Here is a 112610-nt window from a genome sequence, read left to right as displayed (position 1 = left end):
ACGAGCGACCTCGACGAGGGCCCGATCATCGAGCAGGACACCGTGCGCGTCACGCACGCCGACTCGGCGGCCGAGCTCGCCCGTCGCGGCGCCGACGTCGAACGCCAGGTGCTCTCGCGCGCGGTCCTGTGGCACGCCGAAGACCGCGTGCTGCGCGACGGCAACCACACGATCGTCTTCTGACGCGGTCGCGAGGCGGCGTCGCTACCGCCACGCCCGACCGAGGACGCATTCGTTCGTCGAGACCGCATCCGATCGAGCGCACTCACGTGCGACCTCGACGAACGGATGCGTCCTCGACGAACGGATGCCGCTTCGACGGCGCCCAGCCCGTCCACCGTCTCAGTCGGGATCGCTCGCGCGGCTGAGCGGGCCGCTCCCACCCCGCGGCGGCTGCTTGCGCTGACGCGCCAGCTCGCCGCCGACGCGCCCGCCGTACGGTCGGCCGTGGTCGGCGAACTCAGCGCGGAAGTAGGCGAGCCGCCAGTCGCCCAGCTCGATACGCGCACCGGTGCGCAGGATGCGCCCGCCGCGGTCACGACCCGGGCCCTGCTCCCGCGCCCCGCCGCCCCCGACCTCGTCGAAGCCGTACAGCACGTACTCGTCGTCGCCCTCGTGGCGGATCTCGGCGTGCACCGGCGCCAGGCCGGGCAGGCGCAGGTCGACCTCTTCGCCCGAACCGATCACGGTCTTCTCGGGCAGCAGGTCGAACTCGCGCGGCCGCGAGCCGTCCCACGTCGCGTCGCCGACCGCGAAGATCAGGCGCGGCCGCCCCGAGCCGGGCGTGTAGTGCGTCGTGGTGATGCGGCGGCGCACGGTGCGGTTGACGGTGGGAACCAGCGGCATCGGGGTGCCCGGCGGGATCGGGAAGACCGACCCCCGACCGTTCCGTTTCATCAGCAGCGGTGCCACCGCCGCGACAGAACCCAGTCGGATGTGCGCCGACCCCGTGACCGCCCGCTGCAGGACGCTGCGCTTGACGTCGCCGAGGTGCAGGATCGGACCGTCCGGCCCCTCCACGCGCACCGAGATGCCCCGGGATGCCAGGGCATCGGCCAGGGTCGACAACTCGCCCAGGGTGCGCCGACCGCGGCCCGGCAGGCGCGAGGGGTCGCTCACGAAGACGCGCACCTCGGAGCCCGCGGCGGTCACCGTGCCCTCGAACGGAGGCGACCCGGCATCCTCCGTCTCGTCGCGCTCCGAGAAGGCGAGGTCGATGTCGAGACGCACCATGACGGCGCCGCCCCTCAGCTGCCGCGGTGCGGGTCGGACCCGGCCGCGGTGTCGTCGCTCGTCGTGACGCGCAGGGTGCCGTTGAGCTTCCAGGTCGCGCGCGGGGCGTCGGGGCCGATGTCGCGGGGAACCTCGACGGTCATGTCGACGAACGAGTAGTTGACGGCCGCTCCGCGACCGGTCAGGTACGACCACATCTCGCGACCGAGGTCGGTCCAGTCGGTGATGGAGTGGCCCTCGGGGCCGGCGTTGTCGGCGAACGGGTCGGTGGTGGAGGAGTCGGACATGGCCCCGGTCCCTTCTTTCGTGTGGAGGCCAATAGCGTCCCAGCGACCCTCCGCACCGGGGAAGGGATTGCGTTCGCGCCCCCGGTGGGGGAGCATTCTTCGCCGCCCGTCAGTACACGTACTCCATCAGCTCGACACCCAGCACGCGGAAGGCGTCGTGCGCCCGCAGACGGTGGGCGATCGAGAGGTCGTCGAAGTTGACGATCAGCGCGAACGCGACGCCCGCGCGCGGTCCGCCCAAGACGCCGGCCTCGGCGCGCACGCCCGCCGCGCGACCCGTCTTGTTGACGAACAGCAGACCGTGCTGATCGTTCTCGTGGGCGAAGGGATCGAGGCCGGTGGCGGATGCCACGAGCGACAGGTCGTGGTTCAGGCTCAGCCACTCCGCGACCTGCGCGCTGACCCCCGGCGACACGATGGTCGAGTTCACCAGACCGGCGAACACGTGCGCCATCTCGCGCGCCGTGGACAGGGCCAGATGGGGGGCGTCATCGGGTCCGCGGGCGTCGCGAAAACGGTCGAGCAGCGCCGTGCGCCGCAGGCCCAGCTGTTCGACCCGCGCCCGCACCGATTGCAGCCCCACCCGGTGCACGAGGGCGTTGACCGCCAGAGCGTCGCCCGACGACGCAGCCAATGCCGCGAGATCGGCCACGGGCAGCGCCGGGGCCTTGAGGTGCTGCCAGACCCCGCCCTGGGCGGCGTCGTGCACCGACGCGCGGTCGACGATCTCGAGCGGGTCGAGGCGCCCCGCCTCGATCGCGGCGGCGACCTCGATCAGCAGCGGCACCACGCCGAGACCGCCGACGGGCAGCGTCACGAAGTCGTCGCCCGACAGCACCTCCGCCCCACCGTCGAGATCGTCGATGCGTACCGAGACCTTGGCCCCCGACGCCGCCAGCTCGTCGAGCGAGCGCAGCGTCGCCGTGAACGACCGACGACCGGCCGCGGCGCGACGCGGGAGGCGCTTGGGCCCCTTGCGTCCCGCTCCGCGGAGGGCGGGGGCGTCGCGACGAGACGACGACTCCACCGGCCCGCCGACGGGGTCGGGCACGGCGGGCTCGGGAACCGGGGGCATGCCCACGAGCGTGGCTCCTTCCGGGTCAGGAGGGCAACAAACGCGACCTCACCAAATGGTGACGCGCTGGTCGGCGTCGAGCCAGAGGGCGTCGCCCTCGGTGACTCCGAACGCCTCGTAGAATGCGTCGATGTTACGCACGATCTGATTGCAGCGGAACTCGTTCGGCGAGTGCGGGTCGATGGTGAGCAGCCGGATCGTCTCGGCGTCGCGCCCCTTCTGCTGCCAGATCTGAGCCCAGCTCAGCAGCAGACGCTGGATGCCGGTGAACCCGTCGACGTCGGGGCCCTCACCCGCCGTCTCGCCCTGTCCCTCGAGGAAGAGGCGGTATGCCGCGATCGCGATGCCGAGGCCGCCCAGGTCGCCGATGTTCTCGCCGATGGTGAGGGCGCCGTTGACGTGGTGCTCGTGGGCGAGGCCCTGCGGCACGAGCGCGTCGTACTGGGCGATGAGGGCCTTGGTGCGCTCCTCGAAGGCCGCGCGGTCGGCATCCGTCCACCAGTCGCGCAGCGACCCGTCACCGTCGAAACGGCTGCCCTGGTCGTCGAAGCCGTGTCCGATCTCGTGACCGATCACCGCACCGATGCCGCCGTAGTTGGCCGCGGCGTCACGGTCGGCGTCGAAGAACGGGTACTGCAGGATCGCGGCGGGGAACACGATCTCGTTCATGAGCGGGTTGTAGTACGCGTTCACGGTCTGCGGGGTCATGTACCACTCGTCGCGGTCGATCGGCTGGCCGACCTTCGCGAGCTGGCGGTCGTGCTCCCACAGGTGAGCGCGGCGCACGTTGCCGATCAGGTCGTCGGCGACGACCTCGAGCTCGCCGTAGTCCTTCCAGCGCACGGGGTAGCCGATCTTCGGCGTGAACGCGTCGAGCTTCGCGAGGGCGCGCTCGCGCGTCTCTTCGGTCATCCACTCGAGGCCGCGGATCGACCGACGGTACGCCTCGATGAGGTTGGCGACCAGGCCGTCCATGGCGTCCTTCGCCGCCGGCGGGAAGTGCCGCTCGACGTAGACCTTGCCGATCGCCTCGCCCAGGGCGGCCTCGACGAGACCCACCCCGCGCTTCCAGCGCTCGCGGTTGACCGGCACGCCCGTCAGCTGCGTGCCGTAGAAGGAGAAGTTCTCGGCGACGAAGTCGTCGGAGAGGAACGACGCCGCGGAGTGCACGATCTTGAACCGCACCCACGCCTTCCAGTCGTCCAGGCGCTCCTCGACCAGCAGCCCCCCGAGCGACTCGATGAAGCTCGGCTGGTAGACGACGACCTCGGCGAGCGCGTTCTCGTGCCCCGGCGCGACGGCGGAACGCCACGGCTCGAGGTCGAGCCCGGCCAGGGCGACGGTGTCGTCCCACGACTTCAGGTTGTACGTCTTGACCGCGTCGCGGTTGTCTTCGCGCGACCAGTGGTGCGTGGCGATCTCGGTCTCGAGGGCGAAGACACGGTCCGCGGATGCCGCGGCCTCGGCGACGCCGGCCAGGTCGAGCAGGCGCTCGATGTGGCCGCGGTACGCCGTGCGGGTCTCGTCGAAGTTCTCGAGGCGGTAGTAGCTCTCGTCGGGCAGCGAGATGCCGCTCTGGTACAGCACCGGGACGTAGCGGGTGGGCGCGCCGGGGTCGGGCTCGACGAACAGCGCCAGCAGACCGCTGACGCCGTCGCGTTCGAGGTCGCCGATGAGCTGCAGCAACGAGGCGATGTCGGTCACGGCGTCGACGCGCTCCAGGCGGGCCTCGATGGGCGCGCGGCCGAGCTGCTCGATGCGCTCGGTGTCCATGAAGCTCGCGAAGAGATCGCCGATCTTGCGGGCCTCGGTGCCGGGCTCGGCATCCTGCGACTCCTGCACGATGGTGCGCACGTTCGCCTCGGCCTGCTCGGCGATGAGGTGGAACGAGCCCCAGCGGGCCTTGTCGTCGGGGATCTCGGTGCGCTCCAGCCAGCGGCCGTTCACGTGGCGGAACAGGTCGTCCTGCGGGCGGATCTCGTCGCTGAGCTCTTCGAGCGCGAGACCGGAACGGAGGTTGTCGGTCATGCAGTCAGGATAAGTGCCCCACATCGGTGCGGGCTCGGAACGGCGGTCGATGACCGCACGCTCCCGGGCGGTGTCGCACCCCCGCCCTAGGCTCGGAGCGTGACCACCCGCCCACCCGAGACGCTGAACCGCGCGATCCTCAGGCTCGCCGTTCCGGCGCTGGGCGCGCTCATCGCCGAGCCGCTGTTCCTCATCGTCGACGCGGCGATGGTCGGGCACCTGGGCGTGGCGCCCCTGGCCGGTCTCGGTATCGCGGGAGCGGTGCTGCACACCGTCGTCGGACTCATGGTGTTCCTCGCGTACTCGACAACCCCCGCCGTGGCACGCCGCTTCGGCGCGGGCGAGTTCGGTCGCGCGGTCTCGGTGGGCATCGACGGCATGTGGCTCGCCGTGGGTCTCGGCGCGCTGCTCGCGGCGGTCGGCGTGCTGGCGACGCCCGCGATCGTCGACGTGTTCGGCGCCGCCCCCGACGTCGCCGAGAACGCGCGCACGTACCTGTCGATCTCGATGTGGGGCCTGCCCGCCATGCTGGTCGTGTTCGCGGCGACCGGGTTGCTCCGCGGGATGCAGAACACCGTGACGCCGCTGTGGATCGCCGGTCTCGGCTTCGGCGCCAACGCGCTGCTCAACGCCGTCTTCATCTACGGCTTCGGCTGGGGGATCGCCGGATCCGCCGCCGGAACGGTCGTGGCGCAATGGGGAATGGTCGGCGCGTACGTGCTGGTCGTGCGGCGATTGGCCCGTCGGCATTCGGCGTCCATCCGCCCCGAGCGCGCGGGGCTGAGCGGCACGGCCCGTTCGGGCGGCTGGCTGTTCCTGCGCACGGTGAGCCTGCGCGTGGCGTTCCTCGCCACCGTGGCCGTCGCGACCGGTCTCGGCTCGGCGGAGCTGGCGGGGTGGCAGATCGCGTTCACCATCTTCTCGACCGCGGCGTTCGCCCTCGACGCGCTCGCGATCGCCGCGCAGGCGCTGATCGGCAGCGCCCTGGGCGCCGGTGACTCCCCGACCGTCGGCCGGGTGCTGCGGCGCACGAGCGCCTGGGGTGTGTGGTTCGGCCTCGCCGTGGGGGCGATCGTGGCCGCCGCGTCGGGCGTGGTGGGGCTCGTGTTCACCGGCGATCCCGCGATCGCCGCCCTCATCCAGCCGGCGCTGCTCGTGCTCGCCCTGGCGCAGCCGCTCGCCGCTTTCGTGTTCGTGCTCGACGGGGTGCTGATCGGCGCGGGCGACGCGCGCTACCTCGCCCTCGCGGGCGTGCTCAACCTGGTGCCGTACGTGCCCGCGCTGGTGCTCGTGGCGCTCTTCGCCGGCGGCGGCGCCACGGGGCTCGCCTGGCTGGCCGCGTCGTTCTTCGGCGTCTACATGCTCGCGCGCGCGCTCACCCTGGGGCTCCGCGTGCGCGGGCAGAGGTGGATGACGGCGGGCGGGTGACGCCCGCCCCTCGATCCCACGGGCCGACCTCGCCGCGGAGCCGGTGAGGGCAGCCACCCGACCCGCGTCGGGGCTCAGCCGCGGGCGTCGACGCCCTCGGCCGCGACCTCGTCGAGCACCGCGGCGACGGCTTCGATCTCGACCAGTTGGCTGTCGTAGCCCAGCACCGTGACCCCCATCAACGTGCTCGGCACGTCGTGGTCGCCGAACGCGGCGCGCACGACGTCCCACGCCGCGACCAGGTCGGCTTGACGCGTGGATGCCACGAGCACCCGTGTCGAGATGACGTCGGTGAGCTGCGCCCCGGCGTCGGCGAGCGCGGTGACGAGGTTCTCGACGCACCTCCGGGCCTGTGCCGCGACGTCACCCACCCCGACGGTCGTGCCGTCGGCGTCCAGGGGGCAGGAGCCCGCGAGGAAGATCAATCGGGCCTCGGCGGGGGCTGTCGCGGCGTAGGCGTACTCGGCGACGCTCGACAGCGAGGCCGAACGGATGAGGGTGACGGCTTGCGGCATCCCTCCACCCTCGCACGGGCTCACGCCCAGCGACGGCACCATTCGTACATGATCACGGCGGCCGCCGACGCGGCGTTGATCGACCGCGTCGAGCCGTACTGCGTGATCTCGACCACGCCGGTCGCGGCCTCGATCGCCTCGGGCGACAGACCCGGGCCCTCCTGGCCGAACAGCAGCACGCAGCGCTCGGGCAGGTCGGCCCGGTCGACCGGCACCGATCCCTCGACGTTGTCGACGGCGATCACGGGCAGACCCGCCTCGCGCGCCCAGGCGGTGAACGCCGCGACGTCCTCGTGGTGACGCACGTGCTGATAGCGGTCGGTCACCATCGCGCCGCGGCGGTTCCACCGGCGCTTGCCGACGATGTGCACCTCGGCGGCCAGGAAGGCGTTGGCGCTGCGGACGATCGATCCGATGTTGAGGTCGTGCTGCCAGTTCTCGATCGCGACGTGGAAGGGATGCCGCTGCGCGTCGAGGTCGACGACGATGGCCTCCATCGACCAGTAGCGGTATCCGTCGACGACGTTGCGCGTGTCGCCGTGGGCGAGGAGATCGGGGTCGTACCGCGGGTCGTCGGGCCATTCCCCGGGCCAGGGTCCGACGCCGTGGGTCGGGGCGGCGGCGCCCCCGTCGGGTTCTGGCGCGACCCGGGGCTCGGGCGCGGGGTCAGCGGCATCCGTCACCGGTTCAGGCTACCCGGGCCGCATCCGCGGCCACTCCCCCGCTTTTCGGGCGCCCGAAATATCGATAGGGTTTCGGCATGCCGAAAAATGACCTGGTCGCCGACCGACGCCACACCCCCGGGCGTGGGCTGTGGCTGCTCGGACCGGCGATGGTCGCGGGGGTCGCCTACCTTGACCCCGGCAACGTCGCCAGCAACATGACCGCCGGCGCGACCTTCGGCTACCTGCTGGTGTGGGTGGTCGTGCTGGGCAACGTCATGGCGTGGCTCATCCAGTACCTCTCGGCCAAGCTCGGCATCGTCACCGGCGAGAGCCTGCCCCAGGTGCTCGGACGCCGCATCCAGCGGCCCTGGGCCCGACGCCTCTACTGGGTACAGGCCGAGCTCGTCGCCATGGCCACCGACATCGCCGAGGTCATCGGCGGCGCCGTGGCCCTGAACCTGCTGTTCGGCATCCCGCTCGTGTGGGGCGGCGCGATCACCGGCGTCGTGTCGATGCTGTTGCTCGTCGTGCAGTCCCGGCGGGGTGCGCGGGCGTTCGAGACCGTGCTGATCGGGCTCCTGCTCATCATCGCGGCGGGATTCACCTTCGGCCTGTTCTTCGCGCCGCCCGACCCCGCCGGCGTGGTCGAGGGGCTCGTGCCGCGTTTCGAGGGGACGAACTCGGTGCTGCTGGCCGCGTCGATCCTCGGTGCGACGATCATGCCGCACGCCATCTACGCGCACTCGGCGCTCAGCCGCGACCGCTTCGCCCCCGGGTCGCCGACGGCGGCAGCCGACCTCGAGCAGGCCCGCGGCATCTCGACGCTCCGACTGCTGCGCGCCACCCGCTGGGACGTCACCATCGCCCTCGTGGTCGCCGGAACCGTCAACCTCGCGATCCTGCTGCTGGCCGCGGCGAACCTCGCCGGCGTCGACGGCACGGACAGCCTCGAGGGCGCCTACGCGGCTCTCCGCGACGGACTCGGCCCGGTCGTGGCGACCATGTTCGCCGTCGGGCTGCTCGCGAGCGGGCTCGCCTCGACCTCGGTCGGTGCGTACGCCGGCGCCGAGATCATGCACGGCCTGCTGCGCGTGCGCGTCCCCCTGCTGGTGCGGCGGCTCGTCACCCTCATCCCCGCACTGGTCATCCTGGCCCTCGGCGTCGACCCCACGCTCGCGCTCGTGCTCAGCCAGGTCGTGCTGTCGTTCGGCATCCCGTTCGCGCTCATCCCCCTCGTCGCCCTCACCGCGCGGCGCGATCTGCTCGGCGCGCACCGCAACCGGCCACTCACCACCGCCGCCGGGGTGCTGGCATCGGTGTTCCTGGTCACTTTGAACGCCGTGCTCCTGTGGCTGGTCTTCGCCGGCGGATAGGCTGACGACGTGGAATCGCCCGTGTCCGACGACTATCTCAAGGCGATCTACCACCACACCGAGTGGCAGGACTCCCCGATCACGCCCTCGCAGCTCGCCGCCGTGCTGGGCCTGGCCCCATCGAGCGTGACCGAGATGGTGAAGAAGCTCGCCGCGCAGGGCCTGGTGACGCACCGGCCGTACGGTCCCGTCTCGCTCACCGCGGCGGGCGGCCGCCGCGCCGCCGGGGTGATCCGGCGCCACCGCCTGATCGAGACCTGGCTCGTGCGCGAGTTCGACTACGCCTGGGACGAAGTGCACGACGAGGCCGAGGTGCTCGAGCACGCGCTCAGCGACCGACTGCTGGAGGGCATCGACGCCCGGCTCGGGCGACCGCGCTTCGACCCGCACGGCGATGCGATCCCGGATGCCGACGGCACGGTGCACCGCGAAGCCTTCGTGCTGCTCGCCCAGGCGCCGACGGGCCACACCGGGCGCGTGCTGCGGGTGAGCGACCGTGACCCCGAGCTGCTGCGGGCGCTGGTGGAGCGCGGCATCGACGTGGGGCACGAGATCGAGGTCGTCTCCGACGCCGTGGTGCGCGTGGACGGCGTCGACGTGACGCTTCCCGACGACGCGGGCACCTCGGTCTGGCTGACGCGCTGAGGATCGCCCCCGCTGTCGCTACGCTGACCCCACCGGCACCCTGCCCCGCCGTCGATCGTGAGGCCCCCATGACCACTCCCGCCACGGTGCGTCGCCCCGTCGCCGTCACGGTCGCGATCGTGCTGGTCTACCTGGGCGGGCTGCTCAACACGGCGCTGGGCATCTTCGTGCTGCTCACCCGCTACGACGTGACCGACGACCTCGTGCTCCCCGTCTCGCTCGTGGGTGCCGCGACCATCCTGCTGGGCCTGCTCACCGTCGCCGGCGGCTCGGCGCTCGCGCGCGGCAGTCGCCTCGCCCGCACCCTGCTCACCACCTACCTGACGGTCCTGGTCGTCCTGCAGGCCGCGGCGCTGGCGTTGACCGAGCTCGACCCGACGATCATCGTGGCGCTGATCGCGGCGCTCACGGTCATCGCGGCGATGTGGATCCCCCCGCACGCCCGACGCTACTTCGCGCGCACGGGCGCCGAGTCTGCTGCCTCGACGCCGATGATCTGACCCGTCGCGTCAGCGCCGAGGTCCCTCGACATCGGCCCGCAGCAGACGCCGCACGAACCGGCGATGGGCGAAGCGCACCGCCTCGATCGCGGCGATCGCGACCACGACGATCATCGTGATCAGTACCGCTCCGTCTTCGCCCGGGTCGCGCAGCTGGAAGAAGTCGCCCAGCGCCGGCACCGTGAAGATGGCCGTGAGGGCGATGAACATGGCCCCGATGACGAGCACCTTCACCCGCGTGACGGGGCGCGAGAGCACCGTCAGCACCCAGATCGCGACGATGGCGAGGATGATCGTCGCCCCGGTGCGCAGCTGCTCGACGCTCAGCCCCATGCCCAGCGCGAACCGCGTGTACACGGTGAGCGCGATGGCGATCACGATCCCGGCCGGGATCGCGAAGCTCAGCGACCTCTTCAGGAAGCCCGGCACGTAGCGCTGCGTGTTCGGGAGCAGGGCGAGGAAGAACGCCGGGATGCCGATCGTGAGGCCATCGGTGATCGACAACTGCCGCGGGAGGAAGGGGAACTCCATCACCAGCGCCCCGAACAGCACGGCGAGACCCGTCGCGTAGACGGTCTTGGTGAGGAAGAGCATCGACACGCGCTCGATGTTGGCGATCACCTGACGACCCTCGGCGACCACCGACGGCAGGTGCGAGAACCGACCGTCGAGCAGCACGAGACGCGCCACCGCCTTGGTGGCCGCCGCGCCCGAGTTCATCGCGATGCCGATGTCGGCCGTCTTGATCGCGAGTGCGTCGTTGACCCCGTCGCCCGTCATGGCCACGACGTGCCCGCGCGCCTGGAGGGCGGTGACCATGCGCCTCTTCTGATCGGGGGTGACCCGGCCGAACACCGTGTGCTGCTCGAGGATCTCGCCGAGCTCGACGTCGTCATCGGGGAGGCGCCGGGCGTCGTAGCCCTCGTCGACCTCGAGCCCCACCTCGCGCGCGATCGCGGCCACGGTGCGGGGATTGTCGCCCGAGATCACGCGCACGCCCACGCCCTGGTCGCGGAAGTAGGCCAGCGCCTCGGCGGCGTCGGGGCGCACCGCCTCGACGAACGTGAGTACGGCGACGGCCACGGGCGCGGCGGGAAAACGTTCGGCTTCGACATCGGCGTCGTCGAGCGGTGCGTCGGTATGGGCGAGCACGAGCGTGCGGCGCCCCGACGACGCCAAGCGGGTCACCGCCGCACCCAGCTCGGTGCCGGCGTCGCCCGCGACGTCGCCGAAGACCATCTCGGGCGCACCGAGCACCCAGGTGCCGGACGGGCCCGCGGCGAACGACACCGCGCTCCATTTGCGTGCCGACGAGAACGGGATGCGCCGGGAGGCGTCGAGCGGGGCCTCGGCGGGGAACGGCTCGCGCAGGCACTGCGCCGTGGCGTTGGCGTCGGGCGCCGCCCCGTACCACCCCAGGGTCTGCTGCCACCCCGCCCGTTCGGCCAGCGGCAGCGCGGCGTCGAACCGGATCTCGCCCGCGGTGAGCGTGCCCGTCTTGTCGAGGCAGATGACGTCGACGCGCGCGAGACCCTCGACCGCCGGCAGCTCGTTGACGAGCACCTTCTGCCCCGCCAACCGGGCCGCCCCGACGGCGAACGCGATCGAGGTCATCAGCACGAGCCCCAGCGGGATCATCGCGGTGAGCGAGGCGATCGTGTTCACGACGGCCTGCGACCAGGTGCCCTGCTGCCACGCCTGCACCCACCCGCCGGCGACCATCATCTGGGCGTTCAGCACGAGCAGTCCGATGGGACCGACGCCCCAGCCGACCCACCGCAGCACGCGGTCGATCGAGGTGCGCAATTCGCTCGAGACGAGCTGGAAGCGTTTCGCCTCGGTGGCGAAGGCGTTCGCGTACGACTCGGCGCCCACGCGCACGACGCGGGCCGTGCCCTCGCCCGCCACGACGATCGATCCCGACAGCGACTCGTCGCCGGGCCTCTTGTCGACGGCATCCGACTCGCCGGTCAGCATCGACTCGTCGATCTGCAGCGCCCCCGAGTCGACGACGACGGCGTCGGCCGACACCTGGTCGCCGGCGCGCAGCACGAGCAGATCATCGCGCACGACCTCGGACGGGGCGATCTCGACGTCGACCCCGTCGCGGCGCACCCGGGCGCGCGGTGCGTTGAGCAGCGCGAGCCGGTCGAGCGCCGCCTTCGCGCGGAACTCCTGCACGCATCCGATCACGGCGTTCGACAACGCGGCCACGCCGAACAGGGCGTCCTGCCACCGGCCGAGCAGCAGCAGAACGAGGAAGCACGCGCCGACGATCCCGTTGAAGAGCGTGAAGACGTTCGACCGCACGATGTTCCACGCGCTGCGGCTGCTGTCGGCGGTGAACGCGTTGGTCTGCCCCGAGGCGACCCGTTCGCCCACCTCGGCCGCGCTCAAGCCACGGGCGTCGTCGAACTCGATGCTGTCGGCGATCGCCTGGTCCATGCGATCACTGTAGGGCCCGCCGGCGACATCGACGGGGGCGGATCACGACGCCGCGCGCCGCGCGCGGTCGAACGGCCAGCGCACGTGCGTCGCCGTCTCGCACGCGCGCCACAGCTCGGCGCCGAGTTCGCTCCCGCGGATGCGTCGCGCGGGCGTGGCCGGGCGCGGGGCACCCCGCGCGACGAGTGCCGGCCCGTACATGGCCCCGCCCTCGGCGTGCGGGTCGACGAGCGCCCGCACCAGCGCCCAGGCGCCGTGCTCCTTGGACTGGGTGATGGGCGCCTGCAGGTTGTCGAGGAAGCGCTCGAGCCGCGTCGGCTCGTTCACGCCCCGGATGCCGCGGGTGCGCCCGCTCGTGGAGTAACCGGGGTGCGCGACGAGGCTCTCGACGGGCACGTCGTGGGCCCGCAGCCGCCGGTCGGCCTCGAGCGCCAGGGCGGTCGTCGCCGCCTTCGACTGCACGTACGCGCGCCACGGGGTGTAGCCCTCGGTGAGCTCGGGGTCGGTGGGAACGTGCCTCCACAGCGAGGTCGACATGCTCCCCACCCAGACCATGCGGCCCCGCGCCGTGGCGAGGGGCTTGAGCAACTCGCCCGCCAGGGCGAAGTGCCCCAGAACGTTGGTGGCGAACACGAGCTCGTGCCCGCCGGCCATCTCTCGGGTCTTGGGCGGGTGCACGACGCCGGCGTTCAGCAGCAGACCGTCGAGCCGGCCGCGTGCGCGGGCGGTGGCGGCCGCCGCCCGCACCGACCCCATGTTGCTGGTGTCGAGCAGCAGCGTCTCGATGTCGGCATCCGGATCACCGCGCGTGACGGCGGCCTTCGCCGCGGCCAAGGCGTTGGGGTTGCGTCCGGTCAGCACCACGTGGGCTCCGGCGGCGGCGAGCTGCACACACGAGAAGAAGCCGAGGCCGCGCGTGGCTCCCGTGACCAGGTAGGAGCGCCCCGTGAGGTCGGGGAGGTTCTCGGGGTCCCATTCGGTGCGCGCCACCCTTCGACCCTAACCAGATCGCGCGCCGCCGTCACGGGCGCATTCCGTGCGAGGAATATCGGCACGCGGGAAAATTTTCCGAACATCGCGTGACGAATCGTCCCGTCGTCCCGTCTCATCCCCGAGCGCACCCGCTCCGTCGCGACGAACACCCGCCGCCGACGCCGTCACGACAGGTAAAGGAGTCAGGCCATGGGTCTCGACGACAAGATCAAGAACGCCGCTCAGGACATCGTGGGCAAGGCGAAGGAAGCCATCGGCAACGCGACCGACAACGACAAGCTGGCCGCCGAGGGCAAGGCCGACCAGGTGAAGGCGGATGCCAAGAAGGCCGGCGAGAACGTCAAGGACACCTTCAAGTAATCCGCCACCGCGGACGGGCGGGCATCGGCTTCGGCCGTGCCCGCCCGCGCTCGTTCCGGCGGCGTGTCGGAGGCCGGGGCTAGGCTGGCCGCATGCGGACCCGAGGCGACATCGAGTGCTGGCTCACCGACATGGACGGCGTTCTCGTCCACGAGAACACCCCGATCGCGGGAGCGTCCGAGTTGCTCGCGCAGTGGCGCTCCGAGGGCACCCCGTTCCTCGTGCTGACCAACAACTCGATCTTCACCCCGCGCGACCTCAGCGCGCGGCTGCGGGCCTCCGGCCTGGTCGTGCCCGAGGCGTCGATCTGGACGTCGGCGCTCGCGACGGCCGACTTCCTCAAGTCGCAGATGCCCGGTGGATCCGCCTTCGTCATCGGCGAAGCGGGTCTGACGACGGCCCTGCACGAAGCCGGGTTCATCATGACCGAGACCGCTCCCGACTACGTCGTGGTCGGTGAGACGCGCAACTACTCGTTCGAGGCCATCACCAAGGCCATCCGTTTCATCCGCGGCGGAGCCCGCTTCATCGCGACGAACCCCGACGCCACGGGCCCGTCGACCGAGGGCGTCCTGCCCGCCACGGGGGCCATCGCCGCCCTCATCACCAAGGCGACCGGCAAAGAGCCCTACATCGTGGGCAAGCCGAACCCGATGATGTTCCGCTCGGCGCTCAACCGCATCGGCGCGCACAGCGAGAACACCGGCATGATCGGCGACCGCATGGACACCGACATCGTCGCCGGCATCGAGGCGGGCCTGCACACCGTGCTCGTGCTCACCGGCATCAGCGACCAGCGCGAGATCGAGCGCTACCCCTTCCGCCCCGACGAGATCCTCGGCTCCGTCGCCGAACTCGTGCGCCAGGAGCCCCTCGAGACCGACCTCGCCGACGGCGAAGAGGGCCTCGAAGCGGGTCTCTGAGCCGCCCCACCGAGAGGACGACCGCATGGACGACCGCACGCTCTGGCTGATCGTCGCCTTCTTCATCACGCTGGGAACGCTCGTCGCGTTCGTGGTGCAGTGGAGACGGTCGCGCCGCGGCGGCGGGGGCCGCGATCCGTTCGATGGGCCGGGGCCGGGAGACGACTCGCCCTGAGGGCGGGATCGAGGCGGCGCGCCGGGTGCCCGGCATCCGTGGGTCGGACCGCGTCAGGAGACAGGCGGCGCCACCGACTCACGCCTCGGCGGCGTGTTCGCGTCGTGGGCCCCGTTCTCGTGACGGGCGCGGACGGGCGGCGCGGCGATCCGACTACTGCGGCGCGAGCCCCAGGTCGTCGAGGTCGACCGAGGCGAGCCACTGCAGGCCCTCGGCCTCGATCGCGGCCTGTGCGCCGGTCTTGCGATCGACGATCACGGCGACGGCCACGACCTCCGCACCCTCGCGGCGCAGCGCCTCGACGGCCTTGAGCGCCGACTGACCGGTGGTGGAGGTGTCTTCGACGACGACGACGCGCTTGCCGACGATGTCGGCCCCCTCGATCTGACGACCGCGGCCGTGGTCCTTCGCCTCTTTGCGCACGACGAACGCGTCGAGCGGACGGCCGGCGTGCACCGACTCGTGCATGACGGCGTTGGCGATGGGGTCGGCGCCGAGCGTGAGCCCGCCGACGGCGACGACGCCGTCGAGGTCTTTGACGAGGTCGAGCACGAGACGCCCGATCGCGGGGGCGGCACGGTGGTCGAGGGTGAGCTTTCGCATGTCGACGTAGTACGTCGCCTTCTTGCCGCTCGAGAGGGTGAAGTCGCCGTGGAACACCGCCTCGTCGGAGATGAGGCGGATGAGCGCCTGACGGTCGGCTTCGAGCTCGGGAGTGGAGGCGGTGGTCACGGCGTCGAGTCTAGAGGGGCGGGCACACGGCGGGCGGGCACGGGGGCGTCGCGGGGTGACCGTGTGGCACCTGTCGCACGCTCATCGATGTCGGTGCACGAAAGTAGGCTGGATGCCATGCGCCTGGCCACCTGGAACGTCAACTCCATCCGCGCCCGCGTCACCCGCACCGTCGAGTTCTGCGTGCGCGAGCACATCGACGTGCTGGCGATGCAGGAGATCAAGTGCAAGACCGAGCAGTTCCCCTACGCCGCGTTCGAAGAGGCGGGGTATCACGTCGCCGCGCACGGCCTGAATCAGTGGAACGGCGTCGCGATCGCCAGCCGCGAGCCCCTCGAGGACGTCGAGATCGGATTCCCCGGCATGCCCGGTTTCGAGAAGGGCAAAGAGGGCCCCGATCTTCCCCAGGAAGCCCGGGCCATCGGTGCGACCGTGGGCGGCGTGCGCGTCTGGAGCCTGTACGTGCCCAACGGGCGCGGGCTCGACGACCCGCACTTCACGTACAAGCTCGACTGGCTCGACAAGCTCCGTCAGTACACCGCCGACACCCTCGCGGGCGACCCCGACCTGCCCCTCGCGCTGACGGGCGACTTCAACATCGCGCCCACCGATGCCGACAACGGCGACCCGACGATCGTGCAGGGCGCGAGCACGCACGTCTCTCCCGCGGAGCGGGCGGCGTTCTCCGCCTTCGAGACGGCCGGACTCACCGACGTCGTGCGGCCCCTCCTCCCCACCGGTTACACGTATTGGGACTACAAGCAGCTGCGCTTCCCCCGCAACGAGGGGCTCCGCATCGACTTCATCCTCGGCTCGCGGGCCTTCGCCGACGCCGTGCAGGGCGCCGAGATCCACCGCAACGAACGCAAGGGCGAGGTTCCGAGCGATCATGTTCCCGTGGTGGCCGATCTCGACCTCTCGGGCGCCGACGATGACGACGACCTGCCGATGATCTTCGGCTGAGCGCCGGCTCAGCGGGCACCCGACCGCTCGGGCGGCGGCGCGGCATCGAACGCGCGCACCGGAATCTTCTCCGTGCCGCCGCGGGCTCTGATTCCGGGGCACTCCCGCGATTCCGCGCCGCACCACGTCCGCGGCATCCGGAAATTCTCTCGGCCCCTGACGATTCCGCCCGGCGCCGTTCGACGCGATAGTAGGGGAAGGCATTCGCTCCCCCTCAGATCGCTCGCGAGAGCACCCACGAGAAGAGTCCACGATGAAGTTCATGCTGATCATGCGCGGCACCGACGAGGCGTACGCGGCGTACAAAGAGATCCCCTTCGAGCAGGTCATCAACGAGATGGGCGCGTACAACGAGTCCATGATCACCGCGGGCGTGCTCGTCGCCGGCGACGGTCTGGCCGAGGACATGAGCGCCAACTTCGTCGTCGAGTTCGGCGGCGAGGAGCCGGTCGTCACCGACGGCCCGTACGGCGAGACGCACGAGCTGTTCAACGGCTTCTGGATCATCGAGGTGTCGACGCGCGACGAGGCCGTCGAGTGGGCCCGGCGCGCACCGCTCATCGCCGGCAACAAGCTCGAGGTGCGTCGCGTGACCGACGAGACCGACTTCGCGGCGTTCGCCGACAACGAGTACATCCAGAAAGAGGAGGGCTGGCGCGAAGACCAGTCCTCGCGCTGACCACCGCGGTGAACACCGACGTCTCGCGTCGCGTCGTTCGGGGCGCCTTCTGTGCATCGGGGCGTGCATCGTCCGCCCCAGTGCACAGAACGCGCCCCACACCCCTGACCGCCCCGCGCCGGAACGACGGCGGGGCCGGAGCGAACCCCGACCCCGCCGTGATGCCCGATCGTCAGGCCGCGGGGACCTCGGCGGGCGCGGTGCGCTCGATGAGCGTCACGAGCGCCTCGATGATCGATCGGAGGAACGCGGCCGTGCCCTCGTCGGTCACCGTACCGTCGTCCTCGAAGAGGCCGGGGGTCGACTGGATGTAGCCCTCGGGCTGCCCCAGGACGAGGGCGTTGTAGTGCAGGAGCACGGAGCGCAGGTGCTGCTGGCCCGCGGCGGTTGCGACGCCGCCCTGCGAGGTGCCGATGACGGCGGTCGGCTTGTCGTTGAACGACGCCTCGCCGTAGGGGCGGGCCGACCAGTCGAGGGCGTTCTTGAGCACGCCGGGGATGGAGCGGCTGTACTCGGGGGTGACGATGAACATGCCGTCTGCGTCTTCGATGGACTTCTTGAACTCCGTCGCCACCTCGGGGAAGTTGCCGTCGTAGTCGGGCGAGTAGAAGGGGAGGTCCTTGATCGGGATCTCCTTCAGGGTCACGCCCGCGGGGGCGACCTTCTCGAGCGCCTTCGCGAGACGGCGGTTGATCGAGGTGCTGGAGATGCTTCCGACGATGTAGCCGATCGTGTACTCGGTCACGGTGATCCTCTCTGGGATGACGGGGGCGCCGAACGCCCAGGTTCATTCACGTGCAAGGATCGTAAACGCCCCGGTATTCCCCGGGTCGCGTGCTCCGTCGCGCGGGGGATGCGTGTGCCGCGGCTCACCCCTACCGTGGAGGGATGCCCCGGCTCACCCGCACCCAGCAGCGCAACGACATCGTGCTCGCGGTCGTGCTGCTGCTCGGCGGGCTGCTCAGCGCGGTGCTGTCGTCGGTCTCGGGCATCTACGGCGACCAGCAGGGCTCGCTCGCGATCGCCCTCGGGTACGTCGCCGTGCTCGCGATCCCGCTGGCGTTCCGCCGACGCTGGCCGTCGGTGGCGGCGGTCGTCGTCTCGGTCGCGTACTTCTTCGCCGTGACGTTCCGCATTCCCGAGCTGTACGCCGGCAACATCGCGATGTTCATCGCGCTGTACACCGTGGGCGCCTGGGAGCCCCACCGTCGCCGCGCCACGATCGTGCGGGTCGCGATCATCGTCGGCATGTTCGCGTGGCTGTTCGTGGTCATGTTCCAAGACGCCACGCAGCCCGTCGATCCGGCCGTCGAGGGCGCGTTCTCGCGCGCCGGAGCCTTCTCGCCCTTCGTGGCCTACCAGCTGCTGATGATCGGCGTGAACGCCCTCTACTTCGGCGGCGCCTACTACTTCGGCAACCGCACGTTCCAGCAGATGCGTCAGCGCGCCGCGCTCGAGGAGCGTACGGCCGAACTCGAGGCCGAGCGCGAGGTCACGGCGGCGCAGGCCGTCGCCCTCGACCGCGTGCGCATCGCGCGCGAACTGCACGACGTCGTCGCGCACCACGTGTCGCTCATGGGGGTGCAGGCGGGCGTCGCCCGGTCACTGCTCGCCCGAGACCCCGACAAGACGCGCGAGGTGCTGGCGGGCATCGAGGTGTCGGCGCGCACGTCGCTGCACGAGCTGCGTCAGCTGCTCGAGACCCTCCGCACCCCCGGCAGCGAGGCGGCCCCCGACACCGCGCCGACCACGCACGGATTGACGTCGATCTCGGCGCTGGTCGACGAGGCCTCCGCCGCCGGACTGCCCACCACCCTCACGATCATCGGGAAGCCCACGCGCGATCCGGCGCCTCTGGTGCAGGTCAACCTGTACCGCATCGCCCAGGAGGCCCTCACGAACGCACGTCGGCACGCCGGCCCCCGTGCCACCGCCGACGTGCGCCTGCGATTCGATCCGGATGCCATCGAGCTCGAGGTCGCGAACACGGGGCGCGCCGGGTCGGCGGCGTCGGGGCTCGGCCAGCTCGGCATGCGCGAGCGCGCGGCCGTCTCGGGCGGAACGATCGACATCGGCCCGCGCTCGCGCGGCGGGTACCTCGTGCGCGTGCGCGTCCCGGTCGTGGACGCCGAGGTGGCGCATGTCTGAGCTGAGGGTGCTGCTGGTCGACGACCACGCGATGATGCGCGCGGGCTTCCGCACCATCCTGTCGCTCGAAGACGACATCACCGTCGTCGGCGAGGCGGCGTCGGGGGTCGAGGCCCTCGCCGCGGCGCGCGCGCTGCGTCCCGACGTGATCTGCATGGACGTGCAGATGCCCGACATGGACGGCCTCGACGCCACACGCCGACTCACCGCCGACCCCGGCTCCGACGCCGCGATCCTCATCGTGACGACCTTCGACCGCGACGACTACCTCTTCGCCGCCCTCGCCGCCGGCGCCAGCGGGTTCCTGCTGAAGAACGCCGGTCCCGAGGAGCTCGTCGCGGCCGTGCGGATCGTGGGTGCCGGCGACGCCCTGCTCGCCCCCGAAGTCACCCGTCGGGTCATCGAACGCTTCGCCACCGGTGCGCCCGAGCCGGCGGCATCCCCTCTTCCGGTCCCCCCGCCCGCTCTCGCCGAGTCCCTCACGGAGCGGGAGTCGGAGGTGCTGCGGCTGGTCGCCGAGGCCCTGAGCAACGCCGAGATCGCCGCCCGCCTGTTCATCGGCGAAGCGACGGTGAAGACGCACGTGTCGAACGTGCTGCAGAAGCTCGGCGCGCGCGACCGCGTGCAGGCCGTGGTGCTGGCGCATCGGCACGGCCTGGCCTGAGCTGCCCCCACCGGTCCCCCGCGAGGGGGAGCCGCCCGACCCTCCCCAGGGCGGAGGCGCCGGACACCCGCCCTCCGTAGCGTGGGACGCACCGAGAAGAAGGGACGCACCGTGCTCGAGCTGGACGGCATCACCAAGAGGTACGGCGACCGCCGTGTGCTCGACGACGTGAGCTTCGGGGTATCCCCCGGGCGACTCACGGGATTCGTCGGCGGCAACGGCGCCGGCAAGACGACCACCATGCGCATCGCCCTGGGTGTGCTGGCGAAGGACGGCGGCACGGTGGCGCTGAACGGCGCGCCCCTGACCACCGCCGACCGGCGCGGCTTCGGGTACATGCCCGAGGAGCGCGGGCTCTACCCGAAGATGAAGGTCGCCGAGCACATCGCGTACCTCGCTCGCCTACACGGCTTCGGCAAGGCCGAGGCGAACGAGAAGGCCACCGCCCTGCTCGAGCGGCTCGGACTCGGCGAGCGCCTCGGCGATCTCGTCGAGACCCTGTCGCTCGGCAACCAGCAGCGCGCGCAGATCGCCGCCTCGCTCGTGCACGAGCCCGACGTGCTCATCCTCGACGAGCCGTTCTCGGGCCTCGACCCGCTGGCTGTCGACGTGGTCGCCGGCGTGCTGCAGGAGAAGGCGGCGGCGGGCGCCGCGGTGCTCTTCTCGTCGCACCAGCTCGATGTCGTCGAGCGCCTCTGCGACGACCTCGTCATCATCGCCGGCGGCACGATCCGCGCGGCGGGCACGCGCGACGAACTGCGCGCCCAGCACGCCACCCACCGGTACGAGCTGGTGTCGCGCGGCGACGCCGGCTGGCTGCGCGACGAGCCCGGCATCACGGTGCTCGATTTCGACGGCGGCTACGCCCTGTTCGACGCCGACGACGACAGCGCCGCTCAACGCGTGCTGCGGGGCGCGGTGTCGCGGGGCGACGTCGTCAGCTTCGCGCCCCAGCGTCCCACCCTCGCCGAGATCTTCAAGGAGGTCATCCAGTGAGCACCTCGTCGCCCACTCCCCGTCACGCTCCCAGCGAGCTGCAGAGCGTCTGGCTCGTCGCCGAGCGCGAGATCGGGTCGAAGCTGCGCAGCAAGTCCTTCGTCATCTCGACCGCCATCCTCGTCGTCGCGGCCCTCGCCTCGGTGATCTGGGGCGGGTTCGCCGCCAGCAACGCCAGCGGCAGCGGCATCCCCGTCGCCGTCACCGCCCAGACGCAGAGCGCCGTGTCGAGCCTCGACGGGCTCGAGGTCACCGTCGCCGCCGACGACGGTGCCGCGACCGCCCTCGTCGAGGACGGGACGGTGGATGCCGCCCTGGTCTCGGGCTCGTCGGATGCCGCGTTCGACTACACCGTCGTGGTGAAGGACAGCGTGCCCTCGACCTTGCTGCAGATGCTGAGCGAGACCCCGCCCGTGCAGGAGCTCGAACCGGGTGCGGGAGCGGCGAGCGCGCTGCGCTACCTCATCGCCCTCGGCTTCGGCCTGGTGTTCCTCATCGCCGCCTCGACCTTCGGCGGCACGATCGCGCAGAGCGTGGTGGAAGAGAAGCAGACGCGCGTGGTCGAGATCCTCATCTCGGCGATCCCCGTGCGCACCCTGCTCGCCGGCAAGGTGCTGGGCAACACGGTGCTCGCGATGGCGCAGATCGTGCTGCTGGCGGCCGTGGCCGTCATCGGTCTCGCCGTCACGGATCAGGCCGGGGTGCTGAGCGCCCTCGGGGCACCGATCGCCTGGTTCGCGATCTTCTTCCTCTTCGGGTTCGTGCTGCTGGCGGCGCTGTTCGCCGCGGCGGCCGCGATGGTCTCGCGCCAGGAGGACATCGGCGCCACGACCACCCCCATCACCATGCTGATCATGGCGCCGTACTTCCTGGTGATCTTCTTCAACGACAACCCGGTCGTGCTGACGGTCATGTCGTACGTGCCGTTCTCAGCACCGGTGGGGATGCCGCTGCGCATGTACCTCGGCGACGCACAGTGGTGGGAGCCCGTGCTCTCGCTGCTCATCCTGCTCGTCTCGTGCATCGCGGCCATCGGCGTCGGCTCGCGCATCTACCGCAACTCGCTGCTGCGCATGGGCGCACGCGTCAAGCTGGCGGAGGCGCTGAAGGGCTGATCGAGCGGCTCACGTCGGAGGGGGATGGATGCCAGGGGTTCGGCATCCATCCCCCTCTTCGCGCCGCACCACCCGGTCTCGGCGCCGTCACTCCTCGAGCACGGCGAGCACGTTGCCCGCCGGGTCGCGGAACCAGGCGATGAGCGGACCGCCCGCGCGCATGATGCCGCGCTCATCGGTGGGGATATCGGCGTCGGGGTAGATCTTGGTGTCGACGCCGCGGGAACGCAGGTCGTCGACGGCGGCCTCGACGTCGGCGACGGGGAAGTTCAGCACCGTGAACGTGGCGGGCTCGTGATGGGGTTTGCCGTAGACGAGCACGCTCCCGCCCGATCCGAGCTGGAGCGAGAGGAAGCCCGTGTCCTCGAACACCTCCACCGTCAGGCCGAGGGTGTCGGCGTAGAACCGGCGGGCCGCGTCGAGGTCGTCGACGGCGAAACCCGAGAAGGCACCGGCGGGATCGAACATGATCGTGCTCCTTCGTTCAGCGCGCCACGAAGGCCGTGACGCTGTCGGACAGGCGGATCGGGATGCCGTCGATCACCGACCGCACCGGCTCCCCGATCGCGACGGTGAGTTTCTCGTCGACGCCGAAGACCGCGGCCCCCGTCTGCGCGCCGCTCGCGCACCCCGCCGACCACGGACTGTTGTCCGTCGAGGTGAAGGTCGCGATGCAGCGCCCGTCGCCGTCGTCGGGTTGCGCGAGGTAGATGCGGAAGTCGCTCACCGTCGCGATGTAGCGCGTGCTGGCGGGGTCGATGCCGCTGTCGCGCAGGATGTCGGCCGAGATCACGTCTTCGACCGTCTGCGGGAACGTCAGCTCGGGCAGGCTCGCCGCCGCGGGGTCCGGGGTCGCGGCGGTCGAGGGCACGGCCGACAGCCCCGCGCCGATCGCGGCGCCGACGCCGAGCAGGGCGAGGGCGCCGACCGCGGCGAGCGCCCACCGCAGGGCGGGGCGCGGTAAGCGGGCATCGGCGTCCGCGGGCTCGGCGCCCTCGGGCGCGGCATCCGGGGTCGGGTCGTCCGACGCGTCGGGGTCGCGCCGGGGCGCACGCTCGGGCTCGCCGCTCCCGGTGCGGCGTACCCGCTCTTCGAGCTCGCCGAGGCGCTCGATCATCGCCGGCGTCGCGGCGGCGCCGTCGGCACCGTAGACCCGCTCGCGCAGGTGCCGCAGCTCGACGTCGTCGTCCATGCGTTGACTCTAGAGCCGCGCCGGGGCGGCGGGGGCGGGAAGCCGGGTCGAGACCATCGGGGCCTCCGCGACGTCAGGCGCGCGCCGTGCAGGTCGAGCGACCCGACGCCGCGACAAGATCAGGCGCCGGGGCGCGGCGCCGTCGCATCCAGCGCGTCGGCCGCCCCCACCAGCGCGAGGTGCGACAGCGCCTGCGGGGTGTTGCCGACCTGGTGACCGGTGGTGGGGTCGTACTCCTCCGACAGCAGGCCGAGGTCGTTCGCGACGGCGGTGAGCCGGTGCATCAGCGTCACGGCCTCGTCGCGGCGACCGCTGTGCGCGTACTGCCCGACCAGCCAGAAGGAACAGGCGAGGAACGGATGCTCGTCCCCGGTGAGGCCGTCGACACCCGTCGTGCGGTAGCGCAGCAGCCACCCATCGGGCATGAGCGTCTCTTCCATGCGGGCGACGGTGGCGAGCATGCGGGGGTCGTCGTACGCGCAGAACCCCACCTGGGGCAGCACCAGCAGCGAGGCGTCGACCTCGTCGGTGCCGAAGTGCTGCGTGAACCATCCGCCCTGGTGCACCCCGTGCGCGTCGATGTCGGCGCGGACCCGATCGCGCAGGGTGCGCCAGGTGTCGACGTCGCCGTCGCGCCCGCCCTCTTCGACGGCGCGGATGCCGCGATCGAACGCCGCCCACACCATCGCCCGCGAGTGGGTGAAGAAGTGCGGCTCGCCGCGCATCTCCCAGATGCCCAGGTCGGGCCGGTCGACCTCGCTCGCGAGCTGGTCGAGCAACGCCCGCTGCAGAGACCACGAGAACGTCGTCTCTTCGACGCCGGCGTTCCGCGCCGCCTCGAGCGCCACCATCACCTCACCGATCACGTCGGCCTGGTACTGGTCGACGGCGCCGTTGCCGATGCGCACGGGGGCTGCTCCCCCGTAGCCGGGGAGGCTGGTGATCTCGCGCTCCGGCAGATCGCGCTCGCCCGCGATGCCGTACATGATCTGCACGTCGGCGGGGTCCCCGGCGATCGCCCTCAGCAACCAGGTGCGCCAGCGCTGCGCGGCGTCGAGGTAGCCGTGGTCGATGTACGCGCTCAGGGTGAGGGCCGCGTCGCGCAGCCAGACGTAGCGGTAGTCCCAGTTGCGCGAGCCTCCGAACGCCTCGGGCAGCGAGGTCGTGGCCGCGGCGACGATGCCGCCCGTCTCGGAGTGCGTGAGCGCGCGCAGCACCATGAGGGAACGGGTGACGAGGGCGGCGTGGGTGCCGGCGGACTGCACGCGGTCGGCCCACGACGACCACCACTCACGCGTGCGCTCCAGCGCCGCCGACACGTCGAACGATGCGGGCGGGTCCTGCCACGACGGCCCCCACGACAGGACCGAGTCGACGCGGTGGCCGGGGCTCGTCGTCCACCGGCCGCGGTGGACGGTGCCGACGGCGATGAGGCGGGGACCCCGCAGGGTCACGGCGTCGGGACCGGCGACGGCGAGGATCGCGTGCTCGTCGGCGTGGCCGATCTGCCGCACCCAGGGCACGGCGCGGGCGTAGTCGAAGCGCAGACGCACCTCGCTGACGAAGTCGACCTGGCCCGAGACCCCGACCACGCGGCGGATGACCGCCTCGACCCCCTCGTCGACGGGCATGGCGTCGTACACTTCGGCGACGCCGGTCTCGGTCTCCCAGCGGGTGACGAGCACGAACGTGTCGCCGTCGTACCGACGCGTCGCACGCGCCTCGGGGTCGGCCGGGCGCAACGACCACGCGCCGTGCGACTCGTCGCCGAGCAGCGCGTTGAACATCGAGCCGCTGTCGTACCGCGGCAGGCAGAGCCAGTCGATGCTCCCTCGCGAGGAGACGAGGGCGGCAGACCGGCAGTTGCTGAGGACGGCGTAGTCCTCGATCGGAGTCGTCACCCTCGGATCATGGCAGCAAACACCCGCATCGCACCTATGGGCTCCATGAGTGGCATCCCTCGGTCATCCGCAAGGGCGGGGCGAGGTCGGAAGGTGTCGCTACGCTGAGCGGCATGGCGGCGGACACCACCCTGATCATCCTGGGCGCTTCAGGCGACCTCACTTCTCGACTGCTCCTCCCGGCCCTGGGCCAACTGCTCGTGCGCGAGCCCGGGCGGTCGGTGCGCCTGCACGGCGCGGGAATGGACGACTGGACCGACGAGCACTGGCGCGAGGTGGTGCACCGGGCGTTCCAGACGATGGACGCCGAGGCTGCTTTCGACTCGGTCTCGGCCACGACCTACTCCCGAGCCGACATCACGAAGGCCGCCGACCTGCAGCAGCTGCTCGACGACGCCGAGGGGCGTCCGGCGCTGTACTTCGCCGTCCCGCCGGCCGTGGCCGAGAAGTCGTGCCTCGCGCTGAGCGACGTGACCATTCCCGAGGGAACGATCCTCGCGCTCGAGAAGCCGTTCGGCACCGACGAGGCCAGCGCGCACAAGCTCAACCAGCAGCTGGCGACGCTCGTTCCCGAGGACCAGGTCTTCCGCATCGACCACTTCCTCGGGCGTTCCACGGTGCTCAACCTGCTCGGCGCGCGCTTCGCCAACCGCATCATCGAGAGCGTGTGGTCGGCCGACGACATCGCGTCGATCACCGTCGACTTCCCCGAGAAGCTCGGCCTCGAGGGCCGCGCGGGGTATTACGACTCCGCCGGCGCGCTCGTCGACATGATCCAGAGCCACCTGCTGCAGGTCATGGCCTTCGTCACGATGGAGCCGCCCTCCACCCTCGACCAGCTCGACCTGCGCGATGCCACCTCGGCGGTGCTGCGGGCGACCCACGTGCTCGACGACGACCCGGTGAAGAACTCCCGGCGCGCGCGGTACACGGCGGGCGACGTCGGCGACCGCCACTTCCCCTCGTACGTCGACGAGCCGGGCGTCGATGCGTCGCGCGGCACCGAGACACTGGCCGAGATGACCGTCGAGGTGCGCACCGCCCGCTGGCAGGGGGTGCCGATCACACTGCGGTCGGGCAAGGCGCTGGATGCCGGAGACCCGGCCGCGACCGTCACCTTCAAGCCCGTGCGGCACCTTCCCGGCGGCTTCGTCGGCGAGAGCGACCCGTCGGTGCTCGTCTTCTCACTCGGCCCCGACACGATGAGCCTGGGGCTCAACGTCAACGGCGCCGACGACCCCCTCGAACTCGAGCGGGTGACGCTGGCCGCCGACCTCGGCGTCGGCGGACTGAAGGCGTACGGCGAAGTGCTCTCGGGCATCCTCGACGGCGACGCCATGCTCGCGGTGCGCGCCGACGCGGCCGAGCAGTGCTGGCGCATCGTGCAGCCCGTCATCGACGCGTGGCGCCAGAACCGGGTGCCGCTCGATGAGTATCCGGCGGGTTCCACGGGCCCCGAGTCCTGGAAGCTGTGACGCCGAGGGGCTGAGGTCCCGTCGGGGCACCTCGCCGCGGCGCCGCCGCGTGCACGACGGCGGGGCCGGGGCAGACACGCCGGGGTACCGGCATCCCGAACCGGCGTGTTGCGGCCTGGCCCCGCCGTTGTGCACGGCTACCGGGACCGAGGCTGGACGACCCATACCGTCACGAGGGAACACGAAAGAGGCCGGGTGTGTTCAATGGTGGAGGTCAATGGCGACCGGATCTGTCCCCGTTCTCAGGAGTAGCCATGTCCCTCACCCTCGACCGCACCGCGCCCACCGACGCTCCGATCCTCGGCGTGCTCGCCGAGCGTTGGAGCACCCGCGTCTTCGACCCCGAGACGCCGATCGACGAGACCGCGCTGCGCTCCGCCCTCGAGGCCGCCCGCTGGGCACCCTCGGGCATGAACCACCAGCCCTGGCGCCTGATCCTCGCCCGTCGCGGTTCGGCGGCGCACGAGAAGATCGTGTCGGCCCTCATGGGCTTCAACCAGGCCTGGGCCCCCGCCGCCGGCGCCCTGCTCGTCGTGCTCGCCGAGCACGAGACCGCCGAGGGCGACGCGCGCCCGTGGGCGCTCTACGACGCCGGCCAGGCCGCCGCGCACTTCACCGTGCAGGCACACGCCGAGGGTCTCGCGACGCACCAGATGGGCGGCTTCGTGGCCGACGACCTGCGTGCCGCCTTCGACATCGAGGCGCGCTTCACCCCCGTCACCGTGATCGCGGTCGGCGCTCTCGGCGACATCGACGCCGCCGAAGAGGGCCTGCGCCAGCGCGAGCTCGCTCCCCGCGAGCGCCGCTCCGTGGCGGAGTCGCTGCTCGTCGACGACTGAGCGACCCACCCGCGGCGAACGCCCGTCGCACCGGGACCCCGCTGAGGGTCGTCCCGGTGCGGCGGGCGTTCCTCATGGCGTCGGCGCACGGCCGACGCGCTCTGCCGACGCCCTCTTGCGCAGAAACGCTCATCCTGCGCAGAAACGCCCAGCCAACGCGTTTATGCGCACGATCAGCGTTTATGGGCGAGGGGCCGGGACGCAGAGACCGGCACCGCGCGATGCGGGGCCGACCGCACACGAGAGGGGGATGCCGCGCACCGCGCGCCGCATCCCCCTCTCGCATTCGACTACTCGACGATCTCGGCCTCGATCACGTCGTCGTCGCCCGTCTCGGGCTGGGCGGGGCCCGCGCTCGCCAGCACGAGCGAGTCGCCGTCGCTCGCCACGTCGACCCGCACCACATCGCCGTCGCGCACCGTGCCGGCGAGGATCGCCATTGCGAGGCGGTTCTGGATCTCGGTCTGGATCAGGCGACGCAGCGGCCGGGCGCCGTACACCGGGTCGTACCCGCGTTCGGCGAGCCACGAGCGGGCATCGGGCGTGACCGCGAGGGACAGCCGGCGCTCGCGCAGTCGCTTGTGCAGGGCATCGACGGCGAGTTCGACGATCTGCGCCAGGTCGTCCTGGCTCAGGGCCTGGAAGATGACGATGTCGTCGAGGCGGTTCACGAACTCGGGCTTGAAGGCCTGGCGCACCAGCGCCTGCACCTGCTCGTGCTTGGTCTCGATCGACAGCGTCGGGTCGATGAGGATCGGCGAGCCGAGGTTCGAGGTGAGCACCAGGATGACGTTCGTGAAGTCGACCGTGCGGCCCTGGCCGTCGGTCAATCGACCGTCGTCGAGCACCTGCAGCAGCACGTCGAACACCTCGGGGTGCGCCTTCTCGACCTCGTCGAGCAGCACGACGCTGTAGGGACGACGGCGCACGGCCTCGGTGAGCTGGCCCCCCTGCTCGTACCCGATATACCCCGGAGGGGCACCGACGAGGCGCGAGACGGAGTGCTTCTCGCCGTACTCCGACATGTCGATGCGCACCATGGCGTGCTCGTCGTCGAAGAGGAAGTCGGCGAGCGACTTCGCCAGCTCGGTCTTGCCGACACCGGTCGGGCCGAGGAACAGGAACGATCCGACCGGACGGTTCGGGTCGCTGATCCCGGCGCGCGAGCGGCGGACGGCGTCGGACACCGCCTTCACGGCATCGCGTTGCCCGATCAGGCGCTTGCCGAGCTCGCGCTCGAGGTGCAGCAGCTTCTCGGTCTCGCCCTGCAGCAGGCGCCCGACCGGAATGCCGGTCCAGGCGGCGATGACCGCCGCGATGTCCTCGTCGGTGACCTGATCGTTGACCATCCGGTCGCCGGTGGGCTCCTCGCGCTCGGCGGCCATGAGCTCGCGCTCGAGCGCCGGGATCTCGGCGTACAGCAACCGCGACGCGCGTTCGAGGTTGCCCTCGCGCTGGGCGCGCTCGGCATCCACGCGCGCCGAGTCGAGACGGGTCTTCAGGTCGCCGACGCGGTTGAGCGAGGCGCGCTCGCGCTCCCACCGGGCCTGCAGCTCGTCGAGTTTGGCCTGCTCGCCGGCGAGGGTGTCGCGGAGCGTGGCGAGACGCTCCTTCGAGGCCGCGTCCTTCTCTTTCTTCAGCGCGAGCTCTTCGAGCTTCAGGCGATCGACGTGTCGGCGCAGCTCGTCGATCTCGAGGGGCGCGGAGTCGATCTCCATGCGCAGACGCGAGGCCGCCTCGTCGATCAGGTCGATGGCCTTGTCGGGCAGCTGGCGCGCGGGGATGTAGCGGTTCGACAGCGACGCTGCGGCGACCAGCGCCGCATCGGCGATGGCGACCTTGTGGTGCGCCTCGTAACGCTCCTTCAGGCCGCGGAGGATCGCCACGGTGTCTTCGACCGTGGGCTCGCCGACGTACACCTGCTGGAAGCGGCGTTCGAGAGCGGCATCCTTCTCGATGAACTCGCGGTACTCGTCGAGCGTGGTCGCGCCGATCAGCCGCAGCTCGCCGCGGGCGAGCATGGGCTTGAGCATGTTGGATGCCGCGACCGAGCCCTCGCCGCCGCCCGCGCCCATGAGCACGTGCAGCTCGTCGATGAACGTGATGACGCGCCCATCGGACTCGGTGATCTCTTTCAGGACGCTCTTCAGTCGCTCCTCGAACTGGCCGCGGTACATCGCGCCGGCGACGAGCGCCGAGATGTCGAGCGACACGAGTTCTTTGTGCTTGAGACTCTCGGCGACGTCGCCCGCGACGATGCGCTGCGCGAGCCCCTCGACGACGGCGGTCTTGCCGACACCGGGTTCGCCGATGAGCACGGGGTTGTTCTTCGTGCGGCGGGTCAGCACCTGGCTGACGCGGCGGATCTCGCCGTCGCGCCCGATCACGGGGTCGAGCTTGCCCTGGCGGGCACGGTCGGTGAGGTTGATGCCGAACTGCTCGAGGGCGCTCCGCGCGTCCTCCTGCCCCGGCTGTGGCGTGGCGTTCATGTGTTCTCCCAAAATCTGTTCGCGGTCTCAAAAACTTGAGTTGCGTGGACTCAAGTTTAGCAGTGCACCGGCGAGAGAACAATGGATGCCGCGGCACAGGCGGTAGCGCGGACGCGGGCGCGGCGTGAGCGCGGGCGCGGGCGCGGGCAGCGCGGGAGCGGTGGCGGTGTGAGAGCGGGCGCGGCGCGGCCCTCAGGCCGGGATCGGCTCCGCCGCCGCCGGGGCCGACACGGTCGCGGAGGCGACTCGCTCATCGGCGTTGCACGAGAACCGCGCACGGTACGCGGTCGGGGTGAGTCCCATCGCTCGGGCGAAGTTCTGGCGCAGCACCGCCGCCGAACCGAAGCCGCACTCGGCGGCGATGCGGTCCAGCCCCAGATCGGTCTCTTCGAGCAGCCGCTGCGCGTGCAGCAGGCGTTGGCGCGCGAGCCAGGCCGCGGGCGTGGCGCCGAGATCCGCCTTGAAGCGGCGGGCGAAGGTGCGCGGTGACATGTGCGCGCGTGCCGCGAGTCGATCGACCGAGAGCTCGGCATCCAGGTTCTGCAGCATCCACTCGGTCACCGGAGCCAGCGAGAGCGACGAGTCGATCGGGATCGGCGAGGCGATGAACTGCGCCTGGCCCCCGTCGCGCTGCGGCGCGACGACCATGCGTCGCGCGATGCGGTTGGCGAGCTCCGAACCGAGCTCCTGGCGCAGCAGGTGCAGGCACGCGTCGAGTCCCGCGGCGGTTCCGGCGCTCGTGACGATGTTGCCCGACTGCACGTAGAGCACGTCGGGGTCGACCTCGATCTCCGGATACATCCGCGCCATGACATCGGCGTAACGCCAGTGCGTCGTGGCGCGCTTCCCGTCGAGCACCCCGGCGGCGGCGATGACGAACGACCCGCTGCACACGCTCAGCAACCAGGCGCCACGGGCATGGGCGGCGCGCACCACCTCGACCACGCGCGGGTCGACGGTGCCCCACTGGTCCCGCGGGATGGGGGCGAGAACCAGGATGTCGACGTCGGACGCCGCCTCGAGACCGAGATCGACGTTCACCGAGAAACCGATGTTCGAGGGCACGACCCCGGGTTCGGGCGCGACGATGCGGAAGTCGAAATTCGGGATGCCGTCGTCGCTGCGGTCGAGGCCGAAAGCTTCGCACGCGAGGCCGAACTCGAACGGGGCGAAGCCGGGCTGGATGACGACGGCGACCGAGCGCATGCGAACCTCCGGTGTGGCAGAAATATGACGAACACCGTCCATCATGCCACTCGTGACACTTTCCCTCTACTCGTAGCGTCTCTGCCATGGCTTACTTCATCGCCCTCGGCATCCTCTCGCTCGCCGGCATCGTCGGCACCGTGTGGCTCGTGCGGACCGACGGGTACGGGCGCATCCCCACCGACCCCTCGCGCGTCGACCCGTCGGCGCCCCGTTCGGCCCGCTCGCGGGAGAAGACGGTCCAGGCCGCTCCCGCGGTCGAAGCCGCACGCCCGAGCATGCACGTCACCCTGCCGTCGGCCTCGACGGCGACCGCTCCGCTGCGCATCGTGGGAACGGAGTGACCCGACGACGCGGCACACGCCGCCCCGGCACGGCCGAGGCTCGGCGGGCGTGGGATCCGCCGGGTCAGCGCCCCGCGGCGACCGCCCGCTCGTACACGGCGACCATCGCCGCCGTGCGCGACGACTGGCGGAACCGCTCCGCGACGCTCGCGTCGGGCGTGACCGGCGACCCGGCGGCGATGTCGGCGGCCGAGCGGCGGAGGGTCTGCGAGAGCGCCGCGACCGTGGCATCCGGAACCGTCCAGATCCCGGCGCCGAGCTCGGCGCCGATGTCGGGGTCGCTGACGACGGCGGGGGTGCCGAGCGAGGCGGCCTCGAACACCGTCATGCCCTGCGTCTCGAAGCCGATCGACGTCTGCACTACGGCGTCGGCGTCGGCGAGCCGGCGGAGGGTCTCGGCGTACGACAGGCGTCCCGCGAACGTGACGGATGCCACCGGCGCCCGGCGCTCGATCAGCCGCTGCGCGGCACGGAGCTGACCGCCGCCGCCGATGATCTCGACCTCGGCGTCGATCCCCGACTCGGCGACCGCCTCGAGGAAGGGGAGCAGGCGCTTCTCGGGGCTCATGCGGCCGAGCCAGACGAAGCGCGGACGGCCCGGGCGGCGCTCGGTGGGTCCGGCCGCGAGGGCGGCGTCGAGCGCGTCGTCGTCGATGCCGTTCCAGATCACGTCGACCGCGTCGGCGACACCGTGCCGTTCCAGACGACGCGCGAAGTGACCCGAGGGGGCGGTCACGGCGCGGGACACCGCGGCCAGACGGCGAAGGTACGCCCAGCCGTCGATGTCGCTGCCGGCCGGTGCGACATCGCGCCCCGCCACCGGCGCGGTGACCTGTCGCGGCAGCGCGCGTCGCGCCCACGCGTTCAGCGCGCGCAGTACCAGGCCCGGGAACGGGGCGGTCGCCTCGATGCCCACGTCGACGCGGTTGTGCATCGTGTGCACGACGGGCAGGCCGTGCCGCGCCGCGAAACGGTGCCCGATGTACGCGCCCCAGAAGTCGGCCTGCACGTGCACGACGTCGACCGGCAGGCGCGCGCCCATCTCGGAATCCACGAACCGGTCGGTCCGGGCGCCGGGCCAGGTGAGCGCGTACTCGCGATCGAGCGTGAGGGGGATCGAGGGCAGGTCGAGGTAGGCGGTGTCGTCGGGCGCAGGGCGGTGCAGGCGCGGAGCGACGACGGTGACGACGTGGCCCGCGCGCTCGAGGAAGCGCTTCTGCAACCGCATCGACACCTGCGCGCCGCCCAGCGACTCGAGGTGCTGGTCGGCGAACATCACGACGTGCACGAGGTCACTCCGGGAGCGGTCGTCCGCGGTACAGCGCCTCGAAGGTGTCGAGGGTGCGGCCGATGTCGTGCACGATCACGCCGTCGAGCGACGCCTGCTGCATCCGCCGACGCTCGTCGGGGGCGGCGGTGAGCACGTCGGTCAACCGGGCCGCGAGCTCGTCGGCGTTTCCGGGCTCGAACAGGTACCCGTTCTCGCCGTCGTGCACGAGGTGCGGGAGTGCGACCGCATTGGCGGCGACGATCGGCAGGCCGGAGGCCATGGCCTCCATCGTCGCGATCGACTGGAGCTCGGCGATCGAGGCGATCGCGAAGACCGACGCGCGGGAGTAGAGCGCGCGCAGCTCTTCTTCGGACGTGTGGCCGTGGAAGGTCACGCGGTGCGCGAGACCGAGCTGCTCGGCGAGCTGCTCGAGGTTGCGGCGCTGGTCGCCGCCACCGACGATGTCGAAGGTCACGTCGAGGGCGGGGTCGATCTTGGTCATCGCGCGCAGGATGACGTCGATGCCTTTCTCGGTGGTGAGGCGTCCGACGAAGAGGATGCGGTTCGCGTCGCGCGGCTCGAGGTCGGGCGTGTAGTTCGAGCGATCGATACCGCAGGAGATCGGGATGACACCCTCGATGCCGATCGTCGCCTGCAGGAAGTCGGCGGCCCGACGCGTGGGCGTCGTGACGGCGCGCGTCATGACGAAGGTGCGCTTGGCGTCGGCCCAGGCCAGCTTGAGCATGATGCGGTCGAGGAAGTCGGGCAGGGTCGTGAAATCGAGGATGTTCTCGGGCATCACGTGGTTGGTGGCGATCACCGGGATGCCGCGCTTGCGCGCCTCGCGGGCGAGTCCTCGGCCGATGATGATGTGCGACTGGATGTGCACGACGTCGGGCCGGATCTCATCGAGCATGAGTCGCGCGTAGTGCTTCGCGCGCCAGGGCCACACGAACGTGAGCCAGTCGTGCGGAAGGAAGCGGTACGACGGAAGACGGTGCAGCGTCATCGGCTGCCCCTCGATCACCTCGGTCGCCGTGCCCGCGTGGCCGCGGCCGATGCTGGGCGCGGCGACGTGCACGTCGTGGCCGCGGGCGACGAGACCGGCGGCGAGGCGCTCGGCGAAGCGGGCGGCCCCGTTGACGTGGGGCAGGAACGTGTCGGCGCCGATGAGGACCGTGAGCGGACGTTCGGCCGGGGCGGGAGTCTCGCGCGAGACGGCGGGATCGTGCGCGTCGTCGGATACGGGATGGTCGGCGGGCGTCGCAGAAGTGGTCACGGGTGGTGAGGCCTATCTATGCGGCGGACGGGTCGCACGGTGCGGTTCATGCGCTCGCACCACTGTACCCGAGCGGTTTTCGCGAACCCGGAGCCGTCTCGCGGTGTGGAGGACGGGGGCGTGGGCGCCCGAAGCGCGCCGGACGCGGCACCGCCCGCCCGGCGCGGCACCGGGCGGGCGGATCGGCGCGGGCGGAGTCAGTCCCGACCGTCGAGCCGCGGGTCGGGCGACGGAGCACCGTGCGCGGGGCGCGGCGGCCCGTCGGTCCCGGCGGGGGCGGCAACCTCGGATGCCGCGGCCGCCATCGCCGACACCACCACGGCGTCGTCGGTGGCCGGCGCCTGCCGGGGATCAGCGGCGCGGGGGACCTCGGCCGCCGCGAGATCGACGTCGGCGGTGGCCTGCTCGAACTGCGAACGGTAGAGCCGGTAGTACGCCCCCTCGGTGCCGATCAGCTCGTCGTGCGTCCCCTGCTCGACGATGTCGCCGTGCTCCATGACCAGGATGAGATCGGCATCGCGGATCGTCGACAGGCGATGCGCGATCACGAACGACGTGCGTCCTTCGCGCAGCGCGGCCATGGCCTGCTGCAGCAGCAGCTCGGTGCGTGTGTCGACCGACGAGGTCGCCTCGTCGAGGATGAGCACCGACGGACGCGCGACGAACGCCCGCGCGATGGTGATGAGCTGTTTCTCACCCGCCGAGACGTTCGCGGCGTCTTCGTCGAGGACGGTGTCGTACCCCTCGGGGAGCGAGTGCACGAACTGGTCGACGCGGGTGGCGACGGCGGCTTGCTGGATCTCGTCGTCGGTGGCGGTCTCGCGGCCGTAGCGGATGTTGTCGCGGATCGTCCCGGCGAACAGCCACGGGTCTTGCAACACCATGCCGGTGCGCGAGCGGACGTCGTCGCGGCGCAGTTCGGCGATGTCCTGACCGTCGAGCAGGATGCGCCCGCCGTCGAGCTCGTAGAACCGCATGATCAGGTTGACCAAGGTGGTCTTGCCGGCCCCCGTCGGTCCGACGATGGCGACCGTCTGACCCGGCTCGACCCGGAACGACAGGTCGCGGATGAGCGGGCGATCGGGCGAGTACGCGAAGCGGACGTTCTCGAACTCGATGACCCCGCGTCCGTCGCCCGGGCGCGGGGCGTCGGGGGCGTCGGGGCCTTGCTCGTCGGCATCGAGCAGGGCGAAGACGCGCTCGGCCGAAGCCGTACCCGACTGCACGACCGCGGCCATGCCACCCAGCTGCGACAGGGGCTGCGTGAACTGCTGCGAGTACTGGATGAACGCCTGCACGTCGCCCAGGCGGATCTGCCCGCCGGCCACCATGAGCCCGCCGAGCACCGCGATGCCGACGTAGGTGAGGTTTCCGACGAACATCATGCCCGGCATGATCATGCCGGAGAGGAACTGGGCCCGGAAGCTGGCCAGGTAGAGCTCCTCGTTCTCGACCTCGAACTTCTCGCGGGCGTCTTTCTCGCGGCCGTAGACCTTGACCAGCGCGTGACCCGAGAACGACTCCTCGACGCGGGCGTTGAGACGGCCCACCTTCTTCCACTGCTCGCCGAAGGCCTTCTGCGACTTCGGGCCGATCACCCCGAAGATGACCGCCATGAGCGGGAGCGAGATGAGCGCGACGAGGGCCAGCTGCCAGGAGATGGTGAACATCATGATGAGCACGCCCACGACCGTGAGCACGGAGGTGAGGGCGCTCGAGAGCGACTGCTGCATCGTCTGCGTGATGTTGTCGATGTCGTTCGTGACTCGCGAGATGAGCTCACCGCGCTGCACCTTGTCGAAGTACGACAGGGGGAGCCGGTTGACCTTGGCCTCGACGTCTTCACGCAGGCGCCACATCGTGCGCACCATGATGATGTTGATGACGTAGCCCTGGATCCACGACAGCAGCGACGAGCCGACGTAGATGGCCAGCACCGTCACGACCACGATGCGCAGCGCATCGAAGTCGACGCCCGCGCCGACCTGGAAGTTGTCCATCGCGCCGACGATGTTGGCGATGTCGCCCTGCCCGGCGGAGCGCAGGGCGTCGACGACGGCGTCTTTCGGGGTGCCGGCCGGGAACTGCTCGGCGAGCCCGCGCGAGACCACGCCCTCGAAGATGATGTTCGTGGCGTTGCCGAGGACGCGCGGGGCCAGCACCGCCAGCACGACGCCGAGGGCCCCGAGCACCGAGACGAGCCCGAAGGCCCCGGCGTGGGGACGCAGGAGTCCGATCAGCCGGCGGAAGCTCGAGCCGAAGTCCGAGGCCTTGCCCGGCGCGACGCTGTCCCAGTCGCCCGAGTTCAGACGGGCCTGTTCGGCGAGCTCGAGTTCGGCGCGCTCCTCTTCGGTGCGGGTGTCGGGGGTGCTCATGCTTCGACCCCCAGCTGCGACTCGACGATCTCGCGATAGGTGGTGCTGGACTGCAGCAGCTCCTCGTGCGTGCCGACGCCGGCCATGCGTCCGTCTTCGAGCACGACGATCCGGTCGGCGCCGGTGATGGTCGAGACGCGCTGCGCGACGACGATCTTCGTCACCTCGGGGAGCTCTTGCCACAACGCCTGCCGCAATCGGGCGTCGGTGCTGAGGTCGAGGGCCGAGAACGAGTCGTCGAAGACGAGCACCGCCGGCCGGTGCACGATCGCTCGGGCGATGGCGAGGCGCTGGCGCTGCCCGCCCGAGACGTTGGTGCCGCCCTGGGCGATCTTGCCGTCGAGGCCGCCCTCCATCGCCTCGACGAAGTCGCGACCCTGGGCGATCTCGAGCGCGTGCCACAGTTCGTCGTCGGTGGCGTCTTCGCGACCGAAACGCAGGTTGGACGCCACCGTGCCGCTGAACAGGAACGGGCGCTGCGGCACCAGGCCGATGCTCTTCCACAGCAGGTCGAGGTCGGCCTCGCGCACGTCGACGCCGCCGACGCGGACGGCACCCGCCGTCACGTCGAACAGACGCGGGAGCAGGGAGACGAGGGTCGTCTTTCCCGCCCCCGTCGATCCGACGATCGCCACGGTCTCGCCGGGGTGGGCCGCGAACGTGACGCCCGACACCACGGGCGACTCGGCTCCCGGGTACGCGAAGGCGACGTCGTCGAACTCGACGGTTCCGACCGAGGGGAAGACGGTCACCGGGTTCGCCGGACGCTCGAGCGTCGAGTGACTGTCGAGCACCTCTCCGATGCGCTCGGCCGACACGGCCGCGCGCGGGATCATCACCGTCATGAAGCTCGCCATGAGCACGCCCATGAGGATCTGCGCCACGTACTGCATGAACGCGAAGAGGGTACCGATCTGCACGCCGCCGGCGTCGACCTGGATGCCGCCGAACCAGATGACTCCGACGACGGTGACGTTGAGCACCAGCATCGCCAGGGGGAACAGCAGCACGAAGAGCGAGCCCACCTTGCGACCGACGTCCATGATGTCGGTGTTCGCCTCGCGGAAGCGCTCTTCTTCGATGCGCTCGCGCACGAAGGCGCGCACCACACGCACTCCGGTCAGCTGCTCGCGCATCACCCGGTTCACGGCGTCGAGCTTGGACTGGTAGCTGCGGAACAGCGGCACCATGCGGGCGATGATGAGGGCGACCGCGACCAGCAGGATCGGAACGGCGACGCCGAGCAGCCAGCTGAGACCGACGTCTTGCTGCAACGCCATGAAGATGCCGCCGAGGGCGAGCAGCGGGGCGCTGACGAGCATGGTGGCGCCCATCATCGCGAGCATCTGCACCTGCTGCACGTCGTTCGTGTTGCGCGTGATGAGGGAACCGGCGCCGAACTGCGACAGTTCACGCTCGGAGAAGCCGCTGACCTTCTCGAACAGATCGAGCCGGATGTCGCGGCCCGCGGCCATGGCGGCGCGCGCGGCGAAGTAGGTCGCGACGACCGAGGCGACGATCTGCCCGAGCGAGATGCCGAGCATGATCATGCCCTGCGACCAGATGAACCCCGTGTCGCCCTGGGCGACGCCGCGATCGATGATGTCGGCGTTCAGGCGCGGCAGATAGAGGGATGCCATCGCCGCGACGAACTGGAACACCAGCAGCGCCACGAGGAGCCAGCGGTACCGGGACAGGTAGCGGACGAGGATATTGCCGAGCATGGGACCTCCGGAGCAGGTCTGACGCGGCCGCCGTGACCGCGAAGACCAGCCTGGCACCAACCTCCGACACCGGGGAACCATTTCTGCAACTCAGCGCCCGTTCGGTCGCGGCTCGTAGGGTGGAGCCATGTCTCGACTGCAGGCCGACGCCGCCGCCGACCTCTGGGTGCCCGTGACCGGTTCACTCGGCCTCCGCGGCCGACGACACCGCAAGGCCGCCATCGGCATGCTGCTCGGCCAGGCCGCCCGCACGACGGGCACCGCCCCCCGCCCCGGCGGCGGCGCCTTCGCGTGGATGCTGAGTCAAGCCGCTCCGCTGCTCATGCGTCGCGCCGGTGGCCGCGTTCTGGTGTGGGTGTGGAAGAGCGCGCCCGAGCTGCTCGTCGTGATGGCACAGCTGCAAGAGGCCACCGCGCAGCTGCGCACCGCGCGCGCGATGATGCCGATGGAGTACGACGACACGGAGTCGTTCCGCAATCCGCACCTCGGCGTCGGCGAGAAGCTCGCGATGCCGCTGCCGATCGATCCGAAGACTCCCCCGTTCGCGACCTACACGTGGGACACGGGCTCGCACTTCGTCACGGTGACGGCGGTGTGCGCCGACCGCGAGCGGTTCGGCACCGTCATCGGCGCGGTCGACGACATCGCACGCACGCTCCGCGTCGTCGACGACCTCTCGGTCGGAGAGACGCCGACGGTGCTGCGGATCGATCCGGCCTGAGCCGCTGCCCCACTCCGGCCGAGCCGTCGGGGCACCGTATGCACAGACCCTTCGACGCGCTCAGAACCTCGGTGCCGCGACGGGATGTCAGTCGTCGTGGATGTCGCGCGGGCGCCAGAGCACGATGTCGGTCGCGCGACGCACGCGCGAGCCGTGGCGGAGCGTCACGACCGAGCCGGTCGCGCCGGCGGCGAAGACGCGCGCACCGGGGCGGGACTGCCGCTCGATCGTGAGCTGCCGCTCGAGGTCGTTCACGCGGCGGGCGAGATCGTGCACGCGCTCCTCGAGGGCGAGGAGGCGCGCGATCGCGGGAAGGCTCATGCCTTCCCCCGACAGGCGGGCGACCTCGCGCAACTGCTGCACGTGGCGGCTCGAGTAGCGACGCGACCCGCCCTGGGTGCGCGCGGGCACGACGAGACCGAGCCGGTCGTACTGCCGCAGCGTCTGCGGGTGCATGTTCGACAGCTCGGCGGCGGCGGCGATGGCGAAGATCGGGGCGTCTTCGTCGATCTCTCTCTCGGACACGTCTTCACCTCTTTCGTCGTGCCGGGTGCGAGTGCCGGGTTCTCGGCATCCTGACGTATCGGATGCCGAGAACCGCGACGACGCGCGTGGGATGCGTCAGCGCGCCTTGGCCATCAGGTCGGCGCGCGGGTTCTCTTTCGGTTCGAGCTCGTGGAAACGCTCGAGGGCCTCGCGGGCCGCGTCGTCGAGGTGCGTGGGCACCGCGACCTGGACCTCGGCGAGCAGGTCGCCGACGCCCTTGGTCGACTCGATCCCGCGTCCCTTGACGCGCAGCACCCGTCCCGACGGGGTGCCGGGGGCGACGCGCAGTCGCACCGGCTCCCCCCCGAGTGTCGGGACCTCGATCGTGGCGCCCAGAGCCGCCTCGGTGAAGGTGACCGGCACCGTGACCCGCAGGTGGAGGCCGTCGCGCGTGAACACCGGGTGCGGACGCACCGCGACGGTCACGACGATGTCGCCGCTCTCGCCGCCGTCGGGCGACTTGCGTCCGCGGCCGCGCAGGCGGATCTTCTGCCCGTCCGACACCCCGGCCGGGATCTTCACCTTGAACGGGACGTTGTCTTCGCCCTGCAGGGTGATCGTCTCGCCCTTGGCCGCCGTGACGAAGTCGATCGTCGTGCGCGCCGTGACGTCGGATCCGCGCTGCGGTCCGCCGTAACCGCGGTATCCGCCCGAGGTCTGACCGAACCGGCCGGAACCGAAACCGGCGCCGCCCTGCTGGTCGAACATCGAGAAGAAGTCGTCGAAGCCCCCCGGAGGAGCCCCGGCGCCGCCACTGCGCGGTTGACCGAACCGGCTGAAGACGTCGTCGAAACCGCCGCCGCCGCCGGTACCCGGTGCCGAGAAGCGCGCCCCCGAGCCCATGGCCCGGATCTGGTCGTACTCCTCGCGCTGCTCCGGATCGTTGAGCACCGAGTAGGCCTCGCTGATCTCCTTGAACTTGGCCTCGGCCTTCGCGTCACCCGGGTTCGAGTCGGGGTGGTACTGGCGCGCGAGCTTGCGGTAGGTCTTCTTCAGATCGGCCGCGCTGACGCTCTTGTCGACGCCGAGGACCTTGTAGAAGTCCTTGTCGAACCAGTCCTGACTCGCCATGTGTCCTCCTCTTAGGCCGGCACGGCGACGACGACCTTGGCCGGTCGCAGCTCGATCGAGCCGAGGCGGTAACCGACCTCGACGACCTCGAGGATCGTCGTCTCGGTCACGCCGGGGGTGGGCGCCTGGAAGATGGCCTCGTGCTGCTGCGGGTCGAAGACGTCGCCGACGGCGCCGTACGACACCACGCCGAGGCGCTCGGCCACGGCCCGCACCTTGTCGCCGATGGCGGCGAAGGGCGTGCCCTCGACGAGGTCGCCGTGCTTGACCGCGCGGTCGAGGTCGTCCATGACGGGCAGCAGGCCCTTCACGGCTTCGCCCTTGGCCCGCTCGATCTCGCGCTCGCGCTGGTCTTCGGTGCGCCGGCGGTAGTTGGCGTACTCGGCCTGCAGCCGCTTGAGGTCGATCAGCAGCGAGGCCTCCTTGTCGGAGGAAGCCCCCTCTGCCGCGGCCTCGGGCGTCTGCTCGGCGCCGAGGATGTCGTCGATGGTCAGACCGTCGGCATCCGCGTCGGTCGTCTCGGACTGCTCGCCCGACGGCGCGGGGCCGGAGGTGTTCTCCTCCGGCCCCGTTTCGTCAGGACCGGCGCCCGAGCCCGTGGGCTGTTCGTCGTCCTTGTGTGCCATGGTCTCTGCTTACTTCTTCGTCTCGTCGGTCGGCTCGTCGTCGACGACCTCGGCGTCGATGACGTCTTCCTCGGGGTTCGGCGTCTCACCGTTGCCGGGCTGGCCGACGTTGGGGTCGGCGGGCTCGCCCGCGGCCTGCGACGAGGCGTAGATGGCCTCGCCGAGCTTGCCCTGGCTGGCGTTCAGCTTGTCGAACGCGGTCTTGACCGCGTCGTCGTCATCGCCGGCGAGTGCCGTCTTGAGCGCGTCGACATCGCCCTGGACCTCGGTCTTGACCTCGGCGGGGAGCTTGTCTTCGTTCTCTTTGATCAGCTTCTCGATCGAGTACGACAGGGTCTCGGCCTGGTTGCGGGTCTCGGCGGACTCGCGGCGCTTCTTGTCGTCGGCCGCGTTCTCTTCGGCCTCGCGCACCATGCGCTCGATGTCTTCCTTGGGCAGCGACGAGCCACCCGTGATCGTCATCGACTGCTCCTTGCCGGTGCCCTTGTCCTTCGCCGAGACGTGGACGATGCCGTTCGCGTCGATGTCGAAGGTGACCTCCACCTGCGGGATGCCACGGGGGGCCGGGGCGATGCCGGTGAGCTCGAAGGTGCCGAGCGGCTTGTTGTCGCGGGTGAACTCGCGCTCGCCCTGGAAGACCTGGATCGCGACCGACGGCTGGTTGTCGTCGGCGGTGGTGAAGGTCTCGCTGCGCTTGGTCGGGATGGCCGTGTTGCGCTCGATGAGCTTGGTCATGATGCCGCCCTTGGTCTCGATACCGAGGCTCAGGGGGGTGACGTCGATGAGCAGCACGTCCTTGCGCTCACCCTTGAGGACACCGGCCTGCAGGGCTGCGCCCACGGCCACGACCTCGTCGGGGTTGACGCCCTTGTTGGCGTCCTTGCCGGTCTCCTTCTTCACGAGCTCGGCGACCGCGGGCATGCGGGTCGAGCCGCCCACGAGCACCACGTGCGCGATGTCCTCCACCTTGACGCCGGCCTCGCGGATGACGTCGGAGAAGGGCTTGCGCGTGCGGTCGAGGAGGTCCTTGGTGAGGTCCTCGAACTTGGCGCGCGTGAGGGTCTCGCTGAGCGAGACGGGGCCCGAGTCGGTGAGCGACAGGTAGGGCAGGTTGATGGAGGTCGAGGTCGAGCTCGACAGCTCCTTCTTGGCCTGCTCGGCCGCTTCCTTCAGACGCTGCAGGGCGATCTTGTCGCCCGAGACGTCGACACCAGTCGTGTCCTTGAACTGCTTGATGAGGTAGTCGACGACCCGCTGGTCCCAGTCGTCGCCACCGAGGCGGTTGTCGCCCGAGGTGGAGCGCACCTGGATGGTGGAGAAGTCGTCGTCCTTGCCCACTTCGAGCAGCGAGACGTCGAACGTTCCGCCACCGAGGTCGAACACGAGGATGAGCTCGTCTTCCTTGCCCTTGTCGAGGCCGTACGCGAGAGCCGCGGCGGTGGGCTCGTTGATGATGCGCAGCACGTTGAGGCCCGAGATCTCGCCGGCCTCCTTGGTGGCCTGACGCTCGGCGTCGTTGAAGTACGCGGGGACCGTGATGACCGCGTCGGTCACGGTGTCGCCCAGGTACTCCTCGGCGTCGCGCTTGAGCTTCTGCAGGATGCGGGCCGAGATCTCCTGCGGCGTCCACTTCTTGCCGTCGACGTCGAACGACCAGGTCGTGCCCATGTGGCGCTTGACGCTGGAGATGGTGCGGTCGACGTTCGTGACGGCCTGGCGCTTGGCGGTCTCACCGACGAGCACCTCGCCGTCCTTCGTGAAGGCGACGACCGAGGGGGTCGTACGGAAACCCTCGGCGTTGGCGATGACCTTGGGCTCGCCACCCTCGAGCACGCTCACGACGGAGTTGGTCGTACCGAGGTCGATTCCCACTGCACGGGGCATATGTGTCTCCTTGCTTGTGAGCCGGACGGATGCCACGACTCGGGGTGTGATGAAAGTCTCTGCGGGGGTTGAGCCCCGATGACTCAAGGTTATCGGGGCCGCGCATCGAGGTCAAGCCGAGTTGATATGAATTGGCTCAACTTCTGGATGCCGTGTGTCGCACGCCGCCGGCCATGTCCCGAAATGTGCAGCAGCGAGGGGTCCAGGCAGCACGAAGTGGGACATGCCCCGCCCCACAGCGTGCCCAGCGTCTCGCGCAGCGCAAACCGTGTCCCGAAATGTGCAGCCCCGAAGGGCCCAGGCAGCACGAAGTGGGACACGCCCCACCCCGCAGCACGCACGCGGCGTGAGGACGGCACCGGGCGGCGGCAGCGCCTGGGCCCGCTGCACGCACAACGCCCCCGCGACCCGAAGGTCAGCGGGGGCGTCGGACGGATGCCGCGGGGTCAGTCGCGATCGCGGTCGCTCTCACGACGCTGCGGGCGGTCGCTGCGCTTGGCGGAGCGTCCGCCGCCGTCGAGGCGCAGGTCGATCAGCTGGCCCGAGATGCGGGTGTCGGCGAGGCGGCCGATCGTGTCGCTCGACAGGTCGGCGGGCAGCTCGACGAGCGAGAAGTCCTGACGGATCTGGATCGCACCGAAGTCGTTGCGACGCAGCCCACCCTCGTTCGCGAGGGCGCCGACGATCTGACGCGGCTCGACGCGCTGGCGACGACCGACCGCGATGCGGTAAGTCGAGAAGCGCCCCGAGGTGTCGCGGCGCGGACCGCTGTCGCGCGATCCACCGTCACGCGAACCCCCGTCGCGGGAACCGCCGTCGCGCGCGGGACGCTCGCTGTCGAAGCGCTGCTGACGGAAGGCCTCGGCCTCGAGCAGCAGCGGGGTGTCGCCCTGGGCGACCACGGCGAGCGCTGCGGCCACGTCGGCCTCGGGCACGTCGTGGTGCTCGACGTAGTGGGCCACCACGTCGCGGAACGTCGCGATGGCCGCGGTGTCCTCGAGGGCGGTGGTGATCGCGTCGTCGAACCGGGTGAGGCGCGTGGCGTTGACGTCGTCGACGCTCGGCAGCGACATCTCGGTCAGCGGCTGGCGCGTGGCCTTCTCGATCGCGGTGAGCATGCGGCGCTCGCGCGGGGTGACGAAGCTGATCGCGTCGCCCGTGCGGCCGGCGCGACCGGTGCGGCCGATGCGGTGCACGTACGACTCGGTGTCGATCGGCAGGTCGTAGTTGACCACGTGGCTGATGCGATCCACGTCGAGACCGCGCGCGGCGACGTCGGTGGCGACGAGGATGTCGAGCTTGCCGGACTTCAGCTGGTTGACCGTGCGCTCGCGCTGCACCTGGGCGACGTCGCCGTTGATGGCGGCGGCGGTGTACCCGCGGGCACGCAGCTTCTCGGCGACCGTCTCGGTCTCGTTCTTCGTGCGGGTGAAGACGATCATGCCCTCGAAGTTCTCGACCTCGAGGATGCGCGTGAGGGCGTCGATCTTCTGCTGGTACGACACGATCAGGTACCGCTGGCTGATGTTCGTCGAGGTCGCGGTCTTGGTCTTGACCGTGATCTCTTCGGGGTTGTTCAGGTACTGAGCCGAGATGCGGCGGATCTGCGCCGGCATGGTCGCCGAGAACAGCGCGACCTGCTTCGTCTTGGGGGTGTCGGCGAGGATCGTCTCGACGTCTTCGGCGAAGCCCATCTTGAGCATCTCGTCGGCCTCGTCGAGCACGAGGTACTTCAGCTCGCTCAGGTCGAGGGTGCCCTTGTCGAGGTGGTCCATGATGCGACCCGGGGTGCCCACGACGATGTCGACGCCGCGGCGCAGCGCCGACAGCTGCTGGCCGTAGCCCTGACCGCCGTAGACGGGGAGCACCGAGACGCCCTTGATGTGGGCGGCGTACTTCTCGAACGCCTCGCACACCTGGAGCGCGAGCTCACGGGTGGGGGCGAGCACGAGGGCCTGCGGGTTCTTGTGGCCGGTCTCCATCTGCGACAGCACCGGCAGCGCGAACGCCGCGGTCTTGCCGGTACCGGTCTGCGCGAGACCGACGACGTCGCGACCCTGCAGGAGCACGGGAATGGTCGCGGCCTGGATGGCCGACGGGGTCTCATACCCGACGTCCTTGAGGGCTTTGAGCACGTTGGCATCCAGACCCAGGTCGGAGAAGGTGAGCGGGGCGGGGGTGGTCTCCGCCTCAGCGGAGTCGACGGGGTTTTCGGATGCCATGACTCCACGGTAGTCGGCTCCGCGCCGCCGTGCGGGCTCGGCGGTAGCCTGAATGAGCGCGCCAAGGGTGGCGCGGCGTCGTCTCGGGGGTACCGGGCGTTCACCGGAGGGGCCTAGCGTGACCGATATGACCCCTCCCGAGCCCGCCTCCGCCCCCGTCAGCACCCTCCGTCGGCCGGTGCTCGCCTGGGCCCTGTGGGACTGGGGATCCGCCGCCTTCAACGCGGTCGTGACCACGTTCGTGTTCAGCACCTACCTGGCGAGTTCGCTGTTCGTCGATCCCGCCGTGGTGGCTGCGGCGAACGGCAACGACGACGACCCCGCCCTCGTTCGCGCGCTCGCCGACAACGCGAGCCTGGTCGGCGTGGCGCTGATGATCGCCGGCATCGTCGTGGCGCTCGTCGCCCCCGTGCTGGGCCAGCGCTCCGACGGTACGGGGCGCCGCAAGCTCTGGCTCGGCATCAACACCGGCCTCATCGTGCTGTCGATGGCCGCGATGGTCTTCGTCGAGGGCACGCCCGAGTTCCTCGTGCTCGGCGCCACCCTCATCGCGGTCGGCAACGTCTTCTTCGAATTCGCCAGCGTCAACTATTACGCGATGCTCACGCAGGTCTCCACGCGCGAGAACATCGGCCGCGTCTCGGGCTTCGGCTGGGGCATGGGGTACGTGGGCGGCATCGTGCTGCTGCTCCTGCTGCTGGTGCTGTTCATCCAGAGCTTCGGCGCACCCGATGCCGGGGGGCTTCTCGCCGTGCCGAAGGAGGGCGGGCTGAACATCCGCCTCGCGGTCCTGGCATCCGCGGTCTGGTTCGGGGTGTTCGCCGTTCCCGTTCTGCTGCGCGTTCCCGAGATCCCGCCGCAGCAGCGCCGGGTGCGCGTCGGCTTCTTCCGCTCGTACGTGGTGCTGTGGGGCACGTTGCGCTCGCTGTGGCGCGACAGCCGGCAGGTGCTGCTCTTCCTGGTGGCCAGCGCGGTGTTCCGCGACGGCCTCGCCGGCGTGTTCACCTTCGGCGCGATCATCGCCGCGCAGGTGTTCGGCTTCAGCTCGACGGAGGTGCTCTACTTCGCGGTCGCGGCGAACGTGGTGGCCGGTATCAGCACGTTCTTCTCGGGGCGCCTCGACGACCGCTTCGGACCGAAGCGCGTGATCGTCGTCTCGCTGATCGGCCTGATCGTCCTGGGCAGCGTCATCCTCTTCATCGGCACCTCGGTGCCGGCGTTCTGGGTGGCGGGCCTCGGGCTCGGCCTGTTCGTCGGACCCGTGCAGTCGGCCAGCCGGTCGTTCCTCGCCCGGGTGGCTCCGGAGGGTCGCGAGGGTGAGATCTTCGGACTCTACGCCACGACCGGGCGCGCGGTGTCGTTCCTCGCCCCCGGCCTGTTCGCTCTGTTCGTCGGGATCACCGGCGACACCCGCCTCGGCATCGTGGGCATCGTGCTGATCCTGGCGGTCGGGCTGGTGCTGATGGTCCCGGTGAAGGCGCGGCCGGCCGTCATCCGCTGAGGCGGGCCGGGGCCCGGCACGCCGTCAGCTCAGTCGCGCGGCCAGGCGTCGGCGAACTTCCCGAGCAGGCGGGCGAACTCGACGCGCTCGTCGTCGGTGAACGACTCCAGCGCGGAGCGCACGGCATCCCGTCGTCGACCGCGGAAACCCGAGACCATCCCCTCGCCCTCGGGCGTGAGGCGCACGCGCGTGCGGCGGGCGTCGTCGGGGTCGGGCTCGCGTGCGACCAGACCCATCTGCGCCGCCTGCTGAACCAGCCGCGAGGCGCGGGGCTGGTCGACGCCCACCGCCTCGGCGATCTCGCTCACCGACAGCGATCCGGATGCCGCGATCAGAGCGTCGAGTAGGCGCAGGCGTGCGGGTCCGCCGAAGCGACCCTGTGCGGGGTCGGCCCAGGGCGGGGTGCCGCGCCCCCAGGGTCCGCCGAATCCCCCGCGTTCGCCGTGAACGTGCGGGTGATGGTGCCCCTCGGCGCCGAAGGGCGGGCGCGGGCGGCGTCCGCGCAAGCGCCCGAGGGCGGCGGCGATCTCGTCGGCGGGGTCAGTGGCCATGCGGGAATTTTACATGTCGCTTGACAAGCATCTGCGATGCATGTCACAGTACATCTGTTGTCACATGACATGTATCGGCGGATCGACCGCCCCGAAAGGACACCTCCATGACCACCTCCACATCACCTGATGTCCGCAGCCTCGCCCACCGCCTCACGACGGTCGGTCACGCGCTGCACCACCGCCTCTTCACGCAGCTGCGCGACAACGAGCTGCACCCCAAGACCGTGATGATCCTCAGCGCCATCGACGGACGGATCGACGCGCCCTGGGTGCACGACCGTCTCGCCCGCGGCGGCAAGCGCGTCGACGCTCTCGCCGAGCGCGGCTGGATCGAGCGCGGCGACGACGGCTGGCGACTGACCGCCGGGGGTCGCGAGCTCCTCGACCGGGTGGATGCCGACCGCGCGGCCCTGCTGGCCGACGTGCCGGCCGAGCAGCTGGAGCGCCTGACGACGGCTCTCGACGCCCTCTCGGACGCGCTGGGAGTCGACGCGACCGAGGCGTCACCGGAGCGCGGCTTCCGCGGCCCGGGACGCGGCGGTTTCGGCCCCGGTTTCGGTCCTGGTTTCGGCCCCGGCCCGCGCGGGTTCGGTGCACGCTTCGGCCGGGGTTCCGGCCACGGCGATCACGAGGCCGAGCACGGCGGTCACCGCGGATACACCGCGGATCGGCCGTGCGCCGGCAACGAGCGCGACCACGGCGGCCGAGGCTTCGGCCGGGACGGCCACGGCCACCACCGAGGTCACCAGGCCGCGCAGCACGCGTTCGAGCGCGGCTTCGACGCCGGGTTCCGCCGCGGCCGCGAGTCGTCGGCATCCGAATGATCCCGCGAAACCACGAAGCGGCGAGGACTCCCGAGGGAGCCTCGCCGCTTCGTCGTCGGGTCAGCGCCCGACGGACCCGGCCTCGGTGGAGCCGACGTCGGTGCGGTGGAAGTTGAGCGCGGAACGCGAAGCCGTCGGCCCGCGCTGACCCTGATAGCGGTTGCCGTACGGGCCGGAGCCGTACGGGTTCTCGGCGGGCGAGGTCAGGCGGAAATAGCAGACCTGCCCGATCTTCATTCCCGGCCAGAGCTTGATCGGCAGGGTGGCGACGTTCGAGAGCTCGAGCGTCACATGGCCCGAGAAGCCCGGGTCGATGAACCCCGCGGTCGAGTGCGTCAGCAGCCCCAGGCGGCCGAGAGACGACTTGCCCTCGAGGCGCGCGGCGACGTCGTCGGGAAGGCTCACCCGCTCGAAGGTCGACCCGAGAGCGAACTCGCCCGGGTGCAGGATGAACGGCTCGTCGGGAGCGACCTCGATGAGACGTGTCAGCTCGGGCTGCTCCTCGGCGGGATCGATGAAGGGGTACTTGTGGTTGTCGAACAGCCGGAAGTAGCGGTCGAGTCGCACGTCGACGCTGGAGGGCTGCACCATGGCCGGGTCGAAGGGGTCGAGCCCGAGGCGTTTCGCGTCGAGTTCGGCTCGGATGTCGCGATCGGAGAGCAGCACGGCCCCAGCCTAGGGCGAGGGTCGTTTTCGCGGGGGTCTGTGACGGACGACGGGGAGCACGACGACCGGACGCTGTTATGCTGGCCGGGCTGCCGCAAGGCGCACGGGGCTGTAGTTCAATGGCAGAACTTCTGCTTCCCAAGCAGATAGCGCGGGTTCGATTCCCGTCAGCCCCTCCATGTGTGACCCCCGGACTTGTGCCGGACTCTCCCGCGTCGCTTCAGACTGACGCTCCTTTCGCCCGGCGCTCGCTGTTCCCGCACTGCGCTCCGACGACTCCTCGTGGATCGATCACGATCCCGTCGGTGCGTGGTCGAGGGTGACGACGAGTTTCCGCGCCGATACGCCGTGGCGAAGGGTGTCGATGGCCCCCTGGATCGCCGGGAGGCCGTGTCCCGCGATGTGGGCTTCGGGGTAGAGGTGGTGGCTGCCCGAGGCGAGAGCGGCGGGGAGATACCCGCCCCAGACGGCCGGGCCGACGGGAGACGTGGCGATGGCGCTTCCCCAGATGAACGATGCTCCGATACCGCGGGTGCGACTGCGCACCTGGAGAAGAGCAGTCCGCGTTCCGAGCTTCAGGAAGAGGCGGATGCGAGCGAGGGAGAGGCCTCGACGGCGCGGTTGATCGTAGAACGAGACGGGAGGGCTCGCCATCGCGATCTGCGTGGCACCGGTTGCGCGCGCGATCCTCAGACAGGGCTCGGCCGAACCCGTCGCGACGGCGAGGACCCCCGCCACCGCGGAGCCGCCGACCTCATCGATGATCCGATTCGCAGCGTCCGGGTCGTGGTAGTCGAAGACGGCTTCCGCCCCCAGCCGCCTCATCCGTTCGTGGTTCTTCGCCGAGGCTGTCGTGACGACCCGATAGCCGGCCGCTCGGGCGAGCTGGATCGCATTGCCTCCGACCGCCGTCGCGCCGCCCCAGATCACGACGACCTCGTCGCGAGGCGCCGCGTCGCCGAGACGGGAGTAGTCCAGTCCCAGTTGGTCCTTCTCGAACAGGCCGGCCGCCGCGGTGGATATCGCCAGAGGCAGGACGGCGGCCTCCTCGAAGGCGATGGCGGCCGGCAGGACGGCGGCCAGGCTCGCGTCGACCGCGACGTAGGCCTGGAAACCGCTCTCGGAGACGGCGTCCCGTCCTTTCTCCAGGCCCATCGCGTACGCCACGACGCGGTCTCCGACGGCGAAGTCGTCCACGCCGGCACCGGTTTCGACGACGACGCCCGCGACGTCCTCCCCCAGGACCACCGGGTAGCGCAACCAGCCGTACATGACGGTGCCGTTGGACTGGATGATCGCGTCGAGCGGATTCACCGCCACCGCGCGCACCTCGAGCAACAGCTGCCCCACCCCCGGCTTCGGCATCGGCGCAGCTCGGACCGTCAGGTCTGCGTAAGGAGAATCGATCCACGCCGCCGAGTTGTCGCTCATTCTTCCGCTCTCCGATTCTGATGACATTGCGTGTCATCGTCACCGATCTTACGACAGTTCGTGTCATCATGGGTCCATGCCTCGATGGTCACCGGACGCTGCCTTGCGGATGGAAGCCGCGGCGATGAACCTGTTCGCCGACCAGGGGTACGCGGGAACCACGGTTCCCCAGATCGCCGAGGCGGCGGGGCTGACCACACGGACGTTCTTCCGCCACTTCGCGGACAAACGCGATGTGCTGTTCCTCCGGGATCGCGAGTTCCCGCAGGCGGTGAGCGACTTCATGGCATCCATCCCGCAGGAATGCGACGCAGCGGCCACCGTGCGCGAAGGTCTCGCCGCCGCATGCCGAGGCATCCAGGGCTGGCGAGAACAGATCGCACGTCGACGCAGCATCATCCAGAGCGAACCGGCGCTGCACGAGCGCGATCTCCTCCGCAGTCACTACCTCGCTCGCGCCATCGAAGGATCATTGAACCAACGGGGCATCGCCCCCGGGCCTGCGCACGCCTGGGCAGCCCTCGCCGTGACCTGTTTCGACCTCGCGGTGGACCGATGGCTGGAAGGCTCCGCCGATCTCCCGCTCGAGGACGCCCTGACGACGGTGTGGACCGACATGCGGGAATGGTTCACCGCATGACAGGGCGTACATCTCGAAACGCCAGCGGAGCACGTGGGCATCCGGCATCCGATGACCATGAGGCACCCCGGCGTCCGGGCGGCGCCCGCGAAACGGCGGAGCCGCCCGGACTGTCCGGGGCTCACACGCCGGGACGGTAAACCGGCCGCCGTCGGCGTGGATCCCTCACGCTACGTCGGCGCGCGGCGGCGAGGGTGGGCTTGACGAGCTCCCCCCTCGGGTGCGGGCTCAGGCGCGCGTGAAGCCCTCGAGGTCGGGGTCCCAGAAAGCGTCGGGATTGGTGTCGTCGCTCGTCTGCTCGTGGGCGACAGCGGTCGACTGAGGGTAGCGCCGGTGCTGACGGAGCTGCTCCGCGGCCCAGCCGAAGTCGGGTTCCTCGCGCTCCCACGCCGCCGGCGCGCTCAGCACATCGTTGCCCACACCGATGACGAGCTCCGCCTGTTCGGTCTCGCCGTCGTCGGTGACGATCGGGATGCTCACCGCTTCGGCCTGCCCGTCGGCGGCGATCGACGCGGTCAGCTGCACCAGCGCCTCGGCAACGTCGTCGGTCGTGGTCACGGTCTCGCCCGCATAGGTCACACATCGCATGCATCCATGACACCGGATGCCGAAGGCCGCCGGGGGCCGCTTGCCTCGCACGTGCCCGCTCCGATAGGGGGCGCCGTGTCGGAGGTGCGGGTTATCGTGCTCGTGCGGCCCGCGCGAAGGAGGCACTCCACATGACCGACCCCCTCGAACTCACCGTCGCCGATGTCGACGCCTGGCGGGCCTGGCTCGACGAGAACGAGAGCACGAACGACGGCGTGTGGCTGGTGCTCGCCAAGAAGGGCACCACCGCTCCGACCTCGCTCACCTACGCGCAGGCCCTCGACGAAGCACTGTGCAGCGGCTGGATCGACGGGCGGAAGCAGTCGCGCGACGCGGCCACGTTCCGCCAGCACTTCACCCCGCGCCGTGCGCGGTCGATGTGGTCGACGCGCAACGTCGGAATCGTCGACCGCCTCGCCGACGAGGGACGAATGCGCGAACGCGGTGCCGCCGAGATCCGGCGCGCACAGGCCGACGGCCGCTGGGAGCGCGCCTACGCGGGGTCCGCGGCGATCGAGGTCCCCGCCGATCTTCAGGCGGCACTGGATGCCGAGCCCGCGGCCGCGCGTCGCTTCGCGGCGTTGAACAAGTCGGAGCGATACTCCGTGCTGCACCCCGTCGTCACGGCGACGTCCGAGACCGCGCGCGCGGCGCGCATCGCCCGCCACGTCGCGCGGCTCGCGGCACCGGCCGCCGACGACCCCGAGACCCCCGAAAGCGGGTCCACGCTCGGCGCATGACGCGACGGCACGCGCCCGGCGCGATCCGACACGGTTCGCCCTGGACGGCCCCGCCCCTCGCATCCGCGCCGACAATGAGAGCATGCGCGCGCGACGACTGCTCAGCCTCGTGGTGGTGGCATCCGCGATCCTGGCGGGCACGGCCTGCTCGGCGCAGACCTCCCCCGCCCCCGTCCCCGCTCCGACGGGCGACGGACCTGTCGTGTCGTTCTACGGCGACTCGTACACGCGCGGGACCGGGGCGAGCTCGTCCGACCACCGGTGGTCGACGATCGTCTCGGTCGAGCGCGGGTGGCAGGAGATCAACCGCAGCGAGAACGGCCTCGGCTTCGTCAACCGCCGAGCCACGATGGGGGCGGGTCTCGACGACATTCCCGCCCTCGTCATCGACGACCAGCCCGACATCGTGTTCGTCACGATGGGCCTGAACGACAACTTCAGTTACGACCGCGCGGCCGACCAGATCCGCGAGACGATCGACGACGACCTGCAGCGCCTGCACGACGGTCTGCCGCAGGCGCGCATCGTCGTCGTGGAGCCGTTCTGGTACACCGCGGAACGCCCCGCCTCGGTCGACGTGATCGCCGGGTGGGTCGAGGACGCGGCCGAGAGGATCGGCGCCGACCACATCGAGGGAGCGAGCCACTGGCTCGACGGGCACTACGCCGACGACGCCGACAGCTGGATGGCGTCGGACGGCTTGCACCCGAACGACACCGGATACGCCGTCATGGCCGAGAAGATGGATGCCGCGCTCCGCGCCCTCGACCCGCCGCTGTGACCGGTAAGGCGATCAACCGCCCGCCCTGCTGAACGGTTCGACCGCCGTCGCGGCGGTGAAGGGATCAGCGATCGCCCGCCGTGCGGGCCCGGAACCAGACCGTCAACTCGCGCACCGCCCGCGAGCTGATCTCGTCGTCGGCGGACTCGAGGTCGTCGAAGGTGTCGCGGAACCCCTCGGGGGGCGGCGTCGACGGCACGCCGATGGGCTCGTAGCCCATCGTCCACTCGTCGAAGCGGCGGTCGTCGAGGTTCTCACGGAGCAGGATGCGGATGTCGTGGTGCCGCGCGTCCTCACGGATCTTCGCGATCAGGGCGTCCACCGCGTCTTGCGGCCCCTCCAGCACCTGGAAGAAGCGCCCGCGGCGATGCAGCAACATGCCCGTGAGGTCGTGCTCGTGATTGGAGCGCCGACTCTGCGCGAGCAGCGCGGCCAGACGCTCGTCGTCGAAGGGGTCGGTCTCGGTGCTGACGTACGAGACGGAGACGAGGGGAGCCGCCATCAGCGCACCCCGCCCTGGCCGAGCCCGCGCGGGGCCGGTACGCGAACCTGCTGCAGGGTGATCTCGGCGTCCTGCGGGGGCTGCCCGTTGGTGACGGCCGCCATTGCGGCGGTCAGCGCGTCGAAGCGTCCGACGACGCGCGAGCGACCGTCGAAGGCGAGGAAGCCCCCGTCGGCCTGGCGATCGATGTACCCGAGGAAGGCGCCGTTGCGGCTGCCGACGTGGAACCCGTCTTCGACACGAGCCCACACGACGCCCGCGCCGGGGCGTTCAGTCGCGTGCATGGGACACCGCTCCTTCTGCCCGTTGAATGACCAGGCATGAGCGAAGCTACCCGGCACCTCCGACACCGCTGCGCCCTTGACAGGCGAACCGCGACCCGTCCGCCGCCGGCGCGGCCTCCGGACCCGTCGCCGCGCCCACTCCGGCGATGGCAGTGGGAATCCTCAGCCCAGGAGCGCGCGCACCTGGGCAGCGTCATCGGTTCCGGATGCCTCGACGACACGCCCCCGCTCGATCCGGTACATCGCGAACGCGGCGATGCTGGCGCGCCGACGCGTGGGCGCGAGGTGCCCGTACGGGCCGGTGTGCGTCCCGCCCCCGCGCAGGTGCACGGCGAGGCGATCGTCTTCGACGAGCAGCTGGATGCGCTTCCACTGCCAGTCGGGGAAGCCCCGCAGCAGGTCGGCATAGTCGGCGATCCACGCGTCGGCGCCCGCGGGGAGGTGCGCACGACGGACTCCGGGGTCGAGGAAGCCCCGCACGTCGTCGAGATCGTGGCGGTTGAGGGCGTCGAGGAAGTCGGCGAACCACTCTCGCGTCTCCCAGGATTCCACCCGTCCATTATCGGCGGGGTGGGGCGGGCGGGGATCGGCGGGCGGGGTTCGAGGCGGGATGCGGGGAGGGGTTCGACACCTCGCGGGCGGAGCGCGGGGCGTACTGCCCTGCGGGGGAGGGCGCCAGGACCGCGGCGGCGCGGCTCTAGGCTCGCCTCATGGATGACGCACATCGCACGCGGGCGGGTCGCGAGGGCGACGCGCGACCGGGCGGTTCGCGGGCCGGCGGTTCGCGAACTAGCGCCCGCTGGCGCGACGTCCTGCGGGCGGCGGCGCGAGCCTGCGCGATGTTCCTGCTGGCCATGCTGGTCGTCATCGTGATCGACACGAGCGTGCAGGCCATCCAGCAGGCCCCGTCGCTCGGCGTCAGCCCGGTGCACGCGTTCACCACCCTGGCCATCACCCTGACCGCGGTCGTGGGACTCGTCGGGGGCGCACTGACCGTCGCCGTCGCGGCCGTGGCGGTCGGGCCGGCATGGCTCGTCGCGAGCGCCCTGCGCCGGGTGGGTTCGACGGGCGTGCAGCTCACGGTCTGGACCGTCTTCGGCGCCCTCACCGGACTGCTCGTCGTGGGGCTCTCCGCACTCGTGACCGACGACGGCCCGCCCACGCTCCCGGAGACAGTGGTCGTCGTGATCGTCGCCGCAGCCTCGGTCGACTACGGCTGGTGGCGCGTTTCCCGATCGAGGCGCCGCCCCCTGGACGACGAGGGCGTCGAACGCGCGGAGTGAGGGGTACGGGCTCGCCCGTGCGGACGACCGCCGGAGGACTCCGGGGTCGGAGGCACGATGGCGGAGCAGGCAGCGCGGGCCAGCGTGTCCGGTTCGCGCAGATCACGCGGGCGATGTCGGGGGTCGACGGTAGCGTGACCGTCGATGCCGTCGTCGGGTCGATGGCATCCGGATGCCGAAGGGGGCGACGATGACGTCACGCACAGCTCTGATCGTGCGCGGGGGGTGGGAGGGCCACCATCCCATCGAGGCGACCGACATGTTCGTGCCGTTCTTGCGCGACAACGACTTCGACGTGCGCATCGAGGACGGACCGGGCGTCTACGCCGACGACGATCTCATGCGGGGCGTCGACCTCGTCGTGCAGTCCGTGACGATGAGCGAGGCCGATCGCGAGAGCATCCAGGGCCTGCGGCGCGCGGTGGCCGCCGGAACCGGACTCGCCGGATGGCACGGCGGCATCGTCGACTCGTACCGCCACGACGCGGACTACCTGCAGTTGGTGGGCGGCCAGTTCGCCGCCCACCCGTCCAAGGATCCGGGCGATCGCATCGGAGACGGGACCGACGTGTTCCTCGACCACCGCATCGAGCTCACCGACCTCGGCCGCACGCACCAGATCATGAGCGGGATCGTCGACTTCTCGCTCACGACGGAGCAGTACTGGGTGCTGCACGACGATCTGAACGACGTACTCGCCACCACCACCCACCCGGTTCGCGTCGACGAGCCGTGGCACCGACCGATCGTCTCTCCCGCCGTGTGGACGCGGGCCTGGGGCGAGGGACGGGTGTTCGTCGCGACCCCCGGCCATGACCCCTCGGTGCTGGCCGACGACAACGTGCGCACCATCATCGAGAGGGGGCTGCTGTGGGCGAGCCGACGAGCATCGGTCTGATCGGCCTCGGGGTCATCAGCGAGCAGTACCTCGACACGCTGCGCGAACACCCCGCCGTGCGCATCGCCGCGGTCGCCGATCTGCGGGCGGAACGCGCCGCCGAGGTGGCGGCGTCGCTCGACCACGCGCGGGCGCTGAGCGTCGACGCGCTGCTCGCCGCCGACGACATCGACGTGGTCGTGAACCTCACGATCCCGGCCGCGCACGCCGACATCGCCCGCGCGGCGATCGCCGCCGGCAAACGCGTGTTCGGAGAGAAGCCTCTCGCGACGACCCTTGACGACGCGAAACAGATCGTGGCGGATGCCGAAGCGGCCGGCGTCGAGATCGGCAGCGCGCCCGACACGGTGCTCGGAACCGGGATCCAAACGGCGCGCGCAGCGGTCGAGAGCGGCCTGATCGGCACGCCCACCGCCGCCACGGCGACGTGGGTGTCGGCGGGCCATGAGCACTGGCATCCGAATCCCGACTTCTACTACCGCGAGGGCGGCGGGCCGCTGTTCGACATGGGGCCGTACTACCTGACCTCGCTGGTGCACCTGCTGGGGCCCGTCGTCTCCGTCACCGGCGACGTCTCACGCGGACGCAGCGAACGCGTCATCGGATCGGGGCCCCGCGCGGGCGAGAGCATCGCGGTCGAGGTCGACACGCACGTCACCGGAACGCTCCGGCACACCACCGGCGCGCTGTCGACGGTGACCTTCAGCTTCGACGCGGCCGGGTCCACGGCGAGCCCGATCGAGGTGCACGGTGAGGCCGGTTCGTTGGCGGTGCCGGATCCGAACAACTTCGACGGGGTCGTACGGCACCTGGCGCCGGGCGCCCACGACTGGGTCGAGCTGCCGCCGACCGCCGGGTACGTTGCCGCGGGGCGCGGGATCGGCGTGATCGACATGGTGTGCGGAGGCGCCGAGCCCGACGGCTCGGCGGGTTGTGGCGCGTCCTCGCCCGGGCGCGCGAGTGGGGCGATGGCGCTGCACGTGACCGAGATCATGACGGCACTGCCGCTGTCCGCGAGGGAAGGGCGACGCATCGTGCTCGAGACCACGGCTCTGGTGCCACCGCTCGTTCCGTTGACGCCGGTGGAGGTGTGGCGGGGCTTCCCCGCGCGCGGCGCGGCCGGGTAGCGAAGGCGCCCGCGGAACCCGTGGGCCTTCGCGAATCGCGCGGCGTGCGCGCGACATCTCTTCGCGCCGAGTGATGCCCCGCCACTCCTCCCCATCGGCCGAGTCCCGTCATCCATCCAGATCTCGCCGCAGACCTCGTCAGGGTGCCGAAGGCCCCCGCTAGCGTGCACACATGCAATCGCCGGCCTCGTCACCAGAACCCGATCACGGGGCTCCGGCTCTCGCGTCGGTGGTGACCGACGTGCTCGATCTGGATGCCGCGATGGCATCCGTCGAAGCCCGGCGGGTGCGCGCGTTGGCTCGAGCGGGGCGTCTCGCCATCATGGGACGCGCAGGGCGCCCGGCGTCGTCGCGGGAGGCCGATCTGGCCCTTCGAGAGGTGGCGTCCGAGATCGGGGCGGCCGAGCACCTGTCCGATCGCACCGTGCAGGCGCAGATCCGACATGCGATGCTGATCGCCGAGAGCTTTCCGGCGACGCTCGACGCCTGGCAGTCGGGTGCTCTGGCGCGAGCGCACGTCCACGTGATCACCGACATCGGCGCGACGCTGCCCGCGGAACGGCACCGGGAGTTCGACGCCCTCGCCGCCGCGGAGGCCGAGGGGCTCAGTCCCGGCCTGCTCCGGACGCGCCTGGCGGCACTGGCCGAGCAACTGCAGCCGACCACCCTCACCGAACGCCACCGCGCCGGTCGCGCGCGGCGGAACGTGCGGGTCGTCCGGGGCGACGACGGCATGTCCGATCTCATTGCGACGCTGCCGACGGTGCTCGCGGTCGGGATCTACGACCGGCTGATGCAGCAGAGCCGAGCACTCGTCGACGCTCGTGACGCGCGGCCCCCGGTCACCGCGACACGGGACAGCGGCGAGGCGAGCCGCGCGCCCGCCGGCGGCGCCCCCGTGAGTGGCCGGATGCCGCAGGCGCCACCCGCGCCCGACGTGCGCACGCCTGATCAGGTGCGGGCCGACCTCCTCGCCGACCTGCTCCTCACGGCAGCGCCCCTGTCCGACCCGACCCGCGACGACGACGGGCCGGGGACCCTCGGAGCCATCCGCGCCCGGGTGCAGGTCGTCGTTCCGGCCCTGACGATGCTCCACCCCGGCCGAGAGAACGCCGACCCCGCCGAGCTGGTGGGGCACGGTCCCATCGACGCCGCCACCGCTCGCCGGCTGGCCGAGTCGACCACACGTCCGTGGGACCGCGTGATCACCCACCCCATCACCGGGGCGGTGCTGCACGTCGACACCTATCAGCGCACGGCCGCCATCGACCGTTACCTGAGGGCGAGAGACCGCCACTGCCGCTGGCCCGGGTGCACCGCTCCCGCGATCCGGTGCGAAGTCGACCACACGCACGATCACGCTCTGGGTGGCCGTACCGAGACGGGCAACCTCGCCCATCTGTGTCAGCGTCACCACACCCAGAAGCAGTTCACCGCCTGGAGGGTGCGGCAGCGTGAGGGCGGTGTGCTCGAATGGACCTCGCCCACCGGGCGGACGTACGTCGACGAGCCCCTCCCCTACCCGCCCGCCGTGGCTTTCGTTCCCGGCCCTCGACGCGGCGCGCCACCCCCACACGCTGCGCCGAGACCGAGCGAAGAGAGCCCCGGGGACGGGTGAACACCCGGGGGATCGGTGCGCCCGCGCGAGCGTGTTCGCCTGCACCACCGGGGCGATCCTGAGCGCCGGGGCCGGGATGTCGATCGTCCCGACCCCGCCGCTCAGACGGTGGCCTCTCCGGGGCGCTCCTCGTCGGCGCCGCCCGCATCCGCGCGCAGTTCGTCGGCGAGGTGGCGGGCGCCGCGCACGGCGATGGCGACGCTCGTCAGGGTCGGGTTCATCGTGTTGGCGGTCGGGATCAGACCGTTGCCGCCGACGATGAGGTTGTCGAAGCCCCACACGCGGGAGTACGGGTCGGCGACAGACGTGGCCTCGTCGGTGCCGGCGCGCATCGTGCCCATGTAGTGCAGGCTCGAGCCGTTGGGGAGCAGGCGGGGTTCCGCGATGAACGTGCCCAGCGCCGAGCCGGCGCGGCGGAGGCGCTGCGTGGCCTCGGCGATCTCGGCTTCCTCGCGTTCGGTGAGGGCGTACTCGATCGTGAAGTTGGGCAGACCGCGGTAGTCGAGCTCGTCGTCGCTGAAGATGGCGCCGTCTTCGACGCGGGGGAACTTGCGCACGCCGAAGCCCATGTTGACGTATCCCCAACGGTTGCCCGCCTGGGGGTGGGCCGGGTCGAGGGGGAAGGGAGGGTTCTCGGCGTACATGATCTGCGCCGAGTACGGGTGGGCAGGCTCCGAGAAGGGGATGCGGTTCACCGCGGCGACCGGGTCGGCGGGGTTCGTGGCGCGGCGGGCGAGTTCCGCCTCGAGCTCGTCGTCCGAGACGAGGGCGCTCATGCGCTCCTGGTCGAGGGACACGGTGCTGATGACCACGTGGTGCTCGGTGAGGTAGCGGCCCAGCGGCGCGGGACGGATGCCCGAGGCCCACAGCAGCTGCGGCGAGCGGAAGGCGTCGGCGGCGACGATCACGGCATCCGCGTCGACGAAGGATTCCTCCCGGGTGCGGAGGTTCTCGACGACGAGTCCGCGCACGTGGGTGCCGTCGTGCTCGATGCGACGCACGAGGGTGAGATCGCGCAGGTCGAAGCGGGCGGCGGTGTCGGTTCCCGGCTCGATCAGGGGTCCGAGCACCATGTCGGCGCCGGCCCAGCGCATGGAGCCGTCGGGCTGCGGGTCGCCGGCGACGGGGAGGGTGCTGACGCCGTAGCCCTCGGGCAGTTCGGCGGCGAACTCCCGGTCGAGCAGGGTGCGGATGGCCGCGCCGACGGGCGAGTCCGAGAAGGCGGCGCTCTGGTGGTGCAGGAGGCCCTCGGCGGTGCTGATGAGGTCTTCCCACTCGTCGTCGGCGATGAAGTCGAGCTTTTCGCTGAAGGCGGGGCGCGGGATCGCGCAGGTCCAGTGCGAGCCCTGGCCGCCGACGTTCGTGGCCGCGGCCGCGGCGGGGAAGGTCGGCGCGTGCGCCGAGCCCTCGCCGCCGAAGTCGAGCAGGTGGGTGCCCTGGCGGGCGGTGAACATGCCCTCGACGACGGCGCCGGCAGGCAGGCCCAGCGACTCGCGGAAGTCCCCGGCCTGCGGGCCCTGCGAGCGCTCGCGGGCGCGGGCCTTCTCGTCGGGGTCGACGATGTTGCGCACGCTCTCGCCCGGGCGTTCGGTGACCTGCGGGCCGGCCTCGAACATGATCACGCGGGCGGTGGGGAGGTTCTCGAGCAGGACGCGGGCGTAGGCGGCACCGATGGGCCCGCTGCCGACGACGGCGATGGTGGGGGTGTCGGACATGTTCTCTCCTTCGAGACGGGCGGGGATCAGACGGGTTGGCGGGCGGCGGCGGGGGCCGCCGAGGTGGGCGTCTCATCCGACAGACGTCCCGGGGGAAGCAGCAGCGCGATGACGATGCCGCAGGCGTAGACGACCGCGAGGCCGAGGAAGACGGGGGCGAAGACGTCGTGGTAGATCGCGGCGACCTGGTCCTGCAGGTCGGCGGGCGCGGCGCGGACCGCCGCGGGGGTCAGGGTGTTGGCATCCACCCCCGAGGGGAGGTTCGCCGCGACGCCGAAGCCGACCACGCCCCCGATGACCGCGGTGCCGACGGCTGAGCCGACCTGGCGCACGATGTTGGTCGTGGCGGTGACGGCGCCGAGGTCGTCGCGCCGCGCGGCGCTCTGGACGACGGCGAAGATGAGGTTCATGAAGGCGCCGGTCCCGATGCCGACGGTCGCCATGACGATCATCGGAACCCACAGCGGCGCTCCCACGGGGAGCGCGGCCATGACGCCGAGGCCGGCGGCTCCGAGCGCGGTGCCGATGACCGGGTAGGCGCGGTAGCGGCCGGAGCGGCTCACGAGCCATCCGGTGAGCAGGTTGCTGACGAGCATGCCGAGCACGGTCGCGATGGGGACGAGACCCGACACGGTTGCCGTCGTGCGGTACGCCATCTGGATGTACGTGGGCACGTACGCGACGACCGCGAACAGCCCGGCGCCGATGATGAGCGAGAGGCCGAGGCAGGCCAGGATCGTGCGGTTGCGCAGGATCCGGGGCGGCAGGATCGGCTCGGCCGCGCGCCGCTCGATCGCGACGAGGGCCAGGATGCCGACGACCGCCGCGACCGCGCAGATGATCGCCGCGGGGCGCAGGCCTTCGTCGCCGATCCAGGTCACGGCCAGCACGAGCGCGAGCAGCGAGCCGGTGAACACGACGGAGCCGGGGATGTCGAAACGCGGGTGGGCGCCGCCGGGAAGGCGCGGGAGGGCGATCAGGGCGAGGGCGAGGGCGACGAGACCGACGGGGATGTTGATCCAGAACACCCACGACCATCCCCAGTAGTCGGTGATCAGACCGCCGACGACGGGCCCGACGACGATCGCGACGGGGAAGGCCGCCCCGATGACGGCCATGTAGCGGGGGCGCTGCCGCGGGCTGGTGACGCGGGCGACGATCGTCTGCGACATCAGCTGGATGCCCGCCGAGCCGAGCCCCTGCAGGACGCGCGCGGCGATGAGCCAGCCCAGGTCGGGCGCGAAGCCGCAGATGAGCGAGGCGACGAGGAAGGTCACGATCGACACGAGGAACACGCGGCGCGGCCCGACGATGTCGCCGAGCTTGCCGAGCACGGGGAGCATGGCGGTCGCGGCCAGCGTGTAGCCGACCATGATCCAGCTCATGTGCTCCAGGGCGCCGAGGTCGCCGGCGATCGTGGCGAGCGAGGTCGAGACGACGGTGTGGTCGAGGGCGCCGAGGAACGACACCGTGAGCAGGGCCGCGACGAGGATGCGTACGCGGGCGGGAGAGAGAGTCATTCGCGGGGCGCCCGTACGACCGGGCGATCGACGCGACCGTATGTGCCGCTCCGGCTCCCTCACCGGGCGAACGGACCCGATGGGTCCCGACGTCTGTTCCACCATACCCGACTTATGTCGGTTTTCAACTTAATGAGAGACCCGAGAGGGTATCGTCGCCGCACCCGGCAGAGCCTGTCCCGACACCGCCTGTTGCCAGTTGACGCCAATCTCGGCGCCGATGACGAGGGCCGCGATCCGCAGCCGGAAGGACACGATGCCGGTCACCCCATCGACCTCCCCGGCCGAGAGGCACCGGCATCACGGCAGACGAGGGCCATCCTCTTCCCGCTGATGATCATGGTGAATCGGAGGATGAACTCCGTCGCCCGATGGACCGGGACGTGACCGCGGCGTTCAGGTCGCTTGCTTAGGAACACCCCGCGAACGCAACTTCGGGCCGAGTTCCGGCGGCGCACGTTGACGATACCTTCCGCAAGCCCGGGGTCTCCGGTACTAGCTCTGACGTTCCAGGGGGGACTATGAGAAAAAATCGTTGGATCTGCACTGCGGCGACCGCGACCGTCGCGGTCGTCATGTTCACAGGACTGCCCGCGGTCGCAAACGCTGAGGATGGGGAGGCGCCCGAGCCGTTGGATACGCTTCTGTCAGTGACGGAGGTGGCCGCCAGCACCGACGCTCCAGAGCGGGAAGTCCTCAATGACCTGGCTGACCCCAATGAGATCACAACGGGCAACGACGGCAGCCTGTCTCTCTACACAGAAGGCAGCACAACGGTCATTCCGGGCACGTCCGACGAACCGATCACAATCGGCAACGTAGCGATCGGGATGCCGGACACGAAGGCGACGGTGCAGGGCGAACGCATCGATGACGCGGTGATCAGCTTCGACGGCGCAGACGGTGTCACGACCGTTCCCGTTCTGAAGGATGACGGATCGGTTCAGGTCACAACGATTATCAACGACGAGTCTGCCCCGACGCACTACGACTACGACCTGACCCTTCCCGATGGGACCACCCTCACGCTCGACAACGAATCTGGTGTCGTCATCGCCATGGACGAAGAAGAGCTCGTCATCGGCATTGCGCCTGCATGGGCGGTCGACGCGAACGGCCGCGCAGTTGCCACGCACTACGAGATCCACGGGTCAACGCTTCGGCAGATCGTCGATCACACCGTCGACACGGTCGCATATCCTGTCGTGGCCGACCCCTGGATGGGACAGCAACTGTTCAGCAGGGTCGAGTACGCGAACTGGGAACGCGGCGCTTGGAATATCAAGCTGGTGACATCCGGCTGGGGCAGATCTATTCAAATCGGCGTCCTCGGATGGGGGCAGGGACAGCTCATCCTCAACGGCGCAGGGTGGAACGAGGCCGTCGGACGGGTGCGGATATTGAGCAGCAGAGCGACCTACTACCAGCAGTACCAGTGCCACGTTCTGGGCGCCTACACTCCGGCCAGCGGCGGGCCCTCCTGGGACCTCGAAGGCTTCCGCGCCAACCGACCATGGTGGCGCACAGACGGGGGCGCATACCCCTCGAAGTGCAACTGGTAGTGACCCGAATCATGACGAGGCGCGTCGTGCTGATCGTGAGCGGAGCTATTGCTGCTGCCGCGATCAGCGCGATGCTCGCCATCGCACTCTTCGTGATCCTGACACGCGACACTCGTCAGGACATCGACCTCGGGAGCTTTGATTACGCCAGCGTCGATGATCCCGCCCTGCACGGCTACACGGACGCGACGGAGGAATTATGTCGCGACGTTGACGGGTGCATCCAGGGCTACCGCGCGGACCACGCCAGGTACCGGAAGTTCACGACCACGGACGCCGGCGCCGCTTTCGCGACGTCGGCAGCGGACACGTATCGGTCGAATTGGATCGTGATCGAGTACACCGACGACCACCTCACCGAAGCGGACCGAGACAGCATCGAGGGGTACATCGACACACTCAACACATCCGATTAAGCGTCGTCGATGACGAATACAACCCGAGCGACACCGACCACCGTCAATCGTCACCATAGAGCAGGCGGTCGTCAGTGCCTCCGCCGCCCGCAGGCCCCCTCGCCGCCGTCTGCTCGCTCGTCGGGTTCGGCTCCTTATTCAGCGACCGGACCGTCGACCGGCTGGACGACCCGACGTGGCGTACTCCACGCGGGGCATCAGCGCCTCGGCGACGGAGACCTCGGTCGTCGTCATCGAGACGTGGATCTCGCGGGGCACCCGCGGCGTGGCGCCCCGCGGGCGTCTGGCGGCACCGGGGCGGCGCACGGCGTTTTCAGGGTGCTCAACGGGGCGGCACACGGCGCGAGAAGACGCCGCCCGATCGAGAGACGGGGTGCTCATCGCGACCGCGCCCGCGACCGCGCCCGCGCGACGGGCGGCGCCGCCACGCGCGGGCCGACGACGTTGACGACCTCGCCGACGCCCTCGATGACCAGGCGCACCTCGTCGCCCGGTTCGAGCGGACGGGGATCGAGCGCCCCGCGACGCCCCCAGAGCTCGCCGAGGCATCCGCCGCCTCCCACCGTTCCCGAGCCGAGCACGTCACCGGGGACGACGACAGAGTTGCGCGCCGCGTAGGCCACGAGCTCGGGGAAGGGCCACCCCATGTTCGACACGAGGTCGTGCCCGACGAGCTCCCCGTTGACGAACAGCTCCGCGCGGACGGCGAGGAATCCGTCGGCGTCGAGGTACGGCTCCAGCTCGTCGGCCGTGACGATCCAAGGCCCGAGCGTCATCGCGAAGTCCTTGCCCTTCGCGGGTCCCAGGCGCACCTTCATCTCGCGCGACTGCAAGTCTCGCGCCGACCAGTCGTTCATGACGGTGTAGCCGAAGATGTGGGAGGCGGCTGTCGCGGCATCCACGTTCTCACCGGTGGAGCCGGGCGCTGCACCGATGACGACGGCGAGTTCGAGCTCCACGTCGAGGCGCTGCGTCTCGGGGATCGCCACGACGTCGCCCGTCGCGCGGACGGTGTGCGGATTGGTGAAGTAGAACGTCGGGGCCTCGTACCACTCGGGCACGACCTCGCTCTTTCCGTCGACCGAGGCGCTCACGCCCTCGACGTGCTCCTCGAAAGCCACGAAGTCGCGGATCGACGCCGGCACCAACGGGGCGAGCAGGCGCACCTCGGCCAGGGGGCGCGCGGTGTCGGTGTCACGCCGGGCGAACAGCGCCGGGAGCGCGCTCAGACCCTGAGCGAGCACCTCGGCGACCCGCAGGCCGTCGGGAAACGGGACGACGGTGTCGGCGTCGATGAAACCCTCCCCGACATCGGCGCCGTCGGCCCAGCGCGCGATCCTCACGCGTGCACCCGGGTGCGCAGCAGGTCGGCGGCGTTCTCACCCAGGACGGCGCGGACGGCCTCGTCGGGCAGTCCCGCCCCGCGCACGAACGCGACGGGCTCGTCGAGACCCATGTCGAAGGGGAAGTCGCTGCCGAGGAGCACGCGGTCGGCCCCCGCCACCTCGACGAGCCAGCGCAGCGCCCGCTCGTCGTGCACGACGGTGTCGAACCAGATCCGCGAGAGGTACGTCGACGGCGCGTGCGCGCAGCCGTGCGCCTCGGGGCGCACCCGCCACGCGCGGTCGGAGCGCCCGATCGCGGTGGGGAGATACCCCCCGCCGTGCGCGGCGACGAGTCGGAGTCCCGGATGCCGATCCAGCACGCCCGCGAAGATCAGGTGCGACAGCGCGACGGCGTTCTCGGTCGGCTGCCCGACGGTGTTGGAGAGGTAGAAGCGGTCGAGGCGCTCGTCGAGCGAGCAGCCGAACGGGTGCAGGAACACCACGGCCCGCAGTTCCGCCGCCCGCGCCCAGAAAGGCTCCAGACGCGGGTCGCTGAGCTCCACGTCGCCCGCGAACGACGAGATCTCCACACCCGCGAGACCGCGACCGAGCACGGCGTCGTCGAGTGCGTCGACGACGAGGTGCGGGTGCTGCAGCGGCACGACGCCGAGGCCGACGAGGCGGTCGGGGGCGGCGCCGACGTGCTCGGCGATCAGGCGGTTCGCCTCACCGCTCGCCCAGGTCGCGAGACCCTCGTTCGCCCACGGGTAGAAGTGGTTCGGCGAGGGGCTGACCCACTGCCGGTCGACGCCCTGCGCGTCCATCGCGGCCAGGCGGGCGCCCACGTCGGTGAGGCGCGGGAAGCGCTCGCCGATCATGCGACCCGAGGCCTGCAGGCTCTCGACGCCGTTGCGACGCCGCTCGAGGTCGGCCGCGGCCTGCACCTCGTCGGGCACGCGGCGCTCGACCTCGGCGTGCAGGCCGGGCATGAGCAGGTGCGCGTGGACGTCGGTGATCTCGCCGTTCGCGGCGCCGTCGCTCGCGAGGCTCACGAACGGGCCGCCGTGAGCTGCGCGACACCGAACATCAGACCGCCCATGTCGGCGTCGCGGACGCCGTCGAGCTGCCACTGCCCGAGCTGCACCGAGGCGTCGACGATGGCCTTGGCCCGTTCGACGCGGCGGGCGTGGAACTCGTCCCACAGCGCCTGGTCGACGGCATCCCGGTTCACGAGGAGCTCGCTCAGCACGGCCGCGTCTTCGAGGCCCTGGGCGGCGCCCTGGGCGATCGTGGGAGGGCAGCTGTGCGCGGCGTCGCCGATGACGACGGCGCGACCGCGGTTCCACGGCGCCTCGACGAGGTGGCGAGTGAACCACGTGTAGTTGGCGTCGGCGCCGGCCTCGATGTCGGCGCGGATGTGGTTCCACGGGCCGTCGTACGCGCGGGACTGCTCGACCATGATGCGGCGGGCCTCTTCGGGCGTGGCGCCGGAGCGGTCTTGAGCCGCCTCGACGAGGAAGGCGTACATCGTGTCGTCGCCGGTGGGGGTGTACCCGGCGATGTACATCGGTCCGCCGTAGTACAGCTCGCTGCGGTCGACGTCGGGCGGGAGCGACACGAAGGTGCGCCAGATGCCCATGCCGGTCTGCTCGGGCGCGACGTGGATGCCGATCATCTCGCGCACCGCGGAGTGCAGGCCGTCGGCCCCGACGAGCAGGTCGAACGTGCCCGCGGGCTCGCCGTCGACCTCGATCGCGACGCCGTCGTCGGTCTGCGAGACGCGTGTCACGCGCTGACCGAAGTGCACGCGCGCCCCGTTCTTCTCGGCCGCGGACAGCAGGATGCGGGCGAGGTCGGGGCGCGACATGCCCATCGTGGAGGGGTAGTCGGGACCACCGGTCTTCAGGTCGGGGAGGGCGGCGACGACGGGGGCGCCGGGGCCGGGGGCGCGCAGGTTGAGGCCCTCGAACGCCTTTCCGGCTGCGGCGATCTCGTCCCACACGCCGAGCTCGTCGAAGACGCGCAGGGCGTTGCCCTGCAGCGTGATGCCCGATCCGCGCGTGGACAGCGCGGGCTGGGCGTCGTAGAGGTCGACCTCGACGCCGGCCTTGCTGAGGAAGATGGCGGTGGCCAGGCCTGCGACGCCGGCTCCGGCGATCGCGACTTTCTGAACGGCGGTCATGTCAGAACCTCTCTGTTCTGGGACGGGGTGGGGGATTACAGCAGGGCGACGGGGTTCACGGGCGACCCGACGGCCCCGGTGATGGGCAGCGGCGGCGCCGAGAGCAGGAACTCCCAGCGTCCCGCGGAGGCGCAGTGTCCGGCGAGCGCGTCGAGGTTCCACATCTCGCCGATCGTCAGGCCCATGTTCGGGATGACGACCTGGTGCAGCGGCTGGAACGCCGGCACGTCGAACTCGTTCGGTCGCACCTCGAAGCCCCAGGTGTCGGTCGCGATCGCGGCGATCTCGGTGCGGTGCAGCCAGCCGGCGGTGGTGAGCGAGAGCCCGGGGGCGGGGCCACCGGCGTAGTCGCCCCAGCCGTCACGACGGGCGCGCGTGTAGTGGCCGGTGCGCACGAGCACGATGTCGCCGCGACCGATCCGCACCCCCTCGGCCGCCGCGCACGCGTCGAGGTCGTCGGCGGTGATGGCGTGACCGTCGGCGAGCTCGCCGGTCTCGGGCGCGAGGTGGCGGCCGAGGTCGAGCAGCACACCGCGCGAGACGATGACGTCGGCCGCGTGCTCGATTCCGGTGACCAGGTCGCCGTCGCTGGTGACGACGTCGCCCGCGCGGCGGCCGTTCCATGCGAAGCCGTGGTCGAAGATGTGGCCGAGGCCGTCCCACTGGGTCGAGCACTGCAGGGGCATCGAGATGACGTCGTCGGCTCCGCCGATGCCGTGGGGGAAGCCCTGCTTACCGCGCTCGGCGTCGGTTCCCGTGTCGGTCATCGTGTGCACCGGATTGGTGCGTCGGCGCCAGCCCTTCTGCGGGCCGTCGGTGTCGAAGGGTTGCGACAGCGAGATCGAGACGCCGTCGCGCACCAGTGCGGCGGCCGCCCGGCGTTTCTCGGCGTCGATGAAGTTCAGGGTGCCGAGCACGTCGTCGTCGCCCCACCGCCCCCAATTGCGGTAGGCCTCGGCGCGCGCCGCGATCTCGGACTCGGGGTTCCGGCGGTCGAGGTCGGCCGGGTTCTCGGACGGCGTCATTCCGCGTCCTCCGCCACGCACCGCACGACCTGGGTGCCGAGCGCGCCGATGGTTCCCGTCATCACGTCGCCGTCGCGCAGGAAGCGCTTCCAGTGCTGTCCGTTGCCGGCGGGGCTGCCGGTCAGCAGCAGGTCGCCGGGCAGGAGCGGGTGGGTCTGCGACGCCGCCGAGACGAGCGCCGGCACGTCGAACAGCAGGTCGGACGTCGAGGCATCCTGCATCACCTGACCGTTCAGTTCGAGGCGCACGGGGGTGTCGGCGGGATCGACGAAGTGCGCGGGGACCAGCAGCGGGCCCGTCGGCAGGAACCCGGGCGCGTTCTTCGCCCGGTACCAATCGGTGCCGATCTCTTTCATGTCCTTGCGGAACACGAGGTCGCGCGTGGTCACGTCGTTCACGATCGTGTACCCGGCGACGTGGTCGAGGGCGTCTTCGCGCGAGACGCGGAACGCCTCGCGACCGATGACGACGGCCAGTTCCAGCTCCCAGTCGTGCACCTCGCTGTACGCGGGCAGCACGAGGGGCACGTCGTCACCGACGACGCAGGCGGTCAGGCCGATGAAGAAGTACGGCTCGCCGCTGCGGGCGCGCTCGTCCATCATGTCGGCGGCGAACGCGCGGGCCTCGTCGGGCGTGCGGTCGGTGTTCTGCGTCAGGCCGGCGGCCACGAGTTCGATGACGTGCTCGCGGTAGTTGGCGCCGGTCTGCAGCACCTGCCGCGGCTCGACGGGGGCGGTGAGGGTGACGTCGGTGATCGGTCGCCACTCCCCCGGCGCGTCCGCGAGGGCGGCGATGCGGTCCCAGTCGGGGTCGGCGAGGAAGACGTTCAGACCGCCGCCCAGCACGTCTGCGTCGAGCGGGCGGATGCGGTCGCCGGCCACGAGGCCGACGCGCACGGCATCCCCGTCGCGATAGCGGGCGAGTGCGTAAGGTGCGGTCGTCATGTCATTCTCACTTTCCCCGACCGGGATCGTCGGTCAGCCCCGGCCCTGCTGGGCGTAGGGGTTCAGCAGTGCGTCCTTGATCTCGTCGGGCACACCCTCTTCGGTGGCGCTGGGGCCGTCGGCGGGCGGGAACGACTCGGTCATCGACATCGGCATGGCGCCGTTGCGGTACATGTTGTTCGAGCCGAGCGAGGGCTTCCAGGTGTTGGCCTCCCAGTCGGGCACGTAGTTGCGGTAGCCGCCCGTGTTCAGCTCGATACGCAGGCTCGACGGCTCGCGGTAGTAGAGGAACGTCTGCTCGCCGATGCCGTGGATGTTCGGACCGTATTCGATCGGCACGCCGTTCTCCATGAGCGTGTCGGCGGCGATGAGGAGCTCTTCGCGGGTGTCGACCCAGAAGGCGTAGTGGTTCACGCGACCGGCACGGCTCGATCCGTCGAGCACGACGCCGAGGTCGTGCGACTTCTCGTTCGTGGTGAGCACCGAGAACACCGAGATGGGCGCCTCGTCGAGCACGGTGCGCGCCATGAAGCGGAAGCCGAGCGTGTCGACGTACCACTGCACGAACGCGTCGACGTCCTTGGCCGCGACCGTGACGTGGTCGAGCTGACGCGGGGCACCGGCGATCGGGCTGCGCTTCTGGGGACGGTCGGGGTAGATCGAGGCGGTGTGCGGCTCGGCACGGTGACGCTCGACGTCCCAGTGCAGGGTCATGTTGTGCCCCTGCGGACCGGTGAAGCGGAACGCGCGCCCGATGCCGCGTCCCTCGAACCACTCGCCCTCGATGCCCGCGGCCTGCACGCGCTTCGCGGCCTCTTCGAGCGCCTCGGCCGACGAGGTGCGCCAGGCCATGGTCTCGAGAGCCGGCTCGTCGCCCTGGGCGACGACGACGGAGTAGGCGTAGTAGTCGCCCCAGCAGCGGAGGTACACACGGCCGTCTTCGCGGGCGACCTCGGTCAGCCCCACCTGGTTGACGTAGAAGTCCACCGAGGCCTCGACATCAGGAGTCGTGATCGCGACGAACGACAGATGAGAGAGAAGCTTGATCATCTTCGATCCTTTCGGTGAATCGGGTCGTTCCGACTCTTCTTCCACTATCCGACCGAAGTCGGTATCAGGGAACCCGATTCTGTGGATGCCGGACATCGGCCTGACTGATCAGCCCGTCGCGAGAACGTCGTCGTGTCGCAGGTCGTCGAGATCGGCGAGGACCGCCCCGGTGGCGACCGCCTCGATCACCCGACGGAGCCCCAACCGCTCGGCCGATTCCCGCCGCGACGAGACGATCCTGCGTCCTCGTTCGTCGTCGTGGGCGACCTGCGTCGTCATCGTCGCGGCATCCACCCGCACCTCGACCCTCCGCTGGCCCAGCGCGAGCGCCGTCACCGCGCCACCCGCCCCCGACGGACCACCGCGACCCCCGCCCGCGACCGCGCGGGTGACGCTCGCACCCGACGCGGCGCCGCGGAGCGCGAGGGTGGCGGCGAGCGGGGTCACCGCGCGGGCCACGACCTCGAGCGGGCCCCCGCCCAGCACCCGCGCCCACCCGACGGCGTCGCGAAGAAGGGTGGCGGCATCGGCCGGCGGCCCCCACGCGTCGACGGTGACGTGCAGCGGGGCGAGGGGCGGTTCCGCATCGGCCGCCACGTCGGCGCGCAGACGTCGACGCACCACCACGACGGGCACGGGCAGCTCGCGCAGTGCACGGTGTACCGCCTCGGATGCCGGACGGGGCTCATCGAGCACGATCCCGGCCGCATCACGGGCGTCGGACACGCGGTCCCACCACGCTCCTCGACCGTCGATCACGCGTACGGGACCCGACTCGGTCGGATCGGCGAGCCGGGCACGCGGCGCCAGCTCGGCGATGGCCGCCCGGTAGGCGGGAAGATCGGTCGAGACGGCGACGGCGGTCATGACGCGCTCCCGGCGGGTGCGGGTGCGGGGAGGGTCGGGCCGGCGCTCGGGGCGGCGCTCTGGTCGAGGCTCGGGGCCGTGCTCGGGCCGGCGCTCGGGGCGGGCGCGACGACCGAGCCCGGGGCGCCCCCGCCTCGGATCACCGCCGCGGCCGCGTCGGCGACGGCGAGCACGAAGGCCGCGTCGGCGCGGAGCTCGTCGTACTCCATGGCTGTGTCGCCGCGGAGCAGAGCCGCGAGGGCCCCCCATTCGGCGTCGTAGCCGTCGCGCCGGTCGAGGGGATACACGGTCTCGACACCGCGTGCGTCGCGCACCGCGATGCGGGCACTCCCCGCGTGCACGAAGGGCGGCGGGAAGTCGACGTCGATGCGGTCACCGGCCGTCGCGATGCTCACGCGCCAGAGCGAATCCGCCCCCTCGGGAACCATCAGCACGGTGAAGCGCACCACCGCATCGGCCGAGCGGAGCCCGAGATCGAAGCCGATCGGCGCGATCGGGCGCGCCCACGCCACCTCGGTGGCATCCGGAACGAGGTCGCGCACGAGGGGCAGGTCGTGCACGGCGAGTCCGACGATGAGCTGGCGCACGATCGCGGCGCTCTGCGCGGGGTCGGACAGATCCAGCGGGGGCCTCGCCGATCCGGGCGGGGCGGGCAGCGGCTCGCCCATGACGAGCGCGTGATAGCGGTCGTTGGGCGAGAGGCACAGGGTGACGGTGACCGCCGCGATGCGCCGGTCGATGGCATCCAGGTAGTGAGTCGCACGTACCCACGCGGGGTCGAACAGGTGGTTCGTGCCGACGACGAGCAGGGCGCCCGCCGCGGCGCAGGCGGCGACGATCTGCTCCGCCTCGGCGAGGGAGGTCGCCAGGGGTTTCTCGCAGAAGAGGGCGCGGCGACCGGCGGCCAGGCTCGCCCGCACGTGCGCGGCGTGCTGCGCGGGCGGGCTGCAGATGGCCACGACGTCGACGTCGGGATCGGCCAGCAGGGCGTCGAGACCCGACGAGGAGCGGGCGCCGAACCGCTCGGCGATCGCCGCCGCCCGGCCGCTGCCCGCGTCGCTGACGTGGACGAGCCGGAAGTCACCGGCCGTGCGCGCCAGGGTCGGGGCGTGCAGCGCGGCGACCCCCGGCCCCGCCCCGATGATGCCTACGCCCCACGCCATGTCCGCTCCCTCGCGTCCACTTCAGCACAAAAAACGCTGAAGTCAGAGACTAATGAACCATAGATGGGGCCAAACCGGCAGTCGCGGGGTGGGCTTGTGTGAAGATCAACGCATGGCCAACGTGTCCACCCTCCGCTTCGGCGCGCAGACCGATGAGGTCACGAGCCTGCTGCGCATCGTCAACATGGTCCGCCTCGGTGAAGCCGTCACCCGGCCCGAGATCGGTCGCGTCACCGGACTCGGCCGCGGCGTCGTCGCGCAGCGCGTCGACCGCGCCGTCGAGATGGGCTTCCTCGAAGACGCCGAGTACGCCCCGTCCTCGGGCGGCCGCGCTCCCCGCACCCTGCGCTTCCGCGCCGAGCGGGGCCGCATCGTCGTGTGCGCCCTCGGCGGGCTCCACATCCACGTGGGAGTGACCGACCTCGACGGCGAGATCATCGACGAGGCGCACCGCGTCTGGGACATCGCCCGCGGCCCCGACGAGACGCTCGCCACCGCCACCGCCATGGTCGACGAGTTGCTCGCCGGCGACGACGGCTCCCCCGTCTGGGCCCTCGTGGTGGGTCTACCCGGACCCGTCGACTTCGAGACCGGACGCCCCGTGGCCCCGCCGATCATGCCCGGCTGGAACGGCTTCGACGTGCGCGGCGCCTTCGAGCAGCGCTACGACGCCCCCGTGTGGGTCGACAACGACGTCAACCTGCTGGCCGCCGGCGAACGCGCACGGCGCCGCGACGAGGGCGTCGACCTCATCTACTGCAAGGTGGGCACCGGCATCGGCGCGGGGCTCGTGTCGCACGGGCGTCTGCACCGCGGCGCCAACGGCGCGGCCGGCGACGTCGGCCACGTGCGCGTGCCCGGCGCCGAGCAGACCTGCCGCTGCGGCAAGACCGGGTGCCTCGAGGCCGTGGCCGGCGGGTGGGCGCTCGTGCGCGACGCCCGCGCCGCGATCGCGGGGGGCGCCACCGGCGCTCTGGCCGCGATCTCGGCATCCGGCAAAGACCTCGCCCCCGAAGACATCGCCCTCTCGGCCGAGCGGGGTGATGCCCTCGCCATCTCGCTCGTGCAGGCCGGGGCGCGTCAGATCGGCGAGGCCGTGGCCGCCCTGGTCAACATGTTCAACCCGAGCGTCATCGTGATGGGGGGTGCTCTCGCCTCGGCCGGCGAGCTCTTCCTCGCCGAGGTGCGCCACCGCGTCTACGAGCTCTCGCTGCCGCTGGCGACGCGCGACCTGACGATCAAGGTGAGTGAGAACGACAGCCGCGAGCCGCTCCGCGGGGGCGTCGATCTCGCGCAGGAGCAGCTGTTCGAGATCAGCCTTCCCCGGTGGTTCGGCGAGGGACGCCCGACGGTCGCCGCGGTGCACGGCACGGTCGACTAACTTCTTCCTTTTTTCGACATTAGTCGTTAGGTTGTGAGCGGAAGCGCGCCACGGGGTGCGCCGCGACACGAGGACGTGCCCGCCATGACCCTTTCCGCTCTGCGCGACGACGCCCTGCGCTCGTCTCCCGAACGCTCCGGCGACGGGTCCGGCGCCACCTCCGGCACCGAGGTGCGACTGTCCCTGCCGTGGATCCGTTCCCTGCCGCTCGCGAGCCTGCTCGACCCCGTCGTGCATGTCGGAGGCCGTCGATACGATCCGGTCATCGTGCTCGGCGATCGCCGCCTCGCCGCGGCCGACCTCGCCGATGAAGAAGGGTGGTGGTACCTGCAGGATCGCGTCGTATTGGAAATCCCGGATGCCACGACCCCCGGCATCCACGAGGTGTCGGTGTCGTTCCGGCTCGAGATCCCGTACCTGCCCGGCGGGCCGGACGATCCCCTGCGTCTGCCGTTCGTCTTCACGAGGGAGCTGGAGAGGGACGCGACGGCGTCGAGCGTGTCGCGCGATGTGTCGGGCGATGTGGCGCGCGATGTGACCCCCGATGTGACGCGGGATGCGGCGGGCGATGCGGCGCGCGATGCGGAGGGGCTGTCATGACGATTCCCGCGGAGTGGACGCTGGCGGCGAGCGCCTTCAACGTCACCCCCGAGGTCGTGCGCGCCGAGCGCTCGGCCCCCGACCTCGCCCTCACGCTCGTGGAGCGCGGCATCGCGACGGCCATCGAGATCGAGCTGGGCCAGATGTGGCGCGGGTTCCCCGACCCGCCCGCCGCCGAGACGACGGCGTTCCACGACCGGCTCGCCGCCGCGGGAGGGCGTGTGAGCATCGTGGGCGTGAGCATCGACGAGTTCACGCGCGGGCGCCGACGCACCGACGCCGAGCGCCGCGCGTTCCTCGCACCGCAGCTGCGCGCCGCGGCGAGCGCGGGAGCCGCGGGCGTGCGCCTGCCCATCGGACAGGCCGGACCGCTGCTCGCGGGCCTCGTCCCCCTGCTCGACGAGCTCGACCTCGTGCTGTACGAAGAGGCGCAGGGGCATCAGACCCCGACCGACCCGGGCACGGCCGCCGCGTACGACCGCATCGCCGAACTCGACACCCCGCGCGTGCGGTTGCTGCTCGACATCAGCATGCTCATGCCGGCCCTGCCGGTCACCTACCTCAAGAAGCTCGAGCGCGGCGGCCTCCCCGCGGATCTCGTGCGGCGCCTGCGCGACGAGTGGCGCGACCCCGCCACCCACGGCGCGGTGATCGACGTGCTCCGCTCCGGCGGGGTGCCGGGACCGGTGCACACGCTCTACATGAACCTGCTGGTGCGCTTCGGTCGCTCGAACGTGGCCGACCTGGCATCCGTTCTGCCCCTGCTCGGGGCGCTGCACCTGAAGTTCTGGGATCTCGACGACGCCGACGGGCGCGTGTCGACGCCGATCCGCGAGGTGGGGCGGGCGCTGCGCGCCACGGGCTTCGCCGGCACGCTCTGCAGCGAGTGGGGCGGTCAGGAGTGGCTCGACGACGACCCGTGGGAGATGACCGAACGGCACCTGGCCCTCGCTCGCACGGTGCTCGCTCCCGCCTGAGCTCCGGCGAGTCGCCACGATCTGTCGCTCAGGTGGGCGCGCGAGCGACAGATCGCGGCGACTCATGGCGCCCCGTCAGCGCGGCTGCAGTCCGGCGGCTCGGTAGATCTCGTCGACCACCCGCATCGTCCCCACGCCGCGGCGGGCGTCGAGGATGCTCGGCGACCCGTCACCCAGCACCGTGACGAGGTGCTCGAGCTGGCGCGCGTAGCTGTTCTCGTCGGGGTCCGCGGCGACCGAGCGCAGCACGGAACCGTCGGTCGAGGTCACCGTGAGGGTCGCCCCCCACTGCGGCACGATCACGCTCGTCGCCCAGAGCGATGCGGCGCTGCCATCGACCCGCACCCACATCGCCCCCCGCGTCGTCGCCGAGGAACGAGGCGCGCAGCAGGGCGGGGATGCCGCCGGGCAGGCGCAGCTCGGCATCGGTCTGCAGGTCGATCCGCGGATCGGCGTCGGAGATCTGCGCCGTGGCCGACACCACCTCGAGCTCGCCCCACGCCGCGCGCATCAGGTCGACGGCGTAGCAGCCCACGTCCATGACCGCTCCGCCGGCCAGGTCGCCGTCGAGGCGGATGTTCCCGGGCTGCACGACGAAGTGCGGAATGCTGAAGTCGATCTCCACCAGCTTCACCTCGCCGAGCACGCCCGAACCGATCGTGTCGAGAAGGTCGGCGATGAACCCGTGCAGGCGGTAGTGGAACCCGACGAAGGCGCGGCGCCCCGCGGCATCCGCCGCATCGGCGATCGCCGCGGCCGTGGTGCCGTTCGCCGAGAGCGGCTTCTCGCACAGGACGTGCTTGCCCGCGGCCAGCGCCCGCGTCGCCCACTCGGCGTGTACGACGGGCGGCAGCGCCAGGTAGACGAGGTCGACGCGGGGGTCGGCCAGGACGGCGTCGTAGTCGCCCCACGCGGGCAGGTCGAGACGGTCGGCGAAGGCCCGCGCCCGCTCGGGATCGCGCGCACCGATCGCCACGACCCCGACACCGTCGACGCCTCGGGCCGGCTCGACCATCGCGCGTTCGGCGATCCCGCCCGCGCCGAGGATGCCGACGCCGAGCATCACCGCTCGCCGTGGTAGTACGGCCACGGGTTGATACGGCGGTCGCCGCGACGGTCGGGCCCGGTCAGCGTGACCTCGCCGGTCGCCGCCCACTCGACACCCCGCGGGAACATCCGGATGAACTCGATGCGACGGAACGTGTCGATGTCGTGGCCGATCGTGATGGTGAACGACCGACCCGCGCCGTACTCGTTGATCCAGGCGAGGGGCTGCTCGGTGTTGATGCCGGGGAGCGCCGCGATGCCGCCCTCGGGGATGTCCACCGGGTAGTGCGACATCGGCCACACCGGCGCCTTCTCGTACGCCTCGAGGTCGTCGAAGGTCGTGAGCAGCACCTGGGCACCGTCGTACATCTGCACCCCGACGAGGATGTCGTCGCCGGTGACGGTCCAGGTCGCGTTGACACCTTCGGTGATCGGATGCCGCGGCTCGGTCGTGTGCAGCTGCGCCTCGCCCCACGGGCGGGGGCGCAGGCCCGTCTCCCACGCGCTGAGCTTCGCTCCGCGCATGACGTTGTACTCCTCGGGGTACCCCCAGCGGTCCTCTTGCGCGGCGGAACCGTGGAACCACACGATGCCCTTGCCCTCGTCGTGCACGAAGCGCAGGATCGCGGCATCCGTCTCGTCACCGAACCCGGTGGCGATGTCGTGGTAGCCGTCGCGGCCCTCGAAGATGACGATGAGCACGTCGTACTTGTCGATGACGCTCGCGGGAAGGCCGCGGGGATCCTCCACGACGCGGACGGTGAAGCGCCCGGTGTCCTCGAGGAGCGTGGTGATCCACTGGTTGTGCAGGCGGAAGCTGCGGTGCGCGTTGTCGTGCTCGATCGTCATGTGACCCGAGAGGATCAGGACCTTCAGGGTGTCGGTCACGGGTCAGCCTCTCGAGGAGAACGCGGCGTCGAACAGCTGGTGCGGCGGGGTGATCTCGCCGAGCTTGCGCACGAAGGCGAGCGCCTCGGGGCCGCCGACGAGGCGGTCCATTCCGGCGTCCTCCCACTCCACGCTCGTGGGTCCGTCGTAGCCGATGGCGTTGAGCGCGCGGAAGAGCGGCTCCCACGGCACGTCGCCGTGCCCGGTCGAGACGAAGGTCCACCCGCGGCGCGGGTTGTCCCACGAGAGGTGCGAGCCGAGAACGCCGTTGCGACCGTCGAGGTTGGTCGTGGATTCCTTGCAGTGCACGTGGAAGATGTGGTCGGCGAAGTCGAGCACGAACGCGACCGAGTCGAGCTGCTGCCAGACGAAGTGCGACGGGTCGAAGTTGAAGCCGAAGCTCGGGCGGTGGCCGATGGCCTCGAGGGTCTTCTTCGCGGTCCAGTAGTCGTAGGCGATCTCGGAGGGGTGCACCTCGAGCGCGAAGCGCACGCCGACCTCTTCGAACACGTCGAGGATCGGATGCCAGCGCGCGGCGAAGTCCTCGTAGCCGCGCTCGATCATGGCGTCGGAGGCGGGCGGGAACATCGCCACGTACTTCCAGATGCTCGACCCGGTGAAGCCGGTGACCGTCGTGACCCCGAGCTTCGCGGCGAACCGTGCCGTGTTCTTGAGGTCTTCCGCCGCACGCTGCCGCACGCCCTCGGCGTCCCCGTCGCCCCAGACGCGGGAGGGCACGATGTCGTGGTGCCGCTCGTCGATGGGATCGTCGCAGACGGCCTGGCCGACGAGGTGATTGGAGATCGTCCAGACCTTCAGGCCGTTCTTCTCGAGGATGTCGAGGCGCGACTGCACGTAGTCGGCATCGTCCCAGCGCGAGACGTCGATGTGGTCGCCCCAGCAGGCGATCTCGAGGCCGTCGTAGCCCCACTCGCCCGCCAGGCGGGCGATCTCTTCGAAGGGCAGGTCGGCCCACTGGCCGGTGAACAGGGTGATGGGGCGGGACATGGCGGCGGTCCTTTCAGAGAGCGGGAACGGGCGAGCCGACGCGCGTCCACGCGGAGTCGGCGGCACTGCTGCGCTCGACGGCGTCGAGCACGAGCTGCACGCGCAGGCCGTCGTCGAACGAGGGGTGGGGGTCGGTGCCGGCGGCGATCGCCTCGACGAGGTCGACGACCTGGTGGCTGAAGCCGTGCTCGTAGCCGAGCATGTGGCCGGCGGGCCACCACGCCGAGACGTAGGGGTGCTGCGGCTCGGTGACGAGCACCTGGGTGAAGCCCTGGCGCCCCTCGGGGGCGGTGCGGTCGTAGAACCGCAGGCTGTTGAGGTCTTCGAGGTCGAACGCGAGCGCGCCGCGATCACCCGACACCTCGATGGTCAGGGCGTTCTTGCGCCCGGTCGCGAAGCGCGTCGCTTCGAACGAGACGAGTGCGCCGTTCGTGAGGCGTCCGGTGAAGAGGGCGACGTCGTCGACGGTGACGGCGCCTCTCTCGATGCCCCCCGCCCCCTTCGACAGTCCCATGGACCCGTCGGTGGGCAGGGGGCGTTCGGCCACGATCGTGTCGATCGTGCCCGAGACCCTCTCCACCCCGAGGTCGGTCACGAACTGCGTCATGTCGATGATGTGCGCGCCGATGTCGCCGAGCGCCCCGGAGCCGGCGTGCTCCTTCTGCAGACGCCAGGCGAGCGGCGTCTCGGGATCGACGAGCCAGTCCTGGCGGTATGCCGCGCGCACCTGCTGCACGGTGCCGACGGCTCCCTCGGCGATCATGTCGCGCAGCAGTGTGACGGCGGGAACCCGGCGGTAGGTGAAGCCCACCATCGACCGGACGCCACGAGCCCGGGCGCGCCCGGCCGCCTCGGCCATCGCTTCGGCTTCGGCCACGGTGTTGGCCAGCGGCTTCTCGCAGAGCACATGCTTACCGGCCTCGAGGGCGGCGATCGCGATCTCGGCGTGGGATTCCCCGGGCGTGACGATGTCGACGATGTCGATGTCGTCGCGCGCGATGACCTCGCGCCAGTCGGTGGCCGACTCGGCCCAGCCCCATTTCGCGGCGGCCGAGGCCACGGCATCCGCGTTGCGTCCGACGACCACGGTCATCTCGACCGCGCGCGGCAGGTCGAACATACGCGGCGCCTGGCGCCACCCGACGGAGTGGGCGGCGCCCATGAAGCCGTAGCCGATCATGGCCACGCGGAGGGGCTGGGCGTTCGTCATGCCAGGACCAGTTCGCGCTCGACAGGGACGCGGTTGGTGACGTAGCGGCCGGGGCCGCCGTCGGCGCCCGGCATGATCTGCATGTAGAGCAGACGCATGGTCAGGACGACCTCGACGGTGACGGTCTCGCCCGCCGCCGGCGGGGTGTCGAGGTGGATGAGCACGTCGGGGCGGTCGGCGACGAACCAGAGAGTCTCGGACTGCTCGGGCAGTTCTTCGATCCGATATTCGCGGCTCTCGAGCGAGAAGCGCAGGTCGTCGGCGGCGACGGCGACGCCGTTCACCGTGACGCCGACGTTGTCGACGGCCGACAGCCAGAGGCTGCGGTACCAGGGCAGCTGCACCGAGACGGCGAGGCCGTCGTCGGTGCGTCGGACGTCTTTCTCGGCGAAGAGGGAGTTGTGGGTGGCCATGGTGTCTCCTAGGCGAACGTGTCGGTGAAGCTCGCGTGCGCGACGGGCGGCACCGGCTCGAGCTTCTGCGTGGTTTCGGGGCTGTAGGGGTGGTTGGTGTCGCGCACCGGCTCATCGGCCGGCGGCATGAACACGGGCTTGCCGTCGTCGCCGAAGTACATGAGATCGAGGTCGAACGCGCCCTGGTTCTTCAGGCCGAAGCTGACCCAGTTCTCTTCGAAGGGGGCGCGGGCGAGCTCGTAGCAGCGGAAGGTCCAGAACTTCCACTCGCCGTCCTGCTTGCGGAAGTCGATGGCGTACTTGCACCACACCCAGTGCGCCCAGACCTTCTTGCCGAGCACCTCGGTGGGCGAGTACATGTCGGGGAACGCTTCGGCGACGGTCGGGTCGGTCAGGCCCGACTCGGTGCCCGCCATCATCCAGACGCCCTTGGCGGTCTCGCCGTCGGCGGCCACCTCGATGACCGGGGTGTTCGTCGAGTGCAGGATGAGCTTGCCCTCGGGGTGCGGGCGTCCGCGGTGGTAGTCGGTGACGCTCTGCCAGGTCGTGTACTGGCCGGCGTTGGTGTACCGCGCCCGAATGCCCTCGGTGCCCTCCTTCACCCACAGCGGGATGATCTGCTCGTCCTCGAACGCGTTGTGCAGGTACATGTACCGGTTGAACAGGTTCTCGACCTGCCCGCGGTCCTCGGCGCGTTGCGCCAGGGCGTGGGCGGCCTCGACCTGGTCGCGCAGGCGTGCGACCTCGGCGATCAGATCGGCGACGGATGCTTCGGTGGCGGTGTTCGACATGCTCACTCCTTCGTGTGCGCGACGGTTCAGGCGGGCTGATGCGCGGCGGACTGCTCCGCGACGGTGTCTTCGATGGCCGTGCGCATGAGCGTGTGCTGCTTCTTGACGAGGTCGATCGGGTCGCTCTCGCCGAGGTCGCTGAACGCGTGGCCTTCCCACTCGCTCGAGAGGTAGCCCTCGTACCCGCCGAGCACGAACTGCTTCACGATGCGCGGGATGTCCATGGCCGGCTCTTCGCCGTCGGCGCCGATGTCGTAGAACTTCGCGTGCACGTGGAAGATCTGCGGCATGATGTCGAGCCACTCCTCCGGAGCGACGAGACCGTGCATGTTGAAGGCCAGACGCGTGAAGGGTCCGAAGCGCAGGAAGTCGACGCCCTCGCCCGAGAGGTAGTCCTCGAACTTCTGGTTGCGCACGTGCATGGGCGTGGGCTCGTGCCAGATCTCGTCCATGACCCAGAAGTGCTTCTCGTCCATGCCCATCTGCCCGAGGGTGCGCAGCAGCGTCGGCGACAGCGAGTGCATGGTCGACGAGAAGTCGGCGGTGAAGCCGAGGCGGTCCGACTGCAGCTCCTCGTACATCTCGCGCATCTCGAGCACCTTGGGGTCGTTGGGCCCCGACGGTGCGTGGATCTCGTACCCGAGCTTCTGGTCGTACTTCTCGGCGAGGGGGAGCAGGCTCCGCAGCAGCTCCTTGCCGTGCGAGCGGATGACGATCTTCTTGAAGCCGAGGGTGTGCGCGGCCTTCAGCTGACGGGCGAGGAAGTCGTGCTCCTCGTCGAGCGTCATGTCGCGGCTCTTGCGGCGGCCCATGTCGAGGTTCGTCCCGACGGCGCTGGCTTCGAGGCCGTACTTCTCGAGCGAGTCGAACCAGAGCTTCACGAAGTCGGCGTCGACGTCGGGGTACGAGCGCAGCAGCTGCGCGAAGTTGAACTCGACGCCCGGGCCGATGCCCTGGTCGTGCACCTCTTTGATGAGGGTCTCGGCGGTGTACTGCCCCGCGGCGAACTCGCTGGTCATCGAGTAGAGCGTGGTGCCGAGCTTGATGCCGGTTCCGGCGATGCCGTCACTCATGTGAGGGGTCCTTTCGGGATGCGCACGTGCGTGCGCGAAGTCGGGTGCGCGCGGGGGCGCGGAGAGGGGATGCGCGAGGGTGCGCGAAGGGAGGGGTCAGGCCCGCACGGCGTGCGCGAGGTGCGCGTCGAGGGCGCGGCGTGCCTCGGCGGCATCCGTGATCATGCGCGAACCGGCCGCTTCGGCCGCCGTCCGCTGCACGAGCTGCTCGCCCCGGATGATCTCGAACGGGCTCTGCCAGTGGTTCCAGTGCCAGCCCTCGTACTCGCTCGAGACGGCGCCGCTGTACCCGTTGTCGACGAGCAGGGTGATGAGGTCGGCGACGGGGACCGAGGGTTCCTGGCCGTTCTCGTCGATGCCGAAGAACTTGCCGTGCACGTGCTTCACCCACGGCATGATCTCGAGCCAGTCGTCGACGCGCGCCGGGCCGAAGAGCCCGGTGCCGTTGATGCCGAAGTCGATGCCGAGGTCGGGGCGTCCGTACTGGTGGCCGAGTCCGATGAAGCGGCCGAAGCGCTGGCCGTGCTCGGCCTGGTCGGCCGGCGGGCCCTGCTCGTAGTACTCGTCCCACAGGGCGACGACGGCCGAGAGAAGCTCCTCCGAGGCCCCGCGGCGGCGGTACGCCTCGATGAGCGAGGGGGCGAAGCCGCTGACTGTGGCACCCCAGTCCATCGTGAAGCCGAGGAAGGGCGACCCGACCTTCTCGTAGCGGTCGCGGAGCGCGAGGATGCGCGGGTGCGAGGCGTACTGGTCGGCGTGCACCTCGAGGGCGAGCGTGACGCCGTACTCCTCGGCGATGGGGGCGAGGGCCTCCATCGAGTCGGGGGTGATCGAGATCTGCACGCGGGCGATGGGGAAGCCGAGCTTCGCTGCAGCCGCGATCTGCCTGCGCATGTAGGCGAGGAGCTCGTCCTGGTTCATGAGCGAGTCGGGCCGCAGGCCGATGTCGGCGTTGACCGCGAGCGAGGTGCGCACGAGCCCCACCTCGTCGATGAGGTCGTTGAAGCGGCCGGCGAACCGGTCGTCGATCTCGGGGAAGCCGCGGAAGCTCGAGAAGCCGATGATCTCCAGTCCCGGGCCGAAGCCTTCGGCGGCGGTCTTGCGGATCAGCTGGTCGAGGTCGTACTCGCGGCCGTGGAAGGCGCGGGTGAAGCTGTAGAGGGTGACGCCCTGGATGGGGGTGCCCTTCTGCTGAGCGGTCATGCGCGGGCCTCCTCGACCTGGCGAGCGGTCATCGTCTTGGTGTCGTGCTCCTCGATGTGGAGCACCTGGTCGTCGGCGATGATGATGTACGGGATGTAGAGCTCGAGATCGACGCGCACCTCGTGCTCTCCGGCATCCGCGGGGACATCCCCCGACAGCACGGCGGAGTCGGTGGGGAACCACCACTGCTCGGTGTTCGTCTTCATCTCGGCGAAGGTGAACTCCTCGCCGTTCATGCTCCACCGCAGGGAGTCGGCGGGCGCCTCGACGCCGTCGACGGTCAGTGTGGCTCCCGAGATGCAGGATGCCGGCAGCGCCCGGTACCAGGGCAGGCGCACCTCCACCGACGCGCGCCCGTTCCGGGCGGTGAGCGTCCCCTGCTCGATGATGCGATCCGGGATCACGATGACCTCCTCGTCGGTGCGACCGAAGCCGCAGACCTCTTTGTCTTGATTTCTACATTCTAATGTCTATTTCCTGCATAAGCAAGGAGATCAGGTGAGGGATGCCGCGATCCTCCGCGCTCCGCGCACCGCCAACGCCACCGAGGTGAGCGTCGGATTGCACGCCGTCGACGTCGGGATGACGCCGTTCCCCGCCACGAAGAGCCCCGGCACGCCCCACACCTGACTGTCGATGTCGCACACGCTCGTGCCGTCGTCGGCGACGCCCATCCGCGTCGACCCCTGGTAGTGCAGCGACGATCCGGGGGGCAGCGTGAACGGTCGACTGTCGAGGGGATCGCCGACGGCCTCGCCCAGGCGCACGATCTCGTGCCGCGCGCGCTCGATGACCTCGTGGTCGCGGGCGGTGAGCCGGTAGTGGATGCGCGGGGCCGGCATCCCGTAGCCGTCGACGTGCGCGTCGTCGAACGCCACCCGGTCGTCGGCCTGCAGGTCCTTCGCGCAGAACAACCCCAACCCCACGATCGAGCCCGGCACGACCGGATCGTCTTCGGCGAGGGGGATCGGCGAGGCGTCGAGCTGCATGATCTGCCCGTGGAAGGGCGAGCCGTCGATGAAGGGCACCCAGCTGACACCGCTGTACTCGGCGAGTCCCGTGGCGGGCGCGTCGGCGCCCAGCGGCGGCATGTCGCGCAGGCGAGCCGCGAAGACGATCTGCGCCTGGTCGTTGAGGTAGCGGCCGAGGGCGTCGGGACGCACGCCCGAGGCCCACAGCAGCTGCGGCGAGCGGAGGGCGTCGGCGGCGACCACGACGAATCGCGCCGCGACCTCGTGCTCCTCGCCCGAACGCAGGTCGCGCACGACCACGCCCGCCGCCCGCCCCGCCGTCACCACGACCGAGGTCACGAGCGACTCGTCGATCAGCGTGAACCCGGGGTTCTCGCGCGTGACGTCGCCGAGCACCACGTCGGACCCCGACCACACCAGGCGGCCGTCGTCGCGGCGATGCGCGGCCAGCGGCATCCGCTGCACCCTCGTGGCCTCCACGCGGCCCTCGTCGACCGCCGCGGAGAGGCGCTCGCGCACGATCGCACCGAAGGGTGCCCCATCGAACGCGTCGGTGCGCACCCCGAGCAGCCGCTCGCCCTCGGTGAGCAGTTCGTCGAGGTCGGGCAGGAAGTCGATGCGCTCGCTGTCGTTCGGGCGCGGGCAGGCGCCCGTCCAGTGCGCCGACATGCCGCCGACGTTGCTCGACATCGCCGCGACCGGCATGCCGTCCTCACCGTCGAACGCGTAGCCGTCGTCGAGCAGGTAGGTTCCGGGCCGTGCGCCGCGCACCCCGGCCTTCGCCGCGCCGGGGTTGGCGACCTTGGCTCCGCGCTCCCCCGGGCCCTCCGACGCCGCCTGCGCGCGGGCGCGCTCGGCGGGGTCGGCGATGTTCTTCACGTGCGCACCGGGAGGGTTCGACACGGTCGGACCGACCTCGAACATCGCGATGGTCGCACCCGGCGCCCGCTCCGACAGGATCCGCGCGTACGCGGCTCCCGTCGGACCGCTGCCGACGATGACGACGTCGACCGAACCGGGGTACTGCCGGGCGCTCATGCCGACCGCGCGATCTCGACGACGTGGGCGACCGAGGCCTCCGACGCGGTGGTCGGGTAGTACTCCAGGCCCACCGGGCCGTCGTAACCGCTGGCGCGGAGCAGACCGAAACGCTCGGTCCAGTCGAGCTCGCCGGTGCCGGGCTCGCCGCGGCCGGGAGCGTCGGCGAGCTGCACGTAGTGCACGAGGTCGCCGGCGTTCTCGAGCTCGGCCCGCATGTCCTCGCCCTCGACGGCCGAGTGGTAGATGTCGTACAGCACGCCGAAGTGCGGCGAAGCGACACCGCGGGCGACGTACACGGCCTCCGATGTGCGGTCCAGGAGCGACCCCGGGTGGTCGACCCGCACGTTCACCGGCTCGAGCACCAGGCCGATGCCCGACCCGTCGATCTGGGCGATGGCCTTCTGGTAGATCTCGACGAGCTTGTCGAGCTGCACCTGGCGCTTCCACCCGCCGAAGCCGGTTCCGCTTCCCACGACCATGCGCGGGCAGCCCAGGTCACGGGCGATCTCGACGCCCTCGTCGAGCTTGCGGAAGAACTCGGAGTGGTCCCACGGCGGGATCATGAACTGCGTGCGGGGCTCGGCGAGCTGAGCGGTCAGCTGCACACCGGTCTCTTCGAGCGCGGCCTTCAACGCCGGCAGGTCCTTGGGGGTCGAGGGGGCGTCGACACCGGTCGGACCCCACATCTCCACGGCGTCGAAGCCCGCCGCCGCCGCCGCGCGCACGCGGTCGTGGTAGTCGCCGGCCTCGGTGAAGAGGAGCTCGATGTTGGGGGCGAGTTGGTACACGGGGTGTCCTTTCGGGGGGCGCGGGCGCGACGATCGACGGATGCCGCGCTCCGCGGCATCCCGGTGGGCGGGCTCAGCCCGCGAGGAGAAGGCGTCAGCCCTTCAAGCCGCCGGCGAAGCCCTGGATGAAGCGCTTCTGGGCGAAGAGGTAGAAGGCGAGGATCGGGATCATCGAGACGATGACGATCGCGAAGATCTGGTTCCAGGCCGAGACCAGCGAACCGATGTAGTAGTACATGGCGACCGGCAGGGTCTGGTTCGCCGATCCCCCGAGGAAGATCAGCGAGGTGAAGAAGTCGTTCCACACGATGAGGCCGGCGAGGATCGCCACCGTTCCGGTCGCGGGCGACATCAGCGGAAGCACGACCTGGAAGAAGATCTGCGTGCGGCTCGCGCCGTCGATGGTCGCGGCCTCCTCGTACTCGGTGCCGAGGCCGCGGAAGAACCCTGCGTAGAGGAAGATCGCGAGCGGCAGCAGCATGCCGCTGTAGAGCAGGATCATCCCCCACACCGAACCGGTCAGGCCGATCGAGCGCGCCCCGATGTACAGCGGGACCGTCCCCAGTTGCGTGGGCAGGATGATCGCGACGAGGAACAGGTAGTAGACGCCGCGGCTCCAGCGCCGCGTGCTGCGAGCGATCACGTAGCCGGTGAGCGAGCCCAGCAACACCATGAGGAAGATGCTGCCGGCCGTGATGATCACGCTGTTGAGCAGGCCCTGGATGACGTTCGCGTTGCCGGTGGCCGTGAGGACCTTGGCGAAGTTGCCGAAGTCCGGGGCCGAGGGCGGGGCGAGCGTCGACGACGTGATGACCTCGCGGTCGGACTTCAGCGCCGTCGTGACGAGGAAGTAGAACGGCAGGAGGAAGACCAGGGCGACCAGCCAGAAGCCGACCTCGCGCAACGCGGTGAGCTTGGTGTAGCGGAACATGTCAGTTCTCCTCGGGGCGCTCGGCGGTGGCGCGCTGCTGGATGACGGCGAAGACGAGGATGATCACGGTCAGCAGCAGCGCCAGGGCGGCGCCGTAGCCGAAGTTGCCCAGGGCGAACGACTGCTTGTAGACCTGCGTGGCCAGGTTCTCGGTGGCCCCGGCAGGTCCGCCGCCGGTGAGGGCCATGATCTGATCGAACACGCGCAGACCGTTGACGAGACCGAGCGTGGTCGCGATGGCGACCGCCGGGCGGATGGAGGGCAGCGTGATGTGCCAGAAGCGCTGCCAGACGGTGGTGCCGTCGATGGCCGCCGCCTCTTCGATCTCGACCGGCACGGCCGCCAGTCCCGCCATGTAGATCACCATGGCGAAGCCGATGTTCTGCCACACCAGCACGACCAGGACGGTCCAGATCGCCCAGGTGGGGTCGGCGATCCAGGCGCGGGCGACGGAGTCGAGCCCCGCTCCCCGCAGGATCACGTTCAGCGGGCCGTTGAAGTCGAAGATGAACTTCCAGATGTACGAGGTGGCGAGGGGGCTGAGCACCACCGGCATGAAGAAGAGCGTGCGCAGGATGTACCGCGACTTGAGTCCGCGGTTCAGGCCCACCGCGATGCCCAACCCCAGGATGTTGCTGATGATGACCGAGCCGAAGGCCAGGAACAGGGTGTTCCCGAGGGCGCCGATCTTCGTCGGGTCCTGGAAGATCCGCACGAAGTTGTCGAGACCGACGATCTCGAAGGCCCCGATCCCCGTCCAGTTCGTGAAGGCGAAGAAGCCGCCGATCCCCGTGGCGAGGTAATGGATGCCGAGGACGAAGACGATGCCGGGCAGCGCCCACCACCAGTAGCCGAACTTCAGCTGACCCGACCGGCGGGGCGGGGGAACGCGGCGACCGCGCCCCCCGCGCCGGGGAAGGACCACGCGCTCGGTCTCGGTAGCGACCTGTTGTCCGCTTCGGAGTGTTGTGCTCATGTCCTTCTCGTCATCGTCTCGTCGTCGGCATCCAACGGGCTCACTCGCCCCAGGCGTTGTCCATGTTCTGCAGCACCTGATCGATCTGCGTCTGACCGGTCAGCAGCCCCTGCACGCCCACCTGCAGCGCCTCGTACACGGCCGGGTTGGGCCAGACGTTGTTGGGGAGTGTCGTGTAGGACCCCTCGGCGAGGATGTCGACGACCGGGGAGTAGATGGTGTCGCTGAGGTCGAGGTTCTTGTACTCCGAGATCGGCAGCAGGCCCGACACCTCGTAGTACTTCTCCTGCGCTTCGGGCGTGGACAGCCACTCGACGAAGGCCGCCGCGGCATCCTTCTTCTCGGACTTCGCGTTGATCGAGATCGTGTAGTTCGAGCTGGCGAGCACGAACGGCTTCTCCCCCTTGGCGGCGGGGAACGGCTGCACCTTGAAGTTCGCCTCGGCGGGAGCCGCCGACGCGATCTCGACCGCGGAGCCCGACGGGATGAAGCTGCCGATCGAGGTGCCCTGCGCGAGTCCGTTGGTGATGGCGTCGAAGCCACCGCCCTCGGCACCGGGCTGGAAGCATCCGCGGTCCTTCAGGTCGATGATGGTCTGCAGCGCGTCCTTCCACCCGGTGCTCTCGGCGAAGGTCGTGTCGCCCGCGGCACGCTCGGTGTTGAAGTCGGGTTCGACCTCGTAGACGCGCGTGGCGGCGATGCCCTGCGCGGTCAGACCGGCGTTGGGGCCGGCCGCGCCGGCGAGGGCGAGCATGGACTTCCCCTGCCCGGTGAGCGTCTCGCACTCCGCGTAGAACTGGTCCATCGTGGTCGGCCACTCGTCGATGCCGTTCTGGGCGGCGGTGCCCATGCTCGCGACGACGGCGCCGATGGTGAAGTCCATGGGCTGCCCGTAGGTCTTGCCGTCGATCTCGAACAGCGGTTCGCTGCCGGAGGGGACGAGCGAGGTGGCGGTGTCGCCCAGCGGCTCGAGGAAGCCGGCCTCGGCGAGGGGGACGAGACCGCGGGCGTCACCCGAGCCGGGGGTGGTCTGCACGACGTCGGAGGCGTTACCGGCCTGGAACTGCGTGCGGATGGTCTCGCCGTACTTGTCGTTCGGGGTGGGGTTGGTGGTGATGGTGATGTCGGGGTTCGCCTCCATGTACGCCTTCGCGAGCGCCTCGTAGGGGCTCTCGAGGTTGTTCGAGGTGGCGAAGGTGAAGGTGAACGAGTCGGCGTTCCCGTCGCCCGAGCCCGAGCCGGAGCCGGAGCAGCCGGCGAGAACGAGGGCGGCGGTGGCGGGAACAACGAGAAGACCTGCGATGCGCGTGAGGCGACGTTGCTGAGTCATGACAGCCTTTCTGACGACGTTGTCGGCGGACCCTTCGATGGGAGCACCTGTGCTGTGTGTCCCAGTATCAGTGGGATGCGCCGAAAACGCACATAAGTCTTCGCGATGCGGCGCATAAGGCGATGAGGCCGCGACCGCATCGCCGTCAGGCATGAGCTCTGGCCCCGCATAGACGCCATTGATACAGTGCAGGGACAGCTCCCCAGCGAAGGATCACGACGTGGTGACCGATCATGCAACGCTCTCGCGCCTCGACCTGAACCTCTTGGTCGCGCTCGACGCCCTCCTCACGGAGCGCAGTGTCACCCGCGCCGCCGAACGGCTGCACCTGAGCCAACCGGCCCTCAGCGCCTCGCTGTCGCGCCTGCGCACCCACTTCGACGACCAGATCCTGGCGCGCCGCGGCAACACGTACGAGCTGACCCCGTTCGCCGTGCGCCTCACCGAGCACACGACCACGGCACTCGAGGCCGCGCGGCGGGTGTTCGAGAGCCAGGCATCGTGGTCGCCCGCGGAGTCCACCCGCGAATTCTCCATCTACGGGTCGGACTACGGCTTCGTCACCGTCGGCACGATCGTCTCGCAGCTCGCCGCCGAACAGGCCCCCGGCGTGCGGTTCCGCTACATGCTGCACAACCCCGGCATCGTCGAGGACGCGGCGAACCGCTTGCGCTCGGCCGACGCCATGGTCATCCCGCACGGCCCCGTCTCGGGCCTGCCGTATCTCGACCTCTGGCAGGACGATTGGCTCGCCGTCGTCGCCGACGACAACGACGACGTGGGCGACGTCCTGACGATGCAGAACCTCGCCGACATGCCGTGGGTGCTCACGTTCCAGTCGCGATCGGCCTTCACCTCGGCCGCCCGCCAGGTGCAGCAGCTCGGCGTCGAGCCGCACATCGAGGTGGTGCTCGAAAGCTTCCTGTCGGTCGGCCACTTCGTCAGCGGTACCCGCCGGGTCGGCCTGGTGCAGTCGGCCCTCGCCCCGCACCTGCTGCGCATCGGTGGGATCCGCGTCGTCCCCCTGCCGTTCGAGGCGACGCCTCTCGTGAGCGCGCTGTGGTGGCATCCCTCGCACACGCGCGACCCCGAGCACGAGTGGATGCGCGGCCTGTTCACCGAAGCGGGCCGCGTCATCGCCGCCGGCCACGCGCCCGCGTAACCGACGCCCGGTCGCGCGGCCGGCGTCGCCCCCACGGTCGGGGTGCGGCGAGCCCCCACGCGCGCCGCACCCCGCGGTGCCGTCAGACGGCCGCCGTCACCGCCCTCATCGACGCGCGGATGAGGTCGTGCTGGCGCCGCACGAGCAGCAGCGGGTCGACCTCGCCCAGTTCGGCGAAGGCATGACCCTCCCATTCGCTCGACCAGAAGCCGCGGTAGCCGCCCTCGACGAACACGCGCACGAGCTCGGGGTAGTCGATCGCGGGCTCCTGGCCCTGCTCGTCGATGTCGTAGAACTTCGCGTGCACGTGCAGGATCTGCGGCATGATGTCGGCCCACTCGCGCGGATCGACGTGCCCGTGCATGTTGAAGGCCAGGTGCGCGAACGACCCCAGGCGACCGGGGTCGAAGTCGCGGCCGCGGAGGTAGCCGAGGAACTCCTGCTGACGCTCGCGCATCGCGGCATCGGTCGCCCAGATCTCCTGCAGCTTCGCCACCGCCTCGTCGTCGAGACCGGCGCGGCGCACGGCGCGCAGCAGCGTCGGCGACATCGCGTGCATGGTCGATGAGAAGTCGGCGACGAAGCCGAGCAGGGGCGAGTCGAGCTCGGCGTAGGTCTCGCGCACGCGCAGGATCGGCTCGGCGTTGGGCCCCATGGGCGCGTGGATCTCGTACGCGAGCTTCAGCTCGAGCTCCTCGGCGATGGGCAGCAGCCGGCGCAGCAGCGCGGGCTGGGCGCTCTGGATGCGCACGAGCGGGAAGCCGAGCTTCTTCGCGCCCTCGAACATGAGCTTCGAGAACGCGAACTCCTCGTCGGGGGTCATGTCGCGATCGCGTCGCCGACCCATGTCGAGGTTCGCGCCGAACGAGCTCGCGACGAAGCCGTGCCGGTCGAACGCCGCCCGCCACGCTCGCTCGAAGTCGTCACCGACCACGGGGTAGGTCGGCACCATCTGGGATGCCACGATCTCGATGCCGGGACCGATCCCCAGCTCCGCGACCCGGTCGAGCAGACCGTCGAAGTCGAAGTACCCCGCGCGGAACTCGGCGCTGGCCGAGTACAGGGTCAGGCCCAGCTGGAACGGGTCGTCGTCGCTCGCCGGGGGCGGCGGCGTCACGTCCGACACGAGCGCGGGGACCCCGGCATCCGCGTCGACGACGGTGAGCGTCTTCACGTCGTGCACGACGTTCGGCACGTACATCCCGGGCCCGCCGTCCTGGCCGGGCGCGATCTGCATGTACGGCAGGCGCAGCTCGCCGTGCAGTACGACGTCGTGGGTCTCGCCGAGCGCGACCGGGTCGGCGCGGCGGGCGATCAGCAGCGGGTGCTCCTGCAGGAACCAGAGCCGTTCGCTCTGCTCGGGCAGCTCGTCGAGCCCGAAGACGGTGTCGCCGAACGCCACGCGGAGGTCGTCGGCATCCACCCGCTCGCCGTCGACGGTGAGCTCGAGCGAAGTCACCGACGAGAGCCAGAGGCTGCGGTACCAGGGGATGGTCAAGCGCAGCGCGAACCCGTCAGGGTGCGTGCGCAGGCTGTCGTCGTGAATCAGTCCGTTCGGCATGGGGTGTCCTTAGATCCGGTCGGCGATCTGCCGCATGAGCGAGTGCTGGCGGCGCACCTGCTCGATCGAACGCCAGGGCTCCCGCACCCCCTCGTATTCGCTGGAGAGGTACCCGGTGTAGCCGGCGTCCTTCAGTGCCTTGAGCACGGGTTCCCACGGGATCTGCTGGTCGTCGAGCTGCTCGTCGATGTCGTGGAACTTCGCCTGGATGAACACCACGTTCTCGATCACGTCGAACACGTCGGCGGGGTCGACGTGGATGCCGTCGAGGAACGCCGGGCGCTGGCCGGGCAGCTCGCCGGCTGCGAGCGGGATCGGTCGGTCCTGGAAGATGCCGGTGTCGAGCAGCAGGCCGAAGTGCTTCGTGCCGGTGCGGCGGATGAGGGCGATGTAGTCGTCGACGACCTCGTGCTTGATGGGGGTCGGCGAGTGGATCTCGGGGCAGATGATGACGTCGAGCTCCTCGGCCAGCGGCAGTGACGCTTCGACGACCTCGGTCCAGATGGGGTGCGGAATCAGGTCGCTCGACACGACGCCGATCTTGGGCCGCACGAACCGGAAGCCGAGGCGCTTGGCGAGCCGCAGGTCGCGCTGCAGCGCGGCCGCGCCCTCGTCCACCGTCATGTCGCGGGCGTTCGGCCCGCTGGAGTGCAGCCGCGTGTCGATCCAGGAACCGAGGTTGGTGGGCTCGAGGCCGTACCTCTCGAGCAGGGCGAACCACTCGTCGACCCACTCGTCGGAGGGGTGCGGGTAGTTCGGCACGTGCGCTTCGCCGAGGATCTCGACGCCGGTGGCCCCCAGGTCGGCGATCGAGGCGAGGGCGGTCTCGAGGTCCATGACCGTGCCGTAGTCGCCCATGTAGCTGTAGAGCGAGACGCCGTAGCGGAAGGGGGCGCCGGATGCCTCGGGCGCCAGCGTGACGTGCTTGGTCACCCGGTAGCGGCTCGGCTGGTGCTCGAGCGGAATGTACGAGGCGCGCAGGCGCAGATCGATCGAGAGCTCGTGCACGCCGTCGGGGAGACCGCCGGGCAGCGGGACGGTGATGATCGCGGCGTCTTCGAGGGGCCAGCGCACCCCGTCGCCGTCCCACAGTTCGGCCAGCGTGTACTGCCGACCCTGCAGGGTCCACAGCGGTACCTCGGATGCCACGTCGACCAGCCCCGGAATGCTCACGCCGATCCCGTCGATCAGTGACGCCGCCATGCCGCGGTACGACGGCATCCGGACGCGGAACTGGAAGCCGGTGATCTCGTCACCCTCGCGGACGTTTCGGAATCCGACGGACTGGATGAGGTCTCTTTCGAGAAGCATCGTCGCTCACTCTCTGTGGGGTGACTTCGACGCTACCCGCCTTATGCTTTATTCCGACATAAGCTGTTGTGATGCGGCGCATCACGATCGCGCGGCCCGTGACGCGAGCCCACCGACACGTCACCCCAGGTGCGCGTAGTCCGGCAGGTCGATGGCGTCGGCCGGCGGCGTGAAGAGTCCCCCCGTGAGACGCTTCGCGAGGGGAGTGGATGCCACCCGCAGCGCGGTCCGGAATGCCCCCACGCCGACCCGCGAGGTCGGGTTGGCCAGCCGCGGCGTCCCCGGGGGCAGGTTCTGCGCCTGCGCGACGTAGGGGCGCATCAGGCGCTCGTACCCGCCGAATGCGTCGCGGTGGTCGACATGGGCGGCCAGTTCGCCCGCCAGCACGTACGCACCCACGAGGGCGAGGCTCGTCCCCATTCCGCTGACCGGTGAGGCGCAGTACGCGGCATCCCCCACGAGTGCGACCCGACCACTCGACCAGCGGGGAGCCCGTACCTGACCGATCGCGTCGGTGTACAGCTCGTCGGCGCGGTCGAAGGCGTCGAGCACGCGCTCCGCCTCCCAGCCGGCGTCGGCGAAGACGGCGCGCAGGCGGCGGCGCTGGGCGTCCACATCTCCGCGCTCGCTCCTCGGGCGCGCACGATCGGTGACCACCGACAGCGTCGCGCGGATCGTGCCGTGCGGGTCGGGGCGCAGCGTGATCGACCGGCCGCCCGGCGCGGAGTACCAGCGCCACCAGTCGTCGTCTTCGGCGGTGCGCGGGATCGTCCCGTACGTCGTCTCGAGCCCCAGCGAGCGGATCCGCGGCTCCTCGCCAAAGACGAGCCCGCGGGTTCGCGAGCCGATTCCGTCGGCGGCCACGACGAGGGCGAAAGTCTCATCGGGCGCTCGCTCGAAGCGCACCGTGACACCGTCGGCATCCTGCTCCAGCCCGGTGACCCGGTCGCCGAAGCGGTACTCCGTGCGTCCGGTCGTGCGTTCCACGAGCAGTTCCGCGAGGTCGCCGCGCAGGATCTCGAGCTCGGCGGTGGCGCCGTCGGACTCGCCGCGGCCGGCCGGGAACTCCGCGACCGTGCGTCCGTCGCCGTCGACGAACCGCGTGCCGACCTCGCCGGTGGTCGCCGCCCGCACGTCGGACTCCAGGTCCATCCGCCGCACCACCTCACGTCCGGCTCCGCGCACGTCGACGTTCTGCCCGCTGGTGCGCAGCGCGTCGGCGCGTTCGACGATCACCGTCTCGTAGCCGTATCGGTTCAGCCAGTACGCGAGCGCCGGGCCGGCGATGCTCGCCCCGCTGATCAGCACGCGTCGGTCGGAGGTCGCCGCCATTCTTCACCCGTTCCGTTGATAATCAATGAGATTGGCAATCTACACGACTATCCTGGACGAGTGGACCCGCTCGACGACCCTCCCGCTGCGCACGACGACCGCCGTGAGCGCGAGCGTGCGCGCCGAAGCGACGCCCCGCTGGGCGACGACGATCTGCGGGCGCGCGTGCAGCGCGTCGCCCTGCGCCAGCAGCAGTTCGAGAAGCACGTCGCCGCCGCCCTCGCCGTCGACGCACCCGGGCTCGAGGCGATGGACCACCTCATCTCGACGGGACCCGCCACCCCCACCGAGTTGGCCCGACGCCTCGGCATCTCGACCGCCGCGATGACGCTGGTACTGCACCGCCTCGAGAACGCCGGGCACATCCGCCGCGAACGCCACCCCCACGACGGCCGCAAGCTCGTGGTCACCCCCGTCGACGGCTCACGCGACAGGGCGCGCGAGCTCGTCACGCCCCTCATCGAGGGCGTCGAGACGGTGGTGCAGGCCATGGACGCCGCGGAGCGCGCAACCGTGCAGCGCTTCCTCGACCGGCTGATCGACGCCTACGACGACGCCCTCGATCACTCCGGCGCGTGAGTCGCGTCTTCGGCGAAGACCTGCGACGCGATGCGGAACGCCGTGTTCGCGGCCGGCACGCCCGAGTAGATCGCCGACTGCAGGATGACCTCGCGGATCTCGTCGATCGTCAGGCCGTTGCGCAGCGCCGCCCGCAGGTGCATCGCGAGCTCCTCGTGATGCCCGTGCGCGATGAGCGAACTGAGCACCGCGATCGAGCGCGACCGGCGGTCCAGACCCGGACGCGACCAGATGTCACCCCACGCGACGCGCGTGATGAAGTCCTGCCAGTCGGCGGTGAGGTCGGTCGTCGCCGCGGTCGCGCGGTCGACATGCGCGTCCGAGAGCACCGCGCGGCGCACGGCCATCCCCTGGTCGTGGCGTTCCTGGTCGGTGGGCATCAGGCGGCCTTTCGAGAGGTGGAGGCGAAGAACGAGCGCAGCAGGGCGGCCACGGCCTCGGGCTGCTCGGCGGGGGGCAGGTGCCCGGCGCTGTCGATGCGCTCGACCCGACCGTTCTGCACGCCCGCGGCGATCTCGACGGCCTTGGCCTCGGGGGCGACGGCGTCGAACGCCCCCCACGCGGCGAGCACGGGCACGTCGATCCGGCCGAGATCCGAGCGCACGTCGTAGGCGGCGAGCGCTTCGCAGCAGCGGGCGTAGCTGTCGTCGTCGGCGTCCTGCAGCGCGTGCAGCAGCCGGCCGGTCAGCTCGGGGCGCCGCGCCATCGAGTCGGGGGCGAACCAGCGTCGGGCCGAGGCGACGATGAGGCTCGACGTGCTCTGCGCCCGCGCCTGCGCGGCGCGCTCGGCCCAGGCGCCGGGGTCGCCGAGCTCGGCTCCGGATGCCACGATCGCGGCGGCACGAAGACGATCGCCGTGCCGCAGCGCGAGCTCGAGTCCGGTGGCTCCCCCGAGCGAGACGCCGGCGTAGAGGAAGGTGTCGTCGGGTACGGCCGCGGCCACGGCATCCGCGAGGTCGGCGACCGTGAACGCCGCGCGCGCGACGGGCCCCGTGCCGTGGCCGGGGAGGTCCCACGCGGCGACGCGGTAGTCGTCGGCGAGCAGCGGCACGACGTCGTCCCAGAGGATGGTCGAGGTGCCGAGCGACGGCCCCAGCACCACGAGCGGCGCGTCGGGCGAGCCGACCGGCTCGGTCAGCGAGATCAGCGACACCGCACTCATTCGTCCACCCCGTGTTCGTCCAGGCCGTGTTCGTCCAGGCCGTGTTCGTCCGGCCCGTGTTCGTGTGCGCCCGATGCCGCGCGTTCTGCGCGGCCGCCGCCTGTCTCGCCGCCGACCCCGCCCCGCGCCAGCCACGGCGCCAGGCCGACGTACGCCGACGGGTCGAGCACGGCGTCCACGTCGAGTCCCGCCGCCTCGGGCAGCGCGCGCAGGCGCTCCGCCAGGTCGCCGTCGCCGGCGAGCAGCTCGGCGAACCGCGGCGCGCCGATGAGCGGCACGAGCACTCCGCGCAGCCGCTCGCTCACGAGTCGACCGCCGGTCAGCCCGGCGTTGCGCTGCGCCGCCGACACGTCGACCCGCAGGTGAGACGCGAGCGACGCCGCGTGCCGCGCCGCCCCCAACGCCAGACGCAGCAGCTCGCGCAGCGTCGGCCACTCCGCGTGCCAGGCGCCGTCGGGACGCTCGTCGACGGCGAGGGAGGCCGCGAGGTGCAGCGTCGCCCCCAGCTGCGGAGCGCGCAGGGCGGCGGAGCGGATCAGCACCGCCTCGGCGGGGTTCTGCTTCTGCGGCATGGCCGATGATCCGCCGCCCACGCCCTCCGACACCTCGCCGATCTCGGTGCGACCGAGGGTCGCGACGTCGGCGGCCAGCTTGCCGAGCGCGTCCAGAACCTGCACCAGGGCATCTCCGAGTTCGGTGATCGGCCAGCGGGTGACGTGCCAGGGAGCATCGGGGGCGTCGAGGCCGGCGGCCCGGGCGAACGCCGCGGGCAGCGCCGCCGCGTTCTCGTGCGAGCCCGTGATCTCGACGAACGAGGCCAGGGTGCCGCCGGCGCCGGCGAGCTGCGCGGGGTACGCGAGCGCATCGATGCCCGCGAGCGCCCGCTCGATGCCCCGCGCCCACGTCGCGGCCCGAGCGCCGACCGTCGTGGGAACGGCGTGCTGGGTGAGGGTGCGAGCGGCCGCGACGTCGTCGGCGTGCGTGACGGCGAGCTCCCGGGCCCGCTCCCCCGCGATGCGCAGCGACGAGCGCACCTGCTCCATGGCGCGGCGCGCGACGATCATCAGCGCGGTGTCGAGGATGTCCTGGCTGGTGGCGCCGCGGTGGATCCACGGCGCGCAGTCGGCCGGCACCTGTTCCTTGAGCATGCCGACGAGCGGGATCACGGGGTTCCCCCCGGCGACCGACGCCGCGACCAGCGCACCGACATCGACATTGCGCGCGGGGAGATTCCGCGCGGGCGAGCTGCCCCTCTCGTCGAGCCCGAAGACGTGGTCGACCTCGACCGCCACCCGCCGCGGCGCGACGCCGAGGTCGGCGTAGGCCGCGACCAGAGCGCACTCCGCGCGAACGAGCGCGTCCAGCACGAACCCGTCCGACACGAGCAGGTCGTGCCCCACCGTCACCGGCGAGAGCAATCCGACGTCGACCACCGTGGGGGGCTCAGAAGGCAAGGAAGACCGTCTCATTCTCGCCCTGCAGCCGGATGTCGTGCCGCAGGCCGCCGTCGGCGGTGCGCGTCGCGACGACAGTAGCGCGCTCCTGCGGCGTCAGAGAGGTCAGCAGCGGGTCGGCGGCGAGCGCGGCGTCGTCGCCGGGCACGTAGATGCGGGTGTGCAGCTTGTCGGGCAGCCCCCGCGCGAACACGATCGCCGCGTAGAAGGCGGCGCGGCCCCCGATGCCACCGGGCTCGCGGGTCCAGAACTCGAAGTGCCCCTCGTCGTCGGTGAACGCGCGGCCGAAGCCGGTGAAGGTGTGGTCGTCGCGGCGCAACGCGCCCCGCGCCCGCGGCACCGAGCCGTCGGCATCCGCCCCGAAGATCTCGATGAGCGCGTCGGGGATGGGTGCCCCCGCGCCGTCGAGGATCGTGCCGCCGAGCACGATCGCGCCGGGCGAGTGGGGGAAGGCGACCTGGTGCTGCTTCGGGAACTCCAGGCCGTACGCGAAGAACGGCCCCACGGTCTGGCCGGGGGTGGCGCGGTGGGTCTTGGGGGGGACGGCGCTCATCACTCGTCGCCTTCCTGCTCGAAGTAGGTCGCATCGGCGCCGTCGACGACGATGTCGAAGCGGTACCCCGTCGCCCATTCGGGTGAGGTGAGGTCGTGGTCGTAGACGCCCACCAGGGCGTCGCGGTCCTTCTGCCGGTGGATGCTGTTGTAGATCGGGTCGAGCGCGAACAGCGGGTCACCGGGGAAGTACATCTGCGTGACGAGCCGCTGGGTGAACGACGAGCCGAACACCGAGAAGTGGATGTGGGCCGGCCGCCAGGCGTTGCGGTGGTTCTTCCACGGGTAGGGGCCGGGCTTGATCGTGGTGAAGCGGTACTCGCCGTTCTCGTTCGTGACCGCGCGGCCCGCGCCGGTGAAGTTCGGGTCGAGCGGGGCGGGGTGCTGGTCGCGCTGGTGGATGTAGCGCCCGGCCGAGTTGGCCTGCCAGATCTCGATGAGCTGGTTCGCCACCGGCCGTCCCCACGAATCGAGCAGGCGCCCCTGCACGCTCATGCGCTCACCCAGCGGTTCCCCGGCGTGCTGCAGCGTGAGGTCGGATTCGATCGCGGCGACGTCGCGCTGCCCGAAGGCGGGCGAGAACAGCTCGATCGTCTCGGGGTCGACGAGCCGGGGGTTCTTGGTCGGATGCCGCAGCACGCTCGAGCGGTACGCGGGGAAGTCGTGCGCGGTCGCGCCGAGGCGCTCACCGGCGGCGTCGAGGGCGTCGAGCTCGGCGTGACGGGCGCGGATCTCGTCGACGATCTGACTCTGCGTCGCCTGGTCGGGGGCGGCGAGCAGCGTCTCGGGGGCGGCGGCGGGGTGCGACATGGGGTCTCCTTCGACATGTCCATCGTCCGGCACCGGCCACGGAGGCGCCAGAGCGTTCCCGCTGAATGGGAGTCATGGCATCCTGAGCCCATGGCGAACTCCTCCTCGGGCGATTCGGTCACCGACCGACTCGTACGCATCCTCGAGACCTTCACCCCCACGCGCACCGCCCAGACGACGGCCGACATCGGTCGTCGCGCCGACCTGCCGAGCTCGTCCGCGCACCGCATCGTGAACGAACTGGTGGATGCCGGACTCCTCGAGCGAGACGACGAGCGCCGCGTGCGCGTGGGCATGCGGCTCTGGGAGCTGGCGACGCGGTCGTCGCACGCGTTACGCCTGCGGCAGGCCGCCCTGCCCTACATGGAGCGCGTGCAGCAGAGGGTGCGCGAGCACACGCAGCTGGCGATCCTCGAGCACGACGAGGCCCTGTTCCTCGAGCGTTTGAGTGCGCCCGACTCCGGCGCCAACATCACCCGCGTCGCCGGCCGCCTTCCGGTGCACGCGTCGTCGTCGGGGCTGGCACTGCTGGCGTTCGCTCCGCACGACCTGCAGGAACGCGTGCTGGCGGGCCCCCTCGAGGCGGTGACCCCCGAGACGATCGTCGATCCCGCCGCACTCCGACGCACGCTCGCCGAGATCCGCACCCTGGGGCGGGTGGTCGCCCCGGGGTACGTCGACGCGGTGTCGACCGGCGTCGCCGTGCCCGTGCGCGACGAGACCGGGGCCGTGATCGCAGCGCTGTCGGTGGTGCTCCCCCGCGATGCCGAGACGCAGTTCGCGCTCGTCGAGCTGCACCGCGCCGCCCGCGACACGGAGCGCGCGTTGGGCTACCGCCGCTGACGGCCCCGCGTGAGCGCGTGCTGCTCTGCCGCGTCCCGATGAATGGGAGAGTGTGGCTGGGCGGGCGGGGGTGAGGGGCACCATCGACTCAGCACCGTCGAAGGAGACGCCCATGAACCCCACCGTCCGCACCCGCGTCGCCATCGTCGGCGCCGGCCCCGCGGGGCTGCTGCTCTCGCACCTGCTGGCCCAGTCCGGCATCGAGTCGATCGTCATCGACCAGCGCTCCCGCGACGAGATCGAGAGCACCATCCGCGCCGGCATCCTCGAGCAGGGCACGGTCGAACTGCTCGACACGATCGGTCCCGCCTCGCGCGCCCGCACCGTCGGGAACCGCCACGACGGGATCGAACTGCGCTTCGAGGGCGAGGGGCACCGCATCGACTTCGCCGACACCGTCGGTCGCGCCGTCTGGCTGTACCCGCAGCACGAGGTACTCAAAGATCTGATCGCCGCGCGCCTCGAGGCCGGTCAAGACCTGCGCTTCGGCGTCACGGCCGAGCGCATCGACGACGCCGACACCGACCGGCCCCGCGTGATCGCGACCGATGCCGAGGGCGCCCCGTTCGAGATCGAGGCGGACTTCGTCGTCGGCTCCGACGGCTCCCGCAGCGTCGCCCGCGCGAGCGTCACCGGCTCGAGCCAGGGCGGCTACTTCCGCGAGTACCCGTTCGCCTGGTTCGGCATCCTGTGCGAGGCGCCGCCCAGCAGTGAGGAGCTGATCTACAGCAACTCCCCCGACGGTTTCGCGCTCGTCAGCCAGCGCTCCGACACCGTGCAGCGCATGTACTTCCAGTGCGACCCGCACACCGACACCGCGGCGTACTCCGAGGAGCAGCTGTGGGACGAGCTGCAGAAGCGCGTTCCCGGAACGACGCTGGAGCAGGGCCCGATCTTCCAGCGCGACGTGCTGCGCTTCCGCAGTTTCGTGGCGCACGAACTGCGTCGCGGCCGCGTCGCCCTCGTCGGCGATGCCGCCCATACCGTGCCGCCCACGGGCGCGAAGGGCATGAACCTCGCGATCGCCGACGTGCGCCTGCTCGCCGCCGCCCTCGGGGCCCTGCTGGTCGACCGCGACGCGCGCCTGCTCGACGCGTACCCCGAGACCGCGAGCCGCCGCATCTGGAAGGCCCAGCACTTCTCGTGGTGGATGACGAGCCTGCTGCACGTGGCTCCGGATGCCACCGACTTCGACCGCCGCCGTCAGCTCGGCGAACTGCGCACCGTCGTGGAATCGGAGCACGGCCGCGCCTACCTGGCCGAGGCGTACTGCGGCTGGCCGTTCGACGCCTGAGCCCCGCCCGTGCGGGCCCGCTCCGGTCCGGCCCTGCGCTCGCCCCGTCCCTGCGCCCGCCCGGCCCTGCGCCCGCGCCCGCCCTGCTCCCGTCCGGCCCTGCGCCCGCCCTTGCGCCCGCCCAGCCCTGCGTCCGCGTCCGCCCTGCTCCCTCCGGGCGCCCGAACCCCTGTTGAGTGTCCAGAACACGCCGCCCCTTGCCGCCCCGATGCGGCGTGTCCTGGACACTCAACGCTGGGGTGGCGGCGAGAGGGGGCACGACCGAAGAGGGCGCGCGCGCCCGGAGGGGGCGAGCTCAGCGCTTCGGGAAGGGGCTCGGGACCAGGGGCACCGCGCCGGTGTGGCCCTCGCGCTCGGCGGCGAGCTCGGCGATGCGTCTGCGGCACGCGAACCAGCCGATCGTGATGAGGATGCTCGCCCCGATCGCCACGAGCAGCGTGGCGGGTGAGTCGATGAACACCAGCACCATCACCACCGCGAGGAACACGAGCGTGAGGTAGCCCGTGTAGGGCGCCCAGAACAGCCGGAACGCCGGACGCACGAGCTCACCGCGGTCGGTCAGGCGCTTGAACTTCATCTGGCAGACGATGATGGTCGCCCAGGTGACCAGGATGCCGACGGCGGCGACGTTCAGGACGGTCTCGAAGGCGTCGCTGGGGTTGACGTAGTTGATCACGACGCCCAGCAGCGCGACGACCGCGGTGATCGCGATCCCGCCGTAGGGGACGCCGGCCTTGTTCATGCGCGCCGCGAACTTCGGAGCCGAGCCCGCGACCGCCATCGAGCGCAGGATGCGGCCGGTGGAGTAGAGCCCCGCGTTCAGCGACGACAGCGCCGCGGTCAGCACGACGAGGTTCATGATGACGTCGACCCCGGGCACCCCGATCGAGGCGAAGAACGTCACGAACGGGCTCTCGTCCTTGGAGTACGCCGTGTAGGGCAGCAGGAGCGAGAGCAGCAGCACCGAGCCGACGTAGAAGATCGCGACGCGGAAGATGACCGAGTTGATCGCGCGCGGCATGATCTTCTCGGGGTTCTTCGTCTCGCCGGCGGCGGTGCCCACGAGCTCGATCGAGGCATAGGCGAACACCACGCCCTGCATCAGGATGATCGCGGGCAGGATGCCGTTGGGGAAGAACCCGCCGTTGTCGGCGATGAGCGAGAAGCCGACGGGGGCGCCGGTGGGGGTGCCGAAGACGACGAGGGAGATGCCCACCAGCAGGAACGCGACGAGGGCGGTGACCTTGATGAGCGCGAACCAGAACTCCAGCTCGCCGAAGACCTTCACCGACACGAGGTTGACGGCGAGCACCGTCACCAGGGCGGCCAGGGCCCACACCCACTGCGGGACGGCGGCGATCCACGGCACGTACTTGCCGAAGAAGTTCATGTAGAGCGCAGCCGCGGTGATGTCGACCATCGTCGTCGTCGCCCAGTTGATCCAGTAGAACCAGCCCGAGACGAACGCGGCCTTCTCACCGAAGAACTCGCGGGCGTACGAGACGAACGACCCCGACGTGGGCCGGTGCAGCACCAGTTCGCCGAGCGCGCGCAGGATGAAGAACGCGAAGAGGCCGCACACCGCGTACGAGATGACGATGGCGGGCCCGGCCTGGGCCAGGCGTCCGCCCGCACCGAGGAAGAGGCCGGTGCCGATGGCGCCACCGATGGCGATCATCTGCACCTGACGCCCGGTGAGCCGCTTGTGGTAGCCGGCGTCCTCGAGCTGCACGGTCGAAGTGGGGGTCGGCTCGACGGCATCGCCGGAGCGCGGAGTGGAGTCGTTCACCTCCCCATCATTCGATTCACGCAGCGTCTGTCCAGGAAGCGCGCCGCGTGCCGCGGCATCCCGAGCTCACGGATGCCGCGGGTTCAGAGCCACTTCTTCCACTTGAACGTCAGCCACAGACCCGCCGAGACGGCCACCATCAGCAGTAACGCGAGCGGGTAGCCGTATTGCCACTCGAGCTCGGGCATGTTCTTGAAGTTCATGCCGTAGATCGCGCCGATGAGCGAGGGGCCGAACAGGATCGCCGCCCAGCCCGAGATCTTCTTCACCTGCTCGTTCTGCTCGAGCGAGGTCTCGGTCTGGCGCTGGGTGACCAGGGTGGCGTTCACCGTGAGGGCGTTGTCGAGGATGGCGCGCAGCGCCGTGAGCTTGTCGCACTGGCGCAGCACGTGGTCGAGCACGTCGCGCAGTGACCGCTGCAGCTCGATGTCGACGCCGTACTTCTCGGATCCGCGCAGCAGCGCCTCGAGCATGTCGCGCAGGGGCTCGGTCGCGCGCTGGAAATGGATCACCTCGCGGGCGAGCTCGTAGATGCGCTGGGTCAGTTCGGCGCCGCCCGCCCCGAACAGCTGGTCCTCGATCTCGTCGACGTCGTTCTGCAGGCCCCGCGCCACGGGGTCGTACTGGTCGACCACCTCGTCGAGGATCGCGTAGAGCACCGCTTCGGGTCCCCGCGCCAGCAGGTCGGGTTGCTGTTCGAGGCGGTGACGCACGTGCGCGAGGTCGGGGACCTCGGCGTGACGCACCGTCACGACGTAGTCGGGCCCGATGAACACGTGCAGCTCACCGAATTCGATCGTCTCGGTCGCGTCGATGTAGCGCGCCGGGCGCAGAACGGCGAAGAGATTGCCGCCGTAGCGCTCGAGCTTCGCGCGCTGGTGGCCGGTCAGGGCGTCTTCGACGGCGAGGGGGTGCAGCGAGAACTCGGCGGCGACCCGCTCGAGCTCTTCGGGCGAGGGCCGCAGCAGGCCGATCCAGGCCATCCCGCCATGGGCTTCCATGTACTCGAAGGTCTGGTCGAGACTCGAGGGATTCTCGATGCGGTGACCGCCGACGTACACGGCGCTGTCGATGATGGGCATGGTTCCGTTCTACCCCCGCCAGGTGTCCGTGGGGTGACAGCGAGCCCTGCGCGGGCCGAGCGGGTTCAGCGCCGCGCGCGCCCCTTGTTCGCCACCTGCATCGACCCGGCGATCGTCAGCACGATACCCATGGCCGCGGCGAGGCCGTTGTTGGCGACGCTCGCACCCGACGAGATGTCGACGATGGCCAGCACGAGGTTGACCACCCCCGCGACGATCATGAGCCAACCGACGAAGGAGAGGAGTTTGAGGCGATCCACGGGTGAACCATAGCGTGAAAAGAACGACCCGGTCGCTCTTTCTCCGGGTCCTTCCGCTACGGTTCGCGAGCGAGATCCGCCCGATGGCGCGCAGGCGCCGTGCTCACGACCGGGCCGGGCGTGGCATCCCTCAGCCGAGGGGCTCGCCGAGCGCTGCGGCGGCATCGGGTCCCGGATGCCGTGCCCCGGCCGCGCGTCGTGTCGCCGCCCGCACGGCGCCGATGCTGGCCGCGATGACGAGCCCGATGCCGACGAGCTCGAGCCACGAGAGGTGCTGCCCGAGCAGGAGGAACCCGGCGATCGATGCCGTCGCCGGCCCCAGGCTCATCAGGATCGCGAACGCCGAGGCGGGGAGCCGCCTGAGCGCGATGAGCTCCAGCGCGTAGGGGATGGTCGACGACAGCAGCGCCACCGCCGCTCCCACCGCGAGCAGATCGATGCGCAGAAGCGCGGACCCCGCCTGCCACACCCCGAACGGCAGGGCGATCACGGCGCCGACGGTCATGGCGAGGGCGAGGCCGTCGAGGCGGGGGAACTCCCGGCCGACGCGCGCCGACGCGAGGATGTACAGCGCCCAGCTCACCGCCGCCCCCAGGGCGAAGACGACTCCGAGCGCGTCGAGGCGGTCCCACCCGCCCGCGCCGAGCGCCACCACCCCGGCCAGGGCGAGCCCGGCCCACAGCCACCGGGCCAGGCCCGCCGAGGTGAGGATCGACAGGGTCAGCGGACCGAGCACCTCGATCGTGACGGTGACGCCGAGCGGCAGCCGCTCCAGCGCCAGATAGAACAGCCCGTTCATGCTCGCGAGCACGACGCCGAAGCCGACGACCGAGCGCCACGCCGCCGCGTCGTGCCCCCGCAGTCGGGGCCGCGCGATGAGCAGCAGCAGGACGGCCGAGAACAGCAGGCGCAGCATGACGATGCCGAGCGGTCCGGTCTGCGGGAAGAGCATGACCGCGAACGAGGCGCCCACCTCTTGGCAGGCCAGGCCCACCAGCACGAGCGACGCGGCCGACCCTTGGCCGCCGCGAGCGATCATCGCGGGGTCACGCGGCGGGCTGCGGGCAGATGGCGTTGGCCAGGATGCCGTCGCGCATCTGCTGCGAGGTCCACGGCAGGCCCGCCTCGGGGGCGGTCTGCCCCTGCGCCGCGGGGGCCTTCGACGCGATGGCCGCCAGCTCCCACGCCAACCACGCCGACGTCATCTTGTTGCCGCCGGAGTTGTTCAGCACCACGGCGATCGACATGCCCGTGCGGGGGTCGGCGAACGCGCCGACCATGTAGCCCGGCATCCATCCGTACTGTCCGATGAGCGAGCCGGCCTGGAAGGCTCCCCCCGACGCCGTGAACCACGTCGGCTGGTCGCCCCCGACGGGGACGGGCGAGGCGAAACGGTCGTCGCCATCGGGGAGCAGGGCACCCGAGGCGAGGGCCTGGGCGTAGTGCCCCAGGTCGGTGATGTCGGTCACGGCACCCGCGGCGGCACCCCCGTAGCTCGCCGACATCTCGGTGAACTCGCGCGGGTCGGTGCAGTTCCACACGCCCTCGGGGCTGGGCTGCGACCAGTAGCCCTGCAGCGACGACGCGGCAGGGTTCGCGGGGGCCGAGGACGGCAGCGCGGTCGCGTCGAGACCGAGCGGCTCGGCGACCCGCTCCGAGATGACCTGCGCGAGCGACTCGCCCGTGGCCCGCTCGACCGCGAGGCCGGCGAGCAGGTAGTTCGTGGCGGAGTCGCCGAACGAGGCGCCCGGGGCGTTCAGGCGGGGGCTCGCGATGCCGTAGGCCATGAGCTCGCGCGGGTTCCACGCGCGGTCGGGGTTGTTGAGCACCATGCCCTCGAGCACCGAGGTGTACGACGCGAGTCCCGAGGTGCCGTCGCACAGCTGACGCAGCGTGATGTCTTCGTATCCGGGCAGGTTGCTGACCCACTGCGTGATCGGGTCGCTGAGGCTCAGCGTCCCGTCGGCGGCCAGTCGGTACACGGCGTCGCAGGTCATGGCGCCGGTCACGTCGGCCGCGCGGAAGGTCAGGTCGGTGGTGACCTCGGCGCCGCCGGGGCCCTGCGTTCCCAAGCCCGACACCCAGGTGCCGCTCCAGGGCGCCCAGACGCCCACGATGGCGCCCGTGGAACCCGTGGCGGCCATCGCGGTGGTGACGGCGTCCTGCAGCTCCGAGACCGTGGCCTCGGGAAGGGGGGCGTCGACCTGCGCGGGAACGTCGAGGGCCACCGACGCCTGAGGTGTGCAGCCACTCAGAACCACGGCGAGCGCGCTGGCGCCCGCGATCGCGATGGCCGCGGAACGACGCCATCCCCGCATGTGTTACCCCCAGGAATCCGAGCGCGGCGAAGCGCCCGCTCGAAAGATTCAAACACACGCCGCCTGAACGTCACCGCCCCTTGCATCCTGGACTCGTCACGTCTGCATCACATCTGGGGGCGGCTGCGGGGCGGATGCCGCGAACTCCGTCGAAATCAGGGGTTAGGCCAGCCTAACTCTTTGCGTATGATGACGTCATGAACGCCGTCATCCCGTTCTCCACCGCGCTGCGCGAACGTTCCAGCAGTGCGCACTCCACGAACGAGTGCGACGGGTTCATGACCGAGCTGCTCACCGGCAGCGGCACCCGCGACGACTACGTCGCCCTCGTCGCCCAGCACTGGTTCATCTACTCGGCCCTCGAAGAGTCGGCGGTCGCTCTGCGCCGCGACCCCGTGGCATCGGTGTTCCTCAGCGACAAGCTCACGCGCCTCCCCGCCCTCGAGGCCGACCTCGCGTTCCTGCTCGGGGCCGACTGGCGCGAGAGCATCACGCCGCTGCCCACCACCCAGGCCTACGTCTCGCGCATCCGCCGGGTCGCGGCGACCTGGCCCGGCGGCTTCGTCGCGCACCACTACACGCGCTACCTCGGCGACCTGTCGGGGGGCCAGTTCATCGGTCGTCTCATGCAGCGTCGCTTCGGCTTCGACACCAACGGCATCGGCTTCTTCCTCTTCGGCGACATCGCCGACCCGAAGGCGTTCAAGAGCGTCTATCGCGAGCAGCTCGACGCCGCCCCCTGGGACGACGACGAGAAGGAGCGCGTCATCGCCGAGGTGCTCGTCGCCTACCGCTTCAACACCGAGCTGTTCGCCGACCTCGCTCGCGCGAAGGCGGCTCAGGTCGCCTGAGCCGCCGCCTGTTGGCGGCCGAGCCACGCCTGCTTCATGAAGCGGCGCACGTCTTCGTCGACCCGGATGTCGCTGGGCCGGAGCGGGCGCGTCAGGTACAGGCCGTCGATCGAGGTGAGACGGCTGAGCGCGACGTAGGTCTGCCCGGGGGCGAAGGCGCCGGCGCCGAGGTCGACGACGGCGCGGCCGTAGGTCTTGCCCTGCGACTTGTGGATCGTCACGGCCCACGCCAACCGCAGCGGGAACTGCGTGAACTCCGCGACGATCTCGCGCGAGAGGTTCTTCGTGCCCGGGTCGTAGGCGTAGCGGTACCTCTCCCAGACCGCGGGCTCCACGTCGTGCTCGGTGCCGTCGACCTCGACGCGCACGCTGTCGCCCGCGATGCGCGTGACGGTGCCGATCGTGCCGTTGACCCAGCGCGGCGCCTCGCCGAACTGCGCCCCGTCGTTGCGCAGGAACATCACCTGCGCGCCGACCTTGAGCGTCAGCTCCATCTCGGCGGGGTAGTTCGCCTCGCCGCGGCCGAAGTCGCCCGAGATCTCGGCGGCCGCCGTCTGCGTGCGCCCGATGAGCTCGTCGAGGTGACGCCGGTTGATCGTGTTCACGCGGTCGTTGCGGGTGGCGAGCGTGATGATCGGGTGCTCGCCGTCGGCGGGGTGAGGAGGGGTGCGCGCCCCGGCGGTGTTGAGCACCTCGGCCATCTCGGCCGTCACCCGTCCGTAGCGCACCGCGTTGAGCAGGGTCTTGAACCCGGGGTCGGACTGCCGGTGGATCTCGACGAGCTCGTTGACGTGCAGTTCGGCGCCGTGCCGGCCGATGTCGATGAGACCGTCGCTGGCCGACTCCCCCGACCACACCTTGGCGTCGAAGAACCAGAACGAGCGGTAGTGGTCGTCGATGTAGCGCGCCTCGTCGCCGCGCGGCGGCACCGGGGCGAGCTGGTACGGGTCTCCGAACATCACGACCTGCGTGCCGCCGAACGGTTCGGCGCGACGACCCCGGGCCTGACGCAGGGAGCGGTCGATGGCATCCATCAGGTCGGCGTTGACCATCGAGATCTCGTCGATCACCAGGGTGTCGATCGCGTTGAGGATCTTGCGGGTGGCGTCGTTCTGGTCGATGTCGCCGTTCGCGATGAGACCGATGGGCAGGCGGAACAGCGAGTGGATCGTCTGGCCCTCGACGTTCAGGGCCGCGACCCCCGTCGGTGCGCACACGGCGATCTGCTTCTTCGTGTTCCACGCCAGGTGCTGCAGCAGCGTCGACTTGCCCGTACCCGCCCGGCCCGTGACGAAGACGTGCTCACGGGTGTCCTCGATCAGCCGGAACAGCGCCTGCTGTTCGGCGGAGAGGGGCGGCGTGGTCACCGGTTCATGCTAGTTCGCACCGCCGTCGCCGGGCGGCGGGGTGTGGACGCGTCGTCGGACCGGGAGCGGGCAGGCGTCTCGCACGACGGCTCGGTGCGCACCAGCAGCCAGCGCGCCTCGCCCGAGAGCACGTCGGCGACGTGGCTGCGGAACCGCGGGCACTCGGTGATGTCATGCGCGCGACAGCGCAGGGCGTGCTCGGTCATCGCGCGGGCCTGGGCGATGTCGGCCGCGCGCCGATCGAGCTCGGCCACGTGCTCCTCGAGCACCCGGTGGCGGTCGGGCGCGTCCTCGTCGAGCAGCACCTGGATCTGCTCGAGCGAGAGCCCCGCGGCCTTGTTGCGCAGGATCACGGCGATGCGCACGCTGTCGCCCTCGTCGAAGCGCCGGCGCCCCGCGGCATCCCGACCCGGGCGCAGCAGCCCCTCGTCTTCCCAGTAGCGCAGCACGTGCGTCTCGAGCCCGAATCGCGCCGCTGCCTCGCCGATCGACTCCCCGCTTGACTTCATGTCGACATGAAGTCACACGATGGACGAGAACGCAAGCGGAAGGAACCCTCATGTACGACGCGATCATCATCGGCGGCGGCCCCGCCGGGCTGCAGGCCGCCCTCACCCTGGGTCGAATGCACCGACGCACCCTGCTGCTCGACTCCGGCACGTACCGCAACGCCACCGTGAGCCACGCCCACAACCTGCTCACCAACGATGGCCGCGACCCGGCAGAGCTGCGTCGACTCGGTCGTGCCGAGATCGGCGCGTACGCGACGGTCGAGATCCGGGATGCCGTCGCCTCCACCGTGGCGCAACAGGGCGACGAGCTGACGGTCACCGTCGACGACGAGCCCCTGCGCGCGCACGCGGTGATCCTCGCCACCGGCGTGACCGACGATCTCCCCGCGATCCCCGGCCTCGCCGAGCAGTGGGGCGACCGCATCGCCAACTGCCCCTTCTGCCACGGCCACGAGTTCGCCGGTCGTCCCGTCGCGGTCGTCAACGCCTCGCCGCACGCGGCGGTGCTGGCCCGCATGCTCGAGCCCGTGGCATCCGAGGTGCACCTGGTCGACCCGGCACGCGTCGAGCGGGTCGACGGCACGGCCGACGGGCTCCGCCTGCTGCTCGACGAGGGCGGGCACCTCGACGTGGCCGGCGCGTTCATCGCTCCCACCTGGCGCCCGAACGCCCCCTTCGCCGCCCAGCTCGATCTCGCCGTGACCGAGGCGGGGGCCGTGCGCACCGACGCCTTCGGGCGCACCAGCATGCCCGGTGTGTACGCGGTCGGAGACCACGCGCAGGCCGAGCACCTGCCCGGGCCGATGTTCTCGCTCGCCGCGGCCATCGCCGCCGGGCAGCTGGCCGCGGTCGCCGTCGTGCACTCGCTCGTCGCCGACTGAGACGCCCGACGCGGGCGCGACTCCGCCCCTCCCGGTGGGCCCGCGTGACGCCGCGGGGCGGCGCGCGGCATCTGCGCAGGTGGGCTTCCTAGACTGGGGGGCGTGGACAACGCCGGCGGGGGCCCCGCGACGCCCAGGGGCGTCACCGGCGCGCGCCCGCGCGGGCGGTTCGAGATCCCGGCGATCATCGTCATCGGCATCCTGCTGCTCGCCGCGCTGGGCGGGGGAGCCGCGTCGCTGTACCGGGAGTTCTACAGTCCCCGGGCCTTCGTCATGCACTACCTCGAGCTGCTGCACGACCGCCGCGCGGCCGAGGCGCTCGCCGTTCCGGGTGTCGCCGTCGACTCCGCCGATCTCGAGGCCGCGGGCCTTCCGGCGACCGCGTCCGAGGCGCTGCTGCGACCCGAGGCACTCACCCCGTTGATGGATGCCGCGATCGTCGACGAATCCGTCGAGGGTGACGTCACCCGTCTGACCGTGTCGTACACGGCGGGCGGGTACGCCGGCACCACCACGCTGTCGGTGCAGCGCGACGGCGGGTCGAGCCTGCTGCCCCGCTGGCGCTTCGCGCGCAGCCCGCTCGCCGTGATGGACCTGTCGGTGCAGGGGTCGATGCGCTTCTCGGTCAACGGCTTCGAGGTCGACAAGCGCCAGGTGTCGGTCGAGGGGCCCGACACCGATCCCGCGGCCGAGGTGCCGCTGCTCGTCTTCTCGCCCGGGCTGTACTCGGTCGCCGTCGACACGGCGATCTCGGCGACCCCCGGGGTGGCCGTGCTCGCCGATGCGCCCCTGGCCGGCATCCCCATCGACGTGCAGGCCGAACCGACCGAGGAGTTCATCGCCGTCGTGCAGCAGCGCGTCGAGGACTTCCTCTCGTCGTGCGCCGAGCAGAAGGTGCTGCAGCCCACCGGGTGCCCGTTCGGGTTCACCGTGCGCAACCGCATCGACGGAGCCCCCGACTGGTCGATCGTCGAGCAGCCCGTCGTCACGGTGGTGCCCGACGGTGCCGGCTGGCGTATTCCGTCGGCCAAGGCGGTCGCCCACATCCGCGTCGACATCCGCTCGATCTTCGACGGCAGCGTGCGCTCGGTCGAAGAAGACGTGCCCTTCCGCGTCGACGGCGCGATCACGGTGCTGCCCGACGGCACCGCCTCGATCCTCGTGGGCGGGCAGTCCGACTGAGCGGGATCAGCCGCGCGGGCGCGCGGCCACGCGGGCGTCGCGCTCGGCCATGCGCGCCAGCTCTTCGTTGTACGCGTCGAGTTCGAGGTCTCCGACCCGGTCGACGTGCCGATCGCGGCGCTTCTGCTGCCGTTCGTCGCTGCGGCTCCACTGGATCGCGACGGTGATCGCCAGGATGAGCGTCGGGATCTCGCCCACCGACCAGGCCACGCCACCGCCGACGTACTGGTCCTGCAGGGGTGTCGCCCCCCAGGTGCGCCCCATCGCGCCGAACCACTCGGCGACCATGAGGCCGGAGTTCATCATGATCGCGATGCCGAAGAACGCGTGCATCGCCATGATCGCGATGAGCACGAGCAGACGCATCGGATAGGGCAGGCGGTAGGGCACCGGATCGATGCCCACGAGGCTCAGCACGAAGAGGTACCCCGTGACGAGGAAGTGCGCGACCATCCAGATGTGGCCGACGTGGTCGTACAGCGACCACCGGAAGAGGTCGGTGTAGTAGAACGCCCACAGCGAGCCGATGAACAGCCCCGCCGCGACGTACGGGTTGGTGAGCACCTTCGCGACCGGGTTGTGCACCGCCCAGAGGATCCACTCGCGACCACCGCGGGTGCCGTCGTCGCGTTTGCGGATGGCCCGCGCGGCCAGCGTCACCGGCGCCCCCGTCACGAGCAGCAGGGGGATCGCCATCGACAGCAGCATGTGGCCGATCATGTGCATGCTGAACAGGTAGTCCTGGTACACGTTGATCGGTCCCGAGGTGACCCAGAACACCCCCAGCATGCCCAGGGTCCACATCACGGTGCGGTGGATGGGCCAGGCGTCGCCGCGGCGGTGCAGGCGCCAGACGCCGGCCAGGTAGAAGAACAGGCCGAAGGCGACGACGAACGCCCACAGCAGGTCGACGTCCCACGCGGTGAACCAGCGCTCGAGGGTGAGCTCGGGCGGCAGCGGCGAACCGGTGAGCACCTCGGCCGGGGTCTGACCGACCAGCGGCGCCTCGACGGGCGGGGCGGTGCGCGCCAGCGCGGCGGCCGCACCGCTGGCGACACCCATGAAGACCAGTTCGAGCGTGAGGATGCCCCAGAACCGCCGCGAACCGGGCTCGTCGGCCATGCGTGAGATGAGGCGGCGGCGGTACCACGCGCCGAGGACGCCCATCGCGAGAAGTGCGGCGACCTTGACCAGCACCAGGAAGCCGTAGGTCGAGAAGAGGTTCGACACGTCGAGGAGCGTGATCGAGGCGCGGACGGTGCCCGAGACGGCCACGACGACGAAGGCCACCAGCGCGATCGACGAATAGCGCAGCAGCACCGCCTGCAGCTGCCGGCGCGACATCGCCGGGCGCACGACCACGAGCAG

General features: G+C 70.8%; 111 protein-coding genes and 1 tRNA gene (2 of these 112 only partly in view). 40 read left to right on the top strand and 72 right to left on the bottom strand.

All coding sequences use genetic code 11. From position 1 onward, the window contains the following. On the top strand, nt 1–183 hold the end of the coding sequence (gene purU / locus IFR11_RS10595) for a formyltetrahydrofolate deformylase (RefSeq protein ID WP_055833210.1). Its footprint begins 699 nt before the window's first position; only the last 183 of its 882 coding nucleotides appear in the window; its start codon lies off the left edge, out of view; its stop codon occupies nt 181–183. Nucleotides 184–342: 159 nt separating this feature from the next. Here the strand turns inward: purU and IFR11_RS10590 are convergent, their stop codons facing one another. The 4 genes from IFR11_RS10590 to IFR11_RS10575 form a co-directional block, all read right to left on the bottom strand. Then, nucleotides 343–1233: an FHA domain-containing protein gene (locus tag IFR11_RS10590; protein WP_055934832.1), complete on the bottom strand. Its 891-nt coding sequence runs from the start codon at nt 1231–1233 to the stop codon at nt 343–345. Between the two features lie 14 nt (nt 1234–1247). Continuing rightward, nucleotides 1248–1520 carry a hypothetical protein gene (locus IFR11_RS10585; protein WP_055832739.1) on the bottom strand — a complete coding sequence of 91 codons (273 nt, stop codon included), beginning with the start codon at nt 1518–1520 and terminating at the stop codon, nt 1248–1250. 109 nt (nt 1521–1629) lie between these two features. After that, nucleotides 1630–2595 (bottom strand): serine hydrolase, encoded by a 966-nt coding sequence (locus IFR11_RS10580; protein WP_070409946.1) that lies wholly within the window; start codon nt 2593–2595, stop codon nt 1630–1632. Between the two features lie 48 nt (nt 2596–2643). After that, nucleotides 2644–4623: a M13 family metallopeptidase gene (locus tag IFR11_RS10575; protein ID WP_191916125.1), complete on the bottom strand. Its 1980-nt coding sequence runs from the start codon at nt 4621–4623 to the stop codon at nt 2644–2646. A gap of 99 nt (nt 4624–4722) precedes the next feature. On the opposite strand from IFR11_RS10575, the gene IFR11_RS10570 reads away from it, so the two are divergent. Next, nucleotides 4723–6051 carry an MATE family efflux transporter gene (locus IFR11_RS10570; RefSeq protein ID WP_191916124.1) on the top strand — a complete coding sequence of 443 codons (1329 nt, stop codon included), beginning with the start codon at nt 4723–4725 and terminating at the stop codon, nt 6049–6051. 74 nt (nt 6052–6125) lie between these two features. On the opposite strand, the gene IFR11_RS10565 is transcribed toward IFR11_RS10570, so the two are convergent. Continuing rightward, the gene (locus IFR11_RS10565; RefSeq protein ID WP_191916123.1) at nt 6126–6566 is read right to left on the bottom strand and encodes a RidA family protein; all 441 of its coding nucleotides are present in this window, start codon (nt 6564–6566) and stop codon (nt 6126–6128) included. Between the two features lie 20 nt (nt 6567–6586). Next, nucleotides 6587–7249: an RNA methyltransferase gene (locus IFR11_RS10560; protein ID WP_191916122.1), complete on the bottom strand. Its 663-nt coding sequence runs from the start codon at nt 7247–7249 to the stop codon at nt 6587–6589. Between the two features lie 77 nt (nt 7250–7326). Here IFR11_RS10560 and IFR11_RS10555 point away from each other — a divergent pair, with 77 nt between their 5' ends. The 3 genes from IFR11_RS10555 to IFR11_RS10545 all read left to right on the top strand — a co-directional run bounded on the left by IFR11_RS10555 (nt 7327) and on the right by IFR11_RS10545 (nt 9749). Next, nucleotides 7327–8604 (top strand): Nramp family divalent metal transporter, encoded by a 1278-nt coding sequence (locus tag IFR11_RS10555; protein WP_191916121.1) that lies wholly within the window; start codon nt 7327–7329, stop codon nt 8602–8604. Nucleotides 8605–8613: 9 nt separating this feature from the next. Then, nucleotides 8614–9249, top strand: coding sequence for an iron dependent repressor, metal binding and dimerization domain protein (locus IFR11_RS10550; protein WP_191916120.1), 636 nt, complete (start codon nt 8614–8616; stop codon nt 9247–9249). 68 nt (nt 9250–9317) lie between these two features. After that, a complete protein-coding gene (locus tag IFR11_RS10545) occupies nt 9318–9749 on the top strand; it encodes a hypothetical protein (RefSeq protein WP_191916119.1) in 432 nt (143 codons plus the stop codon). Nucleotides 9750–9758: 9 nt separating this feature from the next. Here the strand turns inward: IFR11_RS10545 and IFR11_RS10540 are convergent, their stop codons facing one another. Together IFR11_RS10540 and IFR11_RS10535 are read right to left on the bottom strand one after the other, a co-directional pair. Beyond that, the gene (locus IFR11_RS10540) at nt 9759–12194 is read right to left on the bottom strand and encodes an HAD-IC family P-type ATPase (protein WP_191916118.1); all 2436 of its coding nucleotides are present in this window, start codon (nt 12192–12194) and stop codon (nt 9759–9761) included. 42 nt (nt 12195–12236) lie between these two features. Next, entirely contained in the window at nt 12237–13184 is a 948-nt protein-coding gene (locus IFR11_RS10535; protein WP_055832730.1) for an SDR family NAD(P)-dependent oxidoreductase, read from the bottom strand. A 192-nt stretch (nt 13185–13376) separates the two neighbouring features. Between IFR11_RS10535 and IFR11_RS10530 the strand changes: the two genes are divergently transcribed. The 3 genes from IFR11_RS10530 to IFR11_RS10520 all read left to right on the top strand — a co-directional run bounded on the left by IFR11_RS10530 (nt 13377) and on the right by IFR11_RS10520 (nt 14645). Continuing rightward, complete coding sequence (locus IFR11_RS10530; protein WP_055832729.1) at nt 13377–13547, top strand: CsbD family protein; 171 nt, start codon at nt 13377–13379, stop codon at nt 13545–13547. Nucleotides 13548–13639: 92 nt separating this feature from the next. Then, a complete protein-coding gene (locus IFR11_RS10525; RefSeq protein ID WP_191916117.1) occupies nt 13640–14470 on the top strand; it encodes an HAD-IIA family hydrolase in 831 nt (276 codons plus the stop codon). A 25-nt stretch (nt 14471–14495) separates the two neighbouring features. Next, the gene (locus IFR11_RS10520; RefSeq protein ID WP_156458661.1) at nt 14496–14645 is read left to right on the top strand and encodes a hypothetical protein; all 150 of its coding nucleotides are present in this window, start codon (nt 14496–14498) and stop codon (nt 14643–14645) included. Between the two features lie 153 nt (nt 14646–14798). Here IFR11_RS10520 and pyrE read toward each other — a convergent pair whose 3' ends face one another. Then, on the bottom strand, nt 14799–15377 hold the full coding sequence (gene pyrE / locus IFR11_RS10515; protein WP_055832727.1) for an orotate phosphoribosyltransferase: 579 nt from the start codon (nt 15375–15377) through the stop codon (nt 14799–14801). A 117-nt stretch (nt 15378–15494) separates the two neighbouring features. Between pyrE and IFR11_RS10510 the strand changes: the two genes are divergently transcribed. Further along, entirely contained in the window at nt 15495–16340 is an 846-nt protein-coding gene (locus IFR11_RS10510; protein ID WP_055934866.1) for an exodeoxyribonuclease III, read from the top strand. 253 nt (nt 16341–16593) lie between these two features. Continuing rightward, nucleotides 16594–17019: a YciI family protein gene (locus IFR11_RS10505; protein ID WP_191916116.1), complete on the top strand. Its 426-nt coding sequence runs from the start codon at nt 16594–16596 to the stop codon at nt 17017–17019. 172 nt (nt 17020–17191) lie between these two features. On the opposite strand, the gene IFR11_RS10500 is transcribed toward IFR11_RS10505, so the two are convergent. Continuing rightward, a complete protein-coding gene (locus IFR11_RS10500; protein WP_055832724.1) occupies nt 17192–17764 on the bottom strand; it encodes an NADPH-dependent FMN reductase in 573 nt (190 codons plus the stop codon). Between the two features lie 143 nt (nt 17765–17907). Here IFR11_RS10500 and IFR11_RS10495 point away from each other — a divergent pair, with 143 nt between their 5' ends. The 4 genes from IFR11_RS10495 to IFR11_RS10480 all read left to right on the top strand — a co-directional run bounded on the left by IFR11_RS10495 (nt 17908) and on the right by IFR11_RS10480 (nt 21942). After that, entirely contained in the window at nt 17908–19167 is a 1260-nt protein-coding gene (locus IFR11_RS10495) for a sensor histidine kinase (RefSeq protein WP_055832723.1), read from the top strand. After that, nucleotides 19160–19831 (top strand): response regulator, encoded by a 672-nt coding sequence (locus tag IFR11_RS10490; protein WP_055832722.1) that lies wholly within the window; start codon nt 19160–19162, stop codon nt 19829–19831. Before IFR11_RS10495 ends, IFR11_RS10490 begins: the two co-directional genes overlap by 8 nt. A gap of 111 nt (nt 19832–19942) precedes the next feature. Then, nucleotides 19943–20827, top strand: coding sequence for an ATP-binding cassette domain-containing protein (locus IFR11_RS10485; RefSeq protein WP_191916115.1), 885 nt, complete (start codon nt 19943–19945; stop codon nt 20825–20827). After that, nucleotides 20824–21942, top strand: a complete 1119-nt coding sequence (locus tag IFR11_RS10480) for an ABC transporter permease (RefSeq protein ID WP_191916114.1) — start codon at nt 20824–20826, stop codon at nt 21940–21942. The genes IFR11_RS10485 and IFR11_RS10480 overlap by 4 nt, the downstream gene beginning before the upstream one ends. Nucleotides 21943–22029: 87 nt before the next feature. Here IFR11_RS10480 and IFR11_RS10475 read toward each other — a convergent pair whose 3' ends face one another. The 3 genes from IFR11_RS10475 to IFR11_RS10465 form a co-directional block, all read right to left on the bottom strand. Further along, the gene (locus IFR11_RS10475; RefSeq protein ID WP_055934881.1) at nt 22030–22410 is read right to left on the bottom strand and encodes a VOC family protein; all 381 of its coding nucleotides are present in this window, start codon (nt 22408–22410) and stop codon (nt 22030–22032) included. Nucleotides 22411–22426: 16 nt separating this feature from the next. Beyond that, nucleotides 22427–23134, bottom strand: a complete 708-nt coding sequence (locus IFR11_RS10470; protein WP_070409033.1) for a hypothetical protein — start codon at nt 23132–23134, stop codon at nt 22427–22429. Nucleotides 23135–23253: 119 nt separating this feature from the next. Beyond that, nucleotides 23254–25035 carry a glycoside hydrolase family 15 protein gene (locus IFR11_RS10465; protein WP_191916113.1) on the bottom strand — a complete coding sequence of 594 codons (1782 nt, stop codon included), beginning with the start codon at nt 25033–25035 and terminating at the stop codon, nt 23254–23256. A gap of 113 nt (nt 25036–25148) precedes the next feature. On the opposite strand from IFR11_RS10465, the gene IFR11_RS10460 reads away from it, so the two are divergent. Both IFR11_RS10460 and IFR11_RS10455 read left to right on the top strand, forming a co-directional pair. Further along, nucleotides 25149–26510 carry a glucose-6-phosphate dehydrogenase gene (locus tag IFR11_RS10460; RefSeq protein ID WP_191916112.1) on the top strand — a complete coding sequence of 454 codons (1362 nt, stop codon included), beginning with the start codon at nt 25149–25151 and terminating at the stop codon, nt 26508–26510. A 254-nt stretch (nt 26511–26764) separates the two neighbouring features. Next, the gene (locus tag IFR11_RS10455; RefSeq protein WP_191916111.1) at nt 26765–27349 is read left to right on the top strand and encodes a nitroreductase family protein; all 585 of its coding nucleotides are present in this window, start codon (nt 26765–26767) and stop codon (nt 27347–27349) included. A 290-nt stretch (nt 27350–27639) separates the two neighbouring features. Here IFR11_RS10455 and IFR11_RS10450 read toward each other — a convergent pair whose 3' ends face one another. Continuing rightward, entirely contained in the window at nt 27640–29838 is a 2199-nt protein-coding gene (locus IFR11_RS10450) for an ATP-dependent Clp protease ATP-binding subunit (protein WP_191916110.1), read from the bottom strand. 192 nt (nt 29839–30030) lie between these two features. Continuing rightward, complete coding sequence (locus IFR11_RS10445; protein WP_191916109.1) at nt 30031–31044, bottom strand: GlxA family transcriptional regulator; 1014 nt, start codon at nt 31042–31044, stop codon at nt 30031–30033. Between the two features lie 86 nt (nt 31045–31130). Between IFR11_RS10445 and IFR11_RS10440 the strand changes: the two genes are divergently transcribed. After that, a complete protein-coding gene (locus tag IFR11_RS10440) occupies nt 31131–31388 on the top strand; it encodes a hypothetical protein (RefSeq protein ID WP_191916108.1) in 258 nt (85 codons plus the stop codon). A gap of 64 nt (nt 31389–31452) precedes the next feature. On the opposite strand, the gene IFR11_RS10435 is transcribed toward IFR11_RS10440, so the two are convergent. The 4 genes from IFR11_RS10435 to IFR11_RS10420 form a co-directional block, all read right to left on the bottom strand. Continuing rightward, complete coding sequence (locus IFR11_RS10435; protein ID WP_191916107.1) at nt 31453–32676, bottom strand: glycosyltransferase; 1224 nt, start codon at nt 32674–32676, stop codon at nt 31453–31455. 4 nt (nt 32677–32680) lie between these two features. Beyond that, nucleotides 32681–33937: a glycosyltransferase gene (locus IFR11_RS10430; protein ID WP_055934905.1), complete on the bottom strand. Its 1257-nt coding sequence runs from the start codon at nt 33935–33937 to the stop codon at nt 32681–32683. 197 nt (nt 33938–34134) lie between these two features. Beyond that, on the bottom strand, nt 34135–36312 hold the full coding sequence (locus tag IFR11_RS10425) for an ABC transporter ATP-binding protein (protein ID WP_244630710.1): 2178 nt from the start codon (nt 36310–36312) through the stop codon (nt 34135–34137). Beyond that, nucleotides 36309–38036, bottom strand: coding sequence for an ABC transporter ATP-binding protein (locus IFR11_RS10420; protein ID WP_191916106.1), 1728 nt, complete (start codon nt 38034–38036; stop codon nt 36309–36311). The genes IFR11_RS10425 and IFR11_RS10420 overlap by 4 nt, the downstream gene beginning before the upstream one ends. A 127-nt stretch (nt 38037–38163) precedes the next feature. Here IFR11_RS10420 and IFR11_RS10415 point away from each other — a divergent pair, with 127 nt between their 5' ends. Then, nucleotides 38164–38757 (top strand): hypothetical protein, encoded by a 594-nt coding sequence (locus IFR11_RS10415; RefSeq protein ID WP_055832710.1) that lies wholly within the window; start codon nt 38164–38166, stop codon nt 38755–38757. A gap of 87 nt (nt 38758–38844) precedes the next feature. Here the strand turns inward: IFR11_RS10415 and IFR11_RS10410 are convergent, their stop codons facing one another. The 5 genes from IFR11_RS10410 to IFR11_RS10390 all read right to left on the bottom strand — a co-directional run bounded on the left by IFR11_RS10410 (nt 38845) and on the right by IFR11_RS10390 (nt 45106). Further along, nucleotides 38845–39282 (bottom strand): heat shock protein transcriptional repressor HspR, encoded by a 438-nt coding sequence (locus tag IFR11_RS10410; RefSeq protein ID WP_055832709.1) that lies wholly within the window; start codon nt 39280–39282, stop codon nt 38845–38847. 96 nt (nt 39283–39378) lie between these two features. Continuing rightward, complete coding sequence (locus IFR11_RS10405) at nt 39379–40374, bottom strand: DnaJ C-terminal domain-containing protein (protein WP_055832708.1); 996 nt, start codon at nt 40372–40374, stop codon at nt 39379–39381. An 11-nt stretch (nt 40375–40385) separates the two neighbouring features. Further along, nucleotides 40386–41000 (bottom strand): nucleotide exchange factor GrpE, encoded by a 615-nt coding sequence (locus IFR11_RS10400; RefSeq protein WP_055832707.1) that lies wholly within the window; start codon nt 40998–41000, stop codon nt 40386–40388. A gap of 9 nt (nt 41001–41009) precedes the next feature. Continuing rightward, on the bottom strand, nt 41010–42884 hold the full coding sequence (gene dnaK, locus IFR11_RS10395; RefSeq protein ID WP_055832706.1) for a molecular chaperone DnaK: 1875 nt from the start codon (nt 42882–42884) through the stop codon (nt 41010–41012). 446 nt (nt 42885–43330) lie between these two features. After that, nucleotides 43331–45106 (bottom strand): DEAD/DEAH box helicase, encoded by a 1776-nt coding sequence (locus IFR11_RS10390; protein ID WP_055832705.1) that lies wholly within the window; start codon nt 45104–45106, stop codon nt 43331–43333. A gap of 127 nt (nt 45107–45233) precedes the next feature. Between IFR11_RS10390 and IFR11_RS10385 the strand changes: the two genes are divergently transcribed. Beyond that, the gene (locus IFR11_RS10385; RefSeq protein WP_055832704.1) at nt 45234–46607 is read left to right on the top strand and encodes an MFS transporter; all 1374 of its coding nucleotides are present in this window, start codon (nt 45234–45236) and stop codon (nt 46605–46607) included. A 29-nt stretch (nt 46608–46636) separates the two neighbouring features. On the opposite strand, the gene IFR11_RS10380 is transcribed toward IFR11_RS10385, so the two are convergent. Continuing rightward, complete coding sequence (locus tag IFR11_RS10380) at nt 46637–47158, bottom strand: MarR family winged helix-turn-helix transcriptional regulator (protein ID WP_070409022.1); 522 nt, start codon at nt 47156–47158, stop codon at nt 46637–46639. A 107-nt stretch (nt 47159–47265) separates the two neighbouring features. On the opposite strand from IFR11_RS10380, the gene IFR11_RS10375 reads away from it, so the two are divergent. Then, nucleotides 47266–47985, top strand: a complete 720-nt coding sequence (locus IFR11_RS10375; RefSeq protein WP_191916105.1) for a hypothetical protein — start codon at nt 47266–47268, stop codon at nt 47983–47985. A gap of 60 nt (nt 47986–48045) precedes the next feature. Here IFR11_RS10375 and dcd read toward each other — a convergent pair whose 3' ends face one another. Further along, complete coding sequence (gene dcd / locus IFR11_RS10370; protein ID WP_055832702.1) at nt 48046–48651, bottom strand: dCTP deaminase; 606 nt, start codon at nt 48649–48651, stop codon at nt 48046–48048. Between the two features lie 105 nt (nt 48652–48756). Here dcd and IFR11_RS10365 point away from each other — a divergent pair. Continuing rightward, nucleotides 48757–48830: transfer RNA gene (locus IFR11_RS10365), tRNA-Gly, on the top strand. A gap of 112 nt (nt 48831–48942) precedes the next feature. On the opposite strand, the gene IFR11_RS10360 is transcribed toward IFR11_RS10365, so the two are convergent. Next, nucleotides 48943–50016 carry a zinc-binding alcohol dehydrogenase family protein gene (locus tag IFR11_RS10360; RefSeq protein WP_244630709.1) on the bottom strand — a complete coding sequence of 358 codons (1074 nt, stop codon included), beginning with the start codon at nt 50014–50016 and terminating at the stop codon, nt 48943–48945. A 190-nt stretch (nt 50017–50206) separates the two neighbouring features. On the opposite strand from IFR11_RS10360, the gene IFR11_RS10355 reads away from it, so the two are divergent. After that, a complete protein-coding gene (locus IFR11_RS10355; RefSeq protein WP_191916103.1) occupies nt 50207–50722 on the top strand; it encodes a TetR/AcrR family transcriptional regulator in 516 nt (171 codons plus the stop codon). 228 nt (nt 50723–50950) lie between these two features. Here the strand turns inward: IFR11_RS10355 and IFR11_RS10350 are convergent, their stop codons facing one another. Beyond that, nucleotides 50951–51280, bottom strand: coding sequence for a hypothetical protein (locus IFR11_RS10350; protein WP_235560490.1), 330 nt, complete (start codon nt 51278–51280; stop codon nt 50951–50953). Between the two features lie 161 nt (nt 51281–51441). On the opposite strand from IFR11_RS10350, the gene IFR11_RS10345 reads away from it, so the two are divergent. After that, entirely contained in the window at nt 51442–52050 is a 609-nt protein-coding gene (locus IFR11_RS10345) for a YdeI/OmpD-associated family protein (protein ID WP_191916102.1), read from the top strand. 82 nt (nt 52051–52132) lie between these two features. Continuing rightward, nucleotides 52133–52831: an SGNH/GDSL hydrolase family protein gene (locus tag IFR11_RS10340; protein ID WP_191916101.1), complete on the top strand. Its 699-nt coding sequence runs from the start codon at nt 52133–52135 to the stop codon at nt 52829–52831. Nucleotides 52832–52895: 64 nt separating this feature from the next. Here the strand turns inward: IFR11_RS10340 and IFR11_RS10335 are convergent, their stop codons facing one another. From IFR11_RS10335 to IFR11_RS10325, 3 genes are all read right to left on the bottom strand, one after another. After that, entirely contained in the window at nt 52896–53333 is a 438-nt protein-coding gene (locus tag IFR11_RS10335) for a BLUF domain-containing protein (protein ID WP_055832618.1), read from the bottom strand. After that, nucleotides 53333–53617: a hypothetical protein gene (locus IFR11_RS10330; RefSeq protein WP_055832616.1), complete on the bottom strand. Its 285-nt coding sequence runs from the start codon at nt 53615–53617 to the stop codon at nt 53333–53335. The genes IFR11_RS10335 and IFR11_RS10330 overlap by 1 nt, the downstream gene beginning before the upstream one ends. Before the next feature lie 162 nt (nt 53618–53779). Further along, on the bottom strand, nt 53780–54169 hold the full coding sequence (locus IFR11_RS10325; protein ID WP_055832614.1) for an ester cyclase: 390 nt from the start codon (nt 54167–54169) through the stop codon (nt 53780–53782). A 158-nt stretch (nt 54170–54327) separates the two neighbouring features. Here IFR11_RS10325 and IFR11_RS10320 point away from each other — a divergent pair, with 158 nt between their 5' ends. The 4 genes from IFR11_RS10320 to IFR11_RS10305 all read left to right on the top strand — a co-directional run bounded on the left by IFR11_RS10320 (nt 54328) and on the right by IFR11_RS10305 (nt 58543). After that, nucleotides 54328–54900: a hypothetical protein gene (locus IFR11_RS10320; RefSeq protein WP_156459328.1), complete on the top strand. Its 573-nt coding sequence runs from the start codon at nt 54328–54330 to the stop codon at nt 54898–54900. A 190-nt stretch (nt 54901–55090) separates the two neighbouring features. Further along, complete coding sequence (locus IFR11_RS10315; RefSeq protein ID WP_191916100.1) at nt 55091–55798, top strand: ThuA domain-containing protein; 708 nt, start codon at nt 55091–55093, stop codon at nt 55796–55798. Continuing rightward, nucleotides 55771–56925 (top strand): Gfo/Idh/MocA family protein, encoded by a 1155-nt coding sequence (locus tag IFR11_RS10310; protein ID WP_191916099.1) that lies wholly within the window; start codon nt 55771–55773, stop codon nt 56923–56925. The genes IFR11_RS10315 and IFR11_RS10310 overlap by 28 nt, the downstream gene beginning before the upstream one ends. A gap of 172 nt (nt 56926–57097) precedes the next feature. Continuing rightward, entirely contained in the window at nt 57098–58543 is a 1446-nt protein-coding gene (locus IFR11_RS10305) for an HNH endonuclease (RefSeq protein ID WP_191916098.1), read from the top strand. Nucleotides 58544–58644: 101 nt separating this feature from the next. Here IFR11_RS10305 and IFR11_RS10300 read toward each other — a convergent pair whose 3' ends face one another. The 3 genes from IFR11_RS10300 to IFR11_RS10290 form a co-directional block, all read right to left on the bottom strand. After that, a complete protein-coding gene (locus IFR11_RS10300; RefSeq protein WP_191916097.1) occupies nt 58645–60258 on the bottom strand; it encodes a GMC oxidoreductase in 1614 nt (537 codons plus the stop codon). Between the two features lie 26 nt (nt 60259–60284). Then, on the bottom strand, nt 60285–61778 hold the full coding sequence (locus IFR11_RS10295; RefSeq protein ID WP_191916096.1) for an MDR family MFS transporter: 1494 nt from the start codon (nt 61776–61778) through the stop codon (nt 60285–60287). Between the two features lie 129 nt (nt 61779–61907). Next, nucleotides 61908–62045 carry a hypothetical protein gene (locus IFR11_RS10290; protein WP_191916095.1) on the bottom strand — a complete coding sequence of 46 codons (138 nt, stop codon included), beginning with the start codon at nt 62043–62045 and terminating at the stop codon, nt 61908–61910. Nucleotides 62046–62299: 254 nt separating this feature from the next. Here IFR11_RS10290 and IFR11_RS10285 point away from each other — a divergent pair, with 254 nt between their 5' ends. Together IFR11_RS10285 and IFR11_RS10280 are read left to right on the top strand one after the other, a co-directional pair. Further along, a complete protein-coding gene (locus tag IFR11_RS10285; protein ID WP_191916094.1) occupies nt 62300–63340 on the top strand; it encodes a hypothetical protein in 1041 nt (346 codons plus the stop codon). 26 nt (nt 63341–63366) lie between these two features. After that, nucleotides 63367–63756: a hypothetical protein gene (locus IFR11_RS10280; protein WP_191916093.1), complete on the top strand. Its 390-nt coding sequence runs from the start codon at nt 63367–63369 to the stop codon at nt 63754–63756. Nucleotides 63757–64133: 377 nt separating this feature from the next. Here the strand turns inward: IFR11_RS10280 and IFR11_RS10275 are convergent, their stop codons facing one another. From IFR11_RS10275 to IFR11_RS10240, 8 genes are all read right to left on the bottom strand, one after another. Continuing rightward, entirely contained in the window at nt 64134–65099 is a 966-nt protein-coding gene (locus tag IFR11_RS10275; protein ID WP_191916092.1) for a fumarylacetoacetate hydrolase family protein, read from the bottom strand. Continuing rightward, nucleotides 65096–66133, bottom strand: a complete 1038-nt coding sequence (locus IFR11_RS10270) for an amidohydrolase family protein (protein ID WP_191916091.1) — start codon at nt 66131–66133, stop codon at nt 65096–65098. Before IFR11_RS10270 ends, IFR11_RS10275 begins: the two co-directional genes overlap by 4 nt. After that, nucleotides 66130–67263, bottom strand: coding sequence for an FAD-dependent monooxygenase (locus IFR11_RS10265; protein ID WP_191916090.1), 1134 nt, complete (start codon nt 67261–67263; stop codon nt 66130–66132). Before IFR11_RS10265 ends, IFR11_RS10270 begins: the two co-directional genes overlap by 4 nt. Before the next feature lie 35 nt (nt 67264–67298). Next, on the bottom strand, nt 67299–68288 hold the full coding sequence (locus tag IFR11_RS10260) for a cyclase family protein (RefSeq protein ID WP_191916089.1): 990 nt from the start codon (nt 68286–68288) through the stop codon (nt 67299–67301). After that, nucleotides 68285–69232 (bottom strand): fumarylacetoacetate hydrolase family protein, encoded by a 948-nt coding sequence (locus IFR11_RS10255; RefSeq protein ID WP_070409008.1) that lies wholly within the window; start codon nt 69230–69232, stop codon nt 68285–68287. The genes IFR11_RS10260 and IFR11_RS10255 overlap by 4 nt, the downstream gene beginning before the upstream one ends. Before the next feature lie 33 nt (nt 69233–69265). Next, on the bottom strand, nt 69266–70282 hold the full coding sequence (locus IFR11_RS10250; RefSeq protein WP_191916088.1) for a VOC family protein: 1017 nt from the start codon (nt 70280–70282) through the stop codon (nt 69266–69268). 108 nt (nt 70283–70390) lie between these two features. Further along, entirely contained in the window at nt 70391–71149 is a 759-nt protein-coding gene (locus IFR11_RS10245; protein ID WP_191916087.1) for a hypothetical protein, read from the bottom strand. Next, on the bottom strand, nt 71146–72312 hold the full coding sequence (locus IFR11_RS10240) for a Gfo/Idh/MocA family protein (protein ID WP_191916086.1): 1167 nt from the start codon (nt 72310–72312) through the stop codon (nt 71146–71148). Before IFR11_RS10240 ends, IFR11_RS10245 begins: the two co-directional genes overlap by 4 nt. 112 nt (nt 72313–72424) lie before the next feature. Here IFR11_RS10240 and IFR11_RS10235 point away from each other — a divergent pair, with 112 nt between their 5' ends. The 3 genes from IFR11_RS10235 to IFR11_RS10225 all read left to right on the top strand — a co-directional run bounded on the left by IFR11_RS10235 (nt 72425) and on the right by IFR11_RS10225 (nt 75270). Further along, complete coding sequence (locus IFR11_RS10235; RefSeq protein ID WP_055832589.1) at nt 72425–73693, top strand: ROK family protein; 1269 nt, start codon at nt 72425–72427, stop codon at nt 73691–73693. A gap of 84 nt (nt 73694–73777) precedes the next feature. Further along, nucleotides 73778–74293, top strand: a complete 516-nt coding sequence (locus IFR11_RS10230; protein WP_191916085.1) for a hypothetical protein — start codon at nt 73778–73780, stop codon at nt 74291–74293. Then, a complete protein-coding gene (locus IFR11_RS10225) occupies nt 74290–75270 on the top strand; it encodes a restriction endonuclease subunit R (RefSeq protein ID WP_191916084.1) in 981 nt (326 codons plus the stop codon). Before IFR11_RS10230 ends, IFR11_RS10225 begins: the two co-directional genes overlap by 4 nt. Nucleotides 75271–75439: 169 nt before the next feature. On the opposite strand, the gene IFR11_RS10220 is transcribed toward IFR11_RS10225, so the two are convergent. The 14 genes from IFR11_RS10220 to IFR11_RS10155 all read right to left on the bottom strand — a co-directional run bounded on the left by IFR11_RS10220 (nt 75440) and on the right by IFR11_RS10155 (nt 88940). Next, nucleotides 75440–76360: a Gfo/Idh/MocA family protein gene (locus tag IFR11_RS10220; protein ID WP_342030285.1), complete on the bottom strand. Its 921-nt coding sequence runs from the start codon at nt 76358–76360 to the stop codon at nt 75440–75442. Beyond that, nucleotides 76333–77205, bottom strand: a complete 873-nt coding sequence (locus IFR11_RS10215; RefSeq protein ID WP_191916083.1) for a ThuA domain-containing protein — start codon at nt 77203–77205, stop codon at nt 76333–76335. Before IFR11_RS10215 ends, IFR11_RS10220 begins: the two co-directional genes overlap by 28 nt. Before the next feature lie 3 nt (nt 77206–77208). Beyond that, a complete protein-coding gene (locus tag IFR11_RS10210; protein WP_191916082.1) occupies nt 77209–78213 on the bottom strand; it encodes a sugar phosphate isomerase/epimerase family protein in 1005 nt (334 codons plus the stop codon). A 13-nt stretch (nt 78214–78226) separates the two neighbouring features. Continuing rightward, nucleotides 78227–79423: a Gfo/Idh/MocA family protein gene (locus IFR11_RS10205; protein WP_244630708.1), complete on the bottom strand. Its 1197-nt coding sequence runs from the start codon at nt 79421–79423 to the stop codon at nt 78227–78229. Further along, nucleotides 79420–79836 (bottom strand): C-glycoside deglycosidase beta subunit domain-containing protein, encoded by a 417-nt coding sequence (locus IFR11_RS10200; protein WP_191916081.1) that lies wholly within the window; start codon nt 79834–79836, stop codon nt 79420–79422. Before IFR11_RS10200 ends, IFR11_RS10205 begins: the two co-directional genes overlap by 4 nt. 8 nt (nt 79837–79844) lie before the next feature. Further along, a complete protein-coding gene (locus tag IFR11_RS10195) occupies nt 79845–80627 on the bottom strand; it encodes a nuclear transport factor 2 family protein (protein ID WP_055832574.1) in 783 nt (260 codons plus the stop codon). Between the two features lie 26 nt (nt 80628–80653). Further along, nucleotides 80654–81700, bottom strand: coding sequence for a sugar phosphate isomerase/epimerase family protein (locus IFR11_RS10190; protein WP_191916080.1), 1047 nt, complete (start codon nt 81698–81700; stop codon nt 80654–80656). A 96-nt stretch (nt 81701–81796) separates the two neighbouring features. Then, nucleotides 81797–82903 (bottom strand): sugar phosphate isomerase/epimerase family protein, encoded by a 1107-nt coding sequence (locus tag IFR11_RS10185; RefSeq protein ID WP_055832568.1) that lies wholly within the window; start codon nt 82901–82903, stop codon nt 81797–81799. Beyond that, nucleotides 82900–83307, bottom strand: a complete 408-nt coding sequence (locus tag IFR11_RS10180) for a C-glycoside deglycosidase beta subunit domain-containing protein (protein ID WP_055832566.1) — start codon at nt 83305–83307, stop codon at nt 82900–82902. The genes IFR11_RS10185 and IFR11_RS10180 overlap by 4 nt, the downstream gene beginning before the upstream one ends. Before the next feature lie 90 nt (nt 83308–83397). Next, entirely contained in the window at nt 83398–84912 is a 1515-nt protein-coding gene (locus tag IFR11_RS10175) for a GMC oxidoreductase (protein ID WP_191916079.1), read from the bottom strand. Next, nucleotides 84909–85703, bottom strand: coding sequence for a TIM barrel protein (locus IFR11_RS10170; RefSeq protein ID WP_070408998.1), 795 nt, complete (start codon nt 85701–85703; stop codon nt 84909–84911). Before IFR11_RS10170 ends, IFR11_RS10175 begins: the two co-directional genes overlap by 4 nt. 94 nt (nt 85704–85797) lie before the next feature. Then, on the bottom strand, nt 85798–86634 hold the full coding sequence (locus tag IFR11_RS10165; protein WP_055832560.1) for a carbohydrate ABC transporter permease: 837 nt from the start codon (nt 86632–86634) through the stop codon (nt 85798–85800). 1 nt (nt 86635) lies between these two features. Next, nucleotides 86636–87610, bottom strand: coding sequence for a carbohydrate ABC transporter permease (locus IFR11_RS10160; protein ID WP_055832557.1), 975 nt, complete (start codon nt 87608–87610; stop codon nt 86636–86638). Between the two features lie 40 nt (nt 87611–87650). Beyond that, nucleotides 87651–88940, bottom strand: a complete 1290-nt coding sequence (locus IFR11_RS10155; RefSeq protein ID WP_191916078.1) for an ABC transporter substrate-binding protein — start codon at nt 88938–88940, stop codon at nt 87651–87653. A gap of 223 nt (nt 88941–89163) precedes the next feature. Here IFR11_RS10155 and IFR11_RS10150 point away from each other — a divergent pair, with 223 nt between their 5' ends. Then, a complete protein-coding gene (locus IFR11_RS10150) occupies nt 89164–90102 on the top strand; it encodes a LysR family transcriptional regulator (protein ID WP_055833182.1) in 939 nt (312 codons plus the stop codon). 82 nt (nt 90103–90184) lie between these two features. On the opposite strand, the gene IFR11_RS10145 is transcribed toward IFR11_RS10150, so the two are convergent. The 3 genes from IFR11_RS10145 to IFR11_RS10135 form a co-directional block, all read right to left on the bottom strand. Beyond that, entirely contained in the window at nt 90185–91663 is a 1479-nt protein-coding gene (locus IFR11_RS10145; protein ID WP_191916077.1) for a C-glycoside deglycosidase beta subunit domain-containing protein, read from the bottom strand. A gap of 9 nt (nt 91664–91672) precedes the next feature. Then, nucleotides 91673–92974: a C-glycoside deglycosidase beta subunit domain-containing protein gene (locus IFR11_RS10140; protein ID WP_191916076.1), complete on the bottom strand. Its 1302-nt coding sequence runs from the start codon at nt 92972–92974 to the stop codon at nt 91673–91675. A 120-nt stretch (nt 92975–93094) separates the two neighbouring features. Then, nucleotides 93095–94306, bottom strand: coding sequence for an FAD-dependent monooxygenase (locus IFR11_RS10135; RefSeq protein WP_191916075.1), 1212 nt, complete (start codon nt 94304–94306; stop codon nt 93095–93097). A gap of 60 nt (nt 94307–94366) precedes the next feature. Here IFR11_RS10135 and IFR11_RS16785 point away from each other — a divergent pair, with 60 nt between their 5' ends. Continuing rightward, a complete protein-coding gene (locus IFR11_RS16785; protein WP_055934937.1) occupies nt 94367–94885 on the top strand; it encodes a MarR family winged helix-turn-helix transcriptional regulator in 519 nt (172 codons plus the stop codon). Here the strand turns inward: IFR11_RS16785 and pcaC are convergent. Genes pcaC through pcaH form a run of 5 tightly spaced genes read right to left on the bottom strand, consistent with a single transcriptional unit; the run spans nt 94870 to nt 98863 of the window. Continuing rightward, complete coding sequence (gene pcaC, locus IFR11_RS10125; protein WP_055832545.1) at nt 94870–95265, bottom strand: 4-carboxymuconolactone decarboxylase; 396 nt, start codon at nt 95263–95265, stop codon at nt 94870–94872. The genes IFR11_RS16785 and pcaC overlap by 16 nt on opposite strands. After that, on the bottom strand, nt 95265–96047 hold the full coding sequence (locus IFR11_RS10120) for an alpha/beta fold hydrolase (RefSeq protein WP_191916074.1): 783 nt from the start codon (nt 96045–96047) through the stop codon (nt 95265–95267). The genes pcaC and IFR11_RS10120 overlap by 1 nt, the downstream gene beginning before the upstream one ends. After that, on the bottom strand, nt 96044–97501 hold the full coding sequence (locus IFR11_RS10115; RefSeq protein WP_191916073.1) for a lyase family protein: 1458 nt from the start codon (nt 97499–97501) through the stop codon (nt 96044–96046). The genes IFR11_RS10120 and IFR11_RS10115 overlap by 4 nt, the downstream gene beginning before the upstream one ends. Further along, nucleotides 97491–98054, bottom strand: a complete 564-nt coding sequence (pcaG, locus tag IFR11_RS10110; RefSeq protein ID WP_055832541.1) for a protocatechuate 3,4-dioxygenase subunit alpha — start codon at nt 98052–98054, stop codon at nt 97491–97493. The genes IFR11_RS10115 and pcaG overlap by 11 nt, the downstream gene beginning before the upstream one ends. Beyond that, entirely contained in the window at nt 98054–98863 is an 810-nt protein-coding gene (pcaH, locus tag IFR11_RS10105) for a protocatechuate 3,4-dioxygenase subunit beta (protein WP_055832539.1), read from the bottom strand. Before pcaH ends, pcaG begins: the two co-directional genes overlap by 1 nt. 90 nt (nt 98864–98953) lie before the next feature. Here pcaH and IFR11_RS10100 point away from each other — a divergent pair, with 90 nt between their 5' ends. Together IFR11_RS10100 and IFR11_RS10095 are read left to right on the top strand one after the other, a co-directional pair. Continuing rightward, nucleotides 98954–99706 (top strand): IclR family transcriptional regulator, encoded by a 753-nt coding sequence (locus IFR11_RS10100; protein WP_055832537.1) that lies wholly within the window; start codon nt 98954–98956, stop codon nt 99704–99706. 112 nt (nt 99707–99818) lie between these two features. Then, complete coding sequence (locus tag IFR11_RS10095; RefSeq protein WP_191916072.1) at nt 99819–101000, top strand: 4-hydroxybenzoate 3-monooxygenase; 1182 nt, start codon at nt 99819–99821, stop codon at nt 100998–101000. A 295-nt stretch (nt 101001–101295) separates the two neighbouring features. Here the strand turns inward: IFR11_RS10095 and IFR11_RS10090 are convergent, their stop codons facing one another. The 5 genes from IFR11_RS10090 to IFR11_RS10070 form a co-directional block, all read right to left on the bottom strand. Further along, the gene (locus tag IFR11_RS10090) at nt 101296–102732 is read right to left on the bottom strand and encodes an amino acid permease (protein ID WP_342030286.1); all 1437 of its coding nucleotides are present in this window, start codon (nt 102730–102732) and stop codon (nt 101296–101298) included. A 140-nt stretch (nt 102733–102872) separates the two neighbouring features. Further along, a complete protein-coding gene (corA, locus tag IFR11_RS10085) occupies nt 102873–103871 on the bottom strand; it encodes a magnesium/cobalt transporter CorA (protein ID WP_055832533.1) in 999 nt (332 codons plus the stop codon). A 65-nt stretch (nt 103872–103936) separates the two neighbouring features. Continuing rightward, complete coding sequence (locus IFR11_RS10080; RefSeq protein WP_055832532.1) at nt 103937–104131, bottom strand: hypothetical protein; 195 nt, start codon at nt 104129–104131, stop codon at nt 103937–103939. Between the two features lie 130 nt (nt 104132–104261). Beyond that, on the bottom strand, nt 104262–105170 hold the full coding sequence (locus IFR11_RS10075) for an EamA family transporter (RefSeq protein ID WP_191916070.1): 909 nt from the start codon (nt 105168–105170) through the stop codon (nt 104262–104264). A gap of 7 nt (nt 105171–105177) precedes the next feature. Beyond that, nucleotides 105178–106449: a serine hydrolase domain-containing protein gene (locus IFR11_RS10070; RefSeq protein ID WP_055832528.1), complete on the bottom strand. Its 1272-nt coding sequence runs from the start codon at nt 106447–106449 to the stop codon at nt 105178–105180. Between the two features lie 197 nt (nt 106450–106646). Between IFR11_RS10070 and IFR11_RS10065 the strand changes: the two genes are divergently transcribed. Then, nucleotides 106647–107300 (top strand): biliverdin-producing heme oxygenase, encoded by a 654-nt coding sequence (locus IFR11_RS10065; RefSeq protein ID WP_191916069.1) that lies wholly within the window; start codon nt 106647–106649, stop codon nt 107298–107300. On the opposite strand, the gene IFR11_RS10060 is transcribed toward IFR11_RS10065, so the two are convergent. Both IFR11_RS10060 and IFR11_RS10055 read right to left on the bottom strand, forming a co-directional pair. Beyond that, nucleotides 107288–108667 (bottom strand): AAA family ATPase, encoded by a 1380-nt coding sequence (locus IFR11_RS10060; RefSeq protein ID WP_191916068.1) that lies wholly within the window; start codon nt 108665–108667, stop codon nt 107288–107290. The genes IFR11_RS10065 and IFR11_RS10060 overlap by 13 nt on opposite strands. Further along, nucleotides 108664–109176: a MerR family transcriptional regulator gene (locus IFR11_RS10055; protein ID WP_082516413.1), complete on the bottom strand. Its 513-nt coding sequence runs from the start codon at nt 109174–109176 to the stop codon at nt 108664–108666. Before IFR11_RS10055 ends, IFR11_RS10060 begins: the two co-directional genes overlap by 4 nt. 50 nt (nt 109177–109226) lie before the next feature. On the opposite strand from IFR11_RS10055, the gene IFR11_RS10050 reads away from it, so the two are divergent. Both IFR11_RS10050 and IFR11_RS10045 read left to right on the top strand, forming a co-directional pair. Further along, entirely contained in the window at nt 109227–110060 is an 834-nt protein-coding gene (locus tag IFR11_RS10050) for an NAD(P)/FAD-dependent oxidoreductase (RefSeq protein ID WP_191916067.1), read from the top strand. A gap of 102 nt (nt 110061–110162) precedes the next feature. Continuing rightward, nucleotides 110163–111242, top strand: a complete 1080-nt coding sequence (locus IFR11_RS10045; protein WP_055934968.1) for a hypothetical protein — start codon at nt 110163–110165, stop codon at nt 111240–111242. Between the two features lie 6 nt (nt 111243–111248). Here IFR11_RS10045 and IFR11_RS10040 read toward each other — a convergent pair whose 3' ends face one another. Further along, nucleotides 111249–112610: the 3' portion of a cytochrome c oxidase assembly protein gene (locus IFR11_RS10040; RefSeq protein ID WP_191916066.1), read on the bottom strand. 624 nt of this gene lie beyond the right edge of the window; the window shows 1362 of its 1986 coding nt (coding positions 625–1986); its start codon lies off the right edge, out of view; its stop codon occupies nt 111249–111251.

It is taken from the genome of Microbacterium sp. CFBP 8801, from assembly GCF_014839455.1.
Classification (GTDB): Bacteria; Actinomycetota; Actinomycetes; order Actinomycetales; family Microbacteriaceae; genus Microbacterium.
The sequence above is the reverse complement of the archived record's forward strand: the minus strand, read 5'-3'. Positions and strand labels throughout refer to the sequence as shown.

Coding starts and splice junctions, on each gene's coding strand:
- IFR11_RS10590 (WP_055934832.1), bottom strand. CDS start 1,233: ATGGTGCGTCTCGACATCGACCTCGCCTTCTCGGAGCGCGACGAGACG.
- IFR11_RS10585 (WP_055832739.1), bottom strand. CDS start 1,520: ATGTCCGACTCCTCCACCACCGACCCGTTCGCCGACAACGCCGGCCCC.
- IFR11_RS10580 (WP_070409946.1), bottom strand. CDS start 2,595: ATGCCCCCGGTTCCCGAGCCCGCCGTGCCCGACCCCGTCGGCGGGCCG.
- IFR11_RS10575 (WP_191916125.1), bottom strand. CDS start 4,623: ATGACCGACAACCTCCGTTCCGGTCTCGCGCTCGAAGAGCTCAGCGAC.
- IFR11_RS10565 (WP_191916123.1), bottom strand. CDS start 6,566: ATGCCGCAAGCCGTCACCCTCATCCGTTCGGCCTCGCTGTCGAGCGTC.
- IFR11_RS10555 (WP_191916121.1), top strand. CDS start 7,327: ATGCCGAAAAATGACCTGGTCGCCGACCGACGCCACACCCCCGGGCGT.
- IFR11_RS10545 (WP_191916119.1), top strand. CDS start 9,318: ATGACCACTCCCGCCACGGTGCGTCGCCCCGTCGCCGTCACGGTCGCG.
- IFR11_RS10540 (WP_191916118.1), bottom strand. CDS start 12,194: ATGGACCAGGCGATCGCCGACAGCATCGAGTTCGACGACGCCCGTGGC.
- IFR11_RS10530 (WP_055832729.1), top strand. CDS start 13,377: ATGGGTCTCGACGACAAGATCAAGAACGCCGCTCAGGACATCGTGGGC.
- IFR11_RS10525 (WP_191916117.1), top strand. CDS start 13,640: ATGCGGACCCGAGGCGACATCGAGTGCTGGCTCACCGACATGGACGGC.
- IFR11_RS10520 (WP_156458661.1), top strand. CDS start 14,496: ATGGACGACCGCACGCTCTGGCTGATCGTCGCCTTCTTCATCACGCTG.
- IFR11_RS10510 (WP_055934866.1), top strand. CDS start 15,495: ATGCGCCTGGCCACCTGGAACGTCAACTCCATCCGCGCCCGCGTCACC.
- IFR11_RS10505 (WP_191916116.1), top strand. CDS start 16,594: ATGAAGTTCATGCTGATCATGCGCGGCACCGACGAGGCGTACGCGGCG.
- IFR11_RS10495 (WP_055832723.1), top strand. CDS start 17,908: ATGCCCCGGCTCACCCGCACCCAGCAGCGCAACGACATCGTGCTCGCG.
- IFR11_RS10490 (WP_055832722.1), top strand. CDS start 19,160: ATGTCTGAGCTGAGGGTGCTGCTGGTCGACGACCACGCGATGATGCGC.
- IFR11_RS10475 (WP_055934881.1), bottom strand. CDS start 22,410: ATGTTCGATCCCGCCGGTGCCTTCTCGGGTTTCGCCGTCGACGACCTC.
- IFR11_RS10470 (WP_070409033.1), bottom strand. CDS start 23,134: ATGGACGACGACGTCGAGCTGCGGCACCTGCGCGAGCGGGTCTACGGT.
- IFR11_RS10460 (WP_191916112.1), top strand. CDS start 25,149: ATGGCGGCGGACACCACCCTGATCATCCTGGGCGCTTCAGGCGACCTC.
- IFR11_RS10455 (WP_191916111.1), top strand. CDS start 26,765: ATGTCCCTCACCCTCGACCGCACCGCGCCCACCGACGCTCCGATCCTC.
- IFR11_RS10450 (WP_191916110.1), bottom strand. CDS start 29,838: ATGAACGCCACGCCACAGCCGGGGCAGGAGGACGCGCGGAGCGCCCTC.
- IFR11_RS10445 (WP_191916109.1), bottom strand. CDS start 31,044: ATGCGCTCGGTCGCCGTCGTCATCCAGCCCGGCTTCGCCCCGTTCGAG.
- IFR11_RS10440 (WP_191916108.1), top strand. CDS start 31,131: ATGGCTTACTTCATCGCCCTCGGCATCCTCTCGCTCGCCGGCATCGTC.
- IFR11_RS10425 (WP_244630710.1), bottom strand. CDS start 36,312: ATGAGCACCCCCGACACCCGCACCGAAGAGGAGCGCGCCGAACTCGAG.
- IFR11_RS10420 (WP_191916106.1), bottom strand. CDS start 38,036: ATGCTCGGCAATATCCTCGTCCGCTACCTGTCCCGGTACCGCTGGCTC.
- IFR11_RS10415 (WP_055832710.1), top strand. CDS start 38,164: ATGTCTCGACTGCAGGCCGACGCCGCCGCCGACCTCTGGGTGCCCGTG.
- IFR11_RS10405 (WP_055832708.1), bottom strand. CDS start 40,374: ATGGCGAGTCAGGACTGGTTCGACAAGGACTTCTACAAGGTCCTCGGC.
- IFR11_RS10400 (WP_055832707.1), bottom strand. CDS start 41,000: ATGGCACACAAGGACGACGAACAGCCCACGGGCTCGGGCGCCGGTCCT.
- dnaK (WP_055832706.1), bottom strand. CDS start 42,884: ATGCCCCGTGCAGTGGGAATCGACCTCGGTACGACCAACTCCGTCGTG.
- IFR11_RS10390 (WP_055832705.1), bottom strand. CDS start 45,106: ATGGCATCCGAAAACCCCGTCGACTCCGCTGAGGCGGAGACCACCCCC.
- IFR11_RS10385 (WP_055832704.1), top strand. CDS start 45,234: ATGACCCCTCCCGAGCCCGCCTCCGCCCCCGTCAGCACCCTCCGTCGG.
- IFR11_RS10380 (WP_070409022.1), bottom strand. CDS start 47,158: ATGGCCACTGACCCCGCCGACGAGATCGCCGCCGCCCTCGGGCGCTTG.
- IFR11_RS10375 (WP_191916105.1), top strand. CDS start 47,266: ATGACCACCTCCACATCACCTGATGTCCGCAGCCTCGCCCACCGCCTC.
- IFR11_RS10360 (WP_244630709.1), bottom strand. CDS start 50,016: ATGCCGAAGCCGGGGGTGGGGCAGCTGTTGCTCGAGGTGCGCGCGGTG.
- IFR11_RS10355 (WP_191916103.1), top strand. CDS start 50,207: ATGAACCTGTTCGCCGACCAGGGGTACGCGGGAACCACGGTTCCCCAG.
- IFR11_RS10345 (WP_191916102.1), top strand. CDS start 51,442: ATGACCGACCCCCTCGAACTCACCGTCGCCGATGTCGACGCCTGGCGG.
- IFR11_RS10340 (WP_191916101.1), top strand. CDS start 52,133: ATGCGCGCGCGACGACTGCTCAGCCTCGTGGTGGTGGCATCCGCGATC.
- IFR11_RS10335 (WP_055832618.1), bottom strand. CDS start 53,333: ATGGCGGCTCCCCTCGTCTCCGTCTCGTACGTCAGCACCGAGACCGAC.
- IFR11_RS10330 (WP_055832616.1), bottom strand. CDS start 53,617: ATGCACGCGACTGAACGCCCCGGCGCGGGCGTCGTGTGGGCTCGTGTC.
- IFR11_RS10320 (WP_156459328.1), top strand. CDS start 54,328: ATGGATGACGCACATCGCACGCGGGCGGGTCGCGAGGGCGACGCGCGA.
- IFR11_RS10315 (WP_191916100.1), top strand. CDS start 55,091: ATGACGTCACGCACAGCTCTGATCGTGCGCGGGGGGTGGGAGGGCCAC.
- IFR11_RS10305 (WP_191916098.1), top strand. CDS start 57,098: ATGCAATCGCCGGCCTCGTCACCAGAACCCGATCACGGGGCTCCGGCT.
- IFR11_RS10300 (WP_191916097.1), bottom strand. CDS start 60,258: ATGTCCGACACCCCCACCATCGCCGTCGTCGGCAGCGGGCCCATCGGT.
- IFR11_RS10295 (WP_191916096.1), bottom strand. CDS start 61,778: ATGACTCTCTCTCCCGCCCGCGTACGCATCCTCGTCGCGGCCCTGCTC.
- IFR11_RS10285 (WP_191916094.1), top strand. CDS start 62,300: ATGAGAAAAAATCGTTGGATCTGCACTGCGGCGACCGCGACCGTCGCG.
- IFR11_RS10265 (WP_191916090.1), bottom strand. CDS start 67,263: ATGACCGCCGTTCAGAAAGTCGCGATCGCCGGAGCCGGCGTCGCAGGC.
- IFR11_RS10260 (WP_191916089.1), bottom strand. CDS start 68,288: ATGACGCCGTCCGAGAACCCGGCCGACCTCGACCGCCGGAACCCCGAG.
- IFR11_RS10255 (WP_070409008.1), bottom strand. CDS start 69,232: ATGACGACCGCACCTTACGCACTCGCCCGCTATCGCGACGGGGATGCC.
- IFR11_RS10250 (WP_191916088.1), bottom strand. CDS start 70,282: ATGATCAAGCTTCTCTCTCATCTGTCGTTCGTCGCGATCACGACTCCT.
- IFR11_RS10245 (WP_191916087.1), bottom strand. CDS start 71,149: ATGACCGCCGTCGCCGTCTCGACCGATCTTCCCGCCTACCGGGCGGCC.
- IFR11_RS10240 (WP_191916086.1), bottom strand. CDS start 72,312: ATGGCGTGGGGCGTAGGCATCATCGGGGCGGGGCCGGGGGTCGCCGCG.
- IFR11_RS10235 (WP_055832589.1), top strand. CDS start 72,425: ATGGCCAACGTGTCCACCCTCCGCTTCGGCGCGCAGACCGATGAGGTC.
- IFR11_RS10230 (WP_191916085.1), top strand. CDS start 73,778: ATGACCCTTTCCGCTCTGCGCGACGACGCCCTGCGCTCGTCTCCCGAA.
- IFR11_RS10225 (WP_191916084.1), top strand. CDS start 74,290: ATGACGATTCCCGCGGAGTGGACGCTGGCGGCGAGCGCCTTCAACGTC.
- IFR11_RS10210 (WP_191916082.1), bottom strand. CDS start 78,213: ATGTCCCGCCCCATCACCCTGTTCACCGGCCAGTGGGCCGACCTGCCC.
- IFR11_RS10205 (WP_244630708.1), bottom strand. CDS start 79,423: ATGACGAACGCCCAGCCCCTCCGCGTGGCCATGATCGGCTACGGCTTC.
- IFR11_RS10200 (WP_191916081.1), bottom strand. CDS start 79,836: ATGGCCACCCACAACTCCCTCTTCGCCGAGAAAGACGTCCGACGCACC.
- IFR11_RS10195 (WP_055832574.1), bottom strand. CDS start 80,627: ATGTCGAACACCGCCACCGAAGCATCCGTCGCCGATCTGATCGCCGAG.
- IFR11_RS10190 (WP_191916080.1), bottom strand. CDS start 81,700: ATGAGTGACGGCATCGCCGGAACCGGCATCAAGCTCGGCACCACGCTC.
- IFR11_RS10185 (WP_055832568.1), bottom strand. CDS start 82,903: ATGACCGCTCAGCAGAAGGGCACCCCCATCCAGGGCGTCACCCTCTAC.
- IFR11_RS10175 (WP_191916079.1), bottom strand. CDS start 84,912: ATGAGCGCCCGGCAGTACCCCGGTTCGGTCGACGTCGTCATCGTCGGC.
- IFR11_RS10165 (WP_055832560.1), bottom strand. CDS start 86,634: ATGTTCCGCTACACCAAGCTCACCGCGTTGCGCGAGGTCGGCTTCTGG.
- IFR11_RS10160 (WP_055832557.1), bottom strand. CDS start 87,610: ATGAGCACAACACTCCGAAGCGGACAACAGGTCGCTACCGAGACCGAG.
- IFR11_RS10155 (WP_191916078.1), bottom strand. CDS start 88,940: ATGACTCAGCAACGTCGCCTCACGCGCATCGCAGGTCTTCTCGTTGTT.
- IFR11_RS10145 (WP_191916077.1), bottom strand. CDS start 91,663: ATGCCGAACGGACTGATTCACGACGACAGCCTGCGCACGCACCCTGAC.
- IFR11_RS10140 (WP_191916076.1), bottom strand. CDS start 92,974: ATGCTTCTCGAAAGAGACCTCATCCAGTCCGTCGGATTCCGAAACGTC.
- IFR11_RS10135 (WP_191916075.1), bottom strand. CDS start 94,306: ATGGCGGCGACCTCCGACCGACGCGTGCTGATCAGCGGGGCGAGCATC.
- pcaC (WP_055832545.1), bottom strand. CDS start 95,265: ATGCCCACCGACCAGGAACGCCACGACCAGGGGATGGCCGTGCGCCGC.
- IFR11_RS10120 (WP_191916074.1), bottom strand. CDS start 96,047: ATGAGTGCGGTGTCGCTGATCTCGCTGACCGAGCCGGTCGGCTCGCCC.
- pcaG (WP_055832541.1), bottom strand. CDS start 98,054: ATGAGCGCCGTCCCCCCCAAGACCCACCGCGCCACCCCCGGCCAGACC.
- pcaH (WP_055832539.1), bottom strand. CDS start 98,863: ATGTCGCACCCCGCCGCCGCCCCCGAGACGCTGCTCGCCGCCCCCGAC.
- IFR11_RS10100 (WP_055832537.1), top strand. CDS start 98,954: ATGGCGAACTCCTCCTCGGGCGATTCGGTCACCGACCGACTCGTACGC.
- IFR11_RS10095 (WP_191916072.1), top strand. CDS start 99,819: ATGAACCCCACCGTCCGCACCCGCGTCGCCATCGTCGGCGCCGGCCCC.
- corA (WP_055832533.1), bottom strand. CDS start 103,871: ATGCCCATCATCGACAGCGCCGTGTACGTCGGCGGTCACCGCATCGAG.
- IFR11_RS10075 (WP_191916070.1), bottom strand. CDS start 105,170: ATGATCGCTCGCGGCGGCCAAGGGTCGGCCGCGTCGCTCGTGCTGGTG.
- IFR11_RS10070 (WP_055832528.1), bottom strand. CDS start 106,449: ATGCGGGGATGGCGTCGTTCCGCGGCCATCGCGATCGCGGGCGCCAGC.
- IFR11_RS10065 (WP_191916069.1), top strand. CDS start 106,647: ATGAACGCCGTCATCCCGTTCTCCACCGCGCTGCGCGAACGTTCCAGC.
- IFR11_RS10055 (WP_082516413.1), bottom strand. CDS start 109,176: ATGAAGTCAAGCGGGGAGTCGATCGGCGAGGCAGCGGCGCGATTCGGG.
- IFR11_RS10050 (WP_191916067.1), top strand. CDS start 109,227: ATGTACGACGCGATCATCATCGGCGGCGGCCCCGCCGGGCTGCAGGCC.